The organism is Chondromyces crocatus (assembly GCF_001189295.1).
In the GTDB taxonomy this organism is placed as follows: domain Bacteria; phylum Myxococcota_A; class Polyangia; order Polyangiales; family Polyangiaceae; genus Chondromyces; species Chondromyces crocatus.
Genome location: NZ_CP012159.1, coordinates 3,970,047 through 4,085,389 on the forward strand (window position 1 = coordinate 3,970,047; position 115,343 = coordinate 4,085,389).

A 115,343-nucleotide genomic window follows, 5' to 3' on the forward strand; every position below is an offset into this window, starting at 1 on the left:
ACTGGCGCACCATCGCCGGCACGCCGGGCTGCCAGCACTCAGCATCAACTGGGGCGCCTGGGCGGAGGTGGGGATGGCTGCGCGGCTCAGCGAAACTGACGCGCGGCGGATGGCCGAGCTGGGTCTGGGCCACATCGTGCCCGAGCGCGGCGTGCGAACGCTCGGGCAGGCGCTATCGATGACCCTGGCCCAGGTGGCCATCGTCCCCGTGGACTGGAGGAGGTTCCTGCGGCAGTTCCAGCCTGGGGCCGAGCCACTCGTCTTCTCTCGGGTGGCGAGCATGTCCGTCGTCGATCCGCCCGTGAAGCCTGCGCAGCCGGGGGACTGGCTGCGCAAGCTGGAGGAAGCCGCGCCGGTCCAGCGTCGCAGGGTGTTGCATGACCTGATCTGGGCCGAGGCGGTGAAGGCCATCGGGCTGGAGCCATCGTCACCCCTCGACGCGCGGACCTCGCTCCACGACTTCGGGCTCAACTCGATGATTGCGCTCGATCTCACCCGCACGCTCAGCGCGCGCATCGGCCGCACACTGCCAGCATCACTGCTCTTCAACCACCCGACCGTCGAGGCCATCGGCAGTTTCCTCGCCGACGAGGTGCTTCACCTGGTTCAGCGTGGCCCCTCCTCGGAGGCGCATTCGTCTCCCCGAGCACCGGGCACTGTGCTGAAAAAAATCGAGGAGCTCTCCGATGAGGAAGTGGACCGGCTCCTGGAGAGCAGGTTGAAGCGATGAGCTACGGCGACGACGCACGGGAACGGGTCTCGCAGCTTTCTCCCAAGCGGCTGGCCTTGCTGGCGCTCGAGCTGCAGGATCGCCTGAACACGATCGAGCTGGCCGCACATGAGCCGATCGCGATCGTCGGCATGGCCTGCCGTCTACCAGGGGGGTTGGACCGACCGGAAGCCTTCTGGCGCCTGCTCCGCGATGGCGGCGACGCGATCACCGAGGTCCCGAAAGAACGCTGGGACGTGGACGCTTACTACGACCCGGACCTCACCTCACCGCTGACGATGAACACCCGGTGGGGCAGCTTCATTCACGGCGTGGACGGGTTCGACCCGGAGTTCTTCGGCATCTCCTACCGCGAAGCCTGCGCCATGGATCCGCAGCAGCGCCTTCTGCTCGAAGTGTCCTGGGAGGCACTCGAGCGTGCCGGAATGTCCACTGCACAGATCGCTGGCACCGACGCTGGCGTATTCATCGGCTGTGCGAGCGTCGACTACTACAGCCTGATGCGCAACCCGCCGACGCGAGGAGGGTCGGGGGTGGCCATGAGCATCATGGCCAATCGCCTCTCGTACTTCTTCGATCTTCGTGGCCCGAGCATGACGATCGACACGGCATGCTCCTCGTCGCTCGTGGCGGCGAACCTGGCATGTCAGGCCCTGCGCAACGGTACCATCCGGATGGCCCTCGTCGGGGGCGTCAACCTGATCCTCTCCCCCGTGACGACCATCTCTGCATCCCAGGCGGGGATGATGGCGCCGGACGGCAGGTGCAAGACCTTCGATGAGCGCGCCAATGGCTACGTCAGGTCCGAAGGGTGCGGTGTCGTCGTTCTGAAGCGGCTCTCGGATGCGGTTGCTGATCGCGACCACATCCTCGCCGTCATTCGGGGACTGGCCGTCAACCAGGATGGGCGCACCGGGGTCATCACGGCGCCGAATGGCCTCGCCCAGCAAGCTGTGGTGCGCAAAGCATTGAAGGACGCCGGTCTCGATCCAGCGGCGCTCACCTACATCGAGGCGCACGGCACAGGAACCGCCCTGGGGGACTCCATCGAGGTGGAGGCTCTCGGCAAAGTGTTTGCTGCGCGCCCTGGCGGGCCAGCTTGTGCTCTCGGCTCGGTGAAGACGAACCTCGGACATACCGAGGCGGCGGCCGGTGTGACTGGACTCATCAAGCTCGTCCTGGCGCTGCAGCACCGCGAGATTCCCCCGGTCGTCCACCTCCAGAAGCAGAACCCGCACATCCGGCTCGACGACACGCCGTTCTACATCCCCACCAGCGTCAGCCCCTGGCCTTCCGGTGCGGTGCCCCGTGCCGCCGGATTGAGTTCCTTCGGCGTGGGAGGGACCAACGCCCACGTGATCATCGAAGAGGCTCCGCCGCAGCCAGACGTACCGCGGGAGGATCGTGACGGAAAGCGGGAGTGCCTCCTGCCTCTATCCGCCACCAATGAGAGTTCATTGCGAGCACTCGCCCGCTCTTATGCAGACCATCTGGTCGAGCGCCCCGAGACATCCATTGCGGACCTCTGCCAGGTCGCCGGGGGCGGCCGTGCGCATTTCCAGCACCGACTGGTACTTCCTGTGGCTACCGTCGACGACGCCATCGTACCGCTGTGCCAGTTTTCGGAGGGGGGCGAAGCACAGGGCATCAAACGTGGCACGGTGTCCGCGGGACGCCGTCCCAAGATGGCATTCCTCTTCACGGGTCAAGGCTCCCAGTACGCCGGGATGGGACGCGCGTTCTACGAGCAGCAGCCCGTCTTCCGGGAGGCGATCGAACGTTGTGCAGAGGCATTGCGTCCACACCTGCCAGTGCCGCTCTCGTCGATCATGTTTCCGGCTCCAGGGGAAAGCCCTCCCATTGACGAGACCGCATGCACCCAGCCTGCGCTCTTCGCCCTGGGGTACGCCCTCGCGGAGCTGTGGAAGAGCTGGGGCGTCGTCCCCGATGTGGTCATGGGCCACAGCGTTGGCGAGTACACCGCCGCCTGCGTCGCCGGTGTCTTCAGCCTGGAGGAGGGTCTCTCTCTGATCGCCACCCGCGGGCGGTTGATGCAGGAGCTGACCCGTCCTGGCGCCATGGCGCTCGTTGCGGCCGACGTGGAGCGTGTCGAGCGTGCCATCGGAGACCGCAAAGAGCGTGTGGGCATTGCTGCCATCAATGGTCCGAACAGTGTCGTCGTCTCCGGGCTGCCGGATGACGTGGGGCTGGTGCTGCGGGATCTCGAGGATGATTACGTCTTCACCACGCCGCTCAAGGTCTCGCAAGCATTTCACTCTCCGCTCATGAGCCCGGTCCTCGAACCCTTCCGGCAGGCGGCGATGCGGGTGCAGTTCGAGGCCCCGCGCATCCCGATGCTCTCCAACCTGTCCGGACAGGCGTTCGGCCCAGGAGTCATCCCGGACGCGGCCTACTGGGTCGAGCACATCCGTGCCCCGGTGCGCTTCTCCGAGCAGGTGAACACGCTCGCGTCCCAGGGCTGCGACGTGTTCGTGGAGCTCGGTCCCCATGACACGCTCGTGAAGATGGCCCGGCGCTGCCTCTCGGAGGCGGCTGGGCGCGGCATCCTCCCGCTGACGTCCCTCGCGCCGGACGGCGACGTCGATCGGCGGTTCCTGGAAGCGATTGGCGAGCTGTATGTGCGCGGCGCCCAGATCGACTGGCGCGGTATGGACCCGGAGCAGCGCTGCCGCCGGATCCCGCTGCCCACGTATCCTTTCTCGCGCCGGCGCTGCTGGCTCGAGGACCATGAGATGAGGCCCTTTCCGCGCGAAGAGCTCGAAACATGAGAGTGGGAATCGAGAAGGTAGATCTGTACGCCGGCCGCTGGGCCCTCGAGATCGCTGATCTCGTTCAGGCCCGACGCGGTGACGCCGACTACGTGAAAAATCGGATCATGAGCGACAGCCGCTCGGTGTACCCAGCTTATGAGGATGCCGTCACGCTGGCGGTGAATGCGGCCAAGCGGGTCCTGTCCCCTGCCGATCTCGCGGACATCGAGCTTCTGGTCGTGGGCACCGAGTCGGCGGTGGACTTCGGTAAGCCCATCTCCACCTGGGTGCACAGGTTGTGCGAACTCTCGCCGAACTGTCGCAACTTCGAGGTGAAACACGCCTGCTACGGAGGCACGGCGGCGCTCAAGACGGCGGCGACCTGGGTCGCGTCCCAGGTCCGGCCAGGAAAGAAGGCGCTGGTCATCAGCACGGACCTCAGCCGTTCGCCCCAGAGCGGCGAACTTCGCCTTCAGCACGTCACCGCGGATCACTCCCCCGAGTTCATTCTGGGTGGCTGCGCGGTCGCCGCCATCGTCGGTGAAGAGCCCGCTGTCCTCGAACTCGAGCTGGGACGGGAGGGCTACTGGACGCGAGAGATTGCGGACACCTTTCGGCCCACCTCCACAGCCGAGGAAGCCGATCAGCTCGAAAGCCTCTACTCGTACCTCGACGCGCTCGACGGCGCCTTCGAGCATTTCGAGCAGCTCGCAGGCCCCATCGATTACGACGCGCTCTTCAAGAAGCACATCTACCACGTCCCTTTCCCGGGTATGGCGCTGCAAGCCCACGCGTCCATGATGGGCCGCTTCGGCAAGAGCAAGGCGGACGCGCAGGCCAGCTTCGAGCGCAAGGTCGCGCAGAGCTTGCCCTTTGCCAGGCGAATCGGCACCTCGTACGGCGCGTCGACCTTCGTGTGCCTCCTCGGGCTGCTCGAGACCGCCGACGATCTCGACGCAGGCGACTGCATTTCCCTCTTCTCTTACGGCTCTGGCTGCCAGGGGGAGTTCTACAGCGCGCGGATCGGTCCCGAGGCGCGCCAGCGTGTGCGCAAGGCGAACGTCCGTGGGCATCTGGACGAGCGTGTGCGCATCACGGTCGAGCAGTACGACGCGAACGAGCAGCTTCGCAGCGCGCTCGTGGACCGCCGCGATGCGCTGCCCGATCGGACGGCGCTCGGCGACCTGTACGAGCGCGCATACGCTGGAAGACGGTTGCTCGTGCTCAAGGAGGTCAAGAGCTTCCGGCGGGAGTACGAATGGAGCTGACGTCGGTCGGGGAGCGGGTCCGAGCCGTCCGCGAAGGCAGCGTGACCCGCGTCACCCTGACGCACCCCTCCACGGGCAACGCGCTCGACTGCGCCGCGCTGGAACAGCTCGTCGGCGCTCTTCGCGCCGCAGTGTCCGATGCGGCATGCCGTGCGCTCGTCGTCTCCTCCGTTGGCCCACGTTTTTGCAGTGGCGCCGACGTCTTCACGCAGGCGGATGACGCCCCCGAGAGGGAAGCCTCGATGCGCGCCTTCGTCGAGTGCATGACGCTTCTTTGCGCGTCCTCCATGCCGACGATCGCCTGCGTGGAAGGCGATGCCCTGGGGGGCGGGGTCGGGCTGGCTGCCGCATGCGACATCGTGCTCGCGTCGGAGGAGGTGACCTTCACGCTATCGGAGGTCATCTTCGGGATGATCCCTGCGCTCATTACCCCATTCCTCCTGCGCCGGCTCACGCTCGGGCGGCTGCGGTACATGATGGTGAGCTCGCGGGCCATCCCTGCGCGAGAGGCGCGAGAAGCGGGCCTCGTCGATGAAGTCGTGCCAGGCGGGGAGATGGAGGCCACCCTCGCGCGCCAGCTCGGTCGGATAGGTCGTTCGTCGCCCCCAGCCATCGCCACCGGGAAGGCCTACCTCGACGGGTTCGGGCCTGGTGGTCTGGAGGCCCGCACCAGCGCTGCCATGGCATTGCAGCAGGAATGGCTGAAGCGCCCCGAGGTCATGGAAGGAATCCAGATGTTCGCCGATGGCTTCAGCCCGCCCTGGTTCGAGAAGCTCGGAAGGGCTGGCCGATGAGCCGCGCCGTCCACGTCGAGCATCTGGAGGAAGGGATCATCGAGATCCGGATGGATGATCGAGAAGCCCAGAACCGCCTCAGTGAGCCGCTCTGCCGCGAACTCATGACGGCGCTCGCAGAGCTCAAGAGCGATCCTGCCCTCCGCGTGCTGCTCCTCTCTGGCCAGCGCGATGTCTTCTGTGGCGGCGCCACACTCGATGCGCTGCAAAGCGTCCAGACGGGTGCCGTCGACGTCCTCGATCTGAAGCTTCCCGAGCAAATGCTGGCTTTTCCCGTACCCATCGTCGCTGCACTCGAGGGGCATGCGGTCGGTGGTGGAATGGTCCTCGCCCTGTGCTGCGACGTGCTCGTGGCAGCGGAGACGAGCCGCTACAGCTTCAATTTCACCAGCATGGGATTCACACCCGGAATGGGCACGACCGCACTGTTGCCAGCGCTCATCGGTCACCACCAGGCCATGGAGATGATGCTCACCGCCCGGTATTACCGGGGCGCCGAGCTTCGTGGACGCGGCCTGTTCAACCGGGTGGTCTCGGTCGACGAAGTCCGGGGAACGGCGCTGGATCTCGCACAGCAGATGGCGGACAAGCCGAGACACGTGCTCGAGATGGTCAAGGGCACTTTGGCCCTGTCACGCCGCCGTGCTCTGCAGGAAGGCATGTGGTCCGAGCACCTCATGCACCAGATCTGCTTCCAGCACGCGGATACAGCTCGGCTCATCGCCGAAAACTACATTCGTCCCGCCCCCGTTCCATCAAAGGAGGAACCTCGTGGAGAGAGCTGAAATCGTTGTCGTCATCGTCAAGCACATCAAGCAGAACGTGCCCACGTTCGACGAATCCTCGCTGGATACCAGCCAATCTCTCGCATTTTATGGTGCCAGCAGCCTCGATATCGTCGAGATCGTTTCCGGCGCGATGCGCGAGCTGCGCATCAAGGTTCCCCGGACCGAGCTCGCCAAGCTCAAGTGCATCGACGACCTGGTGAATCTGTTTCACACGCTCAAAGGATCGAACTCGTAATGTCGGAGGAGCTGCGCGGAGCAGGGGACACGGCGCCATCTCTGGTGTCGAACACCGCACGGCCAGCAGGGGCAACGTCGCATCCGCTCTCCTACGGGCAGCGCGCGCTGTGGTTCCTGCACCAGCTTTCGCCGCAGAGTCACGCTTACAACACGCTGTTTGCCGTCCGGATCCGCTCCACGCTGGACCTCGCCAAGCTCGCGGAAGCCTTCCGCCTGATGGTCCAGCGTCATCCTACCCTGCGTTCCACGTACTGCCTCGAGGACGGCGTCCCCCGGCAGATCATCCATCCCAGCCTGGAGCTGCCTCTGGTCGAAGAGGATGCGGCCTCGCTCGATGAAAAGCAGCTCGCCCCACGCCTTCTCGAGCGCGCGCACCGCCCCTTCGACCTCGTGCGGGGTCCCGTGGCGCGGGCGCACGTATTCACACGCGGCCCCGAGCACCACGTGCTGCTGGTCGCCGCGCACCACATCACTTGCGATTTCTTCTCGGGCGCGAGCCTGCTCGAGGAACTCTTCGCCGCCTATTCGGCGCTGCGGTGCGGGGAGCTCCCGACCCTTCCCACTCCTGCACTCCAGTACACGGACTTCGTGGCGCGACAGGAGGAGCTGCTGGCGAGCGACGGCGAAGAGCTGTTCGCATACTGGCAGACGCAGCTTGCGACAGCGCCCGTCTCGCTGGACCTGCCCCTCGATCGGCCCCGTCCGCCCATCCCCACGGGGCGAGGCGCCTCCGTGTCCTTCCACATCGGGTCAGAGCTGACCCGCCGTATCTCCACGCTGACCAGATCGCAGGGAGCGACGCTGAACATGGCGCTGGTCGCCATGTTTCAGGTCCTGCTCCATCGCTACACACGAGAGAGCGACATCGTCGTGGGCTCACCCATGGCGGGCTGGAGTCGTAGCGAATTCAAAGGGGTGGTCGGGGACTTCATCAACATGGTGGTGCTGCGGTCGGATCTCTCGGCCGATCCGAGCACGAAGGAGCTGCTGCTGCAGGTGAGCGAGAGGGTGATGGGCGCCCTCATGCACCAGGATTACCCCTTCCCGCTCCTGGTAGAGCGACTCAGCCCGACACGTGACCCCGCGCGTACCCCCTTCTCCTCGGCTGCATTCCTTTTCCACGACCTGGATCGCTTCGGTCCCCTGGGGAGACTGTTCAGTCCAGCCCAAGGGAAGTCTCTGGAAGTCGGAGAGCTGAAGCTCGAGGGGCTCTATCTCCCGCAGCAGGAGGGGCAATTCGACGTGACGCTGGAGGTGCTGTACGCGGCGGAAGAGCTGCACGGCAACCTGAAGTACAACGCGGACCTGTTCTTGCCGGAGACGGTGGAGCGGATGGCGCACCACTACGCGGAGCTGCTGGCCGCGATGGTGGAGGCCCCCGAGCGCCCCGTGGGGCAACTGAGACTGCTGGGGAAAGAAGAGCGCGAGGCAGTCTTGCGCGCAGGGCAGGGGCCCTCGTCGAGCCTTGCGGTCGAGGTGCCCTTCCACGCGCAGTGGGAGAAGCTGGCCGAGCGCGAGCCTTCCGCGATCGCGGTGGAAGACGAAGCGAAACGGCTGACGCGCGCCGAGGTCAACGCCCGAGCCAACCGACTGGCGAGACGACTGCGCACGATGGGCGTGGGCCCGGAAGTGTCGGTGGGACTGAGCCTGCAACGCGGTGTGGACCTCGTGGTGGGCCTCCTCGGCGTGCTGAAGGCGGGTGGCATGTATGTCCCGCTGGACCCCGGCTACCCCCGCGAGCGCCTGAGCTACATGCTCGAAGACGCCGCCGTGAAGTTGCTGCTGACGGACGAGGCTTCTCTGGAGCAGCTCCCCACGGCGTCCGGTGTGGAGACGCTCCTGTTGCAGGACGTGGAGCGCTCGGCGTCCGACGAACCGGCCTCCGACCTGAAGCTGGCCGTGGCAGCCGAGCAGTGCGCCTACATGCTCTACACCTCCGGCTCGACGGGAAGGCCGAAGGGAGTGCAAGTCCCGCACGGCGCGCTGGCGAACTTCCTGCGCTCGATGGCGGAGCGACCCGGGCTCTCGGCGACGGACGTCCTGCTGGCGGTGACGCCACTCTCGTTCGACATCGCAGGGCTGGAGCTGTACCTCCCGCTCGTGACGGGGGCGCGACTGGTGGTGGCGTCCCAAGCCACCAGCCGTGATCCCGAGCGGCTGGGCCGAGCACTGGCGCAGCACGGCGTGACGGTGATGCAAGGAACGCCGAGCACCTACCGCCTGCTGCTCCAGCACCCCGAGGTGCTGAACCGCGGCTTCAAGGCGCTGTGCGGAGGGGAAGCGCTACCCGGGGACGTGTGCAGCCGACTGCTGGAGCGCGAGGTGGCGCTGTGGAACATGTACGGCCCGACGGAGACGACGATCTGGTCGGCAGCGGGACCGGTACAGGACGCGGCGCGGGTGGACCTGGGCACTCCGGTGGACAACACGGACCTGTACGTGCTGGACGAGGCGCTGGAACTCGTACCGCCGGGGGTCTCTGGCGAGCTGTACATCGGCGGCGCCGGCCTTGCGCGAGGCTACTGGCGCCGTCGTTCGCTGAGCGCCGAGCGCTTCGTGCCGGACCCGTTCAGCACGACGCCCGGCGCGAGGATGTACCGCACGGGGGACGTGGTCCGGCGGCAAGCAGATGGCCGCCTGCTGTATCAGGGCCGCTCGGACGCGCAGGTGAAGATCCGAGGCTTCCGGATCGAGCTGGACGAAGTGGAGGCATGGCTCTCGACGCACCCCTCGGTGCGCGCGGCCGTGGTGAGCAGCGTCGAGGACGAGCGGGGAGGCGGTGCACAGCTGGTGGCTTACGTGGTGCCAGCCGGAGCGGCGCCCTCGGTGGAGCCCTTGCGAGCGCACCTGCAAGAGCGGCTGCCCGAGTACATGGTGCCCGGGCAGTACATGGTGCTGGACGAGCTACCCCTGACGCCCGCAGGCAAGGTGGACCGCAAGCGCCTTCCCCGGCCCACCTTCGACCGCGCCACCTTGCAGACCCGCTACACGCCGCCGACCACCACGGAGGAGAAGCAGATCGCGGCCTTGTGGAAGGAGGTGCTCCGCATCGAGCGAGCAGGTCTCGATGACAATTTCTTCGATCTCGGCGGCAACTCGTTGCTTCTCGTGAACCTGCATGCCCGCATGTGTGCGGCACTGGCCGTGGATTTCACGCTCACCGACCTCTTCTCCCATCCCACGGTCAGCGCCCAGGCTGCGCTCGTGCGGCGCCTCGGGGGCGACGCGGGCGACAGAGCGTCCGAAGCCAGAGAGCGCCGTGTGCGGCGTGCGGCCCGCCGGGGCACGGAAACGGTCGACGAGGCCCCCGGACGTGACACCGACATCGCCATCGTCGGCGCCGCGGGCCGGTTCCCGGGAGCCCGAACGCTCGATGCCTTCTGGCACAACCTGTGGGCAGGCATCGAGAGCATCGCCTTCTATTCGGCGGAGGAACTGCTCGCTGCCGGCGTGCCCTCCGACATCGTGGCGAACCCAGCGTACGTCAGAGCCAAAGGCGAACTCGAGGACATCGACCTGTTCGACGCCGAGTTCTTCGGCATACCCCCCCGAGAGGCTGCCGTCCTCGACCCGCAGCAGCGACTGTTCCTGGAGTGCGCTCACGAGGCCCTGGAGAACGCTGGTTACGGCGGCGAGGACCGCCCTGGCCCTGTCGGCGTCTTTGCTGGGGCGGGAATCAACGGCTACCTCCTCTTCAACCTGCATGGCAGGACCCGCTCTCTCGCAGGCGACTACCAGCTGTTCATCTCGAGTGACAAAGACTTCCTCGCGACGCGCGCCGCTTACAAGCTGAACCTGACGGGGCCCGCGATCACGGTGCAGTCGGCCTGCTCCACGTCCCTCGCCGCCGTGCACATGGCCTGCCGCAGCCTGATCGAGGACCAGTGCGACATGGCGCTCGCTGGCGGCGTGGCGGTCAGCGTGCCGCAGCGCGCCGGCTACATGCATCAGGAGGGCATGATCCTCGCACCCGACGGGCATTGTCGGGCCTTCGATGCGAACGCCAGTGGCACCGTGCCGGGCAGCGGGCTCGGGGTGGTGGTGCTCAAACGATTGCGAGACGCCCTTGCGGACGGCGATTGCATCCACGCCGTCATCAAGGGAAGCGCGATGAACAACGATGGCGCCGCCAAGGTCGGGTACACCGCGCCGAGCGTCGAGGGCCAGGCCCGCGTCATCGAGGAGGCCCTGGAAGTGGCTGGCGTCGAGCCGGAGACCATCGGCTACATCGAGGCCCACGGCACCGGCACACCGCTCGGTGATCCCATCGAGATTGCCGCCCTCACGCGCGTGTTCCGGACCGCCCCGGAGAGTCCGCCTTCCTGCGCCATCGGCTCGGTCAAGACCAACATCGGGCACCTGGACATTGCAGCGGGCATTGCCGGACTCCTCAAGACGGTGGGGATGCTCGAGCGTGGCCAGCTGCCGCCGACCTTGCATTTCCAGAAGCCCAACCCGGCCCTTCAGCTCGACCAGAGCCCCTTTTACGTCAACGCCGAGCCGCGCACGTGGGACCGCGTAGGAGGGCCGCGGCGCTGCGGGGTGAGCTCCTTCGGGATCGGCGGCACCAATGTGCATGTAGTTCTGGAGGAGGCGCCGCAACCCACGGTCACCACGGCCCCCTCGGAGCGACCTGCCTACCTGCTCCCGCTGTCCGCGAGAGAGCCGCAAGCCCTGCGAGAACTCGCGGTGCGCTATCAGCGTCACCTCGAACAGCACCCCGACGCATCACCGGCCGACATCGCCTTCACCGCAGGCGCGGGTCGCCGCCATTTCCGCGAGCGAATCACCCTCGTGGGGTCGTCCGTCGAACAGTGGCGCAGAGAACTCGGTGCCTTTCTCGACGGGCGAGCCAGCAACGCCGTCTCGGCCGGCGAGGTCCCTGGCGAAGGAGCCCCGCGGATAGCGTTCCTCTTCTCCGGCCAGGGCTCGCAGTACGCGGGCATGGCCCTCCCGCTGTACCGGACGCAGCCCGTGTTCCGCGCCGCCCTGGAGCAATGCGACGCGCTCCTGCGCCCCCACCTGAGGATCCCCCTGCTCGACCTGCTCGCGGCGCCCCAGGATGGGCGCTCTCCCCTGGAGCAGACCCTGTACACGCAGCCTGCGCTGCTGGCCGTCGAACACGCCCTCGACCGGATGTGGCGCTCCTTCGGCGTCTTCCCGAGCGCCGTGATGGGTCATAGCGTGGGAGAGTACGCCGCGGCCATCTCGGCTGGCGTGCTCACCCTCTCCGAGGGAATCGAGCTCATCGTCGAGCGCGCCAGACGGATGCACGAACTCCGCGAGGCCGGCGCAATGGCCACGGTGTTCGCAAAGGCGGAGCGCGTCTTGCCGCTGCTCGCGCGTCACGAAGCGCGCCTGGCCATTGCAGCCTTCAATGGTCCAGCCGAGATCGTGATCTCCGGCGCGCGAGACGCACTCGAAGACGTTCTCGCGCAGCTCACGGCGGACGGCGTGGAGAGCCGGCGGCTGCACGTCTCCCATGCCTTCCACTCACCGCTCATGGATCCCATGCTGGAGGGCTTCGCGGCTGTGGCGAGCAAGCATCGTGGCTCCCCGCCCACCATCGATTTCGTTTCCAACCTGACGGGAGCGCTGATCGCGCCGTCGACATCGGTCGGACCCGGGTACTGGGCCGAGCACGTCCGGGCACCCGTGCAGTTCTACCAGGGGCTCCAGGCCCTCCGCGCGCGGGGCTGCACCGTCATGCTCGAAATGGGCCCCCACCCGACGCTCCTTGGCATCGGGCGGCGAGCGCTGGCCGACCGTATGGCTCTCACATGGCTGCCCTCTCTGCGACGAGAGCACCGCGACTGGGACGTCGTGCTGGGGTCGCTGGCGCAGCTCTACACGCGCGGCGTCCCGCTCGACTGGCGTGCGATCCAGCCGGGAGCACGCACCGCGCTACCGACGTACCCATTTCAGCGCAAACGCTTCTGGATCGACCCCGAGACCACGTCCTCTCGCGTCGACAGGCGGGAAGGACCCGTGAGCGCCGAGGTCCACCCCCTGCTCGGCCGACGATTGCGCCTGGGTCTCGCGCGGCACACCCTTTTCGAGGCGCGCTATGACGGCGCGACCACGCCTTACCTGCGCGACCACCACTATTTCGGCCGGGCCGTCGCGCCCGCCGTCGGCTACCTGCTGATGGCGGCCCGTGCTGCCGGCAAGCTGCCGCTGTCCCTCGAAGGGGTGAAATTCTCCGCGGCGCTCGCTCTCTCCGAGGGAGAGCACCGCACCGTGCAGACCATCGTCCAGCGCGACGACCAGGAGCGCACCTCCTTCCAGATCTGCAGCTTCCCGGACGACGACATTCGTCCCGAGACGGAGCCCACGGTCCACGCCCAGGGCCGCATCGGCAGACTCGTCGCTCCCACCGCCTCCGATGCTCCCGCTGCTGCTGCCGTTGCCGCCGCTTCCGGACGCCATTCGGTCGCGCTCGACGAGATCCACGCCCGCTGCGCGAAGGCCCAGACGGGCGCCGGCTTTTACGAGGTCATCGCGCGTCAGGAGGTCGACATGGGCCCCTCGCTGCGCTGGATCGAGACCCTCCACTCCGGCGACGGCGAGGCACTCTCCAGGCTGCGCTCCCCGGCCGCGGAGGATGGTGCCGACATCGACCTGCATCCCGGCCACCTCGAAGCCGGCCTGCAGACACTCAGCATCGCCGCTGCGAGCAGACTGTCGGCGGTCGAGGCGGGGGTCGTCTACTTGCCGGTGGCCATCGAGCGACTCCATCTCCACGGCTCGCTTGCTGCGACCCGCTTCGCGCATGCGCGGTTGCGGGAGGGGAACGACGTGCACGATGGGTATACCGGCGATATTCACTTGCTATCGGAGGACGGCGCGGTCCTGACCGAGCTCACCGGCGTGCGCTACCGCCGGGTCGCGCGCGAGCGCCTGCGGCCCATGGAAGCGCAGCCGGCCACGCCGCTCCATCGCATCGCCTGGGAGCCTGCGCCTGCGGTGGCGCCACCTCCTGGCATGGTCTCATCCGGCCCCTGCTGGATCTTCGCGGACGAAGGAAATGCCGGCTCCTCTCTGCGCGCCCATCTCGAACGGACCGGCGTCCATTGCCACCTGATTCGTCGAGGCGAGCGTCTCGACACCCCCGGCCCGGGCATCCACACGCTCGATCCGGACCAGCCCGAGCAACTCGACCAGCTCCTCGACACCCTGGCGCAGCACGGCAAGCCGCGAGGGATCGTCATTCTCTGGCCGCTGGACGAGTCCCCTGGAGATCCGCACCCTCAGCAGGGCGCCGGCATGGGTGGAGCGCTCGCTGCCACGCAGCGCCTCTGCTCTCGTGCCCTCACGCTGGTCCAGAAGCTCGCGCCTCGCTGGAGCGCCGGCGACGGCCGCCTCTGGCTGGTGACGCGCGGGGCGCAGACGGTCGGCACGAATCCAGCTCCTGTCTCCCCGACACAAGCAGCCCTCTGGGGATTCGGTCGCGTTCTGGCCAGCGAGCATCCCGAGTTCCAGAGCGGACTCATCGACCTCGATCCCGAATCCTCCGCCGACGAGGCCTCCCACCTTGCCGCGGCCTTGCTGGCGTCCACGGACGAGGATCAGATCGCCCTCCGCGGCGGCCGCGCTCACCATGCCCGCCTGCGACCTCAGCCCGACACCCTCCCGGTCAGCGGACGACGCCCGGTGCTCGGTGGAGGCGTGCACCTCATCACGGGCGGCCTCGGAGGCCTCGGTTTGCTGCTCGGTCGCTGGCTCGCGCACGCTGGTGCCGAGACGATCGTGCTCATGTCACGGAGCACCCCGGGGCCCGAGGCTATACGCGCGCTGGACGAGCTGAAGACTGGGCCTGCCCGGGTGCGGGTGATGCAGGTCGACGTGAGCAGAGCCGACGCGCTCTCGGCCGCGCTGGACACGCTTCGCCGGGAAGAGGGCCCCTTGCGGGGGATCTTTCATCTGGCGGGCAGCCTGTCCGACGCCGTGCTCCTCCGGCAGGATCCCGAGCGCCTCCACGCCGTGCTCGCCCCCAAGGTCGCCGGAGCCAGCCTGCTTCACGCCCTGACGCTTCACGACCCCCTGGAGCACTTCGTCCTGTTCTCGTCGATCGCTGCGGTCCTGGGCACCCCGGGCCAGGCCAATTACGCCGCTGCCAATGCCTTCCTCGACGGCCTCGCGCAGCATCGGCGCGCGCTGGGGCGACCTGCGCTGAGCATCCAGTGGGGACCCTGGGCGGGAGCGGGCATGGCCGCGGAACAAGGCGCAGCGGACCGCCGCGCCGCCCACGGGTTCGAGTCCATGCCACCGGAGCAAGCGCTCGCCCTCCTGGAGCGCCTGCTCGGCGGTGCAGCCGGTGACATCGGCGTCTTCCGGGTCGACTGGCGCCTCCTCCTGGCACGGCTGCCCACCGTCCCTCCGCTGCTCGTCGAGCAGCTCCCCGCCGAGGCTCGCACTGCGCGTGCCCCACTGGCGTCTCCAGCCGGAGCGCCCGAGACCGCCGCAGGCCCGCCCGCGTGGATCCGGTCGCTGGAGGCAGCCCTGCCCGAGGACCGCGAAGGCCTGCTCCGAGCGCGCCTCCTGGACCTGGTGCGCCAGAGCCTCGGCCTTGCTCACGACAGACCCATCGACCCACGGATGCCCCTCCACGAACTGGGACTCGACTCCTTGATGGCCGTCGATCTGCGTGAAGCCATCGGCAAGAGCGTGGGCCTCCGGTTCCCGGCCACCCTTCTCTTCAATCACCCCAGCATCGAGGCGCTGGTGGCGTTCCTCCGTCGCGAGCTACCCATCCTGGCGGAGCCCGAGCGGGCTGCGCCCCAGGAGGATGTGGTGACCGAGGCGCTCCTGCGGAACCTCCAGGACCTGTCGGAGGACGAGGCCGAGGCGCAGCTCCTCGAAAAGCTCGCCCTTCTGGAAGATCTATGAGCGAAAAACAACCTGCGGCTTCTCCCGGCGAGCTGTCGCCGCTCAAGCGCGCCCTGCTCGCGCTCGACAAGATGCAGCGCAAGGTCGACACGCTCGAGCGTGCGCGGACCGAGCCCATCGCCATCGTCGGCATGGCCTGCCGCTTTCCTGGCAGCGCGAACGACACCGAAGCGTACTGGCGCATCCTGCGGGACGGCGTGACCACGGTCACCGAGATCCCGAAGGATCGCTGGGACATCGATGCCTTCTACGACCCCGACCCCGAGGCGCCGGCGAAGATGTACGCCCGTCACGGCGCATTCATCGATCAAGTCGAGCGTTTCGACGCCGAGTTCTTCGGGATCTCGCCGCGCGAGGCCCGCACCATGGACCCGCAGCAGCGCCTCTTGCTCGAGGTGGCGCACGAGGCGCTCGAACAGTCCGGCCACGCCCCCGATCGGCTCTTCGACAGCCAGACCGGCGTGTTCGTCGGGATGAGCTACAGCGACTACTCCCGGCTGACCATCGACGAGAGCACCACCCTCGACGCCTACGTCGGCACGGGGTCCGGGCTCAGCATCGGCGTCGGGCGCCTCTCGTATTTCCTCGGCCTGCACGGCCCCAACGTCCAGCTCGACACGACCTGCTCCTCGTCTCTCGTGGCGACCCATCTCGCCGCACAGAGCCTGCGGAACGGCGAATGCGACCTGGCACTCGCCGGAGGCGTGAACCTGATGCTCGCCCCTCAGGGACACCTCTTCTACTGCAAGCTCCAGGCACTGTCCCGCGACGGCCGCTGCAAGACCTTCGATGCGGCAGCGGACGGCTACGTCCGGGGAGAGGGCTGCGGCATCCTCGTCCTGAAGAGGCTCTCCGACGCCGAGCGGGACGGAGACCAGATCCTCGCCCTGCTCCGCGGCTCCGCCGTGAACCACGATGGCCGCAGCAACGGCCTCACGGCGCCGAACGGGCCCGCGCAGGAGGCCGTCATCCGCCGCGCGCTCGCCGCTGCTGGTGTCAGCCCTGCCGACGTCGACTACGTCGAATGCCACGGCACCGGCACGCCCCTGGGTGACCCCATCGAGTTCCAGGCCCTCGCTGCGGTCATGCGCAAGGGCCGGCAAGCCGAGCGCCCGCTCTACGTCGGCTCTGCGAAGACCAACATCGGGCACCTGGAGCCGGCCGCTGGCGCGGCGGGCCTGATCAAGGCCGTCCTCGCGCTGAAGCACCGCACCATCCCCCCGCACCTGCACTTCGAGCGCGCGAACCCGAACATCGACCTTGCCTCCATCCCGGCCCTGGTCCCTCCGAGCGCGCTCCCCTGGAACACCGACGGCAAGCGGCGCCTTGCCGGCGTCAGCTCCTTCGGCATGAGCGGCACGAACGCCCACGTGATCCTGGAGGAGGCGCCCTCGGCGCCAGCGCGGCGGCAGGACGTGGAGCGCCCCCTGCACCTCCTCACCCTCTCTGCCAGGACCGACGCCGCCCTCACGGCGCAGGTCGACCACTACGCGCAGCACCTCGCGGCCAGCACGCAGACCCCCCTCGCGGACCTGTGCTTCACGGCAGGTACTGGCCGAACCCACTTCGCTCACCGTGTCGCCGTGGTGGCCTCGTCCACCGAGGAGGCCAGCCTCGCCCTCGCGGCGCTCCGAGACGGCGGCACGTCCCCCTCGGCCCTCCGTGCGCCCACCGCGGCGCAGACACCGCCGGAGATCGTCTTCCTCTTCACCGGACAGGGCTCGCAGTACGCCGGAATGGCCCGCGCGCTCTACGAAACGAGCCCCTCCTTCAAGCGCCGCCTGGATGCCTGCGCCGACCTCCTGGCACCTCACCTGAGCCGTCCCCTCCTCGGCATTCTGTTCCCGGATGAGCAGGAGTCCGGGCTCCTCGACCAGACCGAGTTCACCCAGCCCGCGCTCTTCGCCCTGGAAGTGGCCCTCTGCGGCACCCTGCGGGACTGGGGCATCGTGCCCGCCGCCGTCATCGGTCACAGCGTCGGCGAGTACGCTGCAGCTTGCGCCGCCGGGGTGTTCTCTCTCGAAGATGGCCTCGCCCTCATCTCCGCGCGCGCCCGCCTCATGCAAGCCCTGCCCGAGCCGGGCGGCATGATGGCCGTCTTCGCGGAGCCCGAGCGCATCGGCGACCTGCTCCGCGCCCACGAGTCGCGCGTCACCATCGCCGCCATCAACGCCCCGGGGGAGACCGTCATCAGCGGCGCCACGGACGCCCTCGCCGCCATCGGCGCTGCCCTGCAAGCGCGGGGCATCAAAAACCGACCCCTCAAGGTCTCGCACGCCTTCCACTCTCCTCTCCTCGAACCCATGCGCCGTGATTTCGAGCGCGTGGCCGCCGGCGTGAACTTCACCGCGCCGCAGCTCCGCCTCGTCTCCAACCTCACCGGCGAACTCATGACCGACGCCCCGACGGCCGAGTACTGGTGGCGGCAGATGCGCGAGCCGGTCCAGTTCCTGGCTGGCATCCGCACCCTTCGACAGCAGGGTCATCGCTGCTTCCTCGAGATCGGCCCCCAGCCCACGCTGGTCGCCATGGCGCGCCGCGAAGCCGGAGCTGCGGACGACATCGACTGGCTCCCCACCCTCAAGCAAGGGGCAGGCGACTGGCAGCCCCTGCTCGAAAGCCTGGCCCGACTCCACGTGCGCGGCGCCTCGGTCGACTGGGCTGCCTTCGATCGGGACTACCCCCGCCGCCGCGTCGCTCTCCCCACGTACCCGTTCCAGCGCAAGCGCTACTGGGCCGCGAAACGACCGGAAGCGCCAGACCAGGCTGCCACCACGGGGGCCGCGGGCGAGGCCGTCCACCCCCTCCTCGGCCACAGACTCCCGACCGCGCTGAATGCCACGCTATTCACCGCGAAGCTCGACCCCGAGACGCTCGGCTACCTCCAGGACCATCGCGTCTACGGCCAGATGGTCCTGCCCATGACGGCCTACATCGAGATGGCGCTGAGCGCCGCCCAGGAGGTCTACGGACCTTCCGTCTCGGTCCTCGAAGACCTGGTGATCCAGGCCCCCCTCGTCCTTCCGCCCACCGGAACGGCCCACGTACAGACCATCCTCGGAGCTGCCGAAGAAGGTCGCGCCGAGTTCCGCATCTGCAGCCCCAAGGACGAAACCTGCTCCGAGTGGCAGGTTCATGTGCAAGGTTTCGCGCGCATCGACGGAGAAGGCCAAGAGATCGCCAGCACCATCGAACCGATCGCCGCCCTGAAGGGACGCTGCCCGGCCGAGATCCCGCGCGAGGCCCATTACGCGCTCTATCACCAGCAAGGTCTGGAGTATGGCCCCGCCTTCCAGAGCCTGCGAAGGCTCCACCAGGGAAATGCGGAGGCGCTGGGCGAGGTGGCCCTGGACGACGCCCTCGCCGTCGACGTCGCGCGCTATCGCGTCCACCCGGCCCTGCTCGACAGCGCCCTGCAGGTGCTCGGCGCAACCATCGGCGGGACGGGCGACGAGGCCGACAAGGATGCAGTCCATCTCCCCGCAGGCCTGAAGCGCTTCCGACTGCACCGCCAGCCCGGCACCTCCACCTTCAGCCACGCCCGCTTGCAGCGCGCGATGGACAACCCCTCCGCGCCCGTCTCCGGTGACGTGCGACTCCTCGACGAAGCTGGCGAACCCGTGGCCGAACTCACCGGCTGGCTGCTCCTGCCGGCCCCACGCGCCCTCATCGCCCAGGTCTCCAGCCGCCCGAGATTCGCCGAGTGGCTCTACGATCTGCGCTGGAGCCGGCGAGACGCCCCCGCGTCCGGAGACACGGACACGACTCGCACGGGTGCGCGCGAGCGCTGGGTCCTCCTTGCGGACCAGAGCGGCACGGGCGCTGCCCTCGCCGCACTCCTGCGAGACCGCGGCCACGACGTCCACCTGGCCGCCATCGAGGCACCTCTCGCAGAAGACGCCTCCCGCGCTCGCTACCACCAGATCGTGGAGGACGCTTTGCGCGACGCGCCCCCGGGTGGCGTGAAGTTCGTGCATCTCGGGGGTCTCGACGCCGAGGACCCCGATGCGCTCGATGCCGACCCCGCCTCCTCGTTCGCGTCGGCGCAGGCGCACGGCTGCGCGAGTGCCCTGTACTTGATCCAGACCCTGAAGGCCGCCGCGAGCCCCTTGCCTTCGCGCGTGTGGTTCGTGACCCGAGGTGCGCAGTCGATCGCCAACGCCGAGCCGATCCGCGCCCCCCAGCAAGCCCTGCTCTGGGGCCTCGCCCGTGGACTCGCCCTCGAAGCCCCCGAGCTGTGGGGTGGGATCCTCGACCTGGATCCGGCGCGCTCCTCCGACGAGGCGCGCCTGCTCTTCGGCGCCCTGCAGAGCGCGGACGGCGAGGACCAGGTCACGTTGCGGGGGGACGCGAGGTACGTCCTGCGCCTGGCGCGACGCACGGCGCCCCCCGTCCCGCCCCTCCAGGTCCGCGCTGACGGCAGCTACCTCGTCACCGGAGGCCTTGGCGATCTCGGCCTCCTCACCGCCCGGTGGCTGGCAGCACGCGGCGCAGGGCGCATCCTGCTCATGAGCCGCCGCCCCTGGGAAGAGACGCTCGCCACGGCGACCGCGTCGAGCCGGCACAGCAAACAGACCCTCCTCGACGAACTCCGGCGCTCTGGCGCATCCATCGAGATCCTCGCTGCAGACGTCGGCGACCGCGCCCAGATGGAGCGCGTCTTCGACGACCTTCGCCGCTCGAGCTTCCCGCTGCGCGGCATCTTCCATGCGGCAGGGGTGTTCAGCCATCGCGACCTCCAAGCCCTCGATGCCGCGGCGCTCCGTGAGACCCTGGCCCCCAAGGTCACCGGCGGCTACCTGCTGCACCGCCTCAGCGAGGGCCTCGACCTCGACGCCTTCGTCTGCTTCTCCTCGATCTCGGCCGTCTGGGGCTCGGCGGGCATGCTGGCCTATGGCGCAGCCAATCAGTACCTCGCGGCGCTGGCGAGACAGCGCCGGAGCGCGGGTCGACCCGCCGTCTGCATTCACTGGGGACCCTGGGAAGGCGAGGGCATGGCCGCTCGGGCGGGCTCCAAGGACTGGCTCGAACGCATGGGCATCCATGGCCTGCCTCCCGAGCAGGCCATCCTGGCGATGGACTCCCTGTGCGGCATCGACGAGACCGAGGTCGTCGTGGCCCGGGTGGATTTCCGGCGCTTCCGCCCCGTCTACGAGGCCAGAGCGCGCCGACCGCTGCTCACCGAGCTGGCCCCGTCGACTCCGACCAAGGCCGCCACGACCCGCCGGCGCAAGAGCGACGTCCGAGGCCAGCTCGACACCGCCTCGCCCGCCGAGCGCGACGCGCTCCTGTCCCGCTACCTCGTCGAGCTGGTGGGCGACGTGATGCGCCTCGACGACGCGGCCTCCCTCGACCCCGAGACCCCGCTGACCAAGATGGGCCTCGACTCGCTCATGGCCGTCGAGCTGCGGAACCGCATCGAGCAGGATCTCGGCCAGCCCATCGAACTCGCCGAGCTGCTGCAGAGCCCCAGCGTGCGACGGCTCCACGAGCTGCTCGCCGCACCCGCCACCCCGGCGTCCATCACGTCCTCCCGCGCGACCTCGGACGATCTTCTCGAACTCGTCCGCAACATCGACCACGAGACCATGCAGACGCTACTGGCACGCATCGAGCGCCTCGATGAACCGGCCTTGAACACCCTCCTGCAACAGGTCGAGGGCATGGAGGGCGCACCGTGAGCCCGCACGAACACCCCGAGCCCGCCACCAGCGCCCAGAAGCTCGAGCGCCTCGCGCACCTCCTGCGCGCACGTGCTGCGCGCCAGACCACCCCGCAGCCCACCTCGCACGGCCAGCAGGCCCTCTGGTACCTGTACCGCCTCGATCCCGAGAGCCCTGCCTACAACGTGGCCTTCGCCTTCCGCGTGCGCTCCCCGATCGACGCGCCCGCCATGCGCGGCGCCCTGCTCGCCCTCACCGAGCGGCACCCCGTCTTGCGCACCACCTACCTCCAGCGGGACGGAGAGGCCCTGCGCACCATCCACGCACGCCTCGACCCTGGCTTCGACGAGCTGGACGCCTCCACCTGGGCCGAGGCCGAACTCGCAGAGCGCGTCCAGGCTGCGCGCTGCCGACCCTTCGATCTCGAACGCGGCCCCATCCTTCGAGGGGTCCTGTTCCACCGCGCCCCCGACGACCACGTCCTCCTCCTCGTCGCGCACCACATCGCCGTCGACGGCTGGTCCCTCTGGATCCTCATCGACGAACTCAAGGCCCTGTACCCTGCGGTGCGCGCCGGCCACCCCCCCGAGCTTCCTCTGCTCAGCGTCCAGTACGGCGACTTCGTGCGCTGGCAGCGCGACCTCCTGGGCGGCCCCGAAGGCGAGCGCCTCTGGGCGTACTGGCAGCAGCGCCTCTCCGGCAAGATCCCGAACCTCGATCTCCCCCTCGATCTGCCCCGCCCCCCGGTCCAGACCTTCCGCGGCGCCTCCCACCCCTTCACCATCCGCCGCGAGCCGACCCAGCGCATCGTCCAGCTCTCGAAAGCGCACGGTGCCACCCTCTTCGCCGTCCTGCTCGCCGCCTACCAGACCCTGCTCTCACGCCACAGCGGCGAGCGCGACATCCTCGTCGGCACCCCCATGGCTGGCCGCAGCCGGCAGGAGTTCAGCCCCGTCGTGGGCGACTTCATCAACATGGTCGTGCTGCGCGCCGATCTGACGAACGACCCCTCCACCATCGAACTCCTCCAGCAAACGCGACAGACCATCACCGACGCGCTGAGTCGCCAGGATTATCCCTTCGCGTTGCTGGTCGATCGCCTGCGCGTTCCTCGCGACCCCGCCCGCTCCCCGCTGTTTCAAGCCTCGTTCGTCTTCCAGCAGCCTTCCACGGGCGCGCTCACCCAGCTTCTCCAGGGTGGAGAGGGCACGACGGACTTCGGCGGCCTCGCCGTGGCGGCCCATCCCCTCCCGCAGCAAGAGGGACAGTTCGACGTGACGCTGGAGGTGCTGTACGCGGCGGAAGAGCTGCACGGCAACCTGAAGTACAATGCGGACCTGTTCCTGCCGGAGACGGTAGAGCGGATGGCGCGCCACTACGCAGAGCTGCTGGCCGCGATGGTGGAGACCCCCGAGCGGCCGGTGGGGCGACTGAGGCTGCTGGGGAAAGAAGAGCGCGAGGCGGTCTTGCGCGCAGGGCAGGGGCCCTCGTCGCCCCTTGAGGGCGAGGTGCCCTTCTATGCGCCGTGGGAGAAGCTGGCCGAGCGCGAGCCTTCGGCGATCGCAGTGGAGGACGAAGGGAAGCGGCTGACGCGCGCCGAGGTCAACGCCCGCGCCAACCGACTGGCGAGACGACTGCGCGCGATGGGCGTGGGCCCGGAAGTATCGATGGGCCTGAGCCTGCAACGCGGCGTGGACCTCGTGGTGGGCCTCCTCGGCGTGCTGAAGGCGGGTGGCATGTACGTCCCGCTGGACCCCGGCTACCCCCGCGAGCGCCTGAGCTACATGCTCGAAGACGCCGCCGTGAAGTTGCTGTTGACGGACGAGGCTTCGCTGGAGCAGCTCCCCACGGCGTCCGGGGTGGAGACGCTCCTGTTGCAGGACGTGGAGCGCTCGGCGTCCGACGAACCGGCCTCCGACCTGAAGCTGGCCGTGGCGGCCGAGCAGTGCGCCTACATGCTCTACACCTCCGGTTCCACGGGACGTCCCAAAGGGGTGCAAGTCCCGCACGGCGCGCTGGCGAACTTCCTGCGCTCGATGGCGGAGCGACCCGGGCTCTCGGCGACGGACGTCCTGCTGGCAGTGACGCCGCTCTCGTTCGACATCGCCGGCCTGGAGCTGTACCTGCCGCTCGTGACGGGAGCGCGTCTGGTGGTGGCGTCCCAAGCCACCAGCCGTGATCCCGAGCGGCTGGGCCGAGCGCTGGCGCAGCACGGCGTGACGGTGATGCAAGGAACGCCGAGCACCTACCGCCTGCTGCTCCAGCACCCCGAGGTGCTGAACCACGGCTTCAAGGCGCTGTGCGGCGGGGAAGCGCTGCCCGGGGACGTGTGCTGCCGACTGCTGGAGCACGAGGTGGCGCTGTGGAACATGTACGGCCCGACGGAGACGACGATCTGGTCGGCAGCGGGACCGGTACAGGACGCGGCGCGGGTGGACCTGGGCACTCCGGTGGACAACACGGACCTGTACGTGCTGGACGAGGCGCTGGAACTCGTACCGCTGGGGGTCTCTGGCGAGCTGTACATCGGCGGCGCCGGCCTTGCGCGAGGCTACTGGCGCCGTCGTTCGCTGAGCGCCGAGCGCTTCGTGCCGGACCCCTTCAGCACGACGCCCGGCGCAAGGATGTACCGCACGGGGGACGTGGTGCGACGGCAAGCAGATGGCCGACTGCTGTATCAGGGTCGCTCGGACGCGCAGGTGAAGATCCGAGGTTTCCGGATCGAGCTGGGCGAAGTGGAGGCATGGCTCTCGACGCACCCCTCGGTGCGTGCGGTGGTGGTGAGCAGCGCCGAGGACGAGCGGGGAGGGGGAGCGCAGCTCGTGGCGTACGTGGTGCCCTCCGGAGCGGCGCCTTCGGTGGAGGCGTTGCGCGCGCACCTGCAAGAGCGGCTGCCCGAGTACATGGTGCCCGGGCAGTACATGGTGCTGGACGAGCTACCCCTGACGCCCGCGGGCAAGGTGGACCGCAAGCGCCTTCCCCGGCCCACCTTCGACCGCGCCTCCTTGCAGACCCGCTACACACCCCCGCGGACGGAGCAAGAACGTCTCCTCACCGAGCTCTGGCAGCAGATCCTCGGCAGGACCCCTGTTGGCATCCACGACGACTTCTTCGCCCTCGGGGGCGACTCCTTGCGGGTCGTGCAGCTCGCGCAGCACCTGCGTGAAGCCGGACTCGACATCCGACCCGCGGACATCCTCCGCCATCCCACCATCGCCGAGCTGGCCCATCCCGCACGCCAGCGCAGCCGAGCCACCGAGGCGACCGCGCCCATTCCTCTCGACAAGGTGGCCCTGCCAGCCTCCCTGCTCCAGAGCCTGCCACCCGAGATCGCCCTCGCCTATCCGCTCACCGCCATGCAAGAGGTGATGCTCGACGAGCACGCGAAGGACGCTGGCCGCCGGGGCATCTACCACCTGCAATACGCCCTCCACCTGCGGGATGAAGGCTTCTCGCTTCCCGCGCTGGAGGCGGCGCTCGCCACCCTCGTACGCCGCAATCCTGCGCTGCGCACCGTCATCCTCGAAATCCCTGGCGCACCGCGATTGCAAGGCGTGCTCCGCACCGCACCCCCCAGCCTGGAGATCGAGGACCTGCGCGCACTGACCCAGGAGGAGCGGCAGCGCGTGAGCGAAGCGCGCCTGCAAGCCGACCGAGGCCGCCCCTTCGAAACCGGCCCGTCGCGGCTCCTGAGCCGCTTCCGGATCCTCCTTCACACGGACCACACCTTCGAGATCCACCTGTCCTGCCACCACGCCATCCTCGATGGCTGGAGCAGCGTGGAGCTGTTCCACGAGCTGCTCGCCCTCTACGGCGCCCACAAACGAGGTGAGGAGATCGTCGAGACCCCTGAGCCGCATGGCTACCGGGACTTCGTGGCCCTGGAGCGCGAAGCCCGGGACGCCCAGCCTTCCCGCGCCTTCTGGCTCGACCACCTGCGCGGGAGCCGGCGCGCGGAACCTGCTCCGGCTACCTCCGTCGAAAGCTGGGACCGCCGCGTGCGCACCGTCCACGTCGAGGCGCCGCTGCTCGCACGCCTCCACGAACTCAGGCGACGCTGGAGCGTGTCCCTCCGCGCGATCCTCCTCGGCACGTACCTGCATGCGCTCCAGAAGATCGGCGGCGAAGCCGTCCCCGTCGGCGTCGTCTCCAGCGGCAGGAGCGCGCGCCTCGTCGACCCGCTCCGCACCCGCGGCCTCCTCTGGAACCTGACGCCCTTTCATTGCCCCCCGCGCCCCGACCTCGTGGCGCACCTGCGCGAGGTCCAGGCGCGCCTCATCGCCCTCGATCCTCACGTCCTCTTCCCCGCGTCTGCGCTCCCCGAGTTCGGGCCCGGCGCACGCTTCGCCGCCACGTTCAACTTCGTCGATTTCGCCGGGACCTCACACCAGCTCGGTGAAAGCGTCGACGTGCTCGGCTTCCGCCACCACGACCGCTTCCACACCCCCCTGAACCTGACCGCCTCGGTGGCGAGACAGGCCGCCGGGCTGGAATTGCAGCTCGATTACGACCACCCGCGCTTCACCCAGGAAGCCGTGGACGACCTGTTGCAGAAGATCCTGAGGCGCCTGAGCGAGCTGGAAGCCTCCCCCGCAGCTTCCACCGCGACCTCTCCAGCAGCCTGACGCGTCGCGACCGACGAACGAGATCAGTCACGAATGACCTCACCACGCCCGTGCTCGATCTGAAGTCGTCGAGCCGGGACCAGCGTAACGACCGAGATCCGGAGGAAAGTCATGGGAGTCGATTGGAGCACGTACGCCGATGTTTATGATGGAATCGGGCGCAACAACCCGGCCTACAAGGAGCTGGTGCGCGTCTTCGAGGACACCTTCCGCTCGTTCGATCTACCGGACGGCGCGAAGATCGTCGACATGGGCTGCGGCACCGGCAACTTCGCCCTGGCCATCGCGCGATCGTGCCCGCGAGCGACCATCAGCGCCTACGACAACAACGAGCGCATGCTGGAAGTGCTGCGCTACAAGGCCGAGCGCGCTGGTGTCCCCATCCAGGCGCGTGCTGCCGACCTGAGGACCCGACCGGAGGCGCTGGAGAGCGTCGACGCGATCAGCTACGTCCACTGCCTCTACGTCCTGCAGAAGCCCGGCGCCCTCGAAGCCCTCGCGCAAGCCCGCGCCATGCTCAAGCCGGGCGGCTACCTCGTGGTCGGCGACATCGGTCGTGAGCTCGACACCACGCAGTTCGCGCGCACCGGCCTCAGCCACATGTACGAGCAGTATTCCCTGTTCGACTTCGTCCGCGAGTGCTTCCGCATGCGCGGGGTCCAGAAAGAGAGCCAGCGCATTCGCCAGCACCAGCACGAGGGCAAGTTCTACCTGCACACCCTGGAGGAGCTCACCCAGGAGATCGCCGCGCTGGGCTTCGAGATCCTGCAGACGCGCGGAGACCTCTACCTCGGTCACACCGACTTCATCGTCGCGAGGAAGCCTCAGGGCTGAGCGCGAGCGCGCTCGACCCCGCGGGGCGGGTGAGCCACGGATCGCTGCACGAAGCTCGAAGCGAAGCTCATCCGCCTCTACCTCGGCGAAGAGCCTGAGTCCTCGCGTCGAAGCTGACCGGCAGCGATCGGGGCCCTCGGAAGATCACGTCGCTCTCCATCGCGACCCCCTCCGTTCGGAGTGCGAGGTCTTCGAAGCGCTGGACCAGCCCCAGGATCGCTACCTGCCCTTCGAGCTGCGCCAGCATCGCCCCGAGACAGTGGTGCATCCCGGGAGCGAACGCGACGTGCCGCACCTCCGTCCGCGTGAGGTCGAGCCGGTCCGGGTTGGCAAACTGCTCCGGGTCCCGGTTCGCTCCTCCAAGCGCCAGAAACACCATGCTCCCCGCCGGGATCGTGCGCCCTCGCAGCGACACCTCCTCGCACGCCAGCCTCGTGATGAGCTGGACCGGGCTGTCGTAGCGCAGCAGCTCCTCCATGGCCCTGGGGACTGCCTCGGGGGCCTCGCGTAACAGCGCGCATTGCGCTGGGTTGCGCAAGAGCGCGAGCACGCCATTGCCGATGAAATTGACGGTCGTCTTGTACCCAGCCGTGAACAGGTTGGTGCACATCGACAGGAGCTCCACCTCCGTGACCCCCTTGTCCTTCTCCTTGGCGACCAGCGCGCTGACGAGATCGTCCTCGGGATTGCGCCGCCGCTCCCTGAACAGCGCGCGGAAGTACTCCATGAACTCCTCCGCCACCTGCTCCATGGCCAGGTACTCTTCGAGCGAGCGCAGCGGATCCACGATGTGCGACAGCCCCTCGGTCCAGGCCAGCACGCGCGCGCGGTCCTTTGCCGGCACGCCCAGGATGCTGGAGATCGTCCCCACGGCCAGTGGCACGGCGAGATCGTGGATGACGTCCAGCTCTCCGCGCTCTCGTGCAGCGTCGAGGCACGCCGCCACCCTCTCTTCCACCTGCGCCCGCAGCAGCTCGACGCTGCCCGTGGTGAACGACCGACTCACCAGCCGCCGCAGCCGCGTGTGCTCCGGCGGATTGTCGAACATCAGCCACTGACCAACGGTATCTGCCAGCGCGTCCAGCTTCTGGCCCGGCCCGAGGAAGCGCCCCTTGCTACGGAGGTTCGCCGCCATGCTGTGGACACCGAAGCGGTGGTCCCGCAGCACCGCGACCACATCGTCATGGCGCGTCAGCAGCCAGCTCCCCATCGCATTGCAATGGACCGGATCCTCCGCGCGCATGCGCGCATAGAGCGAATACGGATCCGCGAGGAACTCGGACGACAGCGGATCGAAGTGCAAACGCTGGCTCATGCCTCTCCCGCGCCCCACCCCTCACGACGACAGCGAGTTCAGGTAACCGCAGAGCCGCTCGATGCTCGGATACTCCCAGAAGACCAGGGGCCCCAGCCGCACCCCCAGCTTGTCGCCCAGCTCGTGGCTCAAGCTCGCCGCCACCGTCGATTCCAGCCCGTACTGCGTCAACGGCCTCCGTGGATCGATCTCGCTCTCCGCGATGCGCAGCCGCGCCGCCACCCGCGCGGTGAGCCACCCCTGGAGCGCCTCCCGCGTGCGCGGCCCCTCGGCCACTGCCCCTGGGCCTTCCTGCGCTGGCTCCCTGAGCGACACCGACCACTGGCCGACCGCCTCCAGCGTGCCGGCCAGGAAGCGCTTCCGGCACGCCGAGCGCTGTACCTTGCCGCTCGACGTCTTGGGCAGCGTCCCTGGCGCGAGCAACACCACCGCGTGCACCGCGATCTCGTGCTCCTCGGCGACCGCCTCCCGGATCTGCCCCACCACCGACGGCACCTCCAGATCGGCCACGTGCACCCGCTCCACCTCGTGCACCACGACGAGCCGCTCCCCCTCGGCCCCCTCGATGGAGAAGGCTGCGCCGAGCCCGGGGCGCAGCATCCCCGAGCTCCGCTCCACCGTCGCCTCGATGTCCTGCGGATAGTGGTTCCGACCCCGCACGACGATGAGATCCTTCAGACGGCCCGTGACATAGAGCTGCGTCTCCTCCACGAACCCGAGATCTCCCGTGCGCAGGAAGGTCCGCGCCGTGTCTGGCAGGCGCGCCTGGAACGTCTCCTGCGTCAGCTCCGGCCGGTTCCAGTAGCCGAGCGCGACACTCTCGCCCGAGAGCCAGATCTCGCCGACCTGCCCCGGCGGGCAAGGGAGGCACGTCTTCGGATCGACGATCCTCACCTCCTGACCGAACCAGGAATGCCCACAGCTCACCAGCCGTCGCGCGGCCTGACCAGCCGTCACCTCCTCGATCCGACCTCGTTCGAGCGCCGCGCTGCACACCGCCCGCACGACCGGCTCGGCCATCGTGTCGTCGCCAGAGATGAGCAGCGTCGACTCTGCCATCCCGTAGCAGGGATACAGCGCGCTCCGCTGAAACCCGAACCGCGCGAACCGCGCTGCGAACGCATCGAGCACATCGGCCCGCACCGGCTCGGCCCCGTTGTACGCCACCCGCCAGCCCCGCAGATCCACCCCTTCGAGTTGCTCGTCGGTGATCTTCCGGACGCACAGGTCATACGCAGAGCTGGGCGCACCGCTCGTCGTCGCCTGGTACGTCGAGATCGCGCGCAGCCACCGCGCCGGCTGCTGGACGAAGGCGGCCGGAGACATGAAGACGCACGGCGTCCCCAGGTAGAGCGCCTGGAGCACATTCCCGATGAGCCCCATGTCGTGGAACAGCGGCAGCCAGCTCACGTGCCGCGTCGCGCTCGAGTGCCCGAACGCCGCCGCGATCATCGCCGCGTTGTGCATCAAGTTCCCGTGGCTGAGCATGACCCCCTTGGGCGACCCCAGAGAGCCCGAGGTGTACTGGAGGAACGCCACCTCCTCGCGGCGCAGCGCAGGCATCCTCCAGGCCTCTGCCAGCGCTTCATCGCCCTCTCCGGGCTCGCCCACGACCACCCACCGCGCCGACGCGAGCGCCGAGAACTTGCGGAGCGACTCCTCGATGCGCCCCAGGATCGACGGCGTCACGAGCACCACCTCCGCCTGCGCATCCGCAACCAGCGCCTGGAGCCGCTGGAGATGACGCGAACCGCTCCGAGGCGGATACGCCGTGACCGCGACGACCCGCGCATACAGACACCCGAGAAACGCCACGACGAAGTCGACGTCATTCTCGAACAGCAAGAGCGCCGGCTTCCCCGTGGCCCCGAGCTCCTGCAGCCGGCCCGCCACGGTGCGGACCCGACGATCCAGCTCCCCGAAGCTCAGCGCCTGCCCCACGGCCTCACCATCGGCCAGGTAGGTGATGGCCTCCGCCTCCGGGCGGCACTCCGCGTGTCCGCGCACGATGTGGACGAGGGTGCCGCGATGCCCTCCCGACGGGACCGTTGCGCTCATGTCCTTCCTCCCCCCATCCGTGGGTCCGCAGGCCCGGCTCACCCCGATCGAGGCGAGCTGCGCGGAGCGGTGTGCGAGCGACGACGCGCCGACGACCAGCGGCCACCGGAAGCGAGGTCAACTCAAGCATGAATGCGGACCCTGGCCACCGTCATGTCGACGATTCCGCCGACGAAACGTCGTCCGTCAGAAGCAGACCGCTGGAGCCCGGGCAGCAGGGCAGGGGAGCGCGCGCTGGTCCCGTGAAGGAGTCACCGGCCGACCGCGCCGACATACTCCGTGAGCGACTGGCCCGGGGCGCACCAGACGGAAGCTCACACGAACCACCAGGCCCACGAGCGCCGCTCGCTCGGGCCCCGCGTCAGTCCTGGTGCATCGAGGTATGGCTCACCGGGAGGGATCAGGAGCGGATCTCTTGCCCGGGCCGCGCGGGATCTTCGAGGTGAAGACCTTTCGCCTGAATCTTGATGACCACCTCGGTGGGAGCCTCCTCCTCACCAACCGACCCGACAGAGATCGATGCGTTGAACATCTCGCTTCCCGGCGTACTGACGAGTTCCTCCTCGATGAGGACCTCGTAGATGAAATCATTGGGGAGTGGACCTGACGGCTCGAAGCAGATGCTCTTGACCCCGGTGAAGACCAGGTGACCATCCGTGATGTCTTCATCCGTGTAGTAGTCCCAGGCTCCGGAAGTGCCTCGAACCCGTGAAATGACATTCACGTGAATGGTCACGCGCTCCCGCCACGAGTCGATGAAGACGCCCTTGCAGCCGCGATCCCCTAGATAGACGGTCTTCAGGAAATCTCTCGGACCCATCGCTGCTCCTTCCGGGCTGCGCTCACCACGGCTCATTGTAGAGCGTGTCGCCCATCTGAGGGTCGAGCGACACCCTTCACGTGAGGCGCTGGTGTATCCGGAGGGGCAGAGGATTCAACATCTCGCTGCCGGTACTGCACGGCGTCGGCCGTCGTGACCACCGAGGCGGCGCGAGGCTGGACGATGAAGGCTCGCCGCGGACTCCTGGGCAGAGCCTTGAAAGCCGGCCCCTCGCCCCGCTCAGAGCCGGTTCAGAAAGGCGATCAGATCGCTCTTCTGGTCGGCGCTAAGGGCTTCCGGCGGACCTTCGTGCGCCGGCGGATGGATGGGAGGCAGGTTGAGCGGCGCGAGCCTTCCCAGCACGAACTGGCTGTAGAAGGTCACCACCGCGTCGAGGTCCCTGGCGCTGTTGTTGTGGAAGTAAGGCGCCGTGCGGCCGATCCCACGCAGCGTCGGCACGTCGAACGCTTCGAAGTCGTGGGGCTGCCCCGTGATCATGGCGCGCCCTGGATCGCTGGAGAAGATCTGAGGCACCAGGTTCGGCCCTGCGATGGGGTTGCCATCGTCGTCGAGTTCGGGGTCGAAATCCGACAGATCATCCCCGTCGAAGGGCGGCGGCGGCGGCGGCAGATCGATGACCTTCTTCGTGCGAGAACCGTCCGTGTAGAAGCGGTAGCGGTAGCGAGGAAAGCTGACCGACTTCGTCAGGATCTCGGACTCGGGGTCGACCTGTCCCAGATACGTGACGAACGCTGAGCCGATGTTCAAGAAGTCGCTGGCCTGATCGGCCGCGAGCACCGGGGTCGGCGGGTCGGTGGCAGGCACCTCGTACAGCACGTGACCATCGGGCTTGAGAGCAGGAAACAGCAAGTCACGGGCCTCCCGGTTCGTGATGGTCCCCCTGGAGCCCCCGCCATGGCACGCCGCGCACGCGGCCTCGTACACGGCTCGGCCACGTTGCTCTGCGGGCGTGAGGTCCAGCGCCGCTTCCATGTCGGGCACGTTCTCCGGAGCGACCCCACGCGCCAGGTGCTCTGCGGCGGCGCGAGCCCGGTCCGAGGTGAACACCTCGCGCTGGAACGCAGCGATGCGCGCGAGCTCGGTCTGGGACACCGTGCCCCCTTCGCTGTGGCTGATGATGGCAGCTTGCGCTTGCTCTTCCAGCGTCGCCGCACGCCCATCGAACTGGAAAGGCGCGGTCATCGCCGTGTCAGCAATCGAGGGGACCGACCGCCACACGAACACCTTCCGATCGGGCGGTGTGGTGACGTTGCCCGCATCATCGATCAAGTCCATCGTGTCGGGCACCGTGAGCCACACGCGCACGAGGCCCACCTTCAAGTGCTCGAAGGTCAACGTCTCGGCCGTGGGATCGTCGGCGTCGATCGCGCTGAACAGCGGATCGCTCGGGTTCGTCTCCAGCAATCGGGTCACGTGCGCGGGCGTCAGCGTGAAGTTGTCCTCTGGCACATGGCAGCTGGCGCAGGAGCGGCCGTTGGTGCCTGGAAAGGCTTGCGTGAAGAGCTGCTCCCCTGTGAGGTCGTGGCTCAGCGGCCCTGTCTCCTTGCTGGTGCTACAAGCGCCCATCGCGACGAGTGCGATGCCCCCAGCGGCCCAGCCGAGAAGGCCGCTGACGAGAATCCGGCGACGTGATCCGGCGAGTGGCTGGTGATCTTCGCGAGATGAATGCTCGATCATGCTTCGTCCGTCCGAAGGAGGTGGGTGAGCGTCGAGGATTGGCTGTCGCATCTGGTGTGGTGCTTTGCCATTCGCTACCGACCAACCGTCGCGCGCATCCGACGAACTGAGCCGCCCGATGGACGAACCGGAGGCGTCGGGACCTGCTGCAAGAACCCGCAACCCTTCACCCTGCGCGATGCGTCGTCGTCTGAGCTGCAACCTTGCGGACTGCGAGCGCGGAAGATATCTGGAGGCCTCATGGGAGGTCCTGCGGCGCAGCATCTGACGCTCTTCGCGCGACGTCGCTGGCTGGTCGGCATGGCCTTGGCCGTCGTCATCGGGCTGCTGCAGACCGTCCCTGAATTCCTCGAAGACGAGCGCATCTCGAGCATCGTCCTTCGGTTCATGCTGTGGGTCGTCGAGACGCCGATCCAGGTGCTCGCGCTGTCGGTCACGTTTGACCACTGCATCAAGCGGCAGCTCAGCGCCACGAAGGTGGTGGTCGCCTGTGTCCTCGTCGCCGTGGTCATCGGTGTGCTCTCCGCCCTCGCCTTCGTGTTCGTGTCCGAAGGGCTCCTCGGCTTCGAGCTCGATGAAAAAGGGCCGCTCCCATACCCGCTCGCCGCAGGATTCGGCGCCATGATCGGCATCCTCATCGCCGGCATCTGGGGATTTGCCTTCGTGTCTCCGCACCTGACCGAGCAGGCCCAGCTCCGCACCCTCGAAACGGAGCAGCTGCGTTTCGAGGCCGAGCAGCTCCGGGTTTCGTCGGAGATGGCGCGGCTGCGCTCGCAGCTCGAGCCGCACTTCTTGCTCAATACGCTCAACACCATCGCTGGGCTGGTGACGCAAAATCCCCGTGAAGCGCGGCGCCTGCTGGGATGTCTGGGGGACCTGCTCCGGGATTCACTGCAGGGGCACGACGAGATGCAGACCCTCGACCAGGAGGTCACCTGGCTCCGGCGTTACGCCGAGATCCTCGAATCGCGCCACGGGGATACGCTCCGCTTCGATTGGGACATCCCTCCCGACGCTGGCGGCGTGCTGCTGCCGACCCTGCTACTACAGCCCCTGGTGGAGAACGCGGTCCAGCATGGTGCGCTGTGTCGAGGCGGAGGTGGCAGGGTGACCGTACGCGCCACGCTCCAGGCGGTTGGCGTCGGGTCGAAGCTCGTGTGCACCGTGACGGACAACGGCCCCGGCCTTCCGACGACCGAGCCTCGCTCTGGCGCCGTCGGTCTCCGTGTGGTGCGTCGTCGCCTCGAACTCCGATGCCCCGGGTCGACCTTGCGCTTGCAGTCGTCGAGCGAAGGAACCTCGGCAATCGTCGAGCTCGCCGTGGCCTCGGTCTCCGTGACCTCGGAGGGAACGTCATGAGCACCGAGGCCGGCGAAAAACTGCGCTCCCTGGTCGTGGAGGACGAGTGGACCGCGCGAAACTACCTCGTCGAGCTTCTGGACGGCTCCAACCTGGCCGAGGTTGCGGGCGCCGTCGCAACGGCGGAGGAAGCGCGGGAGATCCTGCTCGGCGACGGGCGCCTCGCCTTCGACGTCGTCTTCCTGGACATCCGGCTCTCCGGCGGCCGCAACGAAGGCCTGGACATCGCGCGCGCGGTCGCGGCGCAGCCCGACCCACCGCTGATCGTCCTCGCCACGGCGTTCAACGCCCACGCGCTCGAAGCCTACGACGTCGGTGTCGCCGACTACCTGCTCAAGCCATTCACCGAGCAGCGCGTCGAGCAGTGCTTGCAAAAGCTCCGGGCCCTCCGCCCGCGGCTACCGCCAGCGGGCCCCGTGCGGATCGCCGCGCGGCGGAAGAAGAGCCTGGTTTTCTTCGAGCGCGATGAGGTGTGGGCCTTCGAAGCCGCGGAGCGCCTGACCCGGGTCCACACCGCCCACGGCGTCTTCGACGTCGACCTGTCCCTGTCCGCCATCGAAGCCTCCTTCGGCCGTGCGCTCGTTCGTGTCCACCGCAACTGGCTGGTCAACATGACCCACATCAAGGAGTTCGAGCGCGACCGCAGGACGCGGGTCTGGGTCGGCGAGGGCCTCGTGGCCGACGGCCGCGGCATCTACGTGCCTGTCGCTCGTGAGCGTGCGCAACAGCTCCGCGATCTGCTGCTCGCGAGCGCGATGGGCCTGCGCCGCACGACCTGAGCGCGATTCCTTTCCTCAGCCATACCCCTGATCGGAATTCGCTTCCCGCGGACGTCTCTGCGGGCGCTTCGTGATGGCAATCAGTGCATTGAGCGCAGGTATGACGTCATTCCCTGTGAATGATCCGGGCCGACCGTCACGCCAGTGTGTGGGCTGCACGCCGGCGTCGTTGCAGCCATCGAGACGATAGCGTCGTCAGGCGGACCGCGACCGCCGCGTCGAGCCGGCCTCGATGAGGAACCATCCGCAGACGCCCACGGACCTGCCGCTTGGACGCGGTGTTCGCGAGGGGAGCGACGAGCGATGCTCGTCGTTCGAGTGCCAACGATCAGACATCACGGGGGGAGCCCGGAATCGCTGGCGAGAAACTTGGAGCCACCTTCGAGACTTGAACTCGAGACCTACGGTTTACGAAACCGTTGCTCTACCACTGAGCTAAGGTGGCATTCCCTGTAGGGAGCGGCGGGAGACTAGCCGCTCAGTCAGATCTGTCAAGCCATCTGGGATGAGGATCGCCATCGTTTCTTCGAATCGTCAGCTTCCTCATCTTCACGAGGCGTCTCTCCAGGCGCCGAGTGCCGGCAGGGGGGCACCATGTCCGGGGTGAGTTCCAGCGACGTGGACCAGCGAGGGCCTGACGAGGAGCCGCTTCCCGAGGGGGAAGCTCTCGAAACGCGCACCGTTCGGGTGCGTTTCGCGGCGGGTGTCATGGCGCTACCCGCGTCGGTGGCGTGCATCCGGCTGCCGGAGGACGCGATCCTCCGGTGGCGGGCGATGACGCAGCCTCCGAGCGGGGATCGACGCACGCTCGGGGAGATCGCGCCCGGGGAGTGCGTGGTCGTGGGGGTAGGCGGGTCGTGGGAGCAAGGGGTGGCGCTGGGCACCTTGGTCCGGCCGGGGGACCCGGGGCGCTGGGTCGTCGAGGGGGACGTGCGGGACTATGCCTCCATCGCCGAGGCCGAGCAGGAGCACGGCGCGCTTCTGGCGGGAGAAGCGTGGACGCCAGCGGCCGGGATCTCGGCGGCTGCCGTGGAGGACGGGCCTTCGCTTGGCGACCCGGTGACCGTCGCGGAGCTCGCCGTCGTGCTCGGATGCGCCGTCGATGAGGTGGAGGCGCAGGTCGCGTCGCTGCCGCGCTCGTCGTACCTGCGCTTCGTCCAGCGTGCGCTGGCATCACGTGCGGACATGGCCACGGCGCCGTAGGTTGTCGCAGCCTCTCCGCGGTGTCTCCGAGTCGTCCTTCTGGAGGCACGACGCCGGGGCAGATGCGCGTGCTCGTTCGGATGGAGGTCGGAGGAGATGAGGAAGGAGCGCCTTCCGTTCACCCCCTGGGACCTCGACGAGGGCACGGACGTCGTCGAGGAGCAGGGAGCTGCGGCCGTGTGGGCGTGAGTCTCCGCAGAGGGAGCGTGGATTGAGGCTCCGTCGTGGCGGTGGTGGTCTCCTCGGGCGAGTGATGGCCTCGTGTCGTCGGGATGCTGCCTGGCCTGTTCGAGAAGTCTCCTCGTGTCGACGGAGCATGCGCGCGTGCGTGCGCGTGGCGTGCTTGCTCGGGGGCAAGTCGTGTTGTCGTCGTCGAAGACGGTGTTCTCGCGCTCAGGCAGTTTGACCGCAGGGACGCGGTGTCGGTGCGATGACACCCGGGAGGGGCTCGTGAGGACGCGCTTGGCGCTCGCGCGACGAGGAAAGTGTTCGCGTGGACGTGAAGATCGCTCGTGTGGACACGAAGGAAGTTCGTGCGACGAGAAGATCGTTCGCGTGGACGCGAAGATCGTTCGTGCGACGAGAAGATCGTTCGCGTGGACGCGAAGATCGTTCGTGCGACGAGAAGATCGTTCGCGTGGACGCGAAGATCGTTCGTGCGACGAGAAGATCGTTCGCGTGGACGCGAAGATCGTTCGTGAGGACACGAAGGTCGTTTGCGTGGACGCGAAGGAAGTTCGTGCGACGAGAAGATCGTTCGCGTGGACGCGAAGGAAGTTCGTGCGACGAGAAGGTCGTTTGCGTGGACGAGAAGATCGTTCGCGTGGACGAGAAGATCGTTCGCGTGGACGAGAAGATCGTTCGCGTGGACGCGAAGGAAGTTCGTGCGACGAGAAGGTCGTTTGCGTGGACGAGAAGATCGTTCGCGTGGACGCGAAGGGTGCTTCGTGAGGACGCGAAGGGTGCTTCGTGAGGACGCGAAGGGTGCTTCGTGAGGACGCGAAGGGTGCTTCGTGAGGACGCGAAGGGTGCTTCGTGAGGACGCGAAGGGTGCTTCATGAGGACACGAACGATCTTCGCGTCTACGCGAAGCACCCTTCCCGTTCTCAGGAGATATTTGGTGTTCCTGGTCACAGGATGAGGGCCTATGAGATGGGCGCGACACGCAGAGGGTTGGGCCTGGGGTCGAAGGAGGACCCGTTGGCAGTACGCGGATGGTGCTCCTCGCTTTGCGCTGCGGTCAGCAGTGAGCTGCGAGCCTCTGACCCTTTCACGAAGGGTTGCCGAGCCGTGCCGCTCTGTTCTCGACCGTCCTCACGATAGCGCGCTCGGCCGGCACAGCGTGGAGGCCCCAGGTGCTGCGTCGCGATGCTTTGCCATCACTTCCCGAAGAAGCGGACCAGCTGCTCGACCAGGGCCTCGGGGCGTGACCAGTGCATCATGTGTCCTGCGTCGGGAAGGTCCACGTGCTCGGCGGCGACGAGGCAGGCGGCGCGCTCGGCTTCGTCGGGGGGACGCCAGCCGGTGGGGCCGCCGGTGACGAGCAGGGTGGGGCAGGTGATGCGGCGCAGGAAGGCGCTGAAGACGTGGGCCGAGAAGGGCGTCGGCGCGGTGGTGCGGTGCAGCGGATCCCACGCCCAGGTGAGGTTGCCGCGAGCGTCGCGACGGACGAGCTGCTCGGCGTGGATCGCGAGGACGTCGCGGGGGATGCTGCCGTGGAAGACGGCGAGACGCTCGACGGCCTGAGCGAGGGAGGCGATCGGGCGCGGGGTGCGGTCGGTGCGGTGGAGATCGCGGATCCAGGTCTCCATGCGCGTGACGGCCAGCTCGGGTTCGTTGTGGCCGGGGCCGATGCCTTCGAGGAGGGCGAGTCGCTCCACGCGTGCGGGGAACGTGCCGGTGTAATAGGTCGCGACGGCGCCGCCCATCGAGTGGCCGACGACGCCAAGGCGCGCGGGAGCGAGCTCGTCGACGAGCGCGCTGACGTCGGCCACGTAGTCGGGGAAGTGGTAGTAGCCGCCAGGGCCGATCCAGCCGCTCTCGCCGAAGCCCCGCTGGTCGGGCACGACGACGTCATGGCCCGCCTGGGCGAGCGGCGTGGCGATGCGATCCCACGTGGCGCCTGCGTCGAGGAAGCCGTGGAGCAAGAGGAGCGTGAGCCCGCTCGGACGTGCCGACTCGTCGTGGTAGCGGCGGACGAACAGCCGGAGGCCGCGGATGTCGTGGTGAGAGGAGGTGACGCGCACGGACTGGTCGTAACAGCGGTCGTGGGAGAGCGCGAGGCGCTTGCTGGAGGGGACCGCGCGCCTCGAGCGGGCGAGGTGAAATGACCTGGAAACGCGCGCGCTCCGGGCGTGGCGTGCTTCTTTCGGTAGGCAGTGGAGAAACGCGGTGACCCCTGCCGGAGCGGGAGATGACGTCGACCGTTCTGATCCGCTTGCGAAATCGTGGACATCGCCAGAACCTGTGCTCTCTGCGCATGACGAAGAAGCCCTCCTCGAAGAAAGGGGTCGCACGCCCTGAGCCCTCGTTGAAGAAAAGGGTCGCGCGGTCGAAGCCCTCGTCGAAGAAAGGAGACGCGCGGTCGAAGCCTTCGTCGAAGAAAGGAGACGCGCGGTCGAAGCCTTCGTCGAAGAAAGGAGACGCGCGGTCGAAGCCTTCGTCGAAGACAGGGGACGCGGGTCAGAAGCTCGCCTCGAAGAGAGGGAGCGCGGGTCAGAAGCTCGCCTCGAAGAGAGGGGTCGCGCGCCCTGAGCCCTCGTCGAAGAGAGGTGTCGCGCGTCAGAAGCCCGCCGCCTTCAAGGCGGCCGCGCTCGCTGCGCCTCGTGCAAAGCCGTCGCTCGTCGAGCGCGAGGACGCGCGCTTCACGGAGGTCATCGCGCTCATCGAGGCCGCGCGTGGCCGTGCGTACCAAGCCGTCAATGCGGAGCTGGTCTCGCTCTACTGGAAGCTCGGCGAGTATATCAGCCGGAAGATTGCGAGCGCCGAGTGGGGCGATGGCGTGGTCGACGAACTCGCTTCCTCTCTTGCTCGACGCTTCGCGGGGATTCGAGGCTTCACGCGACGAAATCTCTTCCGTATGCGCCAGTTTTTCGAGGCGTATCGGGGGCATAAGAAAGTGTCACCGCTGGTGACACAATTGTCGTGGACTCATCACCTCATCATCTTGAGCGAGGCGAGGCCCGTCGAGACCCGCGAGTTTTACATCCTCGCTGCGATCAAGGAGCGCTGGTCGAAGCGCGAACTGGAGCGCCAGATTCGCTCTGGCGCGGTGCTGCGAAGCTCCTCGCTTTCGAAGAGAGTCTCACCGGTGGTGACACAGATTCACCCGACGGCGCTCGACGAGTTCAAGAACGCCTACAACTTCGAGTTCCTCGCGCTTCCCGACGTGTACTCGGAGGCGGACCTCCATGGCGCCTTGCTCCATCGCCTCGGCCGTTTCCTCACCGAGCTGGGTCGTGACTTTTGCTTCGTTGGCTCGCAGTACCCGGTACAGGTCGGCAACCAGGACTTCGCGATCGATCTCGTTTTCTTCCACCGTGGCCTGCAGTGCCTCGTCGCCATCGAGCTGAAGACCGAGAAGTTCAAGCCTGCCGACCTGGGGCAGCTCTCGTTCTACGTCGAGGCGCTCGATCGTGACGTGAAGAAGCCTCACGAGCGGCCATCCATCGGCCTGCTGCTCTGCGCGACGAAGGATGACGAGGTCGTGGAGTACGCGCTCGCGCGCTCCACATCACCCACGCTCGTCGCCGAGTACCAGACGGTCCTCCCGCCGAAGGAGCTGCTGCGCGCCAAGCTCCACGAGCTGTACGCGATGCTCACACCAGACGATGACGCCGTCGCTGTGGAGCGCTCGGCCCGAAAGAGACGCCGATGAGCTGAGCTTGAAGGATCGATGCGCAACAGGACGAGGGGCAGCGAGCGAGGGACCACGTAGCGTGTGGAGCGCGGCGCTGCCTGGAGTGGCGCGTGAGGCGTTATGTGGCGTGGATCAGTGAGCGAGGCGCGGCGTTGTGGTGAACGGGGCGCGAGGCGTCACTTGGCGGGCGGGGGTGCGGCGGGCGCGGGCGGAGCTGGGGCGGCGCCTTCGGCCGGAGGGGCAGCGGGCGCAGCGCCAGGGGCGGCGTCGCCGCTCGACGGAGGTGCTGCTGCGCCGGTGAGGGCTGCGGCGTCCTTCAGCACCTCGTTCGCGTGAACGCCGGGATCCACTTGCGGGTAGACCTTGGCCACCTTGCCGTCGGGATCGATGAGGAAGGTCACGCGCGAGGCGGTGCCGAGGTTGGTCGGGACGCCGAAGGCGCGGATCCAGGTCTCGTCGGTGTCGGAGAGGATCGAGAACGGGAGCTTGTTCTCGCGCGCGAACGCTTCGTGCGATTCGCGGCTGTCCGTCGACACGCCGAAGACGACGACGTTCGAGGACTTGTACTTATCCCAGACGTCGCGGAAGGCGCAGGCCTCCTCGGTGCAGCCCGGTGTGCCGTCCTTCGGATAGAAGTAGACCACCACAGCGCGTCCGCGTTGATCCGACAGACGCTGCAGCGCGCCATTCTGATCGGGCGCGAAGAGGTCGGGAGCCGCTGAGCCGACGGGCAAAAGCCCCTCGCCTCCGTCGGGACGAAGCTGGGCAGAGCTGCACCCGGACGCAGCGACGAGCGCTGGAATGGAGGTGGTGAGAAGCAGAGCCAGGGGGAGCCAGAGCCGTCGAGCCATCGGCGTGCCACATTAGCACAGAGAACCTGGGATTTTGTGGAGCCACCTTGTGCTCTGGAGGTCCTCCGGGCGGGAGGGAGCCGTCCAGGTCGGGTCCGTCGTGTCCAGACCGATGGGTTTCCGGTTGCGGGGTACCATCTGCTACCGTGCCGCCTGGAGAGCGATGGCGGCATACGGTAAGGGCAATGGTCATGGCGCGGAGCCCCTCCCCCTGGGGGTTCAGGGCGCCTGGGCGACGGGCAGGGCGGCGAAATACCCGGATTTCTCGGCGCCCAGCGTCGACCGCGTCATGGTCGAGGAGCGCGCGGCGGGCCTGGGCAAGCGGAGCCTGAAGAAGGAGGCGAAGGTCGCCGGGCTCAAGCTGGCCGTGTCCATGATGGATCTCACCACCCTGGAGGGGAAGGACTCTTCCGGGAAGGTGCTGCAGCTTTGCCAGAAGGCGATGCACCCGCACGAGCGGGCGGATGTGCCTTCCTGTGCGGCCGTGTGTGTCTACCCGAAGCTGGTGCCGACGGCGAAGAAGGCGCTCGAAGGGTCGGGGGTGAAGGTGGCGAGCGTGGCCACCGCGTTCCCGAGCGGGCTGTCGCCGCTGCCGGTGAAGATCGCGGACGTGCGTGAGGCGGTGGCGCTGGGCGCGGACGAGATCGACATGGTCATCGATCGGGGCGCGATGCTCTCGGGCGAGTACGAGGCGGTGTTCGACGAGATCGCGGCGGTGAAGGAGGCGTGTGGCCCGGCGCATCTCAAGGTGATCCTGGAGACCGGCGAGCTGGGGACCTACGACCGGGTGCGCAAGGCGAGCCAGATCGCGATGCTCGCGGGGGCGGACTTCATCAAGACGTCGACCGGGAAGGTGACGCCTGCGGCGACGCCGGCGGTGACGCTGGTGATGCTCGAGGCGATCCGGGACTTCTACTACGCGACGGGGAAGATCATCGGGATGAAGCCGGCTGGAGGGATCCGGACGGCGAAGCAGGCGCTCCACTACCTGGTGCTCGTCAAGGAGACGCTCGGGGACGGCTGGCTCACCCCGGATCTGTTCCGGTTCGGCGCGTCGACCTTGCTCAACGACGTGCTGATGCAGCTCGAGAAGGAGCGGACGGGCGCGTACCAGGGCGGCGATTACTTCAGCAAGGACTGAGTCATGAGCGATGAGAGCAGCACGGCGCGGGCCGCCGAGGCGGGCGACGCGGGACAGCGTCCTCCGGCGAAGGCGAGCAAGGGGAGCGAAGGTGAAGCGGAGCGAGGTGCAGGGGTGAGCGTCCAGGGTGGGAAGGCCGCCGCGGCGAAGGCGGCGCTCGCGTTCGGTGAGGCGTGGAATTACGCGCCGTCGATCGAGGCGCGGGATCACTTCACGCTGCAGCCTCGGTACGAGCTGTTCATCGGTGGGCGCTGGGAGCAGCCGTCGTCGGGGCGCTACTTCGACACGGTGAGCCCCTCGACGGAGGAGAAGCTCGCAGAGGTCGCCGAGGCAGACGAGAAGGACGTCGACCGGGCGGTGCAAGCGGCGCGGGTGGGCTACGAGCGCTACTGGTCGAAGCTGCGTCCGCTGGATCGCGGCAAGTACATCTACCGCATCGCGCGGATCCTCCAGGAGAAGGCGCGCGAGCTGGCCGTCGTGGAGACGCTCGACGGTGGGAAGCCGATCAAGGAGTCGCGCGACGTGGATCTGCCGCTCGCGGCGGCGCACTTCTTCTACTACGCGGGCTGGGCGGACAAGCTCGCGCACGCATTCCCGGGGCGGAACCCGCGGCCACTCGGTGTGGCGGGGCAGGTGATCCCGTGGAACTTCCCGCTGCTCATGGCGGCGTGGAAGCTGGCGCCGGCGCTGGCGGCGGGGAATACGTGCGTGCTGAAGCCGGCGGAGACGACGCCGCTCACGGCGTTGCTGCTGGCGAAGATCATCGAGGAGGCCGACCTGCCGCCCGGTGTGGTGAACGTGGTGACGGGCGCCGGGGCGACGGGTGCAGCGGTCGTGCAGCACGCGGGCGTGGACAAGGTGGCGTTCACCGGGTCGACGGAGGTGGGCAAGCGCATCCAGCGTTCGCTCGCGGGCACCGGAAAGAAGCTGACGCTGGAGCTGGGCGGCAAGGCGGCGAACATCGTGTTCGAAGATGCGCCGCTCGATCAGGCGATCGAGGGGATCATCGGTGCGATCTTCTTCAACCAGGGGCACGTGTGCTGTGCCGGGTCGCGGCTGCTCGTGGAGGAGAGCATCCACGACGTGCTGGTGCGGAAGCTGAAGGATCGGATGGCGACGATGCGGGTGGGGGATCCGCTCGACAAGAACACGGATGTGGGGGCGATCAACTCGCGCGCGCAGCTCGAGCGCATCCAGGAGATGGTGGCCTCCGGGGAGCGAGAAGGGGCGACGCGGTACTCATTGAGCTGTGCGCTGCCCAGCCGTGGGTACTGGTTCGCGCCGACGTTCTTCACGGGCGTGTCGCAGTCGCACCGCATCGCGCGCGAGGAGATCTTCGGGCCGGTGCTGTCGATCATGACCTTCCGGACGCCGGACGAGGCGGTCGAGAAGGCGAACAACACGATGTACGGGCTGTCGGCAGGGGTGTGGACCGACAAGGGGTCGAAGAGCTTCTGGGTGGCGCAGCGGCTGCGCGCGGGCGTGGTCTGGGCGAACACGTTCAACAAGTTCGATCCGAGCTCGCCGTTCGGTGGATACAAGGAGAGCGGCTTCGGCCGTGAGGGTGGGCGGCAAGGGCTGCTCGCTTACCTCGAGGTGGACTGATGGCGCGCGGGAGCAAGCAGGACGCAGGACGAGCGGCAGTCGGCGCGGTCGAGGCCGCAGCGGTGGCCGGTGAAGGGTCGAGCGCAGCAGGAGACGAGGGCGTCGCGGGAGATGTTCGCGTCAGCGTTCGCGTCGGGGTGCGCAAGGCCTACAAGATGTACGTGGGAGGCGCGTTCGTGCGCTCCGAGTCGGGTCGTTGCACCCAGGTGCCAGAGCATGCGGGCATGACGGGCGAGAACCGAGAGAATGTGCCACGCGCGTCGCGCAAGGACGGGCGCGACGCGGTGAAGAGCGCCCACGCGGCGTGGTCGGGCTGGTCGGCGCGGACGGCGTTCAACCGCGGGCAGATCCTGTACCGGCTCGCGGAGATGCTCGATGCGCGGCAGTCGGAGCTTTCGAGTTCGCTGGAGCGCAGCGGGCTGTCCGCGCAGATGGCGCGGCGCGAGGTGGAGGCGACGGTGGATCGCGCCATCGCTTACGCTGGGTGGACGGACAAGTACCAGAGCCTCTTCGCAAGCTTGAACCCGGTTGCGGGGCCGCACTTCGACTTCACGGTGCCGGAGTCGGTTGGGGTGGTGGTGATCGCGGCGCCGGCGCGGCCCGCGCTGCTCGGGCTGGCGGGTGCAATCTTGCCGGTGATCGCGGCAGGGAACACGTGCATCGTGCTGGCGAGCGAGCAGGATCCGCGAACGGCGATCGTGTTCGCGGAGGCGCTGGCGACGAGCGACCTGCCAGGAGGGGTGGTGAACATCCTCACGGGGCGCGTCGCGGAGGTGCTGCCGCATCTCGCGCGTCACCAGGAGGTGGCGGCGCTGGATCTGCATGGCCTCGATGCGGCGCTGCGGAAGAGCGTCGAGGAGGACGCGGCGGGGAGCGTGAAGCGCGTGCATGCGCGGGCGATCGCCGAGGAGAGCTGGTTCGATGCGGTGGCGACCGAGTCGCCGCGGTGGATCGAGCGCTTCGTGGAGCTGAAGACGATCTGGCATCCGGCCGGGCAGTAGGCCGGGTCTTCGGTGGAGGCGGCTTCCTGCCTGAGGGGAACGAAGCCGCCGCGACGCTGATGCGGGGCAGTGGGGTCGGGCCGCAGGACTCGTTGCATCGTGTCCGGCGAGGGCTTCAGCCTCCGAGGCGCTGCCCCTGTCGGAGGGCACGGCCGGTGACCAGCTCGGGGGCGGTGAGTGGCTTCCGTCCTTCGAGCTGCGCGCGCAGGATGGCGATCTCGCCGATGCCGCAGGCGACGCGGATCCCGGTGCGATCGGCGGTGAGCACCGTGCCCGGGGTTCGTTGGTCGTCGGTTCCCGAGGGGGTCTGCTCGGTGGGGACGCGGCTCGAGAGCACCTTGAGGAGCTTGCCTTCGGCGGTGGTGAAGGCGCCTGGCCACGAGGTCATGCCGCGGATGTGGTCGTGGACTTCGCGGGCGGGCTTGTCCCAGGGGATCCTGCCGTCCTCTTTCTTGAGGATCGGGGCCATCGTGGCGGCGGCATGATCTTGCGGGGTGAGGTCGAGTTCTCCACGCACGGCGCGCGGGAGGTCGTCGCACACGACGTCCGCGGCGAGGGCTGCGAGCCGCACGGCGAGTTCGTCGGCGGTCTCGTCCTCACCGAGGGGGGTGCGGCGGATGGTGTAGACTGCGCCGGTGTCCATGCCTTCGTCCATCTGCATGAGCGAGATACCCGTCTCGCGCTGACCGTGGACCACCGCCCAGGTGATGGGGGCCGCGCCTCGGTAGTCGGGGAGGATCGAGGCGTGCAGGTTCATGCAGCCGCGCCGAGGGGCTTCGAGCACGGCGGGGGGGAGGATGCGCCCGTAAGCGATGACGAGTCCGACGTCCGCCTGGAGGTCGCGGAGGGTGCTGGCGAACTCCGGCGTGCGGACCTTGGAGGGCTGCATGATGTTCAAGCCGAGCTCCTGGGCACGTCGCTTGACCGGTGGGGCCTTGGTCTCGAGGCCTCGTCCCGCGGGGCGGTCCGGCTGGCAGACGACGCCCACGACGTCCGCGATCTGCGTCAGCGCATCGAGGGAGGGGACGGCGATCTCGGGGGTTCCGAAGAAGATGGCGCGCACGGCCCGGCTTGTAGCAGACCTGGCGGCGTGGGGCGCGGTCGAGGCGGGCCCTCGTGGCTGCGTGCTTCGACCCGTCAGGGCTTCAAAGAGGCTTGCTCGATGTGCCCGCGGCGTTGCGGGGTGACGGCTTCGCCACGGACGCAGGCGTCACGTCCTCCACGGGCTTCGGGTCGGCGCAGCAGCGGAAGCCGGTCTCGTAGAAGGCGAACTTGGTCTCGTGGGCGTCGTTCGTTCCGCGGCAGCCCGTCCAGGGTTTCGACCAGAAGCCGCCCATCAAGGCGCCGCTCCACTTCCGCCCCTTGCGTGTGGCCACCCACTCCTCGACGTTGCCGATGAGGTCGTAGACGCCGTAGGACGAGACGCAGCCGTGATGGCTGCCGCTCAGCGCTCCTTGCCAGAGGCGCGCGAGTTCGTCTTTGGCTTCTTCGCCGCCAGCCGCGAGCCGCTTCGCGTCGAACTGGCGCCAGCCCTTGCCGCTGTTGCAGACGTGGCGATCGGCGGTCCAGCCGTAGACCCAGGGGCGTCGCTCTGGGCCTTCGCACGCGAGCTCCCACTCCTGCTCGCTGCAGACACGCTTGCCCCGGGCGCCGCACCAGTCTTCGGCGTCGTGGAACGACTTCATGACCAGGGGGCGGGCGCCTCGGCGGTTGGGTGCCTCGAACTGATCCATGCAGACGGCGATGTCCGTCAGGGCGCCTTCTTCGGCGGTGAGCCCCTCCCAGTAGGCGAAGCAGTGGGTATCCCGGGCGGATGGCCGAGGGTCCACGCAGAGGTGCTGGACTTCGTCGGCGTGGACGCCCTCCACGAGGCGCATGTCGTCCGGACACGCGGGGCTCGGGCCAGGATCGAGCGAGGGGGTCGCGGGGATGGTGATCAGGGCAATGGAAAGGGCGCCGAGGAGGAGGAGCGGATCGAGCATGCGGGGGTCCAGCGAGCACCACGGGCGGTGAGGAGGAGACGCAGGGGGCTCCAGGCGCACCGTCCGGCGGGGAAAGTCGTATCCTACCCCGGCTCATCCCGAGGAGGTTCCATGGTGAAGGATGCAGCGGGCGGCCAGAGGGGGTAGCTCGTGCAGGGGAGTGGGGGGCGGATTCATGTTCGTCCCGCCATGTCTTCCGCCATGGATGCCGGGTTCTGCGGGGGGCGGGCCCGAAAAAATCGCACGCCCTGTGGCATGCAGGATGCGTCATGTCTATGGTGAGTCACCGCGGGATCCCGGTGCTGTCCGGCTGGGTAGGGCAGGGGTCGCTCCTCGGAGCAGCCTTGCCTCGCATCCCACCCGGAGTGCGCGCCGGACCCTTCGCGCCGGTCAGGTGTCCACGAGGAGATCACCAATGTCCGAGAAGAAAAACCAACCGCCGCGCTCCGAGGAGGAGGTCACCTTCGGCGATGAGCTGCCGGTCCTGCCCATCCGGAACGCAGTCCTGTTTCCGGGGGCCGTCGCTCCCTTCGACGTGGGTCGAGAGAAGTCGGTCGCACTCGTCGAGGATGTCGACAATCTGCCTGGGCCCATCATCGCGATCTTCGCCCAGCGTGATCCGTCGACCGACGATCCGGGCGCAGAGGACCTCTATCCCGTGGGCTGCGCTGCGCGCGTGCTCAAGGCGCTGAAGCACAGCTCTGGCAACTACTCGCTGATCCTTCAGGGGCTCACGCGCATCCGGCTGGACAGCGTCCTCGCCACGGCGCCGTACCTGCGGGCGAAGATCCGTCGGATCGACGAGCCCACGACGGAGGACGTGGAGGCCGAGGCGCTGGCGATGAGCCTGCGTGACATCGCGAAGCAGGTCATCCAGCTCATGCCGGAGCTGCCGCGCGAGGCGGGGTCGCTCATCGACTCGATCCAGGCTCCCGGTGCGCTCGCCGATCTCGTGGCGGCGAACCTGGACGCGCCGGTCGAGGAGAAGGCGCAGCTCATCGAGACGATCGACGTGAAGGAGCGCATCCGGAAGGTGCTCCGGCTGCTGACGCGGCAGCTCGAGATCCTGAAGATGCGTGAGCGCATCAACTCCCAGATCAAGGAGGAGATGGGCAAGAACCAGCGCGAGTACGTCCTGCGGCAGCAGCTGAAGGCGATCAAGGAAGAGCTGGGCGAGGACGACGGCGATCAGGGTGATCTCGACGGGCTCGAGGATCGCATCGCGAAGGCGAACCTGCCGACCGAGGCCGAGACGGTTGCGAAGAAGCAGCTGAAGCGGCTCCGGACGATGCAGGTCGGCTCGGCCGAGTACACGGTGGTGCGCACCTACCTCGACTGGATCCTGGACATCCCGTGGACGCAGTCGACGCAGGACAACCTGGACATCTCCAGCGTGCGCAAGGTGCTCGACGAGGATCACTACGGCCTGGAGAAGGTCAAGAAGCGCATCCTCGAGTACCTCGCGGTGCGCAAGCTGAAGCAGGACAAGAAGGGACCGATCCTCTGCCTGCTCGGGCCCCCCGGCGTCGGCAAGACGTCGCTCGGGCGCAGCATCGCACGCGCGCTGGGGCGAAAGTTCCACCGTGTGTCGCTCGGTGGTGTGCACGACGAGGCGGCCATCCGCGGTCACCGGCGGACGTACGTCGGCGCGCTGCCTGGTCAGATCATCCAGGGGATGAAGAAGTCGGGGATGATCAACCCGGTCTTCATGATGGATGAGGTCGACAAGATCGGACACGACTTCCGGGGCGATCCCTCCGCGGCGCTGCTGGAGGTGCTCGATCCGGAGCAGAACAACACGTTCGCGGATCACTACCTGGAGATCCCGTACGACCTGTCGAACGTGATGTTCGTCGCGACGGCGAACGTGGCCGATCCGATCCCGCCTCCGCTCCGCGACCGCATGGAGATCCTGGAGATCCCCGGCTACACGCGGCGCGAGAAGCTGGCGATCGCGCGGCAGCACCTGCTCCCGAAGCAGCTCTCCGAGCACGGTCTGACGCCCGAGCAGCTCGAGGTGACGGATCGCGCGCTGGAGGAGATCATCGATCACTACACGCGGGAGGCCGGTGTGCGTTCGCTGGAGCGGCAGATCGCGTCGGTCATTCGCGGGGTGGCGGTGAAGGTCGCCGAGGGCGATACGCAGAAGCGTCGCGTCGACAACGAGGACGATCTGCACGAGTTCCTCGGGCCCGCGAAGTACACGAGTGAGGTGGCGGAGCGCACGGCCGAGAGCGGTGTCGCGACGGGCCTGGCGTGGACGAGCGTGGGTGGTGAGATCCTCTTCATCGAGGCCACGCGGATGTACGGGACCGGGAAGCTGCAGCTCACCGGTCAGCTCGGCGATGTGATGAAGGAGTCCGCTCAGGCGGCGCTCTCCTTCGTGCGCAGCAACGCTTCTCGCTACGGGATCCCGAAGGACTTCCTGGAGAAGAGCGACCTGCACATTCACATCCCGGCAGGCGCGATGCCCAAGGATGGGCCGAGCGCCGGCGTGACCATCTTCACGGCGCTGGTCTCTCTGCTCACGGGCGTGACGGTGCGGCCGGACGTGGCGATGACGGGTGAGATCACGCTGCGTGGTCGGGTGCTCCCGATCGGTGGCCTCAAGGAGAAGGTGCTCGCGGCCCATCGCGCGGGGATCAAGCGGATCGTGGTGCCCGAGCGGAACCGCGCCGATCTCGAGGAGGTGCCGAAGGAGGTCGTCGACGAGCTGCAGTTCTTCTTCGTCAGCCGGATGGAGCAGGTCCTCGAGGCCGCTCTGGAGCGGGTGCCGGAGCCGTCTCCCGCCACGGAAGAGGCGAAGGACGGCGAGAAGAAGGACGCAGAGAAGGCCGCCGAGAAGAGCCCGATGGCGAGCAACTGACGTCACCCGTCGAGGTGTGACATGCGAGGCGAGATGGGTGTGAGCCCTCTCGCCTCGCGCATTTTGTAGGTCGTGTCGCTGGGTTGGGCGTTTCGAGAGGCGGCCTGGGCTCTTGTGAATGAGGGGTGTGCCCCGCTAGCCTCGCTTCTGCGATGGCGATGCGCCCGTGCCCCAATTGCGCGTGGATGCTCAAGGATACGGACAGCGCATGCTCGATGTGCGGCGCTGCGGTCCCGGGAGCAGCTGCACCACCTCCGGCACCGACCGGAGGCGCCTATGCGCCACCAGGACCTCCCGGGTTTGCTTCGGGCGGCGCTGCGCCTCCGCCACCCGTGGCGTTCGGTGGTGGGATGCCTCCGCCGATGCAGTCGGGGTTCGGGTCGGGGGGCGGTGGTGGCTATCCGCCGCCCGCTGCCATGGGAGGTTACGGCGGAGCTCCGGCAGGGGGTGGAGGGGGGGCGGGCGCGTTCTCGGCTGCTGCTGGGCAAGAGCCGTTCGCCGTGTCGCCGTGGGCGCGCGAGTCGCCTGCGGTGGCGCCGCAGATGACGCCAGCACCCGGGGCGGCGCTCGGTGCGCCCACGGCAGCTGGGACGCCGCCGATGGCTGCGCCCGTGACGGGGCTCGCCGGGAATCCGATGGTGCAGGCGGCGCCTGCGCCCGGGGCGCCGAGCATGGGGGCGCCGCAAGCGCCGATGTTCGGGGCGCCGCCGCCCGTGGGCGCTCCTGGCGGGGGGCTGGCTCCGCCACCCATGGTGACGGGTGGTGTGGTGGGTGGGCCCAACGTGAGGCCGCCGCCGATGGGAGGGCTGGCTTCGCCGCCTGCGATGGCGCCGGGTGGTGGGATGGGTCCGCCGGGGATGGTGGGTCCGCCTGGGATGGTGGCGCCGCCCGGGATGGTGGGTCCACCTGGGATGGTGGCGCCGCCTGGGATGGCATCGCCTGGCGGTGGGATGGGTCCGCCGGGAATGGTGGGGCCACCGGGGATGGTTGGGCCGCCCGGGATGGTTGGGCCGCCCGGGATGGTGGCGCCACCCGGGATGCTTCCTGGAGGGGCGCCGCCGATGGCGGGCAACCCTGCGGTCGGTGGCGCGCGGGTGCTCGTGGGGTTCCTGGTGACGTTCCAGAACGATCCGGGGGGGAGCTTCTGGGCGGTGCACAGCGGTCGCACACAGATGGGTCGCGCCGCGGCGGATGGTGGGCCCGACATCGCGCTGCCCGATGCGAGCGCGTCGTCGCGGCACGCGTCGATCCACGCGGATCCGGCGACGGGTCAGGCGTTCATCGAGGATGATGGATCGCGGAACGGGACGTTTCTGAACGAGCAGCGTCTGACGCAAGGAGACCGGCGGCAGATCCGTGACAACGATCGACTGCGGCTGGGGAGCACGACGTTCGTGGTGAAGCTGCTCGTGTCCTGAGCGGGGAGCGCGTTCGCCGAGGGGTGGGGGGCGAGATGGGCTCGGCGGTGGGAGAGCGAGCGCTGGGTGTCGGTGCGCGTGGGGGGCGATATGTCGGTGAGCTCGGTCCCTGCGCAATGGCGTAGAGGAGCGCGCTCCGCGACGGAGCGTCGAAGGAGTGCGGAGCTCGGGTGAGCTTGTTTCGAGGAGGGGCCTTGAGAAAGGCGTCGAAGCTAGCGAGCAGGTGACGAAGCGGGGGCGGGTGGTGAGGTGCCTTGGCTAGTTGCTTCCACCCGCACCACCGGCACCGCCGCCACCAGCGTCACCACCGGCGCCCGAGGCGGGGGGGTTCGGATCGGTGCAGCGGAGGAAGCCGGAGGCCGGATCCGTCACGCAGGTCGCAGGGGCGAGGCAGTCCGAGTCATCTGCGCAGATCTGTCCTGATTCGCAGCGCGGGCACTCGCGCCGGATCTCGCGGCCGCCAGAAGACGCTGGGCTCTCACCAGTTCGAGGGCCGCCGCAATCGACGTCGGTCTCGAAGAAGTTCTTGAGGCCGTCGGCGCAGGGGTTCTGGAAGGGGATCGCGCAGTTGAAATACTGGATGACGGTCGGCTCGGCGCCTTCGAGATCCCCTTCATAGGGAGGGTAGGTGAGGCGCAACCGGATCCAGCCGTCGAAGGGGGCGGTGTCCGTCTCCCAGGGAGCCGCGGTGGCGCCGGCATACGAGTCGATCTCGGCGCGCGGCAGGAGCCGCTCGTAGCCGTCGCACTTGGCAGACTCGAGGCGGTTGAAGCGGAACGCTTCGCCCGAGGGGCACGTGGTGGTGTAGATGGCCCGGCCCTCCTGCTGAACGATGGAGAACGCGCCACCCGTCACTGCCTCGGGATCACGTCCGACGCCGCTGACGCTCCCGGCGCCATCGAGGGCGTCCTGGCAGACGGGCGGAATGTCGGTCGGATCCTCGGTGCAGGGGCGGAAGTCGATCGAGAACGTGTACGGGCTGGTGACGACGATGGAGGAGCAAGGCTCGCTGCGCGCATCGAGGCGGGTGACCTGGAGCGTCGTCAGAGGGAACTGCTCGAACGCGGGCGTCGTGTCGAACTGCACCTGGCCTGCGACCTGTCCGCTGACCGGATCTTGAAGGACGCAGGTGTCGAGGGTGCTGCGCTGGACGAACCTGCCGACGGGGCCGCTGTTCTTGACGTCGGCCGCAGAGGCCTCGTCGAAGACCGCGCCACAGCGGGTGCGCACGTCGTCGAACAGGTTGCGGTAGCAGTTCTGGGGATCTCTCAGCCAGCCGCAGATGTCATTGAGCTCCTCGCTCGAACCGCAGCCCGGAACGAACACGGCGGCAGTCGCGAGGGCGAGCGGGAGGGAAACTACGGCAAGCAACAGCGGACGACGTCGCATGGCGCGAGTCTACGCAAAGTCGTCCCTTGGTGGCCACAATCCGGGTGCTGGAGAGCAGCTCAGAACTGGAGGTACGGTCCGGGGACGACGTAGGTGTCGTCGTTGCCGGCGTAGGTGAACACGCCCCAGCAGACCAGCTTGTACTTGATGGCGAAAGCGAGGGCTTCGTCGAGGTCGGTCTTGGGCGCGAGCACCGCCAGGTTCGAGCGGCGTATGCCCCACCAGCCAGGGCCGTGCAGGAGGAGGGCGTCGTGCAGGTCCCGAGAGGCGGCCTCGGAGTTGTCGAGCACGGCCAGGCGCAGTCGGACGAAGCGTCGGCCGCTGTCCTTGCTCTTCTCGGAGGCGGGGAAGTCGAACCAGTAAAGGTTACCGCGGGCCTTCTTGGGCTGGACGCTGGCGCCGATGCTCTCCAGAAAACGGGCGAGGTCGTCCGGCGCGAGCGGCTGGGTCATCGCGTGGGTCTCGATGCCCTGGCAGACCTCGGGCTTGATCTTGAAGCGATTGAGGCCGACCGAGGGGGAGGCCTCGCCCTCGGGTGTCAGGAGGTGCTGATCGACCTCGCCCACCGGGAGGTTGTCGGGATAGTCGACGCCTGCGTCGATGCCGCTGCAGCCGGCGGAGGCCAGGGCCAGTGGGAGCGCCACCGCCAGCGCCGCTATGGACAGCGAGCGATGTGTATGAAATGACACATTGCTGGCGGTCTGCGAGGGAGAGGCCAGAGGATGGCTGGAGCTGGGCATCGGGTTCATCGGGTTGGCTGTCGCGGGGGTTGGCAAAGGAGCGCGCTCCAGTCTGCCGGTGCCGCCGGGGAGAAGATACGCTCTTGCGGCGGCCAAGGGATCATCCAACGTGGCGCAGCCGTGGGCAAACTCCTCGGCGCCGTGGCGTGGGGGTCTGGGGCGCAGCGGGCTTCGGGGTCCCCAGGACGGGGGCTCGCGTTCGTCACGATGTGCCCGGGCTGCTGCGAACATTTGGCTAGGCTAGCCCCACTGACCTATTGTCACCGATGATGAAGCTCTCCGGCACGCCGATGCTCAAGCGTTGCGTCGCAAGCCTACCCCGCGCGGCGTCCTTCGCGCTTGCCCTCGCGGCGATCAACGGCTGCGGTGGGGCCCCCTCAGCGCCCAAGCAGGATGAGGTCTTTTACCTGCATGGCGCCGGGATCATTGACCGCAATTTCAGCTACGAGGTGTACTTCCCGCCGCTCGATCGCGCAGCGTCGGAGCGCACGCCGCGGATGGTCGGTGTCGGTGTCCTCGAAGGGGATGTCCGGCTCTCACGACCGATCGACTGGTACGTGCGGTCTGCGGATTACACCCCGCAGGGGCGGTACATTTCGTATCAATCACCCCGGCAATTCCTCTTCTCGATCTTCGAGAGGATCGACGATCCGGAAGACCCCTGGCCGGATCTGCTCCGACGCTACGAGAAGGACCTGACGGAGCAAGGGGCGCAGATCATCTCGGGTCGCACGCCCATCTCGACGGCCAATGCGCAGGGGCGTAGCTACTTCGTCAGGACGAAGGTGGCTGCGAAGCCCCCGTACGAGGCGTTTGCGCACGAGATCCTGGTGCGCAGCGCTCACCGCATCCTGCTCGTGCAGGTGGTGCATCAGCCGAACATCGACGCGAGCGTCGACGAGATGATGGCGGCGCTCGGCAGCATGATCGTGTACTGACGCGCGGGCCGGGATGCGGCTGCGCGTCGCGGCTCATCGGACGGGCTTGTTTGCCGTCACGAAGAGCACCTCTCGCGTACTCCCGCCAGCGGAGCGCGGAGCGCCTCTCACGAACTCTCGTCACCGGATCGTAGAGACGTCTCGCGCGTTCGCGTGATGCGGGCTTCTGCGCGAGGCCGCGTGTTTTCGTCCTGGCGGTCTGCCGGGGCATCTCGGCTGGCTCGCGCGCTGGTCGAACTTGCGTTTCTGGTCGGGTCGTTTCGTCTCTGCGGCGCGCTCCGAGCGTGGACGAGAGCGTTCTGCGGTGGCGGGGAATTGCGGACGTCGTCCCAGCTGGAGAGCGAGGACCGCTCTGCTCACATCGGCGGAGGCTCGCCGAGATCTTCGTCCTCGTCTTCTTCTCCCTCGGTGCGGTGCATCTGCTTGCCTTCGAGGGGGACGCTGATCTTGAACTGCTGGCCCACCGAGCCACCCAGCCAGGTGGTCCGCTTCAGCGTCGAGGCACGCTGAGAGCCGAGCTGGTAGCGCGGGGCGTCTTCCGTCTTCACGTGGATCTCGAGCATGACGTCGTGGATGCCGGGCGTGAACGTGTCGATGATGCCGCGCAAGAGCGGCTGGCGGCTCCCCCCAGGGAGGAGCGAGAGATAGTCGTCGTAGCCGACCGGTCCGATGATGACGTTGAAGCGGCCCGAGCCGTCGTACACGTAGCGGCCGATGGTGAGGCTCTGACCGAGCTGGTGGTTCTGAACGCCGAGCTTGTTTCGGTTCGGCTTCTCGATGAGTGTCCACTGGCCGACGAACTGCTCGATCTGGATGCCCATGTCTCCGAAGAGATCCGTGAGCACGACCTCGAGGCCGCGCGCCGAGCGCGACTTGGAGGCGAGGATCGAGGCGTACCGGAGGAAGAGGAAGCGATCGATGGGGGTCTGGCTCTGACGGAAGCCGTCGACGCCGACCGAGCAGAACATCCTGCTGGAGAAGGCGTCCGCGCCGCCCTGACGGTAGGTCACGGGGAGGCGGTACTTGGCCCAAGAGCGATAGAAGAGCGCGACGAGCCGGTGATGCAGGACGTCGAGGAGGTCGCGCACGGGCTGCGGGCCACCCTGGTAGTCCCCGAGAGCGATGTCCTCTGCGAAGTAGGTGGGGAGAGGCGAGACGACGCCGTAGAGGCCGAGGAACGTCACGCTGATGCGCGCGCGCTCGATGCCGTCGCCGTACTTCACGAGATCCAGATCGGAGACGTCGCTGGACGCGAACGTGAGCGATGGATCGCCGCGGAGCCGGATGCGCTCGGCGTGCGCAGGCCCTTCGCGGCCGACCGGGGGGGCCGACGGGAAGAGGCGCTCGAGGAGGTAGATGAGACGGAAGAACGAAGACCGCTTCGCTTCCGCTCTGAGCCGCTCGAACGTGCTCAGATCAAAGTCAGACTTCCGCTCTTCGGCTCCCATCGATACACCACACGCGTGTTGGTTCCGGTCACCGTGAGCTGCGTGAACGAGTTGAGCGACACGTAGGAGGCGAGCATCTCGTTGATGATGCTCGCGAACAGGTACATGTCACCTTCGCCGACGAAGCCGCCCTCCTCGAGCTCGAGTTCTGCTGCGATGCCTCGGACTGGTGCGCCGCGGTAGAGGCGATCCGTCGGGCGCACGCGGATCGACTTCATGGCGGCGAGCCGGAGCTGATTGGCGCGAGCCGCCTGACGGTCCACGACAGCCTGGAAGTTGTAGAGGTCGACGGTCGCTCGCAACACCTCGAGCTCGGCGATCGAGCGGTAGCTCATGGCCATGTGGGCGAGCACGCGCCACTGCATCTCGCGGCCGACAGGTGGGGGGAGGGGAGAGGTGACGCCCGTGAGGTTGGTGAAGGTGGCCACGGCGGGTGAGGTCGCGGTCGGTACGCGCAAGTCGCCCAGCTTGAGCTGCGCTGGGAGGCGGCGGTTCGTGCTCGTCGCCTCGATGCTGATGACGTCGAACTCCGGCAGCGTTCCAGCGTCCTGCGGCGAACCGAACGACATGTAGATGTCGACACCATCGCCAACGGCAGCCGGCCGGAGGTGCGTCTGGTAGAAGACCGCGCGCGACGCCGCGTCTTGATCGAGCTCGTGCTGGAAATCGAAGAAGGAGGGGATCTCGACGCGCTGGCTCGTGCGGCGCGCGATGCCGACGACCTTGTCGACGCTGTAGATCTCGAACGCCTGCGGTGTCGAGCCAGCCGGTCGGCAGAGGTACTCGTGCTTGGTGGGCTCCGGCTTGATGGGATCACTGGTGTGGTCGAAGAGGTTGACCACGGGTGAGCAGAAGAGGCGGAGGTTGTCTTTGGCGACGCGCGTGCCGGGAGGCAACCCGTCCCTGAACTGGAGGAGGATCGCGAAGCGATCGGTCACACGATCGGGCGGGAGCGCTTCGAGGCCGGTGACATCGAAGAACGCGAACTTCTGCGGGAGCGTGAAGTACTCCTGGAGGAGCCGGAAGCCTGGATAGACGGTCTTGGGGTAGGGGATGAGCGCCTGCTGCTCGGCGAATCCGACCATCTGGATCGCCTTCGCCGGGAGGGTGGCCACGGTGGTATCGCGGCCGCTGCCGTCCACGGAAGCGAGCGCGACGCTCTCGACGTGGGCTGCGATCCAGAGCCGGAGATCATCCTGGAGCCGTCGCTCGCCGTGCAGATAGAAGCGGACGGAGCTGAGTGCGAGCGCGGGCAAAGCCACACCGCCCGTCACCTTCAGCTCGATGCGCAGCGTCTGCGCGAGCTGGGCTCCCGTATCGACACGTACGTCTTCCACGGCGAGCGGCAGCAGCTCCACGTCTTGCGTGGTTCTGAAGCGGCACGAGACGCTATCAACGGGGACCGAGCCCACTTCGGCACCGCGCGCGACGACGAGTCGTTCGCGGACGACGTTGGGCAGTGGGGTGAACTCCACGATGGACGTGGCGGGGAGCTGCCGCAGGTAGTGGGGGAAGAGCAGCGCCGCAACCGAGTGAATGACCTCCGGAAGCTCGTCATCCAGCTTCTGCCGGATTTTGCCGGTCAGAAAGGCGACACCTTCGAGGAGGCGCTCGACGTCCGGATCGCCACCTCGCTCGGCCAGCATGGGGGCGATGCCCGGATATGCAGCAGCGAACTCGCGGCCGATCTCGCGGAGATAGGTCAGCTCATCCTGGTAGTACTTGTTAAACATCCGCTTGAGCCTGGGCCAGTTGCGCTGGTCACTTACGCCATCTTGACGTTGCCACTGTGATCCACCGAGGCTCCGAACCGAAGCTGCTGGCGCCGGCCATCGGGGAACTGAATCTGCGCGGTGATCTCGAACTCGAGCACCATGGCTTGCGCTGCGTCGTTTCTGAGCTGACGCACCTGCACGTTCTTCAAGCGCGGTTCGTACTGCTGAAGGCTGTTCTTGATCGAACGTTGCAGCAGACCGATCGCATCCGGAAACTCGTGCAGGACCTCGGAGACCTCCATGAGGCCGTAGTCCGGGCACGTGAGAGAACTCCCCTGGCGGGTGTTCAGCATGTTCTTGAGATGCGAGATGATCGCAGTCTCCAGATCCTGATCACGCCAGGTGTGTCGTTCGTTCGAGTGTGGATCCGCAGCGTGCACGATGCGGGTGAGGAGCGAGGCACCGGCCACCGAAGGAGCTTACTCTCTCCCTGAAACGAGCGGAAGGCGAACGACCACGAGACGCATTTCAGCGTGGCATCGCCCAGTCATCGGCAGCGGAGATGTTCCCTTCGAGCCACGTCCAGGAGATCTTCTCGTACGTGAAGGCGATCTCTTCACGGGCCGGGAGTCGGGCCGTGTGAGGGTTCTTCGAGTTCGGCATCCGGTAGTCGATGCTGCTGATGTTGGCGTTCGTCAGGGAGACGGCGAAATGGGGCCGTTCGACGCCAGTCCTGTCGGGCGTGTAGAACTGAAGATCGACGCTCGATAGGTTTTCGTTATTACAGAGAACTGAATAGAGGAGGGGGCTGGAGCGATCGACTTCCTTCGTGATGACGAAGGGCATGTGCATCCGCTTGCCCATCGGACGACCGCTCGCGGGATCACGCGGTCCCACCACCATGTGGTGAGCAGCAATCACCGCGATCGTCCCCTCACGCCCCTTCTGCGTCACGGAGCCAAGGATCTGGCCTTGCCGCGATGCGTTGAGCTTGAGGTAGGCATTCAGGGCCATGTGTGAGCCCTAGTGTACAGCATGCGGACCATTTCGGCTGCAAGCCGTCGACAGCCAACGACATTTGCAGACCATGGAAAAACAACGGGCGGCCCGAGAGCCGCCCATCGTCGCATTCGATGACCTGCCGCTCGAGGCGGCAGCGTCATGAAATCACACCGGCGCGCGCCAGTCGTCGGCAGCCATGATGCCGCCGTCCTTCCAGGTCCACTCGATCTTCTCGTACGTGAAGGCAACCTCCTCGTACTCGGCGAACTTCATGAGCTCCGGGTGCTTGTTGTTGGGCATCCGGAAGTTGATCGAGGCGATGTTCGCGTTGGTGAGGCGAATGCTGTAGTGCTGGACCTCGGAGCCGGCGCCACGGGCGGCCGTGATCTGGGGCGTCCAGAAGTCGATCGTGAGATCGATGATGTTCTCGTTGTTGGTGAGCACGTTCAGGAGGAGCGGCGACGACTTGTCGAGCTCCTTGGTGATCACCAGCGGCTTGTGCATGCGCTTCCCGCTGGGGAGGCCGCTGGCCGCGTCACGGGGGCTCACGATCTCGTGGCTGACCGCGATCACCATGATCGAGTCCTCACGCCCCTTCTGGATGACGGAGCCCTTGATCTCGCCCTGGGTCTGGCCCTTCAGTCGGAGGTACGCATTAAGTGCCATTGTCGTGTGCCCCTTCCCTACTTCGACTCTTCGCCTGGACTCAGTCTACGCCCTATGCGCGCTGGCAGACGCTTCGTCCTTTCGGGACTATGGAACTACGGCAGTTGATGCTGCCGGCCTTTGGATGCTTCCAAAAGGCGAACAAGACTTCTCGCAAATCTCTGTAGGCGTCAAGGCTTTCCTCCACCTCCCTTCCTTGTCGGATATGTCGATGTTCAGGGGTCTCGACGAATGGGGGGCGGGTGGCCCGAAGCGAGCTGCAATGGCGCTCGACCTGCGTCGTGGTGTTCGGAGATTCGCCGGAACGAGAGCCTCCTTCGTCCGCTGATCTGCTGGGCGTCGAGCATCGCGGATGGGGATCTCTCTCAACGGGTGGGTCCCTCGAGCCAAGTCTCACTCTCACGAGTTGGCCCTTCGTGCTCGGGCCGTGGTACGAAGGAGACGTGAGTCTCTCTCGCTTCGGCGTGGTTTCTGCGACCTGTGCGCTCATGTTCTCGCTCGCGGGATGTGGTTCCTATCCTGATCAGCCGCAAGGTCAGGCGAGGACGCGAAAGCAGAGCCCGATCCCCGTCTGCACGACGCCACTCGAGCCCGTACAGCGGAGCGCCAGCGGTCGATCGATCGTGCGCACCCTCGATCCCGAGCAGTGGATGGGTGTCGTCTCCCCGGGGTACTCGGAGGATCGCGGGGTGGGGCCGACCGATACCGACTGCACTGGTCATTACCTGTTTGCGAACGAGATGTTGCGGGGTGGAATCTCCGCGTCGGGGTGGCCACGGCGCGTGGACCCGGATGAGCTCGAGATCTCGGCCGGACCCGATGGGTTGCGGGTGCTCTGGCTGCGCACCCTCAAGTTCGAGAACGGCGACGAAGGCGGGCCTCTCGCACTCGTTCGCGCCGTGGACGATCGCGCCGAGGTCTACGGGATCGGTAGTCTTCGAGCGCCGCCGAAGGGGACGAGAATCACGCCCATGCGCCTCGGAAGTGACAATCTCGTGGTGGTCGAGGCGAAGCAATGCCCAGATCCCGATGATTGCAGGCAGCGCGCCCACTTCTATCTCGCGCGCCGCGGTCGTCTGTTCGAGTCGGCGCAGGTCGATCTGGAGCGGACGGCCGTGCTGCCGTCGCTCACCGAGCGCGGGTTGTACGCGAGGTACTCGTTGCGTACCGACGTGACGTACAAGCCGACAGGCATTCAGCTTCTCGAGCAGATTCAGGTGCGGATCATCAAGTACGAGGAAGGCAATCGAGACAGCGATCGCGAACTCCGCAAGGTGGAGTTCCAGCGATTCCTGCGCGTTGAACGCGACACGCTGTTCTCGTCGAACGATCCGCTCTGGGAGCGTGTGGTCGGGCAAGACTGAAGCGCTGCAGTAGAGGAGGGGGGCGGTCTCCTCGACGGGCAAGTTCGGGCGACGCTCCGACCGAGAATCTCTACGGGTGAGCGCTTCGTCTTCTTAAGCGTCGATCCTTATCCGTGCGCTCCTCCGTGAGCGCACGGCCGGCATCAGCTCCGCTGGCGTGGCTTCAGCGGCGCGTTGCTCGGGCATGGGTCTGCTGGTGAGTTCTGCTGGGGAACGAGAGACGGCGTCCGAGCAAGAGAGTCAGCTCGCGAGCGCGAGCCACCGTCTCCGGTCACGCGAGGTGTTCGAAGGAGGTGAGCGAGTCTGAAGCGGAAGTTGGCGACTGTCGTCGTCGAGGGAGCGTCGCCGTGAGGCTGGGCGCGGTCGATGCGCGATGCCGTCGACCGCGATGACCTGTCACCAGCAGAAGACGGCGTTCCCGTATCCGCAGTTGGGTCGCTGGAGCGCTGCATACGCCAAGCCGACGCCAAGGCCAACGAAGAAGCCTGGCAGTGCACCTGCCGTGATCTGCAACCCGTCCTCGTACGGGCGAGAGTCCCCAGGACCGACGGCTCGTCCCACCGTGGTGAAGACCGAAGCCGTCAGGGGGACGGCGACGTTGCCAATGAAGGCACCCACGTTGAAGCGGCTACCGGAGTAACGGAAGGTGTCCATCAGGAAGATGCCCAGCCCCGTTCCCGTGGCGCCCCACGATGCAAAAGCGTGGGTGGAGGGGCCACCGAAGGTCTCGCAACCGGAGTTGGACACGCTGGCGATGGTTTGATCGACCGTGCATCCCGGTCGCACGCCCTCTGCAGCGTTTTTGATCGGGACCTCGACCAGAACGGTCGCCATCGCCATGGTGAGGGCAGGGGCGAGCATCGAGACATGCCAACGTCCCTTCCATCCGACCGTCGCCTCGGGGTCGCTGTAGTAGACCCGCGGCATCAGGAACACGGAGGATGTTCCAATCACCATGGCGATATCAGAGACCGTGCCCCAGTTCGAGTCTCGCTGGACCGATGGCACTTGCGCGGCCGCTTCGCGGGGAGCGAGGAGGCATGCGGTCACGGCCAGACAACTCGCTGCAACAACTTTGTCGCGGATTCGCATTCGAGAAGCCTCGCGTTCGGCTGCGCCGCCCGTTGGGCGGGGGGGGCGCGAGCGGGTCACTGGCGCCTGCTCCTTGACCTCGGGGCGCTAGCGCTTGACCGGATTCACATTGATCGAGAAGCGGCTCAGGTTCTTGCCTGCCGCCTCGCCGGACGACGAGTAGTCCTCGCCGGCTGTGGCAGCGTACGCGCGAGAGAACTGGGGGCCAAATATTATCAGGAAGGTCTCTTTATCCTCGCCCGAGTAGTCGCCATGTCGGAGCTCGTACAGCTTCCACAGTTCCTCGTAGCGGGTGGAGAACAGCCCACCCTTCTTGCCTCTTCGCTCGAGTTCGTCCTCGATTGCCTTGGGCGACAGCTTGACCAGAAGGGACTTGACCCCCTCCATGACGCCGTTGAGGAGGGCGACCTGGTGGCTCATCACGTCGACGAAGATGTCGTACAGGTGACGGGCCGCGTCCTGTCCCCCCGCCGGTGAGAGCAAGAGCGCACCGAGCTCTTTCGCATCCTTGGCCGTCGCGACCCGGTCTTCCTGAGACGCTCGCTCCCTGGCCAGCACCTCGGCTTCGAACTCCTGGTAGCCATCACGAAGGCTCACGAAGCACTTCATGAAGACTTCCATCGTGTCGCGGAGCCTGCGCGCGAAGGTGAGGATTCCGGCGACATCGTCCGGGACCTTGGTCCCTGGGGCGAGGCTCCGGGCCAGCTCTGCCAACGCCACGAGGGCCGCGTCCGCCGGGCGGAGCTCCCCGTGAGCGTGCGAGTCGACGCCATAATACTGAGAGATCTTCTGAAAATCGGGCTCGATGGTGACGTTCTGGTGCTCCTGGCACAGACGACGGAGATAGTTCTGCCTGACCTCGGGGGGCAAACGGGCCAGGTGGTCGTAGATGACCCGGTACACCGCACCCCAGGAGGCGCGGTAGGCCTCGATGTAAGGAACGAGCTGACGCACGTAAGCGTCCTCGGCGCCTGGCGCGACCTGCTTGGAGCGCTGGGCCATCAAGGCGGAGAGGCCAGCGCTCTCGACGTTGTAGTCGAGCACCGTGCCTTCCTTGATCTCTTCCCGCTTCTTGGGCGCTGCCTCCACCATGCTGAGGCGGATCACGATGGGGCCGATCGTGATTTCCGGCGTCTGCGTGATCTCCACTGGCGTATCCCGAGCGAGCCGGTGACCCGCGAAGACCGTGCCGTTGGTGGAGCCCAGATCTCGGACGAAGAGCTGCCGGTCACGAACGTCGATGGCTGCGTGGAACTGGGAGACGTAGGGCCGATCGATGTGCAGATCGTTCAGCTGGTTGCGGCCGATACGGACGGGGAAGCGCTCGAATGTGTAGTCATGTTTGTCATTGGCCTGGGTGTCGATCACCCGGGCCGTGAGCGCCACCGGCATGCCCCGCAGACTAGCAGACACCCTCCTCGTATCGGGAGTGCCTCCGTCCGCACCGGCAAGCGAACACCCAGGTTGTGTGGGTCACGTCATCATGCGGCGCGTCATGCCAGGCCTTCTCGCCCCGGAAAGAGGAGCCTGGTCTCCAGTTCAGTGCGGCGGTGTTCTCGGACGGAGGCTTCGCGTAAAGTTGTCCGACTGTCCTACATAGTGCGACCCTTGGTCACACGATGAGCTTCGTCCACAAGATCCCTCCCATGGTCTCGGCCCTGGCGTTTGGTTACGGGGTTGGGATGGCGGCTCCGGATGCGGCGATCACGCCGGTACGGGCTGCAGTGACAGCATATGAGCACCAAGGGGGCGCTGTCGGAAGTGGAGCAGGGCGGACGGCGGCCACGGTGCGGCGAGCATCAGGGGGGCCGGAGTCCCGTGAGGTCGCGTTCCAGGTCCGAGGGAAGACGAATGACGCTTCGTCGCCGTCGGCGCTGCCGAAGCGTGAGTCGAGAGAGCTCGAGCGGCTTCGGGATGTGGATCCCAGAGGGCGTGACGAGGCGGCGGCGTGCTCGCTCGAGCGCCCGACCCATTCGCAGCCACCTCGATATGCCTCCGCTTCGGATGCCTTCGTCGACGACGTCGAAGATCTCGACACGGCCAGCTCGGAGGCGCTCTCGCGGCTGCAGCTGCCCGACATCTCGCTGACCATGACCCGGCGCACCATCAAGTACGTGCGCTTCTTCACGCGGTCGGAGCGAGGGCGGGGGATGTTCGAGACCTGGCTGAAGCGCAGCGGCCGCTACCAGGACATGGTCCAGCAGACGCTGCGCGAGTGGCGCCTCCCCGAAGATCTGATCTGGCTGGCGATGATCGAGAGCGGCTTCGACGCGCGTGCCCGTTCGCCGGCTGGAGCCGTCGGTCTGTGGCAGTTCATGCCTGCCACGGGCGCCGTGTACGGCCTTCACCAGGATCGGTTCATGGATCTGCGCAAGAACCCGCGTCTGGCGACGCAGGCTGCTGCGCATCACCTGCGTGATCTCCATCAGCGGTTCGGCGACTGGAACCTGGCGCTCGCCGCGTACAACATGGGCTACGAGCAGCTCCTCTCCAAGATCGACCGTTACAATACGGCGGACTTCAACGAGCTCGCCCGGCAAGGGGCTCTGCCGCAGGAGACCGCGGCCTATGTGCCGAAGATCGCTGCGGCTGCGCTCGTCGCGAACAACCTGGAGCGCTTCGGGTTCGACGGCGTGAAGCTGGCCCGTCCCATCGACGCGGCCGAGATGGCGGTCCCGGCGGGGACGCCCCTGCGCACCCTGGCGAAGGCGGCTGGCGCCTCCACGGCGACCCTGCGCACCTTGAACCCCGACCTGCTCCAGGATCGTGTGCCTCCGGGTCGCAGCGACTACCTGATCATGATTCCGGCCGAGTCGCTGGCGCGTGCGCAGGCGTCTCTGCCGGCGCTGCTCGACACGGAGCCTCTGGCGACGAACGACGTCACCGTGCTCGATCCGGTCGATCTCCTCGGAGGTCGTGAGTTCACGCGCCAGCCGCGAGGGGAGGAGAGCCTCCTCTCCCTCTTGCCGAAGCCGAAGCGCCGTTCGCTGCGTGATCCGGTGGAGGCGCTGGTGCAGGACATCCAGGGGGGGAGCGACGATGCCGAGGACCCCTCGCCGAGGCGTCGTTCGCGCGATCGACGCTCCCTGCTGATGTACAAGGTCGGGCCCGGGGATACCCTCCTCGGCGTCGCACGGCAGTTTGCCGTGGATGTCGAGGACCTCGCGCGTGACAATGGTATGGACCCAGACGGGCGGTTGCGCGAGGGCGGGTTGTTGAAGCTGCGCGTACGGCAGGAGCTCGTCGACAAGATGGGGAGCGCTCCGGCACCCGAGGGCGACGGGGCAGCGACCGCCAAGGAAACCACCGCTTCGAAGAGCGAGCGATCGGCGCGTGGGACAGTCCCGGTACGCGCCGATGAGCCCACCCCGTCATCTACGGAGCGGCGCGTCGTACCCGCCGCCTCCTCGAAGGCACGGGAAGAGGCGGGCCGTAAGGATGCGAAGGAGCGCTCCAGGAAGAGCAAGAGCTGATCCTGGAGATTCCAGGTCTCGTCGAACTTTCGAGGGAGGGGACGCGGAGCACCAGGCCGGCGGCGTCGACGGGGGGCTAGCCACTCAGCTAGCATGCCGCGCATATGATGCTCGTCGGCACCAAGTCCATCGTCAAGCAGCTCACTCGCAATTGCACCACCGCCCTAGAGACGGCCATCGGGCAGTGCGTGAACGCGCGCCATTACGAGGTAACGCTCGAGCATCTGATGCTCGCGTTGCTCGATGACGCCGGCTCCGACATCGCGTTCCTGGCCATGCATTACGACCTGGATCCGGCCCACCTGCGCGCCGCGCTCACGCGCAGCCTGGAGGAGCTCCGGAAAGGCAACGCCGGACGACCGACGCTGTCGCCGGTCATGCTGGAGTGGATGCAGGACGCCTGGGTCGTCGGTTCGATGGAGTATGGCTTCCAGAAGGTGCGGAGCGGCTTGCTGTTCCTCCGCCTGGTGGAGCAGCCGACGCGGTACTCCGTGAGTGGGATCGGTGCCTACCTGGAAGGCATCTCCAGAGAAGATCTGAAGACCAACCTGGCCAAGATCATCTCGGGCTCGAAGGAGGATGCCGAGACGGCGGCGGCGGCCAGCGGGGCTGGTGGCGCCGGCGGAGGCAAGCTGCCGGCGGGTACGGCCAGCGCTTCGGCGGACTCGGCGCTCGCAAAGTTCTGTGTCGACTACACGGGTCGCGCAAGAGCAGGGCAGATCGACCCGATCTTCGGGCGTGAGAGGGAGATCCGGCAGATCATCGACATCCTGGCTCGTCGCCGGAAGAACAACCCCATCATCGTCGGTGACGCCGGTGTCGGTAAGACCGCACTGGTCGAAGGCCTGGCGCTGATGGTCGTGGAAAGCACCGCGGAGAACCCGCGGGTGCCCCCGCTCCTCCAGGGCGTGGAGATCCTGGGCCTCGACCTCGGTCTTCTTCAGGCTGGCGCTGGTGTGAAGGGCGAGTTCGAGAACCGACTCAAGCAGGTCATCAACGAGGTGAAGGGGTCGCCGAAGCCCATCATCCTCTTCATCGACGAGGCCCACACGATGATCGGCGCCGGCGGCTCGCAGGGGGGTGGAGACGCCGCGAACCTGCTCAAGCCCGCCCTCGCGCGAGGAGAGCTGCGCACGATCGCCGCGACGACCTGGACCGAGTACAAGAAGTACTTCGAGAAGGATGCCGCGCTGGAGCGAAGGTTCCAGCCCGTGAAGGTGGATGAGCCGAGCGAGAAGGTGGCCACCGTCATGCTTCGCGGTCTCCGTCCCAAGTTCGAGCAGGCGCACAACGTCATCGTCCGTGATGAAGCCGTGACGGCCGCCGTGCGGTTGAGCGCTCGCTACATCAGCGGACGCCAGCTGCCCGACAAGGCGGTCGATCTGCTCGATACGTGCTCGGCGCGTGTGAAGGTCGCGCTGCAGCAGAAGCCGGCCCAGGTCGAGGACGCCGAGATCCTCATCGAGAATCTGGAGACGGAGCTCAACTCGCTCGAGCGCGATCGAGACAAGGGAGCGCACGTCGACGAGGAGCACGTCGCCGAGCTGAAGGACAAGCTCGTCAAGGCGCGTACGGATCTGGAGACGGTCCGCGGCGAGTACGCGAAGGAGTCGGAGGGGACGAAGCGGGTCGTCGAGGCTCGCAAGAAGATGGACGAAGCCAAGACGGAGGAGGAGCGCGATGCGGCTCGCCGTGAGGTCGTGCAAGCGCTCGATGACCTCACTGCCTCTCAGGGCGAGGTGCCCCTGCTCCGGCCGGATGTGGACGAGGCCATGGTCGCGAGCGTCGTTTCTGCCTGGACCGGCATCCCTGTAGGGAAGATGGTGCAGGATGACGTGAAGGCGCTTCTCGAGATGGAGGACCGCCTGCAGCGCCGGATCAAGGGTCAGGCCTTCGGCATCACCACGATTGCCAAGGAGCTGCGCGCTGCGCGTGCCGGTCTCAAGCCGCTGAACACCCCTCAGGGCGTGTTCCTGCTGGTCGGGCCGAGCGGTGTCGGTAAGACGGAGACCGCGCTCGGTATCGCCGACCTGATGTTCGGTGGAGAGCGGATGATGACCGTCATCAACATGTCGGAGTTCCAGGAGAAGCACACGGTCTCCCGGCTCATCGGCTCTCCGCCCGGCTACGTCGGCTTCGGCGAGGGCGGTATGCTCACCGAGGCCGTTCGGCAGAGGCCGTACACGGTGGTTCTCCTCGACGAGGTCGAGAAGGCCGACCCCGACGTGCTGAACCTTTTCTACCAGGTGTTCGACAAGGGCATGTTGAGCGACGGGGAGGGCAGGCTCGTCGACTTCAAGAACACAGTGGTCATCCTGACCAGCAACCTCGCGACCGACAAGATCACCAACCTGACCGTCGGCGCACGTGAGGATGATCCGGCGCGTCAGCTCGACGCGGATTCCGGATTCATCCAGGAGATCATCGACTCGGTGAAACCGGCGCTGTCTGCGCATTTCAAGCCGGCGTTGCTCGCTCGTATGACGATCGTGCCCTACCTGCCGATTTCTCCTGACGCGATGGGCGACATCACCCGCCTCAAGCTCGATGGTCTGGTCGATCGGCTCCGGAAGAGCCAGCGCATCGAGGCGACCTACACCGACGAGATGGTCACGACGATCGCCAGGCGTTGCACCGAGGTGGATACCGGCGCCCGAAACATCGATCACATCCTCCGCGCAACCCTGCTGCCCCAGCTCTCCGTCGCCATCCTCGAGAAGATGTCGGAGGGTGGGCTACCCAAGCGCGTGGAGCTCGGGGTCGACAGCTCCAGCAACTTTACAATCGAGTTCTCCAGCTGAGATAGCTCACGCGAGGGAGAGCGGAGCCTGGATCGTCGGGACGGCGAGCCAGGCCTCTCTCGCCTCGGTGGCGCCTCCGCTTCACAGCCAGGGGGAGGGGAGCGCTGCTGGCCCCCACCCCAGATCCCCAGTTCCCATCATCTCGGTCCTGAGAGACCCCAATTCTGGGGGGCCTGTCTTTCCAGTTGGCCCTCCGGCGGTCACACCTTCCGGGGAGAGAGGTCGCCGGGCGGCTCCTCCCGTCCGGGCGACACGATGTCTCTCACCCGTGAAAGTTGCGTACCTCGCCTGAATCCGCTTACAACTGGCCAGGATGGTTGTGCGCACGGTGTTCGCAGGAAAAGCGACGAAGACCTCGCCTTCGAGTCGGCAGACTCGGAGGGTGTGGGGACTCTTGGCTGGGCTCGCCTTGGGGGCTCTGGGCGCCAGCTGGGCTGCGGGATGTTCGCAAGCACCCCCTCCCGAGGTGCCTGCACCCTGTGACGTGCAGATCGTCACACTCAACCTGTTCGCGGCCGACAACATCAACCCCAACGAGAACGGCAATCCGCGGCCGGTGGTGGTGCGCCTCTATCAGTTGAAGAGCGAAGTCCGCCTGGAGAACGCGACCTACGATGAGGTGCTGCTCAAGGACAAGGATGTTCTCCAGGAGGACATCGCCAAGATGGACGAGGTGGAGGTCTTTCCGAACGACCTCGTCGAGGTCAAGTTCGAGCGGATCAAGGAGGCCAGCCACCTGGCCGGGGTTGCCCTCTTCCACAGCCCCAAGGGCAACAGCTGGAAGACCTTCTACGAGTTCCCCCTCCCCCCAGGGGAGGCCCAGTGCGGCGGTCGAAGCTCCGATGCTGGTGCCCAGGCCGACCCCAGGGCGACCTTCTTCGTCGAGTCGACGAGGATCGACAACGGGAGCCAGTTCGACGAGTCGATGTTCCCGAATGCCACCGCCGTCAGACGCCTGAACTTGCCCAAGCGGGCTGCGGCGCCTGAGCAGGGGGGCGGCTTCACGCCTACACCAAGGTAATCGCCGGCGAGGTTTCCGCGGCGCGCCAATGGGCACTTCTGATAAGACTGTCAGGGCGACATGATCCACCCGCGCAAGCCTGTCTGGACGGAGGGGCTCTTCATGACCCCTCAACACCTGCAGCAGCAGGACCAGTACCACGAGGCACTGCTCCACTCGCGCCTGCGCGCGATTATGGCCTACGACTGGGGCGTCACTGGTGTGCAGTTCGACGAGCGGGCCCTTGCGGCCGGCCAGCTCAAGCTGACGAAGTGCCATGGCGTCTTCCCGGATGGCACCGGCTTTTTCGTCGGTGACCGCGGTGAAGACCAGGTCGAGGCGCGCCCGCTGGAAGGCGTATTCCCGGCCGCCCTCGAGGCGCTCGACGTCTTCCTCGCCGTGCCGAACCCTCGGGAGACCGCGGCCAACATCAGCCTGGATCCTGCGAAGGCTGGTCCAGCACAACGCTTCGTGGCCTCCCAGACGACGGTGCCGGACCTCAACACTGGCCGGAACGACACGTCGGTGACCTGGGCGCGCGGCAACATGCGGCTCCTCTTCGGGACAGAGCCCCGTGACGCCTACCAGACGGTGCGCATCGCCCAGCTGGTTCGAGACCGAACGGGTTCGATCGTTCTCAAGCGGAACTTCATCCCTCCGATCCTGCACATCGGAGCATCCGATCACATCATGACCGGGATGCGGCGCATCCTGTCCGCGCTGGTCGGCAAGCAGAAGTCCCTGGCAGAAGGGCGTCGGATGCGCACCGCAGCGTCCGTCGACTTCCAGTTCTCCGACACGGCCAAGTTCTGGATGCTCCACACGATGAACTCGTACATCCCGATCGTGTCGCACCTCGTCGACCACGGTGATGCGCATCCGGAGCAGTGCTTCATCGTGCTCGGATCACTCATCGGTGAGCTGTGCACCTTCGCCGCCGATGGTGACCCGACGTCGATCCCCAAGTTCAACTACCTCGAGCTGGGCGACGTCTTCGATCCCGTCTTCGAGCGCGCGATGGCCCTCATCTCGGGTGTCCTGGCCGAGCAGTTCGTCATCGTGCCGATGGAGAAGCGCGAGGACGGCATGTACCTCGGCAAGTTCGAAGACCCGAAGCTGCCACGGAGCAGCGAGATGTTCCTCGAAGCCAAGGGCGCCGACGAAGCCACGCTTCGGGAGCGCCTGCCGCGCCTGCTCAAGGTCGGTTCGTGGACCCAGATCGGGTACATCCTCAACGCCGCCATGCCCGGTGTTCGCGTCGCCGTCGAGTACCGTCCGCCGGGGGCCATCCCCGTAAAGCCCGGTGTGATCTACCTCCGGGTCGACCAGTCGGGCGATTACTGGAACGACATCCTCGGCTCTGGCACGATCGCCATCTACCAGCCGATCGACCCTCAAAAAGTCGATCTCCGTTTGATCGCCGTCCCGGCTGGCCAGGGTCGGTAGTCGTGGCGGGAGGCTCGGCCCCGTTCCTCCTGCCTGGTGACGCCCGCAGCGCCGCCGCACCCCCCACAGGGGAGTTGATTTCATGAGCAGCAGCCTCTCGCAGACGATGTACTGGGTGTGCTCCGACGTCCTGTCCCTGATCTTGCAGCTCAGGAGCTCCCGGGATCTGCCAGCGCCGGACATCCTTCAGCGCCGCGTGCTCGGCCTGTTCGAGACGATGATGCAGAACGGGAAGGAAGCGCGCATCCCGGAGCAGGACATGATCGACGCGAAGTTCGCCCTGGCGGCCTTCGCGGATGAGATCATCTACCACTCGAACTGGCCCGGAAAGACGCAGTGGCTTCAGAACCCGCTGCAGTTCCAGTTCTTCCAGATCAACACGGCGGGTGACGGCTTCTTCACCAACCTCGACAACCTTCACGGGCAGCGAGGTCGGACGCACGTCGCAGAAATCTACTTCCTCTGCTTGGCCCTCGGCTTCCAGGGGAAATATCGTCTGCGCCAGCAGGAGGGCCTGAATGCGGTCGTCGAGGGGCTCGGGAACTACGTTGCCGTCGCAGAAGGGGGCGGAGATGCCCTCGCTCCCAACGCCGAACGCAAGGATGGCAGCGGTGGCGCGGTGCGGAGGGAGCTGCCTTTCCTCGCGATCGCGCTCGGCCTGCTGGTTGCTGCTGTTTTGATTGTCATCGTGCTCCGGCTCATCGTCAGCTCGAACGCGAGTAGCGTGGCCGAAGCCATCGAAAAGCTCCTGGGTACTGGGAAATAAAGGGCGCCGCCCGCCCTGGCGCTGAGGATGTAGGAGACGTCCGATGTGGGTTTGGATCCTGAGCGGCCTCTTGCTGGCGCTGGTATGGGCCGCATGGTTCCTGCTGCGGCCGCCGGCAGATGGACCGCCAGTCGAAATTTTCCCGACCTGGATGGCAGTCACCGTCACCGCCGTGGTGGTGCTGCTCCTGGTGGGCTTGGTGGTCTACCGTCGGGTCAGGGCGGCCAGAGCAGCCAGGGCGCTCGAGAAGGCCATCGCTCAGCAAGCGCAAGAGCAGGCGCTCAATGCGAAGCCGGAGCGACGTGCCGAGATCCAGGAGCTGCACCGTCAGGTGCAGACCGGCATCGACTCGCTGAAGCGCTCCAAGCTGGGATCGGGGCGGAGCGGTGCCGACGCACTCTACTCGCTGCCCTGGTACGTGATGGTCGGGCCGCCTGGCGCTGGCAAGACCACGGCCCTCCGACACTCGGGCCTCGTCTTCCCCTACCTCGATCCCGAAGGCGGCGGTGTCCGCGGCGTGGGGGGTACGCGCAACTGCGACTGGTGGTTCACGAACGAGGCGATCCTCCTCGACACCGCTGGTCGATACACCACCGAGAGCGAGGACCACGACGAGTGGATGGCCTTCCTCGAGCTGCTGCTCAAGTTCCGTGAGGAGATGCCCCTCAACGGCGTCATCGTCGCGGTGAGCATCAGCGAGCTGCTCGACGCGAGCGCTGAGCAGATCGAGCAGATCTCCCGGAATGTGCGGGCCCGGATCGACGAGATGCAGCAGACGCTGCACATGACCCTCCCGGTCTACATCCTTTTCACCAAGGTCGACCTCATCGCCGGCTTCGTCGAGTACATGGGCGACCTCAAGAAGAGCGAGCGCTCGCAGCCCTGGGGCTCGACCATCCGCCTCGACGAGGACAAGTCGGACCCGGGCACGGTGTTCGATCGCGAGTTCGACGTGCTGATCGAGCGCCTGCACGAGCGGGTCGTCAAGCGCATGATGAACGAGCGGAGCCGGGACGTGAAGGAACGCGTCTACCAGTTCCCGCTCGAGTTCGCGGCGGTGAAGGCGAACCTCGCCGACTTCCTCAAGGGAGCGTTCGCGCCCAGCGCGGGCTCGGCGCCGCTGCCGATCCTGCGTGGCTTCTACTTCACGAGCGGTGTGCAGGAAGGCCGGCCCCTCGATCGCGTGGTCGGATCGATGGCGCGCGCGTTCGGCCTCAGGCCAGGTGGTGACGAGGACGGTGGCGTCAAGGAGTCGAAGAGCTTCTTCCTCCGCGACGTCTTCATGAACATCATCTTCCCGGATCAGACCCTGGCGGCTCGCAGCGAGAAAGAGCTGCGGCGCCTCCGGACGCAGCGGATCCTGGTGCTGGCGGCAGCGGCACTCATCGCGCTGCTCTTCCTGATCCCGGCGTTCATCTCGTTCTTCAACAACCGCGCCCTCGTTGCAGCCACCGACCGTGTCTCGCAGGAGGTGGCGGTCGTCAACTGGAACGATGGGACCAATGCGGCTGACAAGGTCGACCGCCTCGATCAGCTGCGGGAGCATGTGCGGCTGCTCGACCAGTACACGGAGGACACCCCCGTCGAGTACGGCTGGTTCATGTACCAGGGCGATGACCTCTTCAAGCCCACGCTCGATCAGTACAACGCGAGCCTTCGTGAGGGCTTCGTCGCACCCGTCAAGGCGCGCCTCGAAGACCGCCTCGATCGCGTGCGCGAGGGGGAATACCTGGAGGGCTACAATGCGCTCCGCAGCTACCTTTTGCTCGGCGACAAGGTGCACCTCCAGGAGGAGGACAAGTGGCAGACGGGTCGCCTCACCCAGGTGTGGTCGGAGATCCTGAAGCCCTCGACCGATCTCTCCGAGGGGGATCTGAAGGCCAAACTGGCACCCCACAGCGGCTACTACGTCGATCTGATGAAGCGCGGGGTCATCCCTGCGGAGCCCTTGAACGAGGCGCTCATCCAGAAGGCTCGTGACGAGCTGCGGAAGATCGATCCGACCCGTCGCTACTACGATCAGTTCGTCACCGTCCTGCGTGACGAGAAGTTCGATGAGTCGGGGCCCAACGTTTACGAGAACCTGAAGTACCCGCCGGTCGCGTTGAACTACATGTTCGGCGATCGCTCCGAGGTGCTGACCAAGGTGCGCAGCGCACAGCACGAGCGTACGGGGAAGTGGTTCGAGATCGCGGGCCCGTACACGGCGAAGGGGTACGCGCAGGTGATGGAGTCCCTCAAGGAGGGCAGGAAGAAGCTGGAGCGGGAGCTCTGGGTCTTGCCGCTCACCATTGAGGAGACCAAGCAGGGCGAGCGGATCCAGAAAGAGCTCGATCGCGTCCGGCAGGACTACGAGAACGAGTACATCAACCAGTGGGAGAGCTTCTTCCGCGACATCCAGGTGGAGGTCCCGCCCACGAACCGGGACGCCATCGAGGAGTTCAAGATCCTCTCCACGCCCGACTGGCCGTACAGGCGTCTCCTGCAGCGGCTCGGCGACGAGACACAGTTCGCCCAGGAGCAGTCGGCGGTCCAGGACACCCTCTTCACGGATGGTGGCATCCTCTCCCAGCTCAAAAACCGCGTTCAGCGTCGGCTCGAAGGCCGTCTCCGCATGCGCCTCGATGGTGTCATGCCGGGCGACCAGCAGCAGCTCTACAACCCCATCCCCGAGAAGTTCGAGTCGATGGTGCGGTTCGGTGTGCCGGCTCCGACTGAAGAGGGCAAGCCGCCGCCGCCTGCTCCCGGTCTGAACAAGTACGTCTCCTTGCTGGAGCAGCTGGCCGGCGAGATGGGCTCGATCGAGGAAGGCCCGCCGGGGACCGACACCAACAGGGCGCGCGAGGCCTTCCAGAACGCTGTGAAGGAAGCCCAGGGCCTCCTCCTGTCGATGGATGACACGGGTCAGCGGCTGATGACACCGCTGCTCATGAATCCCCTGCGGCAGGCGTACAAGGCCATGGTGAGGCGCGCTGGTGGTGCAGCCAGCGGTCTGTGGGAAGTGGTGGTGTGGCCTCACTACCGCGACAAGCTCAAGGACCGCTACCCGTTCAACCTCGCCTCGACGCGTGACGCGTCGTTCGAGGACACCGTTGCGTTCTTCAAGCCCAAGTCAGGGATCCTCTGGGGCTTCTACGACACCTACCTGCGCGACATGCACTACCAGGTGGGCCACGACTACTATCCGAAGCAGTACATGCAGGGTGGGATGGCGGCGGCGAAGCCGTTCACGCCCTTCAACTCCAACCTGTACAATTGCCTCCGGCGCGCCGATGAGATCACGGACTCCATCTTCCCGAGCGGTGGGGAGGCGCCGAAGGTCACGTTCTACATCAACATGAAGACGGTGAGCCCCATCGTCAGTGAGGTGCTCTTCGAGGTCGACGGTCAGCAGCGGCTCTACCGGAACGAGAAGGAGTTCTGGCACACCTTCACCTGGCCTGGCCCTGAGCCCTGGGGCGCGAAGATCCGCGTGCGAGGCGCAGGCGGCCTGGATGAAGAGCTGACCCGTGAAGGGCCGTGGGGCATCTTCCGGCTGTTCGAGGCCGGCAACGTGACCGCTGCGAAGGACAACGACGAGGTCTTCACCGTGACGTGGCAGATGACCGCGCCGCCCGTCTCGGTGACGATGGAAGTGAAGCCCACCCGAGGGAATCATCCCTTCCCCGCGAGCTTCTTCAGGGGAACGAACTGCCCGTCGACCATCGGCGACTGGTTCGGTAAGGGCTGAGGCAGGACAGGGAGCCCTATGTTCTGGCGTCGCAAAAAGGCTCCCGCTGCACCTCCGCAGATCGGATGTTTCGGAAAGCTGCCGTCGACGGGTGACTTCATCCGGCTCAACGCTGGAGGTGAAGAGCTCGCGCTGTTCGACCGGTGGCTCGGCGGTGCCATCGACATGGCGCGTCGGACCATGGGGCCGACCTTCGACGCGAGCTACCAGCCCGCAGTCGGTCTCTTCGTCTACCGTGGGGATCCCAAGGGGGAAGACATCCCCTCGCGCGGGATGGTCGGCGCGTGGGCGGCGAGTGGCGACAACGCTGGGCGCCTCTACCCGATGGTCGTGTTCGGCGCTTACGACTACAGCCAGCTCGCGGCCACCGGCGCAGCGCTTCCCATCGCCCTGTGGCCCTTGCTCACGGCTGCTTACGATCTGGCGACCCAGGGCCGGACACTTCCTGCCGACGCCTTCGTCGACCGAGTGTCTCGCATCTCCTTGCCGAACCTCGACGATCCGGACGCGAGCAGCGCTGGTTACCGGGCCTGGTTGACCACGCAGACCATGAGCTCCCTGTGGGATGCAGGGTTCGGGACCGACGCCAGTCGATTCTGGGTGCTGCAGATGATCATGGAATCGGTGGTCCCGTTCCGAGGCCAGGAGCTGCCGAAGACGGGGCTCGCGCTCCGCTTGCCGGTGGGGGCGGGGAACGCCTACATGGCAGCGGTCTGGATGGATGTCATTCTGCGCCTCTCGCGCTGGAACCGGACGATACCGAACATCCTCTGGACCCCGCAGCAGGCCGCACTGCTTCACCTCGGTCCGCCTCAAGTGGGGACCTTCCGCGAGATGATCGCTCCCACCGGCCAGGCCGAGTTCCTCGCCGACCTCTGCGGCCCTCCGACCCTGGAAGAAGCCGTCTCCAGGCGAGCCCTGGGACCCCAGCTCGACGGCCTGGTCGCGCGCACAGACATCTCGCTCGCGAGCTTCCTCGACGCCCTCACCAGCGCATAGCGAAACGCCTCCTCGGGGCTCGCGCGTACGGCTATGCTCGCGTCCCCATGGCGGTGGAAGACGCGATCAACGCAGCGAAGGCCAGCATCGAATCCATGCTGGAGCCCATCGACGGGGGCGTCGGTGCGGACGTCACCTACGACGAAGACTTCGAGACCCTCAAGAACGAAGTCGACAAGATGTCGTCCCTGGCTGGCGGCAAAGTCGACTGGGGCACCGTGGTCAACAACTCCAGTGACATCCTGACGGAGAAGTCGAAGGACTTCCGTGTCGCGCTCTTTTACGCGACGGCGAGAGCGCAGACCGGAGGGCCGACGGGGCTGCTCGAAGGCTTGGTGCTGATCCAGGAGCTCTGCAACGCCTTCTGGGAAACCATGTATCCCGCGCTTCGCCGCCCGAAAGCGCGTGGAAACCTGTGCCCATGGTTCGGCACCCAGGCGACGGCTTCGATCCGAAGCTTCCAGCCCACCTCCAAAGACGCAGATCTCGTCAATGCTCTCGAAAAGGTGAGCCGCTCACTGGACAATGACCTGGCGGACAAACTCGGTGACTCCTATGGGGGCATCGCCGAGCTTCGCAGCTTCATGCGCGGCCTCGTCGCCAGCGTTCCCAAAGAGGCTCCGCCGCCGCCCCCTCCGCCGCCGCCCCCTCCGCCGCCGCCGCCGCCGCCCCCTCCGCCGCCCCCTGTGCAGGCTCCTGTCGCGGCACCGACGCCGGTCGCCGCGCCCGCGCAGTTCGTCGCCACGCCAGCTCCTGTCGCGGCGGCTCCTGTCGCGGCGGCGCCCGTCGTGGCAGCACCCACGGCGGCTCCGGGACTGAGTGTCACCTCCGTCACCGACGTGGAGTCGGCCCAGTCGGCCATCCGTGAGTGCGCACTCATCTTGCAGCGTGCAGGTGACGCTCTGCGCGTCGCGGACGCGAAGGATCCTGCGGCTTACCGCGTCACCCGCTCTGGCCTGTGGCTCGAAATGGCGGGTGACCCCTACTCACCTGCCGACGACGGGCGCACCATGCTCGAGGCTCCGCGCGAGCACGTGTTCCAGGCGCTCCCAAACCTGCTCGCCGCCGGCAACTTCGAGGATGTGCTCGCGGTGGCCGATGAGCTCGCGATCAACAATCCCTTCTGGCTCGATCCGCATCGGTACGCTTCTGCGGCGCTCGACGCGCTCGGGGACGACTACGTCCCGGCGAAGCAAGCCCTCCTCGGCGAAGTTGCGTTGCTCCTTCAGCGTGCGCCCAACCTCTCGAACATGTCCTTCAGCGATGGAACTCCCTTCGCGGACGAGGAGACCAAGGACTGGATTCAGGCCGAGGTCAGTGCGGGCGGCGGCGGCGGTGGAGCTGCCCCGGCACGCGCGAAGAACTACGTCGACAAGCCCCTCTCCGAGGCGCGGGGCCTCCTCGCGGGGGATCAGCCCGTCGAGGCGCTCGCCGTTCTGAGCAAGGCGGTCCAGGTGGCCCCGACACCGCTCGATAAGTTCCGCACCAAGCTAGCGCTCGCGCAGATGTGCATCGAACTTCAGCACTTCCTCATCGCGCGCGCTCAGCTCGAGGCCCTCGAGCGCACCGCCGAGCAACACCACCTGATGGACTGGCAGCCCGAACTCTGCGCCGAGCTGTACTCTGGTCTCTACACCGTCCTCCGCGCCCTCAATCAGGGCTACGAGGTGACCCCTGAAGCACGGGATCAGGAGCAGCGGGCGCTCGAACGGCTGTGCCAGCTGGACGCATCGGCAGCCTTCAAGCTCCTGAGCGCCTGACCGAAGCGACGCACCGAGCGAAACGCTGCGACCGCAAGTCTGAACGCGCGATGAGACGTACTTCGGCCCACCCATGGTCGATGTGCGTCGCACGCGTCTTCCATATTCGCCACGCTCCCCATCTCCCCCATGAGCGGGTTGGCGCGTGGCGTCAGGGCCTACGAAAAGCGCTCGGAACCTCTTCCCGCCCAGAGTGCATTCTGAGATATGCTCGGGCGCCCCTTTCGGGATTGGGGGGGACAAGCCAGATGACTGACTTGGCCCCCGACGTGGACCATGGCCGACGGCCGACGCGAGGCCGCTTCGGGAACAGCTCAGCACGAGGGGAAAGGAGCCTTCTGCGATGTCGTCGAAAGAGCAATCCGTAGCGCCCAAAGAGCGCGTCAACATCACGTACAAGCCGGCTACCGGCAATGCGAAGGAAGACGTCGAGCTGCCCCTGAAGCTCCTGATGCTCGGTGATTACACCGGCCGGCCCGACCCGCGGCCGCTCGAGGATCGCAAGCCGATCAACGTCGACAAGGACAACTTCCAGAAGGTGATGAGCGAGCAGAAGCTCTCGCTCACCACCAACGTCAAGAACCGCCTCTCCGACAACGAGGACGACGAGCTCACGGTCAACCTCAAGTTCCGTCGCCTCGGCGACATGGAGCCCGAGGCCATTGCGAACCAGGTGCCCGAGCTGAAGAAGCTGCTCGACCTGCGCGCGGCGCTCACCGCGCTCAAGGGCCCCCTCGGCAACGAGAAGGCCTTCCGCAACAAGATTCAGCAGATTCTCAGCGACCCGGCCCAGCGCAACCGGCTGGTCACCGAGCTCGGCCTTCAGAAGGGAGAGGAGTGATCCATGGCGACTGAGACGCAGGCGGCAGGGGGAGTCGGGGCGCAGACCCTCGAAGGGAACTCGCTGCTCGAAGAGATCCTTGCCGAGACGAAGATGACGCCAGGCGACGAGGCCTACGAGATCGCCAAGCGTGGCGTTCAGGCCTTCATCGCCGAGCTGGTGACGCCGAAGCGCGAAGGCGAGAAGATCGACAAGGCGCTCGTCGACGCGATGATCTCCGAGATCGACGCCAAGCTCTCCCGGCAGGTGGACGAGATCCTCCACGACCCGAGCTTCCAGAAGCTCGAGAGCGCGTGGCGCGGTCTCAAGTTCCTGATCGACCGCACCGACTTCCGCGAGAACGTCAAGATCGAGCTCCTCAACTGCTCGAAGGAAGATCTCCTCAACGACTTCGAGGACGCCCCCGAGGTCGTGAAGAGCGGCCTGTACAAGACCGTGTACTCGGCCGAGTTCGGTCAGTTCGGTGGCAAGCCCTACGGCGCGATCGTCTCGAACTACGACTTTGGTCCCGGGCCTCAGGACATCGCCTTGCTGCAGAAGTGCGCGGCCGTCGCGACCATGGCGCACGCGCCGTTCCTCGCCGCTGCGGGCCCCCAGTTCTTCGGCCTGAAGGACTACCTGAACCTGCCGAACCTGAAGGACCTCAAGGCGCTCTTCGAAGGCCCCCAGTACACCAAGTACAACTCGTTCCGTGAGACCGAGGACTCACGCTACGTGGGCCTGCTCATGCCGCGCTTCCTCCTCCGTCTGCCCTACGGCGTGAACACCGTGCCGACCAAGGGCTTCAACTACGAGGAGGACGTCGTCGGCAATCACGACCGCTACCTGTGGGGCAATGCCACCTACGCCTTCGCGACCCGGCTCGCCGACAGCTTCGCGAAGTTCCGGTGGTGCCCGAACGTCATCGGCCCGCAGGCTGGTGGCGCGGTCGAGAACCTGCCGCTTCACCAGTACGAGGCGATGGGTGAGATCCAGACCAAGTGCCCGACCGAGATCTACATCACGGATCGTCGCGAGTTCGAGCTCTCCGAGGAGGGCTTCATCGCGCTGACGTTCCGCAAGGACTCGGACAACGCCTGTTTCTTCTCGGCCAACTCGGTGCAGAAGCCCAAGTACTTCGGCCAGAGCGAGGAAGGGCGCGCGGCGGAACTCAATTACCGCCTCGGCACGCAGCTCCCCTACATGTTCATCATCTGCCGCCTCGCGCACTACCTGAAGGTGCTGCAGCGTGAGCAGATCGGTAGCTGGAAGGAGCGCATCGATCTCGAGCGCGAACTCAACGACTGGATCGGTCAGTACGTGGCGGATCAGGACGTCGTCTCCCCGACGGTCCGCAGCCGCCGCCCGCTCCGCAAGGCCAAGATCATCGTCACCGAGGTCGAGGGCAACGCGGGCTGGTACAAGGTCGACATGCAGGTGCGGCCGCACTTCAAGTACATGGGCTCGTTCTTCACGCTGAGCCTCGTGGGCAAGCTCGACAAGGAGTAGCCCTCATTCCCTACGGGGACTCGAGCCCCCCTCTCCTTCGGGCGAGGGGGGCTTCGTGTTTTTGTGCGCGCTACGAAGCGTTCTCTGTGCACTCGGGCAAGGTGCTTCGGGCGCCACACTGCGCTTGCTGTGCGCGGTGGCGAGGCGCCCTCGGGGTACGGGAGCAGCGCTCGCTGTGAACGGTGAAGCGGTGTCTCTGCCGCGGTGCAGAGCGTTCTCTGAAAGCGTTGCCTGGGCACCTGGCCTGAACCGCAAGTGCCACGGATGTCGTGGAGGGTGCCAGCGATGATGGGGGCCAGCGAGAGGAAGGGGACTGGCTTCCTTGCGATGAAGCCGCGAGACCCTTCCTCTCGCCCGAGAGCCTGGCTTTATCCGAGCGGGATCTCGAAACCCAGCTCGTCGATTCCCACACCCAGAAAGCGCCGCGGCCGTACGTGAACGGCCACCACCGTTCCATCACTCCCGCCTCGCGCCTTCACCGTCAGCTCCACACTTGCTGGCGCCGAATTCTCGAACAGCGTCCACGCCGCGCCCTCCACCACGGGCTGAACCTCGGCCGGATCGCTCGACGGCGGGAGCTTGGAGCACAGCGCACGGAGGAACTGCACCAGCCGTCCCACGAAGAGCTGGTCCACGAGCGACACCCGCTCCAGCCGCTCTTCTGGTTCCGTCGTCGCACTGTCGTACGTCCGCTTCTCGGGCGGCACGTAGGCCGTCGGGGCCGACAGCAAGTACACCGCATCGCTGTTCGGCGCCGACGCCAGCATCAACACCCCGGAGCGAGCCAACTCGCGCTGGGTGTCCGTGGAGACGAAGACCTCGGTCGGGATAGCCACCCCTTCCTCGCCGTCGTAGCCACCTGGGACCTCTCGCACCTGCAGGTTCTCGACCAGTCCACCGGTCCGCGCTCCCACCACGCGACAAGGCCAGCCCGTCTCGCGGAAGCTACCGAGGATCAGCGACGCCACCAGGTAGACCGGCGCGAGCCATACCGTCGCTGCCTCGTCCCGCGGCTCCTCCACGATCACCGCTTCGCGCACCCGCGACGATGCCTTGTCGTATGGCGACCTTCCGAGCGCCCGGTTCATGGCGATCGTCACCCAGCGCATCGCAGGCTTCGCGGCTGCCGAGCGCCACGGCGCCTGGTGCGGTGCCTGGAAGAGCGACGCCTTGTTGTCGAGGCGCTCCACCGCGGCGAGATCGTCCACCCTCAGCAGCTTCGCCGTTCCATTGACCAGCGTCGGCATCGTGTACGCCTCGGCGAGATCGGCGATCGCCTCCAGCCGCGCGAACGAAGCCGCGCTCCCGTCCACCTCGATGTCCACCACGGCTGCCGTCGCAGGGACTTCCGTTGCCGAGGTCTCCTTCAGAGAGCGCGCCAGTGCGGACGCCGCCTCCTCGGGCCTCGCCACCACCACCTCGATGCGCGTCCCGTGGTGCGACTTCGCCCGCTCGACCAGGAAGCTCAGCCCGCGCCAAGCCTCCTCCAGCCGCTTCACCTCCGGGTGCTGCAGGATCGCGCCGAGCTGTGCCCCCAGCGCCTTCTCCACCGCCGCGATCGCTTGCGACGGCTGCACCGGCTTGCCCGCCTTCGGCCGCGCGCTCTGCACCACCGCGTGGATCAGCTCCGTGATCCGGTTCCCCCCCTTCGCTGGCGCCGTCTCCGCTTCGGGACTGCGCTCCCCGACCGCTGGCGCACCGCCGCCCAGATCGACCAGTGCGAGCAGATCGTCCACGCCGCCCGCCGCGCTGCCTCCCGCAGGCTCTGCCGGTGCCGAAGAGAACGCCGCCGGAGCCGACGCTGCGGAGCGACCGCCCACCGGAAGCAACCCCAGCACCTCCTCGGCGAACGGCGAGCCGCTCCACAGCCGCTGCAGCTCCCCGCGCGCCTGCTCCACCGTGATCGAGCCATCGCGGAGCCGGTCCAGAGCGAGCCGCCCATCCAGCAGCGCGCGCAGGAGCGGCACCTCCGAGCACAGCCCATCCGGCCGGAAGCTCTTCAAGCTCGTCGGCGCCAGATCCACCCGCGTGTTGCGCCCGTCGGCGAGCACGCTGGGCACGTCGATCGCGATCCGTGGCCTCAGCGCCGCGAACAGCGCATCGAACCGGCTGGGATCGATCCGGATCGCGCTCGCCGGCGGGCTCGCGCCCGCGTTGTGTGGATCCCTCGGCACCAGATCTGCCACCACGACCAGGCGCAGCGGCAAGAGCGGCGCCTCGGCACCCTTCGACACGTCGTCGCTGACATTGAACTTCATCTGCCCCGTCAGGAAGCCCTTGGTTTCGCCCGCCATGGGTCGCGAGGATAGGCGCCGACGGCCCTTGCGAGAAGCGCTAAGCTCCGCGCCCATGACCAGGCCAGGAGATCCCTCCGAGCTCACCCAGCACCCTGGCGCGACCGGACTTGCTGGCGTGCCATCCCACCACCCGAGTTCCCCGCCGGGCCCGGAGCGCAGACGCCTTCGCGGAGGGGCCCCGATCCAGATCGGCCTCCTCGGCTGCGGCACCGTCGGTGGCGGCGTCCTCCGGCTCCTCGCGGACAAGGCCGATCACCTCGCAGCCCGGGCTGGCGTCCCACTCGTCGTCCGCCGCATCGCCGTCCGGGACCTCGACCGCCAGCGCGTCCCCGAGTGTGACCCTGCGCTCCTGACCACCGATACCGAGGCCGTCGTCACCGATCCCGACATCGACCTCATCGTCGAGGTCATGGGCGGCGAGGAGCCGGCCCTCGACCTGCTCTCCCGCGCCATGGAGCACGGCAAGGGCGTCGTCACCGCCAACAAGCTCCTCCTCGCTGCGCACGGCCCTGCGCTGCTCGCCCGCGCCGTCGAGCGACGCGTCGACCTCGCCTTCGAAGGCGCCGCGGGCGGTGGCATCCCCATCGTGCGCAACCTCCGCGAGTCGTTCGCCTCCGACCGCGTCGAGCGCATCGTCGCCATCCTCAACGGCACCTGCAACTACATCCTCACCCGCATGCGCGAAGCAGGCGTCTCCTTCCCGACCGCCCTCGCCGAAGCCCAGGAGCTCGGCTACGCCGAGGCCGACCCCACCCTCGACGTCGACGGTCACGACGCTGCCCACAAGCTCGTGGTCCTGGCCATGCTCGCCTTTGGTGCCCGCGTCGCTGACGCAGAGGTATCGGTCGAGGGCATCCGTGACCTCGAAGAGATCGACTTCCGCCACGCCGACCGCTTTGGCTACGCCGTCAAGCACCTCGCCATCGGGTGCGAGCGCGGCAACGTCGTCGAACTGCGCGTCCACCCCACCCTCATCCCCAAGCGCAGCGTCCTCGCCAACGTGTCCGGCGTGCTCAACGCCGTCCTCGTCGAGGGCCGCGCCCTTGGCCCCTCGCTCGTCTACGGCCGCGGCGCTGGTGATCTCCCCACGGCCGTCAGCGTCGTCGCCGACATCGTCGACGTCGCTCGATCCATCGCTTCCGGCGTCGCTGGCATGCAGACCCGTGGCATCGCCCTCACCGATCGCCCCCTCCTCCCCCTCGCCGACATCGAGTCTCGCTACTACCTGCGCTTCACCGTCGCCGATCGCCCCGGCGTCATGGGCCGCCTCGCGGGTGCCCTCGGCGAGGCTGGCGTCAGCATCGAGCACATCGTCCAGGAAGGCGAACCCCAGCCTGGCGACACCGCGGTCGACGTCGTCATGATCACCCGCCGCGCGCGCGAAGGCGCAATCCGCAGTGCCCTCGACGTGATCGCCCGGGCCTCGGTCCTGCAGCGCCCACCACGCTTGCTCCGCATCGAGGGCGTATGACCTTCACCGCCGACGCACCCCTCGGCGTCTTCGACTCGGGCCTCGGCGGCCTCACCGTCGTCCGCACCTTGCGCGCTTGCTGCCCTGGTGAAGACATCGTCTACCTCGGTGACACCGCGCGTGTCCCCTACGGGACCCGCTCCTCCGAGACCATCGCCCGCTACGCCATCGGCTGTGCGCGCGTCCTCACCGCGCGCGGCGTCAAGGCCATCGTCGTCGCTTGCAACACCGTCAGCGCCGTCGCGCTCGACATGCTCCGCATCGAGCTCGATCTCCCGGTCCTCGGCGTCATCCTTCCTGGGGCGCGGGCCGCGGTCGCCGCCTCTGGAGGCGCCCCCGTGGGCGTCCTCGGCACCGCCAGCACCATCGGCTCGGGCGCCTACCCGCGCGCCGTCGCGTCCCTCTCCACGCGCACCGAGGTCGTCGGGCAGCCAGCGCCCCTCCTCGTCTCCCTCGTCGAGGAGGGCTGGCTCGACGGCGAAGTGCCCCGCCTCGCGGCGCGACGCTACCTCGAACCCCTCATCGCCGCCCAGGTCCGAGCCGTGGTGCTCGGGTGTACCCACTTCCCCCTGCTCCAGGGCGCCATCGAAGCCGAGGCCGCCGCGCTCGCTGGTCACCCCATCCCCGTCGTCGACAGCGCCTCTGCGACCGCCGAAGAGGTCGCCACCTTCCTCACCGAGCGCGGCCTCGCCACCGCACGCACCGAGCGCGGCCGCCTCCACCTCATGGTCACCGACCGCCCCAGATCCTTCTCCGACGTCGCCGCCCGCTTCCTCGGCGAACCTGCCGAAGACGTCGAACTCATCGACCTCTGACCCCGCCGCCGCCCGCGCCTGACCGCGCCCGGACGGCTTCCGCCCTCCCCCGCAAGCTTGCGCATCGAAGTCGCGGCGGATGCACTACCCTCTTTCCGCGTCGATGACCGCCGTCGCTCCCGCCCTCGCCGCGCCCGACAGAGCTCGAAGCCTGCGCAGCTTCTTCTCGCTCGACCTCCTCGACAACCGCTACCCGGCGCTGCACGGCCTCCGTGTCCTCGCCATCATCAGCGTCGTCCAGTACCACGTGACCTGGATCTTCGCTGCCGAGCGGCAGCTGGCCCTCCCCCGGAGCTTCGTCGACGGATCCCTCACCATCTTCTTCGGCATGGATCTCTTCTTCATGCTGAGCGGCTTCCTCATCGGATCCATCCTGCTCCGCTCCCTCCAGGACAGCGGCACCCAGAACATCCGCCGCTTCTACATCCGCCGCATCTTCCGCACGTTCCCCTCGTACTACGTCGTCCTCACCACGCTCGCCCTCACGCTCCCGCTCACCGCAGCGCAGAAGAAAAACCTCGTCTTCGAGTACCTCTACGGCACCAATTTTCTCGAGCTTGCCCCTGACCACGTCGTCATGGTCTGGGGCTGGTCGCTCTCCCTCGAAGAACAGTTCTACCTGACCGTCCCGCTGCTCTTCTTCGTGCTCCACCGCATCCGAAGCGACAAGGCACGCATCGGGCTCCTCGGCGCGATCTGGATCAGCGCGCTCATCGTCCGCCTCGTCGTCTACTTCCGGTATGCGCCCTGGAACGACATCGTCCTCTACAAGGCACTCTACTTCCGCACGCACAGCCGCTTCGACACGCTCGTCTCCGGCGTTCTCCTCGCGTTCGTGCATGCGCGCTATGGTGAGCGCATCGGCCGCTGGCTGGAGGCCCCCTTCCACCGCGCCGTGCTCGCGTTGCCCTCGCTCTCGTGTCTCTGGATCCTCCTCCGCCCCGACCTCTTCGGCGTCGAGCACGTCCAGATCGTCCGTATCTTCGCCTGGGGGACGCTGACGAGCATCATGTACTTCGGCGCCCTCCTCCTCCTGCTCCACAGCGACGGCTGGATCCAGAGAGAGCTCTCTCGCCCGTACTTCCGGAAGATCGCGACGCTCGGGTACGGCGTGTACCTCGTCCACATTCCGATCATCGATCACCTCGTCATGCCTGCCGTCCACGCCCTCCTGGATCGCCAGGTCTCGCTCGCGTGGCTCTGGCCCGCCTCCCTCCTCGCCACGATGCTGGTCTCGCTCGCGATCGGCTACGTCTTGCACGTCCTCATCGAGAAACCGTCGCTCTGGTTCCGTCAGCGCCTCGCCGCTTGAGTTCTGCTGCTCGCGCCGAGCGCGTGCCGCGCCATCTCAAGGAGGGAACGGCTTCCCGAACCCAGGTGCTGGCGGCGTGACCTGCGTGAAGTCGCGCTTCCGCTCCGCGCCCCAGGCTTGCTCGTCCAGATCGACGTCGGTCTCGAACCGCACCACGCGGGGACCTTGTGGGCCCCTCTTGAGCACCTTCACCCGCATCCCTGGCACGGACACCGTCCCTGACAGGCCCAGCGTCGTCTCCTCGCTCCGGTACAGGTTCCCGAGACCCTCCGGGAAGAGCGCCTGATCCTCTGGTACCACCAGCTCCAGTGCGCGGGGCCCTCGCCGCAGCGCGAGCACGTGACCCGTCTGCGCAAGGATGCGCCAGCGCTTCGGCGGCTCGAAGTTCGGCTGCAACGCGAAGGGCATGAAGAACGCGCTCCCGGAGGTGCGCATCACCATCACCTCCGCCTCGCTCGGGTTGGCGAGGCCTGCTGCAAACGCGCGGGCCGAAGCCTCGAACCGCGCCGACGAACGCTGGTAGTTGCGCCCCGAGAGCCACGAGGTGACCGGACCGTGCACGAGGTGGAAGAACCCCAGCCCGACGGCGAAGAGACCGACGAACTCGGCTCCTCGCGTCGTGGCGCTCCCATGCGCGGCGCGATGCCATGCCTGATCGAGCACCAGCGCAACGGTCGCGGCGATCCCCACCATGGACGCGCCGACCAACCGAGGCGACGGCTGCACCGCCAGCACGGGCACCAGCGCCAGGAACGAGCCCGCCAGCAGCCACCGCGCGTGCATTCTTCGAGGCGCGTCGAGCGACGCGAACACCCGCCGCACCCCCAGGCCCAGCACGGCCACGCCGGTCACGAAGATCGCAGCCAGCATCCAGGCCGGCGTCTTCTGATCCAGCGCCTCCCCGTCGAGTGACAACCACCCATTGGCGAGCAGCGTCACTGCACGTCGTGGCGCGTGCCGCAGGAACGTCAGCGGCGCGCCGAACGGGTCCGTGTAGAAGCCCGACCCAGCCGTCCCGTACCCCAGATGAGCGCGCACGCCGAGGTAGACCAGCGCCGGCCCAGCGAACGAGAGCAACGCGCTCAGGCGTCGCTGCAGCGCCACCCCACGCGCTGCGATGGCGAGCGTGAGGATGTACCCACCCACGCTGAAGGCGTACTCGCCTCCGAGCAAACTGAGCGACGAGAACCCCAGCGCGTAGCCCACCTCGCGCCACTCACCTTGGTCGTGGAAGCGCAGCATCGCAGCCAGCGCCAGCAGCCCGAACGTCAGCGAGATGAACGCCTCGCGGTTGGCGAGCCACGCCAGCGGAAGCGCGTGGCAAGGCGCGAGCGCGAAGATCACCGTCGCGTAGAGCGCGGGGCGCGCCGTGAGGACACGCTGGAAGATCCACCGCGCGGCGAGCACGGTGGCGCCCCACCACAGGAGCGAGTGCAGGTGGAGGGGGAGCGGATCGTCCCCGAGCAGCCGATGATCGGCCCAGATCAGCGCACTCGACAGCGGCCGGAAGAAGCGGATCTTGAGCTGCGGATCCGACCACCAGGGCAGCATCCCCCGCTCCAGCAGCGTCGCCCGCTCCCCTTCACCGATGAACGTGTAAAGATCGAGTGGGCTTCGCGATACCGGGAACGTCCCGCGCAGGATCGACGCATGCAGGTAGTCGTCGAGGAAGAAGCGAGCGCGGACGGCAGGGAGGTAAATGATCAAACCTGCCATCAAGACCAGCGCTGGAGCGAGCCAGGAACGCCACTTGTGCGCCACGGGTGGATCGGTCTCGCTGCACTGCGTCGGGTTCACCGTCGCGGCGTCATGATCAGAGGCAGGAGTCATCGACGAGGAGCCGCGGGAGGTGGTTGTCGCACCGTCTACGTTCGCCTATCCTCACCATAGTTGCAGAAAGCACGCTAGGTCGAACCGTGAACCTATCCCGCTCCTTCGCTCCGCTTGCACTCGCCTCCCTCACTTTCCTGATCGCGTGTGCGACGGGTAATGAGGACCTGTTCTCCAACATCGGTGGGGAAGGAGGGCAGGGCGACGGCGGCGACGGCGGCTTTGGAGTTCCTGGCCAGGGAGGTTCAGGTGGCCTGGGCGGTGCTGGCGGGGCGACCTCGACCGGGACGGGCCAGACGTGTGCGCCCTCCTGCACCCAGGACTCCGACTGCGCGAACACCTGCGCTGCGGTACCGAACACGCAATCGAACTGCTGCGATACCGTGTCGGGGACCTGCTACGTCTACGACGCCTCGCTCTGCCCGGTCCCGGATCCGGGCACGGGCGGCACGCCTACCCCGTACTGACGCCTCGTCTCCTGCAGGTTCGCGCCGACGGCCCGCACCAGGCCAGCGCGACACCACATCTCTCCTTTTCTCCTACGCTCCTCGGACCCCTCGTGCGCTGCCCGCGTGCGCTTGCCCACGTCCGCCTCGTCCGGTACCACGAACGGACCATGCCCAGGGGAGGGGAGAGATGGACAATCCAGGACACGTGCAGATGTTCGGAGCCTCGACGGAGGAGCTTCGAGCAGAGATCGTCGCCCTGCGGGAACGCGTCGCGGAGCTGGAGGGCCGTGGCGGTGACACCTACCGACCGATCGATCTGAGTGCGATGCTGCTGGCGGAGCCAGCCACGTTTCGCGCAACGCCGGAGGGCCTCGTCACCGAGTGGTCGTGTGGCGCGGAGCGCCTCCTCGGGTGGACCCAGCAAGACATCGTGGGGCACAGCTTCCTCGATGTCCTCTCACCGCCCGAGGTCCCCGACGAGCATCGTCGCGTGGGCCTGGACGCGATCAACCACGGCCACCTGCAAGCGTCACGGGCCCTCACGACCGTCAAAGGGAGCGTGCCCGTCCCCTGCCGGTGGACCTACACGGTGATGCGTGACGCCAGCGGCACCGCGACGGAGATCTTCTCCGAGCTGGAACGTGAGCACACCGAGCTTCGGCCCGAGGAGACGCTTGCGCACAGCCGACACGTCCTCCTCTCGGTCGTGAACCATGCCCCCGGCGCGATCTACGTGAAGGACATGCAGAGCCGCTACGTGATGATGAACCGCAGCGCCCTCCGCATGCTCGGCAAGACGCTGGAAGAGGTGCTGGGCCGGACCGACGAGGACTTCTTCGCGTCTCACGTCGCGGCTCACGCGCGGGTCCAGGATCAGCGCGCCCTCGACGAGCGTCGCGCCGTGGAGTTCGAGTACAGCGTGTCCCTGCCAGAGGGCACGCGCCACATCTTCGTCACCAAGTTTCCCCTGTTCGACACCCGGGGAGAGCCGATCGGTGTGTGCGGGATCGGGACCGACATCACCGATCGCAAGCAGGCGGAGGCCGAGCGCCTCCAGATGCAGCAGCGGATGATCGACGCCCAGCGCGCGGCGCTGCGCGAGATGGCGATGCCGCTCGTCCCCATCGCGAACGGCGTGCTCGCCATGCCCCTCGTCGGAGCGATCGACAGCCTCCGCGCGGCGGAGATCATGGAGACGCTGCTGCGGGGCATCGAGCGATACCGCGCGCACTCGGTCATCCTCGACATCACCGGCGTGCGCATGCTCGACACGCAGGTAGCGACTGCCCTGGTGAGCGCGGCGCGCGCAGCGCAGCTCCTCGGCGCCGAGGTCTTGCTGACCGGGATCAGTCCCTCGGTAGCCCAGACCCTCGTGGGGATGGGTATCGAGCTGAGCGACATGATCACCCTGGCCACACTCCAGCACGGCATCGCTTACGCCTTGCGCAACCAGCGCCTGGCGGCCGCGGCGAGCCCTCGCCGGCTAGGAAGTGCGCCCGACCGGGCGCCCCTGGAGAGCTCCCGACCCCCTGTCTGAGCGCTCCGCGCCGCTTCCAGCGGAGCGCTCCGCGCCGCTTCCGGGGGGATGCCTTCCCCCTGGTCGCGCCAGCCCGCCGGCGTGGAATGCCTTTCGATACACGCTCGTTCGCGCGACCATGCCGCGCGATGCAGATCGATCGTGCCACCCTGGAGCGGATCCAGGAGCTCGCACCGCGCCTCGCTGCGCGCGCGGGGACCCGGGTCCTGGAGGGGATCGCCTGGCCTCGCGAGGTGGAGGAGCGCTTCTTCGCGTCGGGCGAGTCCAGCCTGCCCGAGGTCTCGTATGCGCCGGATCGCGATGCCTTGCGGAAGCGCATCGCCGAGCTGGAGGAGCTGCTTCGTGGGATCGACGGCGACTCTCCAGCGCTCGAGTGGCTACGCGACTGCGTGCGTGGCCAGATCGAGGGCGCGGCCTTGCTGGAGGCCGCTGGAACGCGTGCCTTCTACGAGAGATCGTGCGCCCTCTACGGCAGCGCCCGGACCTCCTTCTTCGGCGGCGCCATGCGCAACGTCGACCTCGCCCAGCACCTCTCGGCGCGCCTGAGCATCCACGGCTGGGACGAGGCCTCCGATCCGCCGGTCGAGCCGCTCGATGCAAACGCGCTCCGTGAGCTCCTCACGGCACGCATCGAAGCACGCAGTCCCCGCATGGACGTCCAGGTCACCCTCGACGCGCGCATCACCGCGAAGGTGGTGGCGGGCATGACCCGCGTCCGCATTCGACCCGACGCCGTCTTTGCGCGCTGGGAGGCCGAGGGGCTCTGGTACCACGAGGTGGAAACGCACGCGCTCACCGCGCACAACGGCGCCGCGCAGCCCCTGCTCACCTTCCTGAGATCCGGTGGACCCAGGAGCACACGCACGCAGGAGGGGCTCGCCCTCTTCGCCGAGCTGTACCACCGCAAGCTCTCCATCGCGCGCCTCACCCGCCTCGCGACACGGGTCCGCCTGGTGGACATGGCCGAGCAAGGCGCGAGCTTTCTCGACCTCTACCGCTACCTACGCGAGCAGGGCGCCGAGCGGCGCGACGCCTACTTCGATGCGCAGCGAATCTGCCGTGGCGGCCTCGTCGAAGGGGGCGCCCCGTTCACCAAGGACGCCTGCTACCTGGCAGGCCTTCTGGAAGTCTACGCCTTCTTCGCCGCCGTCCTTCGTGGCGGCCTGCGTGACGAGGTCGAGATGATCGCCTGCGGCAGGATCTCGCTCGGTGACATCGCCGTCCTGTCTGCCCTGCGCGCGGCGGGGGTGCTCGCGCGCCCGCGCTATCTCCCCGAGTGGCTCTGCGCCTGGGAAACCCTGCTGCCGTACTTCGCGTTCACCTCGTTCATGGACGGCATCGATCTGGGCCCTGTGGAGCAGCACTTCCGCACCCTGCTCGACGTCGCAGATGTTGCTGGCCCCCACGCTGCCCAGAAGAACGAGGAGAGGCCAGCGCGCAAGGTGTCGTCACCTCGACAGAGCGGCGGCTCGCGTCGCTCCTGAGCACGCATGCGCTGGAGGCTGACCTCCCCCGCCGAATGGACTCTCCCGCGGGATGCGGTCAGCCCCGTGACGCCAGCGGTGGTGGCGCCGCCGACCACCGCTGCTTCCGCAGACGCCAGACGCACAGACCCGCGATCCCCGTGGAGACGACACCTCCGAGCGTCGCCGCGTGCGCTGGTGGAACCTGGAGCTGCGCGCCGATCTCGCGAGCGACCATGAACGTGGCGATGGCGATGACGAAGACCCCGAACCCCTGACGCAGCGGCCCGGGCGAAATTTCTCGTCCGAGGCGTGCGCCGAGCAACGAGCCGAGCATCGACGCTCCGGCCATGCCGCCGGCGAGTGACCAGGGGACCGTCACGTCTCTCAGCGCGGCCCCTGCGAGGCCGGCGGTGGCGTTGAGGGTGATGACGAGCAGCGAAGTCCCCACCGCGTCCGGGATCGCGAGCCCGCTGAACAAGACCAGCGCCGGCACCACGAGGAAGCCGCCACCAGCGCCCACCAGCCCCGTCAACACGCCCACACCAAACCCATGGCGCAACACCCCCACCACCCGGGGCGACGCGGCCCCCGCAGCGGCAGCCACCCCGGATGCAGCGCAGGGCGGTGCGGCATCGCCCGGCGAGGCGCCCACAGATGCGGCAGCGTCACGCAACCCCTCCTGCGCCGTGGACGCACCGCGCTCCCGCAGCATGGCCCAGGCGACGACCAGCATCAGGGCGGCGAAGGAGAGGAGTAGCAACGTCTCGGGTACGAACGCGCCCACACGGGCGCCGACGACGGCCCCCACCATCCCGGCCGCCCCGAAGACCGCACCGACGCGCCAGACGACCCTGCCTGCGCGGGCGTGCGCGAGCAGGGCCGTCGCGCTCGTCGCTCCGACCACCACCAGCGAGGTGACGATCGCGTCGCGTGGCGGAAGACCGACCACATAGACGAGGATCGGCATCGTCAACAGCGAACCCCCACCACCGAGCAGCCCGAGCGAGAGCCCCGCAGCGAGAGAGAGCAGCGTGCCGATGACGAGCGGAAGTACAGGCTCCACCGCCATGCTCAGACCTGCGGCTCCGCGGAGATGCGTCCGCAAGCGCGGTTCAGCGGGACCGCACTGTCGATCTTTCGAGGCGCAGGCAGACGAAGCTCACCCATGAACTGGACGAAGGCCGCTCGATCGCGATGAGCCAGCCGTGGGTTACAGCGTCTCTCCTCGCCGATGGTCGTCACCGTGTGGCCCCGGTAGTCGTGGCCCGGGTACACGAGGGTCGCGTCCGGCAAGGGGAAGAGCTTGCACGTGATGGAGTCGTAGAGCTGACCCGCGTCGCCGTTCTGGAAGTCCGTGCGGCCCGTGCCCCGGACGAGCAAGGCGTCGCCGGTGAAGACACGGTCGTCCAGAAGGTAGCTCACGCTGTCGTCCGTGTGACCCGGCGTGGCCATGACCTGGAGCTGCAGCGCGCCCACGTTCACCGCGTCTCCCTCGCGCACGTGGATGCTGGCGCAGGACGCCCCTCCCGCGCCCGCGACGACCCGACACCGCGTCCGCTCTCGGAGGAGCCCGGAGCCCGTCACGTGATCCGCATGCACGTGAGTCTCCAGGGTGTGGACGAGCCGGAGATCGAGTTCGAGCACCAGGCCCAGATCCCGATCGACCTGTTCGAGGACAGGATCGATCAAGGCGGCTTCGCGCGTGATCGGATCGGCGACGAGGTAGGTGTAGGTCGAGGACTCGGGGTCGAAGAGCTGTCGGAAGATCACGGGCAATGGCCTCCTGCGGCGGAGCCCTTGCGAGCAGGATGCCAGGCGACGAACGCCGGCAATCTCGCCGTGGGCGGGCGGCTGGCGAAGCGAAAGCGTTGCACGACCGTTTCACGACGCATCGCCTCACGCCGTCCCGTCCTCCTCCGCCTCCTTGAGCCTGCGCCACAGCGTGACCCGACTGATCCCGAGCAGCTCTGCCGCGTGTGCGCGTCGTCCCCGGGCGAGCGCGAGGGCCCGGCGGATCTCGTCCAGGCTCACCTCGATCGTCTCGCCGGGGGCCACCTCCCTCGGAGGCGCCCTCGACGCGCGCGAGGAACAGCTGTGCGCTTCCACCTCGGAGGCCGGCGTGGTGACGCTCGCGGGCGACAGCGGGAGACGGACGGGGCGGGCCTGCTCGTTGAACTCCGGCGGAAGATCGGCCTCGGTGAGCGTCTCGCGCTCTCCCATCACGTGCGCATACTCCATGGCATTGCGCAGCTCCCGGACGTTCCCTGGCCACGGGTATTCCTCCATCTGACGACGTGCGCGCGGCGCGATGCGCTTCACCTGCCGGCCTCCCTGCGCGTTGAACTCGGCGAGGAACTGCTCGGCCAGCGGCAGGATGTCTCCCGGGCGCTCCCGCAGCGCCGGCAGGAAGATGGGGACGACCCGCAGCCGGTACATGAGGTCTGCCCGGAACCTCCCCTGCTCCACCTCGCGCCTCAGCGCGCGGTGCGTGGCCGAGATGATGCGCACGTCGACCGAGACCGGCTCGCGCCCACCCACCGGGATGATCGTGTGCGTCTCCAGGACGCGCAGCATCTTCGCCTGGAGCTCCGGGGGCATCTCCGCCACCTCGTCGAGGAAGAGCGTCCCCCCCTGCGCGAGCCGGAAGTGTCCCGGGCTGTCGCGCACCGCCCCGGTGAACGCACCACGCACGTGACCGAACAGCTCGCTCTCGAGCAGGGTGGGCGCGAGCGCCGCGCAGTTGATGGCGCGGAAGGGTCCGTGCGCGCGCGGTGAGAGCGCGTGAAGCGCACAGGCGACCCGCTCCTTGCCCGTGCCGCTCTCCCCACGGAGCAGCACCGTGGCCTGCGTCTTCGCCGCCTTCTCGACGATGCGGAACAGCCGGCGCATGCGCGGGTCCTGCGTCCACATCCCGTGGAAGCGCTCCTCGCGTCGATCCTCCGTCGCCGCACACGACGACAGATGGACGGTCCATCCCAGCGCCCGACCTTCCGCCGTCCGCGGCGTCGCTCGCACCCGGAAGGGGCGCAGCGCCTCTCTCTCCCCGCGCGATCGAAGCGACAGCATCCCCTCCCGCTGCGAGCGGAGCAGCGCATGCAGCTCGTCCGCCGCGCCGACGAAGATCTCGTGGAGCCGCTGACCGGCGCCCACCTCGCGCGGGAGCAGACCCCGCGCCTCCGGACCGACGGCGCTCACACGACCTCGCTCATCCAGCAGCAACGTCGGACCCGCCAGCGCCTCCAGCGCTCCGAGCGCATGCTGCAACGCCTGTCCCCCTTCCTCCCCACGCTCTCTGAAGACGCGCTTCATCCTCGTCCCGTAGCGTGTTTCTGCGCCGGCGTTCACACGCCGTTTCAGCGGACATCGGCCGTTTCAGCGGACGTTTCACCACCGTTTCACCCCTTCGAAGTCCGCGCCCGAACAAGGCCTCGAGCGTCGCGACCGCCCCGGCACGGTCCCTGCTCAGGGGAAGGCGCCGGGCTTCCGGGGAGCGTCTCCCCGAGCTGGCTCGTGGAGGAAGCGCATGAACACCGCATCGACCAGTCCCGCCCACGTCGCGCCCCTCGCAGCCCCGTCGACGCGCGAGCATCACCGCGTGGTGATCATCGGTGGAGGCACCGCCGGCATCACCGTCGCCGCCCGCCTGCGCCGGCTGGGCATGACCGAGATGGCCATCATCGAGCCCTCGACCAAGCACTACTACCAGCCCTTGTGGACGCTCGTCGGCGCCGGCGAGGCGCGTGCGGAGGACACGGTGCGCGACGAAGCGGAGCTGATCCCCAGGGACATCCGCTGGATCCAGGAGCGCGCCGAGGAGGTCGAGCCGAGCGCGCGCGAGGTGCGCACCAGCTCCGGCCGCCGCGTGGGCTATGACTTTCTGATCGTCGCTCCGGGCATCCAGCTCGACTGGGACGCCGTGCGTGGCCTGCGCGACGCGCTCCAGACACCCCATGTCTCCAGCAACTACGACGTCGCGCTCGCGCCCAAGACCTGGGAGATGATCCGCGCCTTCCAGGGAGGCACCGCGCTGTTCACCCACCCCGCCACGCCCGTGAAGTGCGCCGGCGCGCCGCAGAAGATCATGTACCTGGCCGCAGACCACTGGCGCCTCGAGGGCCGACTGAAGGACGCGAAGGTGTCCTTCTGTTCGGCAGGCAAGGCCATCTTCGGCGTGAAGCCCTACGCCGAGATCCTCTCGGGCGTGGTGGCACGCTACGGCATCGAGACGTGCTTCCAGCACAACCTCGTCGAGGTCCGCGGTGACGCGCGCGAGGCCGTCTTCGAGGTCCCGGAGGGGGACGGCGGCAAGCGTCAGGTGGTACTTCGGTACGACCTGCTGCACGTCACCCCTCCACAAAGCGCGCCCGAGTTCATCAAGAAGAGCCCCCTCTCGCACGCGGATGGCCCCAGCAAAGGCTGGGTCAAGGCCGACAAGTACACGCTGCAACACCCCGACTTCCCCGAGGTGTTCGCCCTGGGAGACGCCTCGGACCTGCCCACCTCGCGGACGGGCGCGGCGATCCGCAAGCAAGCACCCGTCGTCGTCGAGAACCTCATGGCCGTGATGGCGGGTCGCGCTCCCAGCGCGCGCTACGACGGGTATGCGTCCTGCCCGCTGACCACGGCCTACGGCAAGCTGCTGCTCGCGGAGTTCGACTACGACGGCAAGCCCACGCCGAGCTTCCCCTTCATCGACACGCTGCAAGAGCGCCGTGACATGTGGCTGATGAAGAAGTACGGTCTCCCCCGCCTCTACTGGGACTTCATGCTGCGTGGCAGAGCCTGACGCGACGGTCGCGTCCGCAGCGAAGCTGCCGTGGTGCCCTGGCTCGTGCCAGGATGCGCGCCATGACCGCGCTCCGCTGGATCACTGCTGGCGAATCCCACGGCCCCGAGATCTCTGCGATCGTCGAAGGGATCCCCGCTGGCCTCCCGCTCCTCGCCGAGGACATCGACGCCGATCTCGCCCGCCGTCAGCGCGGTTACGGGCGGGGCGCACGCATGAAGATCGAGCAGGATCGCGTCCGCTTCACGGCGGGCGTGCGCGGCGGCGAGACCCTCGGCGGTCCGATCGCAATGGTGATCGAGAACCGCGACCACGGAAACTGGGCAGGTCGCATGGGCGCGGAGCCTTTCGCCGAGCCCCCCGAGGCGCTCACACGCCCCCGCCCTGGGCATGCGGATCTCGCCGGAGGCCTCAAGTACGATCGCCGCGACCTGCGTGACATCCTCGAGCGCGCCAGCGCACGCGAGACGGCGATGCGCGTCGCCGTCGGCGGTGTGTGCCGCAAGCTCCTCGCCGCGCTCGACGTGGAGGTCTTCGCGCACGTGGTGGCCATCGGCTCCGTCAGCGCCGCGCTTGCTCCGACCACCTCGCCTCACGAGCTTCGCGTCCTCGCGCGCGCTTCGGACCTCGCCTGCGCCGATCCCGAAGCCGCGGAGGCGATGCGCGCCGCCATCCGCGACGCCGCGCACCGAGGCGACACCCTTGGCGGTGTCTTCGAGGTGGTCGCCCTCGGCGTCCCCCCTGGCCTGGGCAGCCACGTCCAGTGGGATCGCCGACTCGATGGCCGTGTCGCCCAGGCCCTGATGAGCATTCAGGCGATCAAGGGGGTGGAGGTCGGCCTCGGCTTCGAGGCGGCGCGCCGAAGCGGCTCCGGCGTCCATGACCCCATCGCCTACGACGCGGAGACGAATCTCTTCATCCGACCCACCAACCACGCTGGCGGTGTCGAGGGGGGCATCTCGAACGGCATGCCCGTCGTATGCCGTGCCGCCATGAAGCCGATCGCCACCCTGAAGCGTGCGCTGCCGTCCATCGACATCCGCTCCAAGGAGCGCTTCGATGCTGCCTTCGAGCGGAGCGACGTGTGTGCCGTTCCTGCGGCGTCGGTGGTGGGAGAGGCGATGGTGATGATCGTGCTCACCGCCGCCCTTCTGGAGAAGCTCGGCGGCGACAGCCTCTCCGAGGTGCAGCGTCACCTCGCGGGCTACAGAGAGCAACTCGCGAGATTCTGAGCGCGGCCTCCGGACGAAAGTACGGTAGTGACAGGCGCGCGTGTTCCAAGCCTGGAGGCTCTGGTCCACGTGCTCTCTCCTTCCGCAGGAGGCATGTTGATTCTGCCGCGACGCCGTACCGACCCGCCAAGGCGCGGTGCGCTGATCTCGGCATCGTGCGCATGGACCAGGGCCCAATTCATTCAGGCGGGGGAGAACATCGTCATCCTGAAGGAGAAGGGGCGATGTCTGCGAGGAGCTCGTCGACGTCCTGAAGGAGGAGGGCGATGTCCCGGAGGAGAACGTCGTCATCCTGAAGGAGGAGAGGCGATGCCTACGAGGAGCTCGTCGACGTCCTGGAGGAGATCATCGACGTCCTGGAGGAGGAGGATCGATGTCCTGAAGGAGCTCGTCGACGTCCTGGAGGAGCTCGTCGACATCCCGCAGGAGGAGGATCGATGTCCTGAAGGAGAGCATCGACGTCCTGGAGGAGGAGGGTCGATGTCCTGAAGGAGAGCATCGACGTCCTGGAGGAGGAGGGTCGATGTCCTGAAGGTGAGCATCGACGTCCTGGAGGAGGAGGGGTGACCTCCTCCAGGAGATGGGGGTGACCTCCTCCAGGAGATGGGGGTGACCTCCTCCAGGAGATGGGGTCGTTGGTCTGACGATGCCTGTGCTGATGATCCTGTAGTGAAGAATACCGATGGGTCGTGGTGCCCGCCTCCCCCCCGGCCAGGTGGACAGAGCGCTGGGCAAGCCGACTGCGACCTCTGCCCAGGGGAACAGAAGGAGGGGCAAGGTTGCCGGCCTCCCGGTCCACCGCGCCCCCCCGCTGGACCCGGATGACGCGCTCCGACCCCTGCCGACGGTGCTGCGCGCGTGCGGGCCGCCCCGAGATGCCCTACAACGCGCGGCCATGTCCACCCCGAGCGAGGCAGTCGTCGCCCCGATCTCCCGCTTCTTCCGGCGGGGTCAGGTCGTCCTCGTGCTCGCCCTCCTCGCGCTCTACCTGCCGACGCTGGCGAGCGGCCCCACGTTCTCGGATGGTCCGGAGCTGGTCACGGCCATCTGGACGCTCGGTGTGCCGCACCCCACCGGCTACCCCCTCTTCGTCCTGCTGGCCCACGCATTCACGCGTCTCCTGCCCATCCCGGTGTCGCCGTGCGTGAAGGTGGAGCTGTTCAACGTGTTCTGCGCGCTCGGTGCAGCGATCCTGACCGCCAGATCGGTCCGCGAGGTGACGGTGCTCCTCCAGCACCGGCGGCACGTCGAAGCGCACGCCGGGGCCGGGAGCGGGATCTTCGAAGGAGAGCTCGCGGGGCTCGTCGTCGGCTTCCTGCTCGGCGTTTCGCACCTCGTCTGGGAGCAAGTCCGGATCCCGGAGGTCTACCCGCTGCACCTCTTGCTCGTCACCTGGGCCGGACGCCTGTGGGTGCGCTTCGAAGTCACCCGGCGTGAGGGCTACATCGTGGCGGCGGCGCTGCCGATGGGGCTGGGCCTCGCGCACCACGTGACCATGGTCTACTTCCTGCCGGCCGCGGCGATCTACCTGCTGCTGCGTCGTCCAGGGATCTTCGTTGCCTGGCTGGTATGGCCCGTCGCGCAGATCGCACGGCGCTGGCGGCCTGGTCTCGCCGCGTGGCCCGCCCTCCGCGGCGCCTGGGCGTTCCCTGTGGCCTGCCTGGTCGGCGCATTGCCGATGCTCAGCTACTATTACCTGATCTGGGCCAACGCCCACACCACGGGCATTCCGTGGAACGACGTGTCCGACTGGGAGCGGCTCGTCTATCACGTCAGCGGAAAGCAATACAGCGGCTTCTTCGGCGGTGGCGACCTCGCGTCGTGGTGGAATCGCATTCGCAAGGTCCCGGGAAACTTCGATAGACAGTTTCTTCCGGCTGGTACGGCGATGCTCGTCGCGGGGCTGATGGTCGTGTTCCGCCGGGCCGGGAAGCTCGGCGCGCTGCTCCTGGCATTGATGCTCTTCAATGTCGGCCACGGGATCTATTATTCGGTCGGCGATTACCTCAACTATTACATCCCGGCCTTGTACCCCTGCGCCGTGTTCATGGGGGCGGGGCTGTGGTGGATCCTGCGGGCTGCGCGGGCACGGCCGGCCGCGGCGCGCCGATGGATGGCCCTCTCGGCCGTCGCCATCATGGCCCTCGCCGGCGCCGCGACGGTGGCCGGCTATGCGTCGCTGACCAAGCGCATGCCGCCGTCCCTCACGCAGGAGAAGGGGTTGTGGCTGGCCGTGCCGCTCGGGGTGCTGGGCGTCGCCGCAGGCGTGGCGGCGGTCATCGTGAGGCGCCGTCGGGACGAGGCCGAGGGGCGTGCGCTCCCCGCCATGACGCTCCCCGCCGTCCTCCTCGGAGGACTCGCCGCGACCTTCGTGCCGGTCTCGATTGCGCGCGCCGCACGCATCGGTGGTCACGTGGAGGTGGGCGGCAATTATGGCGCGGAGGTCGTCGAGACGGTGCCTCGTGGCGCGGTGTACCTGACCCAGGGGGACGGATACCTGTTCAACATGTGGTATCAGCACCACGTCCTCGATCAGGGGCTGGATTTCGCCACGCTCGACGTGGGGACTCTGCATGCCGCCTGGTATCAACGCTACCTGCGGGGTCGATACCCGGTGGGCTGCGATCCGCTCGCGAAAGCCAACCTCGCCGATAAGGAGGATTATGGTGCGCGCTGCGGCACGTTCGCGAAGCGAATGGCACTCGGCGAGGGGAAATCGTGGCTCTCGTTCGGTCAGACGCGACCGAGGGGGCCGCGTGGCAGTCGTCGGAACGCACCCGAGCCCGAAGTGAAGCAGGCTCGAGAGGGCGAGAACGGAGACGGCACGCCGTCGGGCGAGGAGGCGCAACCCGAGGATACGCCGGCCAAGGACACGCCGGCCAGGGACGCACTGCCCACGGTGGTGCGAGGGAGCGAGCCGCGCTGCGACGAGCCGGAGTTCCGCAAGCAGAACGGCGAGGCGTGCAAGTGCTGGAATGCTGGCCGTCGTCGCGGGGCCGTCGAGGAAACGTGCGTGCTGTCGGCCGAGGAGGGCGGGGTGGTGCCGCGGGCGAAGGTGGAGATCCACATCGATCGGATCATCCGGCGCCATATCGACGAGCGACCGGTCTACGAGCGCAATGCAATGACCAACTGGGTGGGCGAGGCGAAGACGAACCCGCGCGGCTGGAACGGTCCAGCCTACCAGCGAATCTCGGGTGAATTCGCGCTCGTCAACCGCGGCAGGGTGAACCAGGTGATGTACGCCGCCGACCTGTCGAAGAGCGAAGGCTGCGCCGAGACATTGAACCGCGTCACGCCACGGGCGCCCCGGGGACCCGGGCCGGAACCCGCCTTCCAGCCCTATCAGCCGAACGAGTTCCCGACCCTGCTCTCCGCGAGCTATCTCTCGGCGTCCAGCGAGGGAACGGACGACGATGCGCGGCGCCGGTATGCGACAGGCGAGACGATCTACGCGCGGTTGCAGTGGTTCGAACAGTTCCACCATGACGCAAGCAGCGCGGATCGACGGGGAAAGCCCCTCCGTCACGGCGTGCGGATCTGCGTCTACGACCCGAGCGGCGCACGGATCGCCAGCGCGGTGACCGTCAGTGGACGCAATGACGCGCTCGAGCTGCTGCGCACCAGCGACGCCTCGCCGCGGGGTCGCTACACGGTGCAGGCCTGCTCCGTCGGCGATGTGGGCGAGGGCGAGGTCACGGATGGGGCGCGCTGCCAGCGCGTCATCCTGGAGTATCCCTTCCTCGTGGGCGCGGAGGAGCACCTCGGTGCGAAGGGCGGGGAGGAGCTGGTCCCGTGAGTGGTGACGAGAAGCGACCCGATGAAGGCGCAGAACGAGACGAGGCCGCCACGCCGGAGGAGGCCGCCGTGACGGAAGGCACGCCGAGCGCGCAGAAGCACGTCGAGGCCGCTCCGTCTCCCGGGACGACAGCGCCGGGCCGAGCAGTGCAGCCGGGTCCCTGGGCGCGCGTCGTCCAGGCGGCACGGCATCGGCCGACGCTCACCCTCCTCGGAGGTGGAGCGTTGCTGCTGCTCGTCCTCTCCCTGATCGCGGCGCCGCTCCGGCTTCCCGCTGGGGTGGTCTCGGGCATGGCCGGGTTCACGGCCGTGATGATGATGGTGGTCGGGCTCCGGCGCTTGCGGCTGGATCCGCCGACCATCGGTCTGATCGTCGCCGGGATGGGATTCTATGCCGTCTACCTCGGCTACACCGAGTACGGGGAGCGCAACTACGACGGCAGCGCGCAGCTCGAGTACATCGAGCACATCGTCACCAAGCGGCAGCTCCCGCCGGCGGCGAAGTGCCTGATCTGCCACCATCCGCCGCTCTATTATGTGCTCGGTGCGGGGGTGTACTCGTTCTTCAAGGCGACCCGGGTGGCTCCCCCCGTGGTCGGGTTGCAGCTCTTCTCGCTCCTGATCACCCTCGGCCTCGCGGTGTACGGCGTGCTCACGGCGCGCCGGCTGCTCACGGCGCCGCGCCTCGTGTGGCTCGCGACGGCGCTGCTGATGTTCTGGCCTTACAGCGTCCACAACAGCGTACGCGTGCACAACGACACGCTGGTGAGCATGCTGCTGGTCGCGGCGCTCTACCACGCCGTGTGCTGGTACCAGGAGGATCGCGCGCGGGATCTCTACCTGTCCGCGGCGATGTGCGCGCTCGGTGTGCTCACGAAATCGAGCGCTTACCCGCTCATCGGGCTGCTGCTCGTGCTGATGGGGCTACGCCTCTTCCGCGCGGGAGGCCGCGTTCTTTTGCTGAAGCGAGGCGCGGTGGTGATCGCGCTCCTCGCAGCGTCGCTGATGCTGAACACGCTGCGCAAGGGCCAGGGGGAGAGCGGGGGAGAGCGGGGCCTGTGCCACCGGGTGCTGGGCTCGGCATGCAGCGTCAGCCCCGCCTCGCTGATGGGGAACAAGCCGTACAACTATCTCTACTTCGACGTCGAAGGCTTCCTCCATCAGCCCTATGTCCTCACCGACCGCGACGACTCGGGGAGGCAGCTGTTCTGGAGTCACCTGCTGAAATCGAGTCTGTTCGGCACGCACAACAAGATACCGGATCGCGAGACCGCCTATGAGCTGAACCGGGACGTTGCGGGCGTCATGGCGGCGCTCCTCCTCGCGATGATGACCTTCGGGTTCGTTGCGTCGGCGTCGGCGCCGCGGGAAGGCTGGCGTCGCTTCGGCGTCCTCATTCTCTCGCTCGTCAGCCTCGTCGGATTCCTGGCGGCGTTCCGGATCCTTCTGCCCGCGCCGCACCACACCGACTTTCGTCACATCTTCCCGGCGGTGGTGCCTGCGTCGATCCTCTATGCCGCCGCCGTGGGGCATGCTCGCCGCAAAGGACGGGCGATCGCGCCGCTGGGGGAGGGGCTCTGTGTCGCATTCCTCGCCCTGTCGGTGCTGTACTGGACGCCGAAATGGGGGCTTGTGTTGAAATGGAGTCATCGCCTCGTCCCCATGCAGCTCGCCTCCGTCGAGCGGCTCGTCCCCGAGGGATCTGCCTGGGACAGGGACGGGAACGTCCTCTTCGAGGGGAATCACACGCTGCAGTTCAAGCTCGGCAAGAAGGACGTTCACGAGATCGATCTGACGGTCGACAGCAATGATCGCTACGAAATCTCCCTCGAGGGCACGGAGGGCGCTCGCACGGTGTTCGTGGGGCCGAGCCAGCGAGGGCCTGGCATGGTGCGGTACATCGAGACCCTCGATCCTCCGGCGGTCGGCGTGCGCGAACTCCGGCTGCGTGCCGTCAAAGGCGATCGCGCTTATTCACTGGGACACCTCCATCTCCGATGACGATGACGTCAGCACGGGGACACCTCTCGTGCTAGAACGTAGTCGGGGGGATGGGGGTAATGACGGGATCGCCGAGACCGATCACGACGGTGCGTATTGGTCTGCATTCACTGACGCTGGAGCAGCCAGACATCATCGTATCGCGCGCCAACGGGGGGTTCTCGGAGCCCGAGATGATGGCCTTACTGATGACCGTCGCCGAATGGGTGGGGATGCACGGCCGCCTGTTCTGGATCGCCGACATCTCGCGGATCGGTCCGATCTGTCCTGAAGCGCGGCGCGCCACGGCCGGCATCGGGAAGAGGACGGGGATCTCTGGCTGCGCCATCTTCGGCGGTAGCTTTCAGCAGCGCTTGATCACGACGCTCACGGTGACCGCCGCCAAGCTGCTGAGGACCCAGGAGCTGGCACCGATCACGTACGTTCCGACCGAGGCCGATGCACGGCTATGGGTCTCGGATCTGAGGAATCGCCTCGACCTGGAGCTGCACCGCGCGTCGGCGTGACGTCCGGCCGGAGGGCCGTGACGCGCTGGCTGATGAGGTGCGCTGCGTGTCGGCGTGACGTCTGGCTCGGTGAGCCTGCGGGCTCCTGTCGATCGTAGGGCAGCCGTCGCGCTGGTGCGGGCCTTCCGCGTCCAGCGCCCTCGTGCGTCGGGGGCACGAGGCTCGCCAGCCCTCTTCAGATCCCGAACTGTTCTGCAGGCGTCCTTTTGCGGCGCGCGGGGGCGCTCGAGGGAGGCTGGCTGCCCTCGTCCAGAGCGGCGCCGGTCGCTTCTTGCGGCTCGGGCGGGGGTGGAGGCGACGGTGCGTCTCGGCTCGGGGTCGGTGGCTCCAGGTCCAGGGCGGGCGCGAGCGGTTCGGGGGGCTGTGCGCTCGTCTCCAGCGCGGGGGTGAGCTGCTCCGGGGCGTGGGCGGTGGGCTCCAGACCCGAGATCGTGGGCTGGGAGGGGAGGTCCACCAGCGGCGGGGCCTCCGGGAGGGGCAACGGCAGGGCCTTCATGGGGGGGAGGGGCGCGTCGACGGCACGCTCCTGCACCACCAGCGCGGCCATGCTGCCCGCGGCCAGCAGGAGCGCTGCCTGGATGGTGGTGAGCCAGGCGCGCGTGCGAGGGACGCCGGCGCGCCTGGCGAAGCGGAGCGGCTTTCGGCCGAGCGAGGGGAGGGGAGGAGGCCTTGGGATCTCGGGGGTCACGGCGTGCGTGAGCGCGTCCGAGAGGTCCCGGGCCGAGGGAAAGCGTCTGTGCGGCTCGCGCTGGAACGCCCGCGCCATCCAGGCGTCGAGGGCCGGGGGGAGCTCGGGCTGGAGCTGTCCGGGAGGCGTGAACGTGCCGCGGTGGAGGGCGAGCGCGAGCGCTCCCATCGTCGCGCCGTCGAAGGGCACGCAGCCGGTGAGCGCCTCGTACGTGACGACGGCCAGGCTCCAGAGGTCGGCTTGCTGATCGACGTCCTTCGCGCTCAGGAAGTGCTCGGGGCTCATGTAGAGCGGCGTGCCGACGAGGTTGCCGGTGGCGGTGAGCGGGGTGCCGGTGCTCGGGAGCTCTCGCTTGGCGGCGCCGAAGTCGATGATCTTGAGGAACAGTTCGCCGTCCAGATCGAGCACGAACAGGTTGTCCGGCTTCACGTCGCGGTGGACGATGCCGAGGCGGTGGGCGCGAGCGAGCCCACGCGCGGCCTGTCCGACGAGCAGCGCGACCTCATCGGGCGGAAGCTTGCCGAGTCGCTGGATCCGGCTGCGGAGCGTCTCGCCTTCGAGCAGCTCCATGGCGATGAAGCAGGCGCCCTCGCGGGTGACGCCGTGGTCGAGGACCTGAGCGACGTGGGGGCTCTTGATCTGGGCCGCGGCGGAGGCCTCTCGCTGGAAGCGCGCGATGCGCTTGGGGCCGGCCTCGGCGCCCCTGGCGATGAACTTGACCGCGACGCGCGCGTCGAGCGCGAGGTGCTCGGCGAGCCAGACCTCTCCGCCAGCGCCCCGTCCAAGGGGGCGCACGAGCCGCAAATTGGGCGTGATCAGCTCTCCGGCATCCATCGCGGCGCGCTCCTCGGCTCGACCAGCGGCGGCGGGGAGGTCGGCCCACCCTGACCGTGAAAGAGGCTATCTCGCTGGAATGATGTGAACAAGGCAGAGCGGTTCGATGGGCGCGAGGAGATCCGTGCGTGCGCATGTCCGCGACGCTGGTGATGACGTCTCGGTCGCAGTACACAAGATCCTCGATGGCCGCGAAGCTCGGGGGCTCGTTTCTCGCGCATGCCATGGGGCCTGTGCTGCAAGCGGCTGCGTGCATGCAGGCGAGCAAGATGCCGCGGGGGCTGGAAGAGATCGCTCCCGACGTGCTCGAAGGTGGGGTGCGACTCGGCATCCAGCAGGCGGCGGCGCGTGCGGGCGTGAGGGCGCGAGACGTGGAGCAGGTGCTCCCGATGGCGGCGCTGCGGGAGCGCCTGGAGCAGATCCGGAAGAGCCACCCGGCGGCCCTCGACGCCTGGCGGATGCACGCTGGGCAGCTCGGGGGGATGCTGAAAGGGGTCGCCGATCTGACGGTGGACGGGCGGGCCGTCCTCCCTGGCGCGGCCCTCGCGCGCATCGCGCGGAAGGTGCGGCGGGACAAGGCGCTCGCGCTGCCGGTGCAGGCGCTCTCGGACGACATGCTGGCCTGGGAAGAGCTGCTCGCCCAGTGCAAGGAGGCGCTGGACGCAGGCGCTGGGCTGCGGCTCGCGTACAGACTGCGGCTCACGCGGAACGCGCTCTTCGCGCTCGGGACCGTGGTGGCGCTGGTGGCCTTCGTCGTCGAGGCGCTCGCCGTGCGCGGAGGGCGCGCGCGCATCGACGTGGTGCTCGCGGGCATGGACGTGTGCGCCGTGGAGGGCATCGCGCCCCCTGATCTGGTGCGCGCCAGGCCAGAGCAGCTCGCCGCGATCGGTGGGCGGTGGCGCACGTGCCGCGCGATGCGGGACGCGGCGGCCGCCTTCGAGACCGAGCTGCAGCGCATCGAGGAGGGCGTGAAGGAGGCGGCGCGGCTGCAAGAGGAGCTGGACCAGCAGTGCGAGGCGCTCACGGAGAGGGCCGCTGCAGGCAAGGTGATCGCGCAGGACCTGGTGGTCGCGGGAGAGCGGAAGGCGCTGCTCGGGCGGATCCGGATGAAGACGCTGGCGCCACGGGATCTCGGGCCGACGCTGGCCCTCCTGCCCTGCCAGGGGACGCGGGCAGAGCCGAGGATGCGCGAGGCGTTCGTGGCCGCGGCGGTCGCGTCGGTGTGGAACTGGCTCGGGGGGATCGACCCGGGCGAGGACGCGCTCTCGCTGCTCCGGCCGCGGGCGCGTGAGATGAGCGAGCGCGCGCGGATCGTGCTGGCGGCTCGCGCGGAGGAGCTGGCGAAGCGGGCCTTGAGGCGGCCGACGCCGGACCGGATCGGCAGGGCGCTGCGGGTGTGTGCGCTGGCCGAGGCGCTGGAGGTGCCTGGAGGCAAGCTCTGCGACGAGGCGAAGACGCTGCCCTCGACCAACGCGCTTTGATTCCCGCGGCAGGGGCCTGACCTCGTTGCGTCGAGGAGCGGGCGAGGTCACCGGCCGTGTGGATGAGGCACGGGACTCGTCCTTCCGGCCGGTCGCGGCGCGTCTTCCGGCTGGTTGCGGCCTGCGCAGCGCCCTGCGATCCTCGGGCCGTGCTGGAACTTTCCGGGCGAGCGCCGCTCCTTCTGACCGGGTTCATGGGAGCTGGCAAGACGACCACCGGTCGGCTGGCTGCCGCGCGAGCAGGCGTCTCGTTCGTGGACCTGGACGAGGCCATCGCCGACGAAGCGAGGGCCTCGGTGGCGGCGATCTTCGCGGAGGGCGGCGAAGCGGCGTTTCGGGCGCGCGAGCGAGAGGTTCTCCGTCGCCTGCTCGCCGACCGCGGCCCGCGGGTGATCGCGCTCGGCGGGGGGACGCTGCTCGATCCGGTGCTCCGGCGCGAGGCCACGGCGGCGGCGTGCGTCGTCGCGCTCGTCGCGCCAGTGTCCACGCTCCTGGAGCGCGTCCGGGTGGGCAGCCCACGGCCTCTGCTCGACCGGGCGCCGGATCGGGAGGCGCAGGTCCGCGCGCTGCTCGCCGAGCGGGCGCCCGTCTATGCCGAGGCGCACGCGCAGGTCGGTAGCGACGCCGCGCCAGAGGTCGTCGTCGAGGCCGTCCTGCGCGCGTGGGCCGATCGTCCCCTGCTCGTGCCGCTGGGGGCGCGCACCTACGGGGTGCGCTTTGCAGGGGACGCCTTCCCCTCGATCGCCGACGCGGTCCGCGCCCTGCACCCCTCCGGGGTCTTCGTGGTCACGGACGAGACGGTGGGTGGGCTCTGGGGGGCTTCGCTCTCGCGAGGGCTCACGACGGCCGGGCTCGCGCCGCGCGCGGTGGTGACGCTGCCGCCTGGCGAGGAGCACAAGCGGCTGGCCTCCGTGGAGCGCGCGCTGGCGACGATCCTCGCCGCCGGTGCCGATCGGGAAGCACTCCTCGTGGCCCACGGGGGCGGGGTGATCACCGATCTCGGTGGGTTCACGGCGGCGACGCTGCTGCGCGGGGTCCGCTGGGTGGCCGCGCCGACGACGCTGCTGGCGATGGTGGATGCCAGCGTGGGAGGCAAGACGGGGGTGGACCTCGGCGAGGCGAAGAACGCCGTCGGCGCGTTCCATCAGCCCGCGGCGGTGGTGCTCGGTCCGGAGCAGCTCGCCACCGAGGAAGAGCGCGGGTTCCGGAGTGGCCTGAGCGAGGCGGTGAAGGCGGCGTGCGTGGGAGACGCGGTGCTGCTGGACCTCCTGGAGGGTGAGGCCGAGCGCGTGCTCGCCCGCGACCCGGAGGTGATCGGCGAGGTGATCCGCCGGAGCGTGGCCGTGAAGGCAGGGATCGTGGCGCGGGACGAGCACGAGGCGGGAGAGCGCATGTTGCTCAACCTGGGCCACACGCTGGGGCACGCGCTGGAGGCCGAGGGTGGGTTCCGGCGGCTGCGTCACGGCGAGGCGGTGTCGCTCGGTCTGGTCGGGGAGCTGCGCGCGGGGAAGGCCCTGGGGGTGACCCCGGCGGCGCTGGTCGAGCGTGTGGTGACGCTGCTCGAGCGGCTGGGGCAACCGACGCGGCTCGCCGAGCAGCCGATCCTGGCGGCATTGCCCTTGATCGGCCTCGACAAGAAGCGGCGCGGGGGCGGGGTGCGCTCGGTGCTGCTGCGGGAGGCCGGGGACGCGGTGGTCGAGACGATTTCAATCGAACGCTTGTCGAGGCTCTTCATCGAGGCTTCGGCAGAGGGCTGAGCTGATCGATGCGCCGGGGGATGCGCTGGAGAGGTCGTCCCCCGTACGATTGCGGTGTTGCCCGGGGAGCACAGGGGATTCCCGTAGGATTGCGTGCGCAAAATGCTGCTATGGGGGCGCCCCCGGCATCCCGTGACCTCGTTCCACGCGTCGTCGAATGAATGGTTCTCCCGAGGCGCCGGAGCGCCCGATCCGGGCTATAACGAGGCTCATGCATCCGGCGAAGAAGCGCGAGGGTGAGGATACTCCGTACGTCGAGCCGAGGCCTTTTTCTCCCGACTGCCTCAGACCACGGCGCACGAGGTTCTCTTTCGATCTCGATGACGTGCCGAATTACTGGGTCGGTGGCAGCCCGGCCAGAACCCACCTCTTCAATTCCATCAATGTGTTCCTGGTGCCCTTCGAAGAGTTCATGGTGCGGGTGCTGAGCGATCAGGGTCAGCGCCTGGACGATCCCGAGCTTCGCCGCCAGATCCGCGGCTTCTGTGGACAGGAAGCGAATCACGCCCGCGCACATCAGATCTTTCTGGATACCCTGCGGGCACAAGGCCACGACGTGGACGGGTTTCTGCACTTCGCCGACGCGATGTTCTCGCGCGTCCTCGAGCGTGGCCTCGGTCGCGATCTGAGCCTCGCGGCCATTGCCGGGTTCGAGCACCTGACGGCATTCCTCGCGGAGTTCATTCTCGACGGCGAGATGCTGGCGCAGGCGCCGCCAGCGCTGCAGGAGCTGTGGAAGTGGCACGCTGCGGAGGAGCTGGAGCACAAGGCCTTGGCATTCGATCTGCTGCGGCACGTGAATGGATCGTATCCACTTCGAATCGCCGGTGGCGCCCTGGGCGCCGGGATCGTATTCGGTTTCCTCGGCATCGGAATGGCGCTCCTCTTCACGGAGGAGGGGATCTTGTTCGAGCGGCGGACCTTGCGCGAGACGCTCGAGCTGTTCTTCACGCGCGACAAGATCCTGACGCGATCGATTCCGGTGATGCTCGATTACCTGCGTCCTGGCTTCCACCCTTCCCAGAGGGACACGCGCGGGATGGCCGAGCGCATGTTCGCGCAGGTGGAGCTACAGGTCGCAGAGGACGTTCCCCGCGCGGCCTAGTCGGGGTGCGCCTTGCGCGACGTGGCCAGGGCGCGCCTCGCGTTGCGTGGCCAGAACGTGCCTCGCGCGGTCCAGTCGAAGCGCTCCGCCCCTGTCTTGCGGGGCGGTGCTGCCAGGCTGGGCGGGGGGGCTGCGTCTCTGCGTCTGGAGAGACGGATCAGCGCCGCCTGGCTGCGCAGGGCGTGGTGCGTCCAGAGGCGCGGCTACGTGAACAGGTGCCAGGCGGCCAGCAGAGGCATGGCCGTCAGCGCGGTGAGGGTGAGGGTGAGCGTGTCGAGCACGGCGCACCGTACCCGGAAGTCCGCCAGCACCGCCGCGCGCTCGCCTGGGAGGCAAGCGCCGGCACCGACGGTTGCCTCGCCGCGGTAGGGGGTGCCCTGGCCAGCGCCCCCCTCCAGCACCACGACGGGGCCAGGCGGCAGGATAAGGTCAGGCGCGACGCGCTGGGGGGCCGTCGCGTCCTCGAAGCTGATCCAGCCGTTCTCTCCCAGCACGCCGGTCCGGCCTCGCTCCGTGCGCCGGAGCTGTGCGGTGACGCGCTGCCGCCACCCCTGGAGCAACGCCCCGAGGCCGAGGGCGAGCGCGCCCATGACGATGTAGGGGTGCGGCGGGCTCAGGGCATGCCGGAGGTCCCGAGGGCTGATGTCGGTCGGTACGTAGAACGGGTCGGCCTTCCGGAAGGCGACGCTCCTCCCGTGGTCGACGTCCTTCACGAGCCAGACGTCATGCTCCGCGATCCGCCGGACTTCGAGGCGGCCGCGGCTCGTGCTGTCGAACACGCTCGGGCGCGAGGTGTTGTGAGGGGGCGTGGGCATCGTGTGGTGGCGCCAGAGGCTCAAGGAGCAGCTCGACGCGGAGCAGGACCGCTCCACGACGACGTCGAGCTCGGGGAGGGTCTGCGCGAAGCGGTAGCCGGAGGGGCCATCCTTGCTCGGGAGCTCCTCGTGGGGCGTCTCGCCGTCGAGGGGAGGCACGATCGCGCTCGGGGGGAGGGGGCCGAGCAGCGCGTGCGGCTCCGGGTGATGCGCCGCCTGCACGGTGGACCACGCGACGAGCGCGACGGCCGTGGCGAGGCCACCCAGCGCGAGGGCGCGCAGCGCGAGGGCCGGGCGGGGCCCTCCGCGGGTCGCGAGCGCGATCCCGAGGATGCCTCCGAGCAGGCCGAAGCCGCCGTAGACGAAGGGGAGCACCATCAGCAGCGCGATGTCGCCCGTCCCGCAGCGCCAGTTGGAGATGATGATGGGCTGGTTGAGGTCGTAGAGGGCGCCGAGGAAGAACAGAGGCGCCAGGGTCACGGGGGCCAGGGCGCCGGTCAGCCAGGGATGTGCGATGCCGGTCCGGGCGGCCACGGTGGTGAGCAGGGGGATCGTCGCGAGCACGACGGCGATGGTCAGGATGACGAAGGGCAGATCGAGGAATGCGTTCAGGATCGCTGCGACCACGAGGGCGGCCACGGAGACGCTGCCCGTCGAGAGGCCGATGACCAGGACGCTCAGACCTGGCGAGAGGGGGCGCCGCATCGCAGGGGCAACGGACATCGCGCGGCGATCTTACAGCGTCCCCGGTCCGATGACGTTCCGGCGAAGCGCTCGGCCGACGTCTGCACGAGGGGGTGTGGGGCGGTGGGAGGCGGGCCCGTGGCGGTGGAGGCGCAGCGCGCGCTCAGCCCATTCCAGCGAGGCCGCAGAACGCCGTACCGAGCGCTTCGAGCTTGGCCCGCGCGCGCTCCTCGGTCTCGGCGAGGGGCTCGCCTTCGGCCACGAGCTCGCGGACGTCGAGGTAGAACTTGATCTTCGGCTCTGTCCCGCTCGGACGCGCAATGACGCGGCTTCCGTCCTCGAGCTCGTAGATCAGGACGTTGCTCGACGGGAGCGACAGCTTCATGGTCGTGCCGTTCTGCTGGACGCGCGTGCCCTGCGCGATGTCGATGCGCGCCGTGACGTCGAGGTCGGCGATGACGCGCGGTGGCTTGCGTCGGAGCCGGTCCATGGCCGCGTCGATGATGGCCATGCCCTCGGTGCCCGGGAAGGTGAAGCTGCGCTGGGTGCTCAGGAACAGGCCGTAGGTGCGGGCGAGCCGATCGAGTTCGTCGAGGAGGGTCAGCCCTTCGGCCCGCCGCGCAGCCGCCAGCTCGGCGAGGAGCAGGGCGGCGCTGATGCCGTCCTTGTCGCGCACGACGGTGCCTGGGCAGTACCCGAGCGCCTCCTCGTAGCCGAAGACGAAGCGGGTCCCCGTCTCCCGCTCGAGGTCCATGGCGCGGTTGGCGATCCACTTGAAGCCGGTGAGCGTCTCTTCGTAGCGAACGCCGAGGGCCCGGGCGATGGTGCCGAGCAGGGGGGAGGAGACGCAGGTGGCGATGACGAGGCGGTCGCCTTCCTTCACGCCTTCGGTGAGGAGGTAGTGGCCGAGCAGGGCGCCGAGCTGGTTGCCGGTGAGCTGCTGGTAGGTGCCGTCGGGGCGCTGGACGGCGGCGGCGAGGCGATCGACGTCGGGATCGCTGGCGATGAGGAGGGCCGCGTTCTCGCGCTGGGCGAGGGCGAGGGCGAGGTCGAGCGCGCCCTTCTCTTCGGGGTTCGGGAAGGACACGGTGGGGAAGGCGCCGTCGGGCTGGGCTTGCTCCGGGACGCTGGTGACGCGGGTGAAGCCGGCCTCGGCGAGGGCCTGGTGGACGAGGCGGTCACCGACGCCGTGGAGGGGGGTGTACACGATGGGGATCGCGCGGTCGCCGTCGGCGCGGGCGGAGAGGGCACGGATGGCGTCGAGGTACGCGCGCTCCAGGTTCGCCGGAAGATCGTGGAGGAGGCCCCGCTGGCGCGCCTCGTCGAGATCGGGGCAGGGGATCTCGTCGGCGTGCGGCGCGGCGTGGATCGCAGCGGCGATGCCGGTGTCGTGGGGCGGGATGATCTGGGCGCCGTTGCCCCAGTAGACCTTGTACCCGTTGTAGGCCGGCGGGTTGTGGCTGGCGGTGACCATGACCCCAGCGGCGGCGCCGAGGTGCTTCACGGCGAACGCGGTGATCGGGGTGGGGCAGGGCGCGGTGGCGAGGTGGGCCGGGATGCCAGCAGCGGCGAGCACGCCCGCGGTGTCCTCGGCCAGCTCTCGGCTGAGGCGGCGGGCGTCGTAGCCGACCACGACGCCACGGTTGCGCGCCTCGTTGCCCAGCAGGTCGAGCAGGTAGGCTGCGAGGCCCGCCGTCGTCCTCCGTGCGACGGCGCGGTTCATGCGGCTTTCGCCCGCGCCGAGGAGCCCCCGCAGGCCTGCGGTGCCGAACTCCAGAGGCCCGGAGAAGCGCTCGTTCAGCTCGGTGCGTGCGGCCGCGTCCCCTGCGCGGGCTGCCTCGACGAGGCGCTGGAGTTCGCCTCGGGTGGCGGGATCGGGATCGTGGGCGAGCCAGCGCTCGGCGGGTTCGAGGAGGGGGTCGTGGTTCACGGCCCCTTTCTAATGGCGTGCCGGACCGTTGACCAGGGTGGCCCGCGCTCCGCGAGGGGCCGGAGTCGCTAGCGCTTCACGAGCGCTTCGGCGAGCGAGGTGTCGTACTGGCCGCCCGCGAACTCTTCGGAGGCGAGCACCTTGCGGAGGAAGGTGAGGTTGCTGGCCGCGGGACCCGCGGGGCCCGTGAGTTCCAGGGTCGTCGCACCGAGCGCGGCGTCGAGCCGCTGGATGGCGTCGGCGCGGGTCTCGCCGAAGGCCACCACCTTCGCCAGCATGGGATCGTAGAACGGGGTGACGTCGAGCCCCTCGGTGATGCCGGTCTCGATGCGCAGATCCTCGCCAGCCTCCGGCCAGGCGAGGCGGGTGACACGACCGGGCTGAGGCGCGAACTTCTTCGCCGGGTCCTCGGCGTAGACGCGGGCCTCGATCGAGCTGCCGCGCCGCTCGTTCGCGAGGATCTCGGGTGCGAGCGCCTCGCCCGAGGCGACGCGGATCTGCTGCTCGACGAGGTCGATGCCGGTGACCATCTCGGTCACGCAGTGCTCCACCTGGAGGCGCGCGTTGACCTCCAGGAACCAGATCTCGCCGGACTGGCTCGCGACCAGCTCCACGGTGCCGGCGCCCACGTACCCCACGCTGGTGACCACGCGGAGCGCGTCGGAGAGCAGCTTCTGGCGTCGCGCTTCACCCTCGGATCCCTGGAAGAATGCGGCGGGGGAGGGCGTCTCCTCGATGATCTTCTGGTGCCGGCGCTGCACGCTGCATTCGCGCTCGCCGAGCGCCACGGCGCCGCCCTTTCCGTCGCACAGGACCTGCACCTCGATGTGCCGGGGCTTCTCGATGTAGCGCTCCAGGTACACGCGCGGGTCGGCGAAGGCCTGGCGGCCGCGATCCGAGCAGGCCTGGACGGCGCGTGCGAGCTTCGCCGCGTCGGGGACGATCTGCATGCCGATGCCGCCACCGCCGCCGGCTGCCTTGACCAGCAAGGGGAACCCGATGCGCTCGGCCTCGCGCGCGACGGCTTCCGTGTCGGCAGGATCGAGCGGGCCATCGGTGCCTGGCGGTGGGAGGACGCCCACCTTCCGCGCGACCTCGCGGGCGCGGATCTTGTCACCGAAGGCGTCGAGCACCTCGGGAGGAGGGCCGATGAAGGTGATCCCGGCGGCCGCGACGGCGTCGGCGAAGGCACGCTTCTCGCTGAGCAGGCCGTAGCCCGGGTGGACGCCGTCGGCGCCGGTCGTGCGGGCAGCGTCGAGGATGGCCTCGATGTTCAGGTAGCTGTCCTTGACGGGCGCGGGCCCGATGCGGACCGCCTCGTCCGCCATGGCGACGTGCGGCGCCTGGGCGTCGGCGTCGGAGTAGACGGCCACGGTGGCGATGCCGAGGCGCTTGCAGGTGCGGAGGATGCGGCAAGCAATCTCACCGCGGTTGGCGACCAGGATCTTGCGGAGCACGCTGGAGGCGTAGGATGGGCACCGCGGGGTCGTCAAGCAGGCTCGTGGTTTTCGCCTTCCAGGGGTCAGGTCGTGACGACGCCGTAGGGGTTCTGGCGTCGGATCTCCATGTACCGGTCTTCCATCGCCGGGCGGAAGCCGAGCGGGGCGTAGACGCCGTGGGCATCCCGGGTGCCGAGGATCCAGCGACGGAGGCCGGTGAGTTCCGGGTGATCGAGCGCCGTCTGCACCATCCAGCGTGCGAGCCCGCGGGCGCGGTGCGCCTCGAGGACGAACACGTCGGCGAGCCACGCGAAGGTGGCCTTGTCGGTCACCACGCGGGCGAAGCCGATCTGCGCGTCGTCGTGGAAGAGGCTGAAGTTGACCGAGTTCGCGATCGCGCGGACGAGCACGTCACGCGGAAGGCCAGGCGACCAGTACGACGTGTGCAGGAAGCCGTGGACGACGTCGAGGTCGATCCGCTCCGGATCGGTGGTGATGCGGTACGGGGGACGGCTCGCGATCCAGGTCTCCATGGCGCGGAGGGTGCCGGAGGAGGAAGCGACGGAGAAGCGTGAAACGTCAATCAACCAACCAGCGCTGGCAGGCGCACGGAGGGGGGTGGAGGCGCGCTCCGCGTGAGCGTGCCCTCGTGCTAGCGTCCGCGCCTCATGACCGGCCCCGCCGCACCGCTCCCCGTCCTCGTGCGGACCGACCGCTACGTCGCCGTCGACAAGCCCTCGGGCCTCGCGGTGCACCGTGGCGACTGCCGGGATCGCGTGACCGCGCTGGACCTCGTGCGGGACGACATGGGCTGCTGGGTCTACCCGGTCCACCGCATCGATCGCGGGACGAGCGGGGTGGTGCTCTTCGCGCTGGACCCGGAGAGCGCTGCCAGCCTCCAGGCCTGCTTCAACGCCTCGACCGTCGAGAAGCGCTACCTCGCCCTCGTGCGCGGCTGCCCTCCAGATGAGGGGGTCATCGATCATCCGGTGCCGAAATCCGAGGGGGGCCCTCGCGTGCCTGCCGTGACCGACTTTCGCAGACTCGCCGCGGTCGAGCGCTGCGCCCTCGTCGAGGCGCGCCCGCGCACCGGCCGATTTCACCAGATCCGGCGTCACCTCAAGCACATCGGTCACCCGCTGATCGGGGACGCCAACTACGGCAAGGGCGCCCTCAACCGGGCCTACCGCGACGACGTGGGGCTCGCGCGCCTCGCGCTCCACGCCAGCGCACTGTCATTCCCCGATCCGTGGACCGGAGAGCGTGTGCGCGCGGTCGCGGAGATCCCCGATGACCTTGCAGCGCCCCTCGTGCGGCTGGGGTTTCATCTCCCGAATGCGATGTAGTGGGCCGAGAGCCGCCACTGGCCACCGGGCGAAGGGTTGACGATCGTCCAGGCGAAGCGGTGCTCTCCCGGCGTGACCGGCGCGGCACCGTCGAAGACGAGCGGTGGCGTGACGCTGCCCGGGCACCAGTTCGCGCGCGGTGCCCTCACGCTCTCGATCGCGCCACACGGGTTCTCCTGGCAGTAGTCGAAGCCGCCATCCGCGGGTCCGTAGTGCGCGAGCGTGCAGAGCGTGTCGCAGTCGTCGCGCCAGGCGTTGAAGTGGGTGATCGCCTCGTCGTCGACGAAGATCCGGTGGACGCGCCGACAGAACTCCTCGGCCGGGCCGATGCATCCCGTCCCTCCGGGGTCGCCGCCATGACCCGTGGCGCGGTACTCGAGGCGGGCGCTGGTCGTCCCTTCGGGGACCTGGAACGCGATCGGCGTGCTGCCGTCCATGCCGCGCTGCGTTCCGTTGAACAAAGGCACCACGGCGAGCACGTCGCGGGGGGCAGGACCGGGGGTCACCTCCAGCGAGGCGTTCACATTCCATCCACCGTTCGCGCCACTCACC

Annotated in this window: 75 protein-coding genes and 1 tRNA gene (2 of these 76 cut by a window edge); 47 read left to right on the forward strand and 29 right to left on the reverse strand. The window is 67.9% G+C overall.

All coding sequences use genetic code 11. The annotated features are described in order from the left end of the window. The 10 genes from CMC5_RS14780 to CMC5_RS14825 form a co-directional block, all read left to right on the forward strand. On the forward strand, positions 1-730 hold the 3' end of the coding sequence (locus CMC5_RS14780; RefSeq protein WP_063796278.1) for a type I polyketide synthase. It extends 4,907 nt beyond the left edge of the window; only the last 730 of its 5,637 coding nucleotides appear in the window; its start codon lies off the left edge, out of view; its stop codon occupies positions 728-730. Next, on the forward strand, positions 727-3,519 hold the full coding sequence (locus tag CMC5_RS14785) for a type I polyketide synthase (protein WP_050431038.1): 2,793 nt from the start codon (positions 727-729) through the stop codon (positions 3,517-3,519). The genes CMC5_RS14780 and CMC5_RS14785 overlap by 4 nt, the downstream gene beginning before the upstream one ends. After that, a complete protein-coding gene (locus CMC5_RS14790) occupies positions 3,516-4,769 on the forward strand; it encodes a hydroxymethylglutaryl-CoA synthase family protein (protein WP_063796279.1) in 1,254 nt (417 codons plus the stop codon). Before CMC5_RS14785 ends, CMC5_RS14790 begins: the two co-directional genes overlap by 4 nt. Then, entirely contained in the window at positions 4,760-5,563 is an 804-nt protein-coding gene (locus tag CMC5_RS14795; protein ID WP_050431040.1) for an enoyl-CoA hydratase/isomerase family protein, read from the forward strand. Before CMC5_RS14790 ends, CMC5_RS14795 begins: the two co-directional genes overlap by 10 nt. Beyond that, on the forward strand, positions 5,560-6,348 hold the full coding sequence (locus tag CMC5_RS14800) for a polyketide synthase (protein WP_050431041.1): 789 nt from the start codon (positions 5,560-5,562) through the stop codon (positions 6,346-6,348). The genes CMC5_RS14795 and CMC5_RS14800 overlap by 4 nt, the downstream gene beginning before the upstream one ends. Further along, positions 6,335-6,586, forward strand: coding sequence for a phosphopantetheine-binding protein (locus tag CMC5_RS14805; RefSeq protein ID WP_050431042.1), 252 nt, complete (start codon positions 6,335-6,337; stop codon positions 6,584-6,586). The genes CMC5_RS14800 and CMC5_RS14805 overlap by 14 nt, the downstream gene beginning before the upstream one ends. After that, entirely contained in the window at positions 6,586-15,477 is an 8,892-nt protein-coding gene (locus CMC5_RS14810; protein ID WP_050431043.1) for a hybrid non-ribosomal peptide synthetase/type I polyketide synthase, read from the forward strand. The genes CMC5_RS14805 and CMC5_RS14810 overlap by 1 nt, the downstream gene beginning before the upstream one ends. Continuing rightward, positions 15,474-21,158, forward strand: a complete 5,685-nt coding sequence (locus CMC5_RS14815) for a type I polyketide synthase (RefSeq protein ID WP_050431044.1) — start codon at positions 15,474-15,476, stop codon at positions 21,156-21,158. The genes CMC5_RS14810 and CMC5_RS14815 overlap by 4 nt, the downstream gene beginning before the upstream one ends. Then, positions 21,155-25,765, forward strand: a complete 4,611-nt coding sequence (locus tag CMC5_RS14820; RefSeq protein ID WP_050431045.1) for a non-ribosomal peptide synthetase — start codon at positions 21,155-21,157, stop codon at positions 25,763-25,765. Before CMC5_RS14815 ends, CMC5_RS14820 begins: the two co-directional genes overlap by 4 nt. A gap of 111 nt (positions 25,766-25,876) precedes the next feature. After that, a complete protein-coding gene (locus CMC5_RS14825) occupies positions 25,877-26,599 on the forward strand; it encodes a class I SAM-dependent methyltransferase (RefSeq protein ID WP_050431046.1) in 723 nt (240 codons plus the stop codon). 67 nt (positions 26,600-26,666) lie between these two features. Here the strand turns inward: CMC5_RS14825 and CMC5_RS14830 are convergent, their stop codons facing one another. From CMC5_RS14830 to CMC5_RS14845, 4 genes are all read right to left on the reverse strand, one after another. Further along, positions 26,667-27,914, reverse strand: a complete 1,248-nt coding sequence (locus CMC5_RS14830) for a cytochrome P450 (protein WP_063796280.1) — start codon at positions 27,912-27,914, stop codon at positions 26,667-26,669. 21 nt (positions 27,915-27,935) lie between these two features. Then, positions 27,936-29,972 carry an AMP-binding protein gene (locus CMC5_RS14835; RefSeq protein ID WP_050431048.1) on the reverse strand — a complete coding sequence of 679 codons (2,037 nt, stop codon included), beginning with the start codon at positions 29,970-29,972 and terminating at the stop codon, positions 27,936-27,938. A gap of 400 nt (positions 29,973-30,372) precedes the next feature. Continuing rightward, positions 30,373-30,792, reverse strand: a complete 420-nt coding sequence (locus CMC5_RS14840) for a DUF6258 family protein (RefSeq protein WP_050431049.1) — start codon at positions 30,790-30,792, stop codon at positions 30,373-30,375. A gap of 240 nt (positions 30,793-31,032) precedes the next feature. After that, positions 31,033-32,490, reverse strand: coding sequence for a cytochrome c peroxidase (locus CMC5_RS14845; RefSeq protein WP_245678441.1), 1,458 nt, complete (start codon positions 32,488-32,490; stop codon positions 31,033-31,035). 240 nt (positions 32,491-32,730) lie between these two features. On the opposite strand from CMC5_RS14845, the gene CMC5_RS14850 reads away from it, so the two are divergent. Beyond that, positions 32,731-33,849 carry a sensor histidine kinase gene (locus tag CMC5_RS14850; protein WP_050431050.1) on the forward strand — a complete coding sequence of 373 codons (1,119 nt, stop codon included), beginning with the start codon at positions 32,731-32,733 and terminating at the stop codon, positions 33,847-33,849. Then, positions 33,846-34,628: a LytR/AlgR family response regulator transcription factor gene (locus CMC5_RS45820; RefSeq protein WP_050431051.1), complete on the forward strand. Its 783-nt coding sequence runs from the start codon at positions 33,846-33,848 to the stop codon at positions 34,626-34,628. The genes CMC5_RS14850 and CMC5_RS45820 overlap by 4 nt, the downstream gene beginning before the upstream one ends. Positions 34,629-34,998: 370 nt before the next feature. On the opposite strand, the gene CMC5_RS14860 is transcribed toward CMC5_RS45820, so the two are convergent. Next, positions 34,999-35,073, reverse strand: a tRNA-Thr gene (locus tag CMC5_RS14860). 158 nt (positions 35,074-35,231) lie between these two features. Here CMC5_RS14860 and CMC5_RS14865 point away from each other — a divergent pair. Both CMC5_RS14865 and CMC5_RS44520 read left to right on the forward strand, forming a co-directional pair. Next, entirely contained in the window at positions 35,232-35,831 is a 600-nt protein-coding gene (locus CMC5_RS14865; RefSeq protein ID WP_156338601.1) for a hypothetical protein, read from the forward strand. A gap of 802 nt (positions 35,832-36,633) precedes the next feature. Beyond that, a complete protein-coding gene (locus CMC5_RS44520) occupies positions 36,634-36,804 on the forward strand; it encodes a hypothetical protein (RefSeq protein WP_156338602.1) in 171 nt (56 codons plus the stop codon). Positions 36,805-37,210: 406 nt separating this feature from the next. On the opposite strand, the gene CMC5_RS14875 is transcribed toward CMC5_RS44520, so the two are convergent. Continuing rightward, a complete protein-coding gene (locus tag CMC5_RS14875) occupies positions 37,211-38,077 on the reverse strand; it encodes an alpha/beta fold hydrolase (protein WP_050431055.1) in 867 nt (288 codons plus the stop codon). Positions 38,078-38,706: 629 nt separating this feature from the next. On the opposite strand from CMC5_RS14875, the gene CMC5_RS14880 reads away from it, so the two are divergent. Next, positions 38,707-39,708 (forward strand): PDDEXK nuclease domain-containing protein, encoded by a 1,002-nt coding sequence (locus CMC5_RS14880; RefSeq protein WP_050435902.1) that lies wholly within the window; start codon positions 38,707-38,709, stop codon positions 39,706-39,708. A 158-nt stretch (positions 39,709-39,866) separates the two neighbouring features. On the opposite strand, the gene CMC5_RS14885 is transcribed toward CMC5_RS14880, so the two are convergent. Further along, positions 39,867-40,541, reverse strand: coding sequence for a peroxiredoxin (locus CMC5_RS14885; protein ID WP_063796281.1), 675 nt, complete (start codon positions 40,539-40,541; stop codon positions 39,867-39,869). 163 nt (positions 40,542-40,704) lie between these two features. Between CMC5_RS14885 and deoC the strand changes: the two genes are divergently transcribed. The 3 genes from deoC to CMC5_RS14900 are packed head-to-tail and all read left to right on the forward strand — an operon-like array spanning position 40,705 to position 44,288. Next, complete coding sequence (gene deoC / locus CMC5_RS14890) at positions 40,705-41,682, forward strand: deoxyribose-phosphate aldolase (RefSeq protein WP_050431056.1); 978 nt, start codon at positions 40,705-40,707, stop codon at positions 41,680-41,682. Between the two features lie 3 nt (positions 41,683-41,685). Continuing rightward, positions 41,686-43,287 (forward strand): aldehyde dehydrogenase family protein, encoded by a 1,602-nt coding sequence (locus tag CMC5_RS14895; protein WP_082362501.1) that lies wholly within the window; start codon positions 41,686-41,688, stop codon positions 43,285-43,287. Further along, a complete protein-coding gene (locus CMC5_RS14900; RefSeq protein WP_245678443.1) occupies positions 43,287-44,288 on the forward strand; it encodes an aldehyde dehydrogenase family protein in 1,002 nt (333 codons plus the stop codon). Before CMC5_RS14895 ends, CMC5_RS14900 begins: the two co-directional genes overlap by 1 nt. A gap of 115 nt (positions 44,289-44,403) precedes the next feature. Here CMC5_RS14900 and fmt read toward each other — a convergent pair whose 3' ends face one another. Beyond that, positions 44,404-45,351 (reverse strand): methionyl-tRNA formyltransferase, encoded by a 948-nt coding sequence (gene fmt / locus CMC5_RS14905; protein WP_050431057.1) that lies wholly within the window; start codon positions 45,349-45,351, stop codon positions 44,404-44,406. A gap of 82 nt (positions 45,352-45,433) precedes the next feature. Continuing rightward, positions 45,434-46,270, reverse strand: a complete 837-nt coding sequence (locus CMC5_RS14910; RefSeq protein WP_082362502.1) for a formylglycine-generating enzyme family protein — start codon at positions 46,268-46,270, stop codon at positions 45,434-45,436. Between the two features lie 415 nt (positions 46,271-46,685). On the opposite strand from CMC5_RS14910, the gene lon reads away from it, so the two are divergent. After that, positions 46,686-49,136, forward strand: coding sequence for an endopeptidase La (gene lon / locus CMC5_RS14915; protein ID WP_050431058.1), 2,451 nt, complete (start codon positions 46,686-46,688; stop codon positions 49,134-49,136). Between the two features lie 185 nt (positions 49,137-49,321). Continuing rightward, complete coding sequence (locus CMC5_RS48495; protein ID WP_156338603.1) at positions 49,322-50,554, forward strand: FHA domain-containing protein; 1,233 nt, start codon at positions 49,322-49,324, stop codon at positions 50,552-50,554. 258 nt (positions 50,555-50,812) lie between these two features. Here CMC5_RS48495 and CMC5_RS14925 read toward each other — a convergent pair whose 3' ends face one another. Together CMC5_RS14925 and CMC5_RS14930 are read right to left on the reverse strand one after the other, a co-directional pair. Then, positions 50,813-51,925, reverse strand: a complete 1,113-nt coding sequence (locus CMC5_RS14925) for a hypothetical protein (protein WP_156338604.1) — start codon at positions 51,923-51,925, stop codon at positions 50,813-50,815. 77 nt (positions 51,926-52,002) lie between these two features. Further along, positions 52,003-52,587 carry a hypothetical protein gene (locus CMC5_RS14930; protein ID WP_245678444.1) on the reverse strand — a complete coding sequence of 195 codons (585 nt, stop codon included), beginning with the start codon at positions 52,585-52,587 and terminating at the stop codon, positions 52,003-52,005. Between the two features lie 362 nt (positions 52,588-52,949). Here CMC5_RS14930 and CMC5_RS14935 point away from each other — a divergent pair, with 362 nt between their 5' ends. After that, entirely contained in the window at positions 52,950-53,621 is a 672-nt protein-coding gene (locus tag CMC5_RS14935) for a hypothetical protein (protein ID WP_050431061.1), read from the forward strand. Positions 53,622-53,977: 356 nt separating this feature from the next. Here the strand turns inward: CMC5_RS14935 and tssG are convergent, their stop codons facing one another. The 5 genes from tssG to CMC5_RS14960 all read right to left on the reverse strand — a co-directional run bounded on the left by tssG (position 53,978) and on the right by CMC5_RS14960 (position 58,452). Further along, positions 53,978-55,069: a type VI secretion system baseplate subunit TssG gene (tssG, locus tag CMC5_RS14940; RefSeq protein ID WP_050431062.1), complete on the reverse strand. Its 1,092-nt coding sequence runs from the start codon at positions 55,067-55,069 to the stop codon at positions 53,978-53,980. Then, positions 55,033-56,802 (reverse strand): type VI secretion system baseplate subunit TssF, encoded by a 1,770-nt coding sequence (gene tssF, locus CMC5_RS14945; protein WP_050431063.1) that lies wholly within the window; start codon positions 56,800-56,802, stop codon positions 55,033-55,035. Before tssF ends, tssG begins: the two co-directional genes overlap by 37 nt. 32 nt (positions 56,803-56,834) lie before the next feature. Beyond that, a complete protein-coding gene (tssE, locus tag CMC5_RS14950) occupies positions 56,835-57,254 on the reverse strand; it encodes a type VI secretion system baseplate subunit TssE (protein ID WP_050431064.1) in 420 nt (139 codons plus the stop codon). 58 nt (positions 57,255-57,312) lie between these two features. Beyond that, the gene (gene tssD / locus CMC5_RS14955) at positions 57,313-57,798 is read right to left on the reverse strand and encodes a type VI secretion system tube protein TssD (RefSeq protein ID WP_050431065.1); all 486 of its coding nucleotides are present in this window, start codon (positions 57,796-57,798) and stop codon (positions 57,313-57,315) included. A 153-nt stretch (positions 57,799-57,951) separates the two neighbouring features. Beyond that, on the reverse strand, positions 57,952-58,452 hold the full coding sequence (locus tag CMC5_RS14960) for an Hcp family type VI secretion system effector (protein ID WP_050431066.1): 501 nt from the start codon (positions 58,450-58,452) through the stop codon (positions 57,952-57,954). Positions 58,453-58,895: 443 nt separating this feature from the next. Between CMC5_RS14960 and CMC5_RS14965 the strand changes: the two genes are divergently transcribed. Continuing rightward, positions 58,896-59,816 (forward strand): hypothetical protein, encoded by a 921-nt coding sequence (locus CMC5_RS14965; RefSeq protein WP_050435907.1) that lies wholly within the window; start codon positions 58,896-58,898, stop codon positions 59,814-59,816. 396 nt (positions 59,817-60,212) lie between these two features. Here the strand turns inward: CMC5_RS14965 and CMC5_RS14970 are convergent, their stop codons facing one another. Together CMC5_RS14970 and CMC5_RS14975 are read right to left on the reverse strand one after the other, a co-directional pair. Then, positions 60,213-60,908, reverse strand: a complete 696-nt coding sequence (locus CMC5_RS14970) for a hypothetical protein (protein WP_050431067.1) — start codon at positions 60,906-60,908, stop codon at positions 60,213-60,215. An 87-nt stretch (positions 60,909-60,995) separates the two neighbouring features. Further along, positions 60,996-62,300, reverse strand: a complete 1,305-nt coding sequence (locus tag CMC5_RS14975) for a type VI secretion system-associated FHA domain protein (RefSeq protein WP_050431068.1) — start codon at positions 62,298-62,300, stop codon at positions 60,996-60,998. A gap of 227 nt (positions 62,301-62,527) precedes the next feature. Between CMC5_RS14975 and CMC5_RS14980 the strand changes: the two genes are divergently transcribed. From CMC5_RS14980 to tssC, 10 genes are all read left to right on the forward strand, one after another. Further along, positions 62,528-64,381, forward strand: coding sequence for a lytic transglycosylase domain-containing protein (locus CMC5_RS14980; RefSeq protein WP_156338605.1), 1,854 nt, complete (start codon positions 62,528-62,530; stop codon positions 64,379-64,381). Positions 64,382-64,485: 104 nt separating this feature from the next. Further along, complete coding sequence (gene tssH, locus CMC5_RS14985) at positions 64,486-67,182, forward strand: type VI secretion system ATPase TssH (protein WP_050431070.1); 2,697 nt, start codon at positions 64,486-64,488, stop codon at positions 67,180-67,182. Between the two features lie 313 nt (positions 67,183-67,495). Further along, entirely contained in the window at positions 67,496-68,203 is a 708-nt protein-coding gene (tssJ, locus tag CMC5_RS14990; protein WP_050431071.1) for a type VI secretion system lipoprotein TssJ, read from the forward strand. 60 nt (positions 68,204-68,263) lie between these two features. Then, positions 68,264-69,628: a type VI secretion system baseplate subunit TssK gene (gene tssK, locus CMC5_RS14995; RefSeq protein WP_050431072.1), complete on the forward strand. Its 1,365-nt coding sequence runs from the start codon at positions 68,264-68,266 to the stop codon at positions 69,626-69,628. Between the two features lie 82 nt (positions 69,629-69,710). After that, the gene (locus CMC5_RS15000) at positions 69,711-70,394 is read left to right on the forward strand and encodes a DotU family type IV/VI secretion system protein (RefSeq protein ID WP_050431073.1); all 684 of its coding nucleotides are present in this window, start codon (positions 69,711-69,713) and stop codon (positions 70,392-70,394) included. A 43-nt stretch (positions 70,395-70,437) separates the two neighbouring features. Next, the gene (gene tssM / locus CMC5_RS15005) at positions 70,438-74,124 is read left to right on the forward strand and encodes a type VI secretion system membrane subunit TssM (RefSeq protein ID WP_050431074.1); all 3,687 of its coding nucleotides are present in this window, start codon (positions 70,438-70,440) and stop codon (positions 74,122-74,124) included. Positions 74,125-74,142: 18 nt separating this feature from the next. Further along, entirely contained in the window at positions 74,143-75,123 is a 981-nt protein-coding gene (gene tagF, locus CMC5_RS15010; RefSeq protein ID WP_050431075.1) for a type VI secretion system-associated protein TagF, read from the forward strand. A gap of 47 nt (positions 75,124-75,170) precedes the next feature. Then, positions 75,171-76,883 (forward strand): type VI secretion system protein TssA, encoded by a 1,713-nt coding sequence (gene tssA, locus CMC5_RS15015; RefSeq protein WP_050431076.1) that lies wholly within the window; start codon positions 75,171-75,173, stop codon positions 76,881-76,883. 343 nt (positions 76,884-77,226) lie between these two features. After that, a complete protein-coding gene (gene tssB, locus CMC5_RS15020) occupies positions 77,227-77,724 on the forward strand; it encodes a type VI secretion system contractile sheath small subunit (protein ID WP_050431077.1) in 498 nt (165 codons plus the stop codon). Positions 77,725-77,727: 3 nt separating this feature from the next. After that, positions 77,728-79,212, forward strand: coding sequence for a type VI secretion system contractile sheath large subunit (gene tssC / locus CMC5_RS15025; RefSeq protein WP_050431078.1), 1,485 nt, complete (start codon positions 77,728-77,730; stop codon positions 79,210-79,212). A 368-nt stretch (positions 79,213-79,580) separates the two neighbouring features. Here the strand turns inward: tssC and CMC5_RS15030 are convergent, their stop codons facing one another. Continuing rightward, positions 79,581-81,506 carry a type VI secretion system contractile sheath domain-containing protein gene (locus CMC5_RS15030; RefSeq protein ID WP_050431079.1) on the reverse strand — a complete coding sequence of 642 codons (1,926 nt, stop codon included), beginning with the start codon at positions 81,504-81,506 and terminating at the stop codon, positions 79,581-79,583. A gap of 55 nt (positions 81,507-81,561) precedes the next feature. Between CMC5_RS15030 and CMC5_RS15035 the strand changes: the two genes are divergently transcribed. The 3 genes from CMC5_RS15035 (at position 81,562) to CMC5_RS15045 (ending at position 85,107) form a co-directional block, all read left to right on the forward strand. Then, positions 81,562-82,980 (forward strand): homoserine dehydrogenase, encoded by a 1,419-nt coding sequence (locus tag CMC5_RS15035; RefSeq protein WP_082362504.1) that lies wholly within the window; start codon positions 81,562-81,564, stop codon positions 82,978-82,980. Beyond that, positions 82,977-83,795 (forward strand): glutamate racemase, encoded by an 819-nt coding sequence (gene murI / locus CMC5_RS15040; protein WP_050431080.1) that lies wholly within the window; start codon positions 82,977-82,979, stop codon positions 83,793-83,795. The genes CMC5_RS15035 and murI overlap by 4 nt, the downstream gene beginning before the upstream one ends. A gap of 79 nt (positions 83,796-83,874) precedes the next feature. Next, positions 83,875-85,107: an acyltransferase family protein gene (locus CMC5_RS15045; RefSeq protein ID WP_050431081.1), complete on the forward strand. Its 1,233-nt coding sequence runs from the start codon at positions 83,875-83,877 to the stop codon at positions 85,105-85,107. 36 nt (positions 85,108-85,143) lie between these two features. Here the strand turns inward: CMC5_RS15045 and CMC5_RS15050 are convergent, their stop codons facing one another. Further along, on the reverse strand, positions 85,144-86,937 hold the full coding sequence (locus tag CMC5_RS15050; RefSeq protein ID WP_156338606.1) for a hypothetical protein: 1,794 nt from the start codon (positions 86,935-86,937) through the stop codon (positions 85,144-85,146). Between the two features lie 86 nt (positions 86,938-87,023). Between CMC5_RS15050 and CMC5_RS15055 the strand changes: the two genes are divergently transcribed. The 3 genes from CMC5_RS15055 (at position 87,024) to CMC5_RS15065 (ending at position 90,407) form a co-directional block, all read left to right on the forward strand. Beyond that, complete coding sequence (locus CMC5_RS15055; protein WP_050431083.1) at positions 87,024-87,404, forward strand: hypothetical protein; 381 nt, start codon at positions 87,024-87,026, stop codon at positions 87,402-87,404. A 169-nt stretch (positions 87,405-87,573) separates the two neighbouring features. Beyond that, positions 87,574-88,923: a PAS domain-containing protein gene (locus tag CMC5_RS15060; RefSeq protein ID WP_050431084.1), complete on the forward strand. Its 1,350-nt coding sequence runs from the start codon at positions 87,574-87,576 to the stop codon at positions 88,921-88,923. 128 nt (positions 88,924-89,051) lie between these two features. After that, positions 89,052-90,407: a peptidase MATCAP family protein gene (locus CMC5_RS15065; protein WP_082362505.1), complete on the forward strand. Its 1,356-nt coding sequence runs from the start codon at positions 89,052-89,054 to the stop codon at positions 90,405-90,407. A 58-nt stretch (positions 90,408-90,465) separates the two neighbouring features. Here CMC5_RS15065 and CMC5_RS15070 read toward each other — a convergent pair whose 3' ends face one another. The 3 genes from CMC5_RS15070 to CMC5_RS15080 form a co-directional block, all read right to left on the reverse strand. After that, complete coding sequence (locus CMC5_RS15070) at positions 90,466-91,458, reverse strand: sulfite exporter TauE/SafE family protein (RefSeq protein ID WP_050431085.1); 993 nt, start codon at positions 91,456-91,458, stop codon at positions 90,466-90,468. A gap of 2 nt (positions 91,459-91,460) precedes the next feature. Beyond that, entirely contained in the window at positions 91,461-92,159 is a 699-nt protein-coding gene (locus tag CMC5_RS15075; RefSeq protein ID WP_050431086.1) for an MBL fold metallo-hydrolase, read from the reverse strand. Between the two features lie 126 nt (positions 92,160-92,285). Continuing rightward, the gene (locus CMC5_RS15080) at positions 92,286-93,698 is read right to left on the reverse strand and encodes a sigma-54 interaction domain-containing protein (RefSeq protein ID WP_050431087.1); all 1,413 of its coding nucleotides are present in this window, start codon (positions 93,696-93,698) and stop codon (positions 92,286-92,288) included. 214 nt (positions 93,699-93,912) lie between these two features. On the opposite strand from CMC5_RS15080, the gene CMC5_RS15085 reads away from it, so the two are divergent. The 5 genes from CMC5_RS15085 (at position 93,913) to CMC5_RS15110 (ending at position 102,712) form a co-directional block, all read left to right on the forward strand. After that, on the forward strand, positions 93,913-95,175 hold the full coding sequence (locus CMC5_RS15085) for an NAD(P)/FAD-dependent oxidoreductase (protein WP_050431088.1): 1,263 nt from the start codon (positions 93,913-93,915) through the stop codon (positions 95,173-95,175). Positions 95,176-95,237: 62 nt separating this feature from the next. Further along, positions 95,238-96,407 (forward strand): chorismate synthase, encoded by a 1,170-nt coding sequence (gene aroC, locus CMC5_RS15090; protein ID WP_050431089.1) that lies wholly within the window; start codon positions 95,238-95,240, stop codon positions 96,405-96,407. Between the two features lie 895 nt (positions 96,408-97,302). After that, positions 97,303-100,206 carry a glycosyltransferase family 117 protein gene (locus CMC5_RS15100; protein ID WP_050431091.1) on the forward strand — a complete coding sequence of 968 codons (2,904 nt, stop codon included), beginning with the start codon at positions 97,303-97,305 and terminating at the stop codon, positions 100,204-100,206. Then, complete coding sequence (locus tag CMC5_RS15105) at positions 100,203-102,206, forward strand: ArnT family glycosyltransferase (RefSeq protein WP_050431092.1); 2,004 nt, start codon at positions 100,203-100,205, stop codon at positions 102,204-102,206. The genes CMC5_RS15100 and CMC5_RS15105 overlap by 4 nt, the downstream gene beginning before the upstream one ends. Positions 102,207-102,394: 188 nt before the next feature. Continuing rightward, positions 102,395-102,712, forward strand: a complete 318-nt coding sequence (locus CMC5_RS15110; protein WP_156338607.1) for a hypothetical protein — start codon at positions 102,395-102,397, stop codon at positions 102,710-102,712. Positions 102,713-102,887: 175 nt separating this feature from the next. Here CMC5_RS15110 and CMC5_RS15115 read toward each other — a convergent pair whose 3' ends face one another. Beyond that, positions 102,888-104,234, reverse strand: a complete 1,347-nt coding sequence (locus tag CMC5_RS15115; RefSeq protein ID WP_050431094.1) for a serine/threonine-protein kinase — start codon at positions 104,232-104,234, stop codon at positions 102,888-102,890. Between the two features lie 185 nt (positions 104,235-104,419). Here CMC5_RS15115 and CMC5_RS15120 point away from each other — a divergent pair, with 185 nt between their 5' ends. The 3 genes from CMC5_RS15120 to CMC5_RS15130 all read left to right on the forward strand — a co-directional run bounded on the left by CMC5_RS15120 (position 104,420) and on the right by CMC5_RS15130 (position 108,577). Further along, positions 104,420-105,715 carry a coiled-coil domain-containing protein gene (locus CMC5_RS15120; protein WP_156338608.1) on the forward strand — a complete coding sequence of 432 codons (1,296 nt, stop codon included), beginning with the start codon at positions 104,420-104,422 and terminating at the stop codon, positions 105,713-105,715. A 149-nt stretch (positions 105,716-105,864) separates the two neighbouring features. Next, positions 105,865-107,472, forward strand: coding sequence for a 3-dehydroquinate synthase (gene aroB / locus CMC5_RS15125; protein WP_245678446.1), 1,608 nt, complete (start codon positions 105,865-105,867; stop codon positions 107,470-107,472). Between the two features lie 157 nt (positions 107,473-107,629). Then, positions 107,630-108,577 (forward strand): metal-dependent hydrolase, encoded by a 948-nt coding sequence (locus CMC5_RS15130; protein WP_082362508.1) that lies wholly within the window; start codon positions 107,630-107,632, stop codon positions 108,575-108,577. Between the two features lie 203 nt (positions 108,578-108,780). Here the strand turns inward: CMC5_RS15130 and CMC5_RS15135 are convergent, their stop codons facing one another. The 4 genes from CMC5_RS15135 to CMC5_RS15150 all read right to left on the reverse strand — a co-directional run bounded on the left by CMC5_RS15135 (position 108,781) and on the right by CMC5_RS15150 (position 113,978). Next, a complete protein-coding gene (locus tag CMC5_RS15135) occupies positions 108,781-110,115 on the reverse strand; it encodes a hypothetical protein (protein ID WP_156338609.1) in 1,335 nt (444 codons plus the stop codon). 124 nt (positions 110,116-110,239) lie between these two features. Continuing rightward, the gene (locus CMC5_RS15140; protein ID WP_050431098.1) at positions 110,240-112,006 is read right to left on the reverse strand and encodes a phospho-sugar mutase; all 1,767 of its coding nucleotides are present in this window, start codon (positions 112,004-112,006) and stop codon (positions 110,240-110,242) included. Between the two features lie 68 nt (positions 112,007-112,074). Continuing rightward, entirely contained in the window at positions 112,075-113,463 is a 1,389-nt protein-coding gene (locus CMC5_RS15145) for an acetyl-CoA carboxylase biotin carboxylase subunit (protein ID WP_050431099.1), read from the reverse strand. A 65-nt stretch (positions 113,464-113,528) separates the two neighbouring features. Next, on the reverse strand, positions 113,529-113,978 hold the full coding sequence (locus CMC5_RS15150; RefSeq protein ID WP_050431100.1) for a GNAT family N-acetyltransferase: 450 nt from the start codon (positions 113,976-113,978) through the stop codon (positions 113,529-113,531). Between the two features lie 135 nt (positions 113,979-114,113). Between CMC5_RS15150 and CMC5_RS15155 the strand changes: the two genes are divergently transcribed. Next, positions 114,114-114,791: a pseudouridine synthase gene (locus tag CMC5_RS15155; RefSeq protein ID WP_050431101.1), complete on the forward strand. Its 678-nt coding sequence runs from the start codon at positions 114,114-114,116 to the stop codon at positions 114,789-114,791. Here the strand turns inward: CMC5_RS15155 and CMC5_RS15160 are convergent. Further along, a protein-coding gene (locus CMC5_RS15160; protein ID WP_050431102.1) for a peptide-N-glycosidase F-related protein crosses the window boundary here: on the reverse strand, positions 114,770-115,343 show its 3' portion. It continues 557 nt past the right edge of the window; 574 of the gene's 1,131 nt are visible here — the last part of the coding sequence; its start codon lies beyond the right edge, outside the window; the stop codon is at positions 114,770-114,772. The genes CMC5_RS15155 and CMC5_RS15160 overlap by 22 nt on opposite strands.

Coding starts and splice junctions, on each gene's coding strand:
- CMC5_RS14785 (WP_050431038.1), top strand. CDS start 727: ATGAGCTACGGCGACGACGCACGGGAACGGGTCTCGCAGCTTTCTCCC.
- CMC5_RS14790 (WP_063796279.1), top strand. CDS start 3,516: ATGAGAGTGGGAATCGAGAAGGTAGATCTGTACGCCGGCCGCTGGGCC.
- CMC5_RS14795 (WP_050431040.1), top strand. CDS start 4,760: ATGGAGCTGACGTCGGTCGGGGAGCGGGTCCGAGCCGTCCGCGAAGGC.
- CMC5_RS14800 (WP_050431041.1), top strand. CDS start 5,560: ATGAGCCGCGCCGTCCACGTCGAGCATCTGGAGGAAGGGATCATCGAG.
- CMC5_RS14810 (WP_050431043.1), top strand. CDS start 6,586: ATGTCGGAGGAGCTGCGCGGAGCAGGGGACACGGCGCCATCTCTGGTG.
- CMC5_RS14815 (WP_050431044.1), top strand. CDS start 15,474: ATGAGCGAAAAACAACCTGCGGCTTCTCCCGGCGAGCTGTCGCCGCTC.
- CMC5_RS14825 (WP_050431046.1), top strand. CDS start 25,877: ATGGGAGTCGATTGGAGCACGTACGCCGATGTTTATGATGGAATCGGG.
- CMC5_RS14830 (WP_063796280.1), bottom strand. CDS start 27,914: ATGAGCCAGCGTTTGCACTTCGATCCGCTGTCGTCCGAGTTCCTCGCG.
- CMC5_RS14835 (WP_050431048.1), bottom strand. CDS start 29,972: ATGAGCGCAACGGTCCCGTCGGGAGGGCATCGCGGCACCCTCGTCCAC.
- CMC5_RS14840 (WP_050431049.1), bottom strand. CDS start 30,792: ATGGGTCCGAGAGATTTCCTGAAGACCGTCTATCTAGGGGATCGCGGC.
- CMC5_RS14845 (WP_245678441.1), bottom strand. CDS start 32,490: ATGATCGAGCATTCATCTCGCGAAGATCACCAGCCACTCGCCGGATCA.
- CMC5_RS14850 (WP_050431050.1), top strand. CDS start 32,731: ATGGGAGGTCCTGCGGCGCAGCATCTGACGCTCTTCGCGCGACGTCGC.
- CMC5_RS45820 (WP_050431051.1), top strand. CDS start 33,846: ATGAGCACCGAGGCCGGCGAAAAACTGCGCTCCCTGGTCGTGGAGGAC.
- CMC5_RS14885 (WP_063796281.1), bottom strand. CDS start 40,541: ATGGCTCGACGGCTCTGGCTCCCCCTGGCTCTGCTTCTCACCACCTCC.
- deoC (WP_050431056.1), top strand. CDS start 40,705: ATGGCGGCATACGGTAAGGGCAATGGTCATGGCGCGGAGCCCCTCCCC.
- CMC5_RS14895 (WP_082362501.1), top strand. CDS start 41,686: ATGAGCGATGAGAGCAGCACGGCGCGGGCCGCCGAGGCGGGCGACGCG.
- CMC5_RS14900 (WP_245678443.1), top strand. CDS start 43,287: ATGGCGCGCGGGAGCAAGCAGGACGCAGGACGAGCGGCAGTCGGCGCG.
- CMC5_RS14910 (WP_082362502.1), bottom strand. CDS start 46,270: ATGCTCGATCCGCTCCTCCTCCTCGGCGCCCTTTCCATTGCCCTGATC.
- lon (WP_050431058.1), top strand. CDS start 46,686: ATGTCCGAGAAGAAAAACCAACCGCCGCGCTCCGAGGAGGAGGTCACC.
- CMC5_RS48495 (WP_156338603.1), top strand. CDS start 49,322: ATGCTCAAGGATACGGACAGCGCATGCTCGATGTGCGGCGCTGCGGTC.
- CMC5_RS14935 (WP_050431061.1), top strand. CDS start 52,950: ATGATGAAGCTCTCCGGCACGCCGATGCTCAAGCGTTGCGTCGCAAGC.
- tssG (WP_050431062.1), bottom strand. CDS start 55,069: ATGGGAGCCGAAGAGCGGAAGTCTGACTTTGATCTGAGCACGTTCGAG.
- tssF (WP_050431063.1), bottom strand. CDS start 56,802: ATGTTTAACAAGTACTACCAGGATGAGCTGACCTATCTCCGCGAGATC.
- tssD (WP_050431065.1), bottom strand. CDS start 57,798: ATGGCCCTGAATGCCTACCTCAAGCTCAACGCATCGCGGCAAGGCCAG.
- CMC5_RS14960 (WP_050431066.1), bottom strand. CDS start 58,452: ATGGCACTTAATGCGTACCTCCGACTGAAGGGCCAGACCCAGGGCGAG.
- CMC5_RS14970 (WP_050431067.1), bottom strand. CDS start 60,908: ATGCGAATCCGCGACAAAGTTGTTGCAGCGAGTTGTCTGGCCGTGACC.
- CMC5_RS14975 (WP_050431068.1), bottom strand. CDS start 62,300: ATGCCGGTGGCGCTCACGGCCCGGGTGATCGACACCCAGGCCAATGAC.
- CMC5_RS14980 (WP_156338605.1), top strand. CDS start 62,528: ATGAGCTTCGTCCACAAGATCCCTCCCATGGTCTCGGCCCTGGCGTTT.
- tssH (WP_050431070.1), top strand. CDS start 64,486: ATGATGCTCGTCGGCACCAAGTCCATCGTCAAGCAGCTCACTCGCAAT.
- tssJ (WP_050431071.1), top strand. CDS start 67,496: ATGGTTGTGCGCACGGTGTTCGCAGGAAAAGCGACGAAGACCTCGCCT.
- tssK (WP_050431072.1), top strand. CDS start 68,264: ATGATCCACCCGCGCAAGCCTGTCTGGACGGAGGGGCTCTTCATGACC.
- CMC5_RS15000 (WP_050431073.1), top strand. CDS start 69,711: ATGAGCAGCAGCCTCTCGCAGACGATGTACTGGGTGTGCTCCGACGTC.
- tssM (WP_050431074.1), top strand. CDS start 70,438: ATGTGGGTTTGGATCCTGAGCGGCCTCTTGCTGGCGCTGGTATGGGCC.
- tagF (WP_050431075.1), top strand. CDS start 74,143: ATGTTCTGGCGTCGCAAAAAGGCTCCCGCTGCACCTCCGCAGATCGGA.
- tssA (WP_050431076.1), top strand. CDS start 75,171: ATGGCGGTGGAAGACGCGATCAACGCAGCGAAGGCCAGCATCGAATCC.
- tssB (WP_050431077.1), top strand. CDS start 77,227: ATGTCGTCGAAAGAGCAATCCGTAGCGCCCAAAGAGCGCGTCAACATC.
- tssC (WP_050431078.1), top strand. CDS start 77,728: ATGGCGACTGAGACGCAGGCGGCAGGGGGAGTCGGGGCGCAGACCCTC.
- CMC5_RS15030 (WP_050431079.1), bottom strand. CDS start 81,506: ATGGCGGGCGAAACCAAGGGCTTCCTGACGGGGCAGATGAAGTTCAAT.
- CMC5_RS15035 (WP_082362504.1), top strand. CDS start 81,562: ATGACCAGGCCAGGAGATCCCTCCGAGCTCACCCAGCACCCTGGCGCG.
- murI (WP_050431080.1), top strand. CDS start 82,977: ATGACCTTCACCGCCGACGCACCCCTCGGCGTCTTCGACTCGGGCCTC.
- CMC5_RS15045 (WP_050431081.1), top strand. CDS start 83,875: ATGCACTACCCTCTTTCCGCGTCGATGACCGCCGTCGCTCCCGCCCTC.
- CMC5_RS15050 (WP_156338606.1), bottom strand. CDS start 86,937: ATGACTCCTGCCTCTGATCATGACGCCGCGACGGTGAACCCGACGCAG.
- CMC5_RS15060 (WP_050431084.1), top strand. CDS start 87,574: ATGGACAATCCAGGACACGTGCAGATGTTCGGAGCCTCGACGGAGGAG.
- CMC5_RS15065 (WP_082362505.1), top strand. CDS start 89,052: ATGCAGATCGATCGTGCCACCCTGGAGCGGATCCAGGAGCTCGCACCG.
- CMC5_RS15070 (WP_050431085.1), bottom strand. CDS start 91,458: ATGGCGGTGGAGCCTGTACTTCCGCTCGTCATCGGCACGCTGCTCTCT.
- CMC5_RS15080 (WP_050431087.1), bottom strand. CDS start 93,698: ATGAAGCGCGTCTTCAGAGAGCGTGGGGAGGAAGGGGGACAGGCGTTG.
- CMC5_RS15085 (WP_050431088.1), top strand. CDS start 93,913: ATGAACACCGCATCGACCAGTCCCGCCCACGTCGCGCCCCTCGCAGCC.
- aroC (WP_050431089.1), top strand. CDS start 95,238: ATGACCGCGCTCCGCTGGATCACTGCTGGCGAATCCCACGGCCCCGAG.
- CMC5_RS15100 (WP_050431091.1), top strand. CDS start 97,303: ATGTCCACCCCGAGCGAGGCAGTCGTCGCCCCGATCTCCCGCTTCTTC.
- CMC5_RS15110 (WP_156338607.1), top strand. CDS start 102,395: ATGACCGTCGCCGAATGGGTGGGGATGCACGGCCGCCTGTTCTGGATC.
- CMC5_RS15115 (WP_050431094.1), bottom strand. CDS start 104,234: ATGGATGCCGGAGAGCTGATCACGCCCAATTTGCGGCTCGTGCGCCCC.
- CMC5_RS15120 (WP_156338608.1), top strand. CDS start 104,420: ATGGCCGCGAAGCTCGGGGGCTCGTTTCTCGCGCATGCCATGGGGCCT.
- CMC5_RS15130 (WP_082362508.1), top strand. CDS start 107,630: ATGAATGGTTCTCCCGAGGCGCCGGAGCGCCCGATCCGGGCTATAACG.
- CMC5_RS15135 (WP_156338609.1), bottom strand. CDS start 110,115: ATGTCCGTTGCCCCTGCGATGCGGCGCCCCCTCTCGCCAGGTCTGAGC.
- CMC5_RS15150 (WP_050431100.1), bottom strand. CDS start 113,978: ATGGAGACCTGGATCGCGAGCCGTCCCCCGTACCGCATCACCACCGAT.
- CMC5_RS15155 (WP_050431101.1), top strand. CDS start 114,114: ATGACCGGCCCCGCCGCACCGCTCCCCGTCCTCGTGCGGACCGACCGC.